Origin of the sequence: Actinomycetospora aurantiaca (assembly GCF_037401875.1) — a bacterium.
GTDB lineage: Bacteria > Actinomycetota > Actinomycetes > Mycobacteriales > Pseudonocardiaceae > Actinomycetospora > Actinomycetospora aurantiaca.
The window spans coordinates 1-112,467 of sequence record NZ_JBBEGN010000008.1 but is presented as its reverse complement, the minus strand read 5'-3'; the positions used below and the strand labels follow the sequence as shown (position 1 = coordinate 112,467).

The window sequence follows — 112,467 nt, the reverse complement described above, 5'->3', positions numbered from 1 at the left end:
AGCACTGCGGCCATGCTGACACTGGACGTCACATTCGTGGGTGGTACGACCCTGGGACGATGGACCCCATGACCGCCTCGACCACCGACCCGCTCGCGCCGCTGCTCGAGCTGCCCGGCGTCGCCGAGGGCGCCGAGTCGATCCGCCGGCACGTCGAGGCCGTCCACGCGCACCGCACCAACCGCCGCGGGTGGCCGACCACGGCCGCCGAGGCGAGCGTCCGCGCCGCCCGTGCCTCGGCCGCCCTCGACGGCGGGTCCGCGGACCTGCCCGAGGACGGCCCCGTCACCGACCCGGTGCTCGCCGGCTCGCTGCGGGTGGCCGAGGCGCTCGGCGGGCTGCTCCCCACGTGGCGTCGCGCGCCGCTGCAGGCCCTCGCCCGGTTGCACGTGCTCGCCGCGACCGACCGTGTCCCGGAGTCCGACCTGGGGCGGCCCCGCCCCGGTGCCTGGGTCTCGGCGCGGCTCGACGCGCTCGCCGGGCTCGTCGTCGGCGGCACCTCCGTGCCGGGCCCGGTGCTCGTCGGCGTCGTGCACGGCGAGATGCTGGCGCTGGCGCCGTTCCTCGTCGCGAACGGCGTCGTGGCGCGCGCCGCGGCGCGGCTCACCGCCATCTCGACGGGGCTCGACCCCAAGGGCCTCGTCATCCCGGAGGTCGGCCACCTGCGGGCGTCGGGCGAGTACTCGGCGGCGGCGCAGGACTTCGCGAGCGGCACCCACGAGGGCCTCGCCCGGTGGTTCGCCCACGGGGTGACCGCCTGGCGCACCGGGGCCAAGGAGGCCACCGGCATCGCCGACGCGGCCGGCTGACGCTCGTCCGTCCGGCGGCACCGCCCGTCCCCACCGGCAGCCCGCGGCGGACCTGTCCCCAGGGGCGGCGCGAGCGCACCCGTCGTCGTCGTGATCACCGCACGCTGCGGGGGTGGACGGACGACGAGTGACGCTGCTGTGCGAGGACGAGGACCTGACCGACGAGGTGGTCCGCCTGGCCGCCGCGGCCGGGTGCGAGCTGGAACGGGTGCCCGACGCGACGGCGCTGCGCCGGCGGTGGCCGGGCGCGCCGATGGTGCTGCTGGACGAACGGGGCGCCGCGGCGGCCGCCGCCGCGGCCGTGCGGCTCGGACGGCGCGACGGCGTCGTGGTGCTGTGCCGGGGTGATCCGCCCGGCAGCGTCTGGGAACCGGCCGTCGCCGTCGGCGCGGAGCACGTGGTCTCGCTCCCCGAGGGGGAGCAGTGGCTGGTCACGGCGCTCTCCGAGATCGAGGGCGAGGTTCCCGACGGCGGGCCGGGTCGCGTGGTGTGCGTGCTCGGTGGCCGCGGCGGGGCGGGTGCGTCCGTGCTGGCGGCCGCGATCGCGGTCCGGGCCCGTGACGAGGGAGACCGGGTGCTGCTGGTCGACTGCGACCCGCTGGGCGGCGGGCTCGACCTCGTCGTGGGTGCGGAGCAGCTCGACGGGCTCCGCTGGCCGGGGCTGGCGCTCGGGGGCGGGCGGGTCGCAGCGGCGTCGCTGCACGACGCGCTGCCGAGCGCGGACGGCCCGCTGACCGTGCTGGCCTGCGACCGCCACGGCCCCGGACCCGCCCCGGAGGCGGCGGTGGCCGTCGTCACGGCGGGGCGTCGGGCCGGGGACACGGTGGTGTGCGACCTGCCCCGGCACCTGACGGAGGCGGCGACCGCGGTGCTGGAGGTGGCCGACCTGACCGTGCTGGTGGTGCCGGCCGAGGTGCGGGCCACCGCGGCCGCGTCGCGGGTCGCGCAGCAGGTCACCGACCTCGGGGTGACGGTGTCCGTGGTGGTCCGGGGTCCCGCGCCGGGCGGCCTGGACGGGACCGACGTCGGGGAGGCGCTGGGCCTGGAGGTGCTCGCGGCGGTGGACGCCGAGCCCGGCCTCGCCGCGGCGATGGACCGCGGCACCGTGCCCGGCGTGCGGCGCGGGCCGCTGGCGGACGCGGCGAGCGCGGTGCTGGACGCCGTGGACGCCGTCACCGGGCGCGCCGGACCCACGGGGCGGTCGGGACGGCCACTGGCGGCGTAGGCGTCCGGACCCCGCGACCCGGCTTCCCCTGGGGGAGCCGGGTCGTCGGCGTGCGCGCCGGCCGTGGCGTCCGGAGCAGCGAGTTGTCCCCAGTGGCAGTGCGGGCCGGGGTTGTCCACAGGTCCGGGTGGCGTGCTGGCCGACCTCGCGGCTGGTCGGGCAGCGTCGATCACGTGGACGGGCGGCGCGGGGAGGTGGGTGGGATGGCGGGTCACGACGGCGGGGTGCCGGACCTGGTGGGACGGGTCCGGGCGCGGATCGCCGCGGCGGGCGGCGAGGCCGGGGTGGGGGAGCTCGCGGCGGCGGTGCGCGCCGAGGCACGCGGGGTGGTGGGCGACGCGGACGTGCTGGCCGCGGTGCGCACGCTGCAGCGGGAGTTCGTGGGCGCGGGGCCGTTGGAGCCGTTGCTGCGCGACCCGGCGACCTCGGACGTGCTCGTGACCGCGCCCGACGCCGTGTGGGTCGACCGTGGGGCGGGGCTCGAGCGGGCGGACGTGGCGTTCGCCGACGAGGACGCCGTGCGGCGGCTGGCGCAGCGGCTGGCCGCCGCGGCCGGGCGGCGGCTGGACGACGCGAGCCCGTACGTCGACGCGCGGCTGCCGGGCAGCGGGGTGCGGCTGCACGCGGTGCTGCCGCCGGTGGCCGCGGACGGCACGTGCGTGTCGCTGCGGGTGCTGCGCCCGGCGAGCCACGACCTCGACGCGCTGCAGGCCGGCGGCACCGTCGACGAGACGGGCCGGGCACTGCTGGAGGCGGTGGTCGAGGCGCGGCTGGCGTTCCTGGTGGTCGGCGGCACCGGGTCGGGGAAGACGACCGTGCTGTCCGCCCTGCTGGCCCGGGTCCCGGCGGCCGAGCGCATCGTCGTGGTGGAGGACGCCGAGGAGCTGCGCCCGGCGCACCCGCACGTGGTGCGGCTCGTGTCCCGTCCGGCCAACGTCGAGGGCGCGGGCACGGTCCTGCTGCGCGACCTGGTGCGGCAGGCACTGCGGATGCGCCCGGACCGCCTGGTGGTGGGCGAGGTCCGGGGCGCCGAGGTCTGCGAGCTGCTGGCCGCCCTGAACACCGGGCACGACGGCGGGGCGGGCACGGTGCACGCGAACTCGCCCCGGGAGGTCCCGGCCCGGCTCGAGGCCCTCGCGGCGCTGGGTGGCATGGCACCTGCGGCGCTGCACAGCCAGACCGCGGCCGCCGTGCAGGTGGTGCTGCACGTGCGTCGGCTGCCCGACGGACGGCGGGTGCTCGAGGCGGTCGGGGTGCTGCGGCGCAGCGGCGCCGAGGTGGTGGTGGTCCCGGCGTGGTCCCGCGAGGAGGGCTGGGCCCCCGGGCGCGCCGACCTCGGCGCGATGCTGGCCGAGCGGGGCGTCGCGGCGCCGTGGCCGGGGACCGGGCGTGCGGTGTCCGCACGGTCCCCGGAGCCGACCGGGACGACGGAGCCCGCGGTGCCGCGCCTGCGTGGCGGCGTCGCCGACCTGCGGGCGGTGCCGGCATGAGTGCCGTGGCGGCCCTCCTGGCGGGCTCGGCGGCACTCGCCCTGTGGCCGGCCGCGCCCGCCCCGGCGCGGGTGCGTGGCCTGGGCGTGGTCGGCGGCCCGGGTGGTCGGGCCGGGCGCCCGTGGCGACGACCACCGGTCGTGCTGGCCGTCGTCGGCGCCCTGGCGGGGGCCGGGCTCGTGGCGGGCCCCGGGGGAGCGGTGGCCGCGGGTGTCGTCGGCGCGGTGCTGCTGCGGGCCCGGCGGGCACGGCGCCGCGACGCCGACCGGAGAGCCGCGGTCGCGGGGCTCGCCGACGGACTCGCCGGGTTCGCCGCCGAGCTGCGCGCCGGGCACCCGCCCGCGTCCGCCGCGGCGGCGGCGTCGCGCGACGCCCACCCGGTCTGCACGCGGGCGCTGACACTCGTGGAGGCGACCGCCCGGCTCGGCGGTGACGTGCCGACGGCGCTGCGCGCCCACGCGGAGGGCGACGCGCTGGCCGGGGGCCACGTCCGGCGGCTCGCGGACGCCTGGTCGCTGGCCGAGCGGCACGGCATCGGCCTCGCGGGGCTGGCGGAGGCCGTGGCGGAGGACCTGCGGGCCCGTGGACGCTTCGACGGCCGGCTGGCGGCCCACCTCGCCGGGCCGCGCACCACCGCGTCGGTGCTGGCGGGGCTCCCGGTCGTCGGGCTGCTCCTCGGTCAGCTCATGGGTGCGCGCCCGTGGGCCGTGCTCACCGGCTCCGGGCTCGGTCAGGGGCTCCTCGTGGCGGGCGCGGTGCTCGTCGCGGCCGGTCTGGAGTGGAGCGCCCACCTCACCGCCCGGGTCGTCCGGTGACCGCGGTGGCGGCGGCGGTCGCGCTCCTGGCCGTGGCCCTGCTGGTCCTGCCGGGTCCGGTCGAGGCCGTGCGGCGCCTCGGGAGACCGGACGCGGCGGCCGCACCGGCCCGTCCGGCCGGTTCCCCGCGGGAGCGGCGGGACCCGTGGCGGGAGGCGGGCGCGTGGGACGAGCTCGCGGCCTGTCTGCGGTCCGGGTTGTCGCTCGACGTCGCGGTCCGGGCCGTCGCCGAGTCGGCCCCGGCGGCCACGGCCCGCGCCCTGGTCCGCGTCGCCGACCTGATCGCGCTCGGCGCCGACCCCGCCGACGCCTGGGCGCCCGCCCTCGACGAGCCCTCGACCGCCCGGCTCGCCCGGGCCGCGCGCCGGTCGGCCCGCAGCGGTGCGGCGGTCGCGGAGGTGGCCGCCACCGTGGCGGCCGACGTGCGGGCCGAGGCCGCCGAGGCGGTCGCCGCCCGGGCCGAGCGGGCGGGCGTACTCGTCGCGGGTCCGCTCGGCCTGTGCTTCCTGCCGGCCTTCCTGGCGCTGGGGATCGCCCCGGTCGTCATCGGGCTGGCGAGCCCGCTCCTGGAGCGGACGTGACCACCGGTGCCCACCCGGGGCCCGGGACGGAAGGAGACCACGATGGAGAACCCGACGACCGCGATCGCCCTGCTGACCGCCCGCCTCACGGCCCTCGCCCGCTCGGACGACGGGATGTCGACGGTCGAGTACGCCGTCGGCCTCGTGGCGGCGGCCGCCTTCGCGGGGCTGCTGATCGTCATCGTCAACGGTCCCGGCGTGCTGGACGCGCTGACCGGCCTGATCGAACGCGCCCTCGCCCCGGCCGGGGGCTGATCGCGGACGACCGGGGGATGGCGACGGTCGAGGCGGCGATCGCGCTCGGGGCGCTCGTGCTGGTGTTCGCCGTCGTCCTCGGCGGGCTCGGAGCGGTGCTGGCCCGGATCCGCTGCGTGGACGCCGCGGGCGAGGCCGCGCGCCGCGCCGCGCGGGACGACCTCGTCGGCGCCCGGGGCCTCGCCGAGGGGCTCCCGGCCGGGACGGACGTGGAGGTGGTCGCGGAGGGCGACCTGGTGCGGGTCCGGGTGCGGGTGCCGCCGCTCGGCGGCGCCCTGCCCGGTTTCCGGGTCTCGGCGGAGGCCGTCGCGGCCCGGGAACCGGCGGTCGCCGGCCCGACCGCCGCTCCGGCCGACGGCGCGCCCGACGAGACGGACGCCGGAGGGGAGCCCGGCCCCGAGGTCCCCGCCGTACCGCGTCCGGCCGGGCCGCCCGAGGAGCTCCCGCCGTGACCGGCCCGCTCGCCGACGACCGGGGCGCCGCGACGGTGGTGGCGGCCGCGGCGATCGGCCTGCTCGCGATGCTGCTGGGGACCCTGCTCGTGCTCGGGTCAGCGGTGGCCGCCCGCCACCGGGCGGCGGTCGCGGCGGACCTGGCCGCCCTCGCCGGAGCGGCGGACGCGGTGCGGGGCCGGGACGTGGGCTGTGCGACCGCGCAGGACCTCGCGGCCCGCAACGGCGGCGAGCTCCGCGACTGCGCCTGGATCGGGTGGGACCTGACGGTCGAGGTGGCCGTGAGCTGCGGATGTCTGCCGGTCGCCGACACGGCCACCGTCCGCGCCCGGGCGGGTCCTGTGGTGAAGGTCATGGGTTGAATCGGCCGAGGCGCGGTCACCGATCGTCACCCGACCGTGTCCTCCCCCGACGAGCGGCTCGGAGCCCCCGCCGAGCGGCGACACGGATGGTGCACCCGGGACGAGTGGTGCGACGACCGCGCGCCGAACGCGCGTTCGCCCGCTCGACGGTGCCGGGGAGGGCGCTCGGCGTTCCACCGCGTCCGATGGGCGACGACGGGTGGAAATCGGGCGGGAACGTGCCGTTACTGGGGGAGGAACACCGCACGGGGTGGACCAGTACCGGGAGGACCCGCATGCAGTGGTGGGACAGCTACCGCGCCGTCTACGGCACCGAGCTCCGCGCCGAGGCGATGGTGCTCGCCGACCACGGCTGGGCGGTGGTCCCGGGCACCTTCCCCCAGGGCGAGGTCTGGACGGGGCGCGCGGACGCCCCGCAGGCGGGTCCCACGCCGGTGCTCGACGACTGGGCGGCGAAGGCGACGACGGACGTCGCGCAGATCGCCGACTGGTGGTCCGGCCTGCCGTACTCGATCCTGCTGCCGACCGGCATCACGTTCGACGTGATCGAGGTGCCGGCCAGCATCGGGCGCCGTGCGGCGGCGGCGCTGCGGGCGGTCGGGGAGCCGGTCGCGATCGCGGCCACGCCGACCGGTGAGTGGCTCTTCCCCGTGCTGCCCGGCGAGCCGCTGCGTCCCGACCTGGCGGGCCGCCCGGGGACGGCGCTCCACGGCCGGGGGTCGTACCTCGCCGCGCCGCCGTCCACGTTCCCGCAGGGCTCCATCCACTGGCGGGTCCGCCCGGCCGCGTGCGGCTGGCGCCTGCCCGACCCCTACAGCGTCCAGGACGCGATGGCCGAGGCCGTTCGCGAGCGCCCGCACCGCGGGCTCGGCGGCAGCTCGACCTACCGCCTGGCATCGGTCGCCACGGGCATCCGCTCGTAGCCACCAGCACCACCGAGCACCACCCAGCACCACCACCACAACTGCAGACTCGGGTCGGCCTGGACCGCCGACGACGTCCCGCGGAGCGCGCTGCCCCGCTGCTGCCCGCGAGGGGACGTCGGAGCGGTCCGGCCCACCCGCGGCGGTGGGCGCCGGTCGGACACGACGCGGCGCCCGCCTCCCGACGACCACGACCCCGGTCGTCAGGAGACCCGGAGCGCGCACCGTGCGCCCACCGCCGCCCGAGGCAGCGCCGCAGGGCGGGTCGAGAGACCCTCCCCGCCCTGCGGCGTGACAGACCTCCCCGCGGGCCGGGAGCCCCGAACCCCGGCCCGCGGTGGACCCCACTCACCCCAGCCGCGCCAGCACTGCCGTCAGGACCGCCACGGCGCCGGCCTTGTCCAGCGGGTCGTTCCCGTTGCCGCACTTGGGCGACTGCACGCAGGACGGGCACCCCGAGGGGCACTCGCAGCCGGCGATCGCGTCGCGGGTCGCGGCCAGCCACACCGACATCACCTCGTGCGCCCGATCGGCGAAGCCGGCGCCGCCAGGGTGCCCGTCGTGGACGAACACCGTGGGGCGCCCGGTGTCCGGGTGCAACGCCGTGGACACGCCGCCGATGTCCCACCGGTCGCACGTCGCGATCAGCGGCAGCAGCCCGATCGCGGCGTGCTCGGCGGCGTGCAGCGAGCCCGGCACGCGGGCGGGCTCGATCCCGATGCCGGCGAGCAGGTTCTCGGAGAGCGTGTACCAGACCGCCCGGGTGGCGAGGCTCCGCTCCGGCAGGTCGAGCGGCACCTGCTCGACGACCTGCCCGGACGGCATCTTCCGCAGGTAGCCGACGACCTGTTCGGTCACCTCGACGCTGCCCAGGCACACCTGCAGCTCCGGGCCGTCGGCGCACGGCGTCCCGTAGGACTCGCACCGCTCGGTCTCCACCACCGCGATGTCGGTGACCGACCGGGCCTGCGTCGTCCACTCCGGCTCCTCCGCGTGGACGTGGGCGACGTTCTCCTCCAGGTCGAGGGAGTCGACGACGTAGCTCACGCCCTGGTGCAGGTGCACCGCGCCCTCGTGCACCGTCGAGTGCGCCGCGCCGGGGTCCACCGTGCCGAGCAGGCGCCCGGTGTCGGCCTCCACGATCACCACCTGCTCGCCGCCCGACCCGCGGATGTCCACCCCGTGGTGCGGGGTCTCGGTGGGCAACGCCCAGAACCAGCCGCCGCGGCGGTGCCGCAGCAGGCCCTCGGCCACCAGGTCGTGCAGCACCGCGTCCGAGCCCGGGAACACCTCCGCCACGTCGGCGGCGGTCAGCGGCATCTCGCTCGCCGCGCACGCGAGGTGCGGGGCCAGCACGTACGGGTTCGTCGGGTCGAGCACGCAGCGCTCCAGCGGGGCGCCCAGCAGGGCGGCGGGGTGGTGCACGAGGAACGTGTCCAGCGGGTCGTCCCGGGCCACCAGCAGCACCAGGGCGTCGTCGCCGGACCGCCCGGCCCGGCCCGCCTGCTGCCAGAACGACGCCCGCGTCCCCGGGAACCCCGCCACCACCACGGCGTCCAGCCCGGCGATGTCGATGCCCAGCTCCAGCGCGTTCGTGGTGGCGACGCCGCGTAGCTCCCCGGTCAGCAGCGACTCCTCCAGCGCCCGGCGCTCCTCGGGCAGGAACCCGGCCCGGTAGGCCGCGACCCGCCGCGCCAGGTCCGGGTCGACCTCCGCGAGCACCCGCCGGGCCCCGAGCGCGGTCAGCTCCGCCCCCCGCCGCGAGCGCACGAACGCCAGCGACCGCGCGCCCTCCACGACGAGGTCCGCCAGGATCCGCGAGGTCTCCGCGCCCGCCGATCGGCGCACCGGGGCGCCGTTCTCCCCGGTGACCTCCTCCAGCAGCGGCGGCTCCCACAATCCGACCGCACGCGCCCCGCGCGGTGAGCAGTCCTCGGTGACCCCGACGACGTCGAGCCCGGTGAGCGCCCCTGCCGACGTGGCCGGGTCCGACATGGTCGCCGAGGCCAGCACGAACACCGGGTGCGCGCCGTACCGCGCGCAGATGCGCCGGAGCCGCCGCAGCAGCAGCGCCACGTGGGACCCGAACACCCCGCGGTAGGCGTGCGCCTCGTCGATCACCACGTACCGCAGCCGGCGCAGGAACGTCGTCCAGCGCCCGTGCCGGGGCAGCACCCCGCGGTGCAGCATGTCCGGGTTGGTGAAGATCCAGCGCGCGGAGCGGCGGATCGCGTCGCGCTCGGCGATCGGGGTGTCGCCGTCGTAGGACGACGCGCGCAGCCCCTCCGCCCCGCCCGGGTCGAGCGACCGGGCGGCGCGCAGCTGGTCCGCGCCGAGGGCCTTCGTCGGGGACAGGTAGAGCGCGGTCGCCCGCGCGTCGGCCGTGAGCGCCGCGACCACCGGGAGCTGGTAGGCCAGCGACTTCCCCGAGGCCGTGCCGGTGGAGACGACCACGTGCCGCCCCGCCCAGGCGTGCTCGGCGGCCTCGGCCTGGTGCCCCCACGGCGACGGGATGCCGCGCGCCACGAGCCGGGCACGGAGCTCGTCGGGGACCCATCCGGGCCACGGCGACCGGCGGCCCTCCCGCGCGGGGACCACCTCGGCGTGGGTCAGCGGGGCCTCGCCCTGCGGGGTCCCGGCGAGGACGCGCCGCAGCAGGGTGGTGCCGCGCCCGTCGTCGTCGGGAATGCCCGACGCCCGCTCGAGCGCCCCCACACCGGTCACGCCACCGAGTGGAGCACACGGGCCCGACAGCCCGTCGTCGGAGGGAAAGAAGTGCACGTCACAGCTTGATCGGGAACCGCGCCGCAGCCTGTGTCGGAGGGCACCCATACACTGCGACCCCTGCCACTTCGTGCGCATCGCGCGAAGGGGCGATCACTGTGCGCCGTGGACGCCGCCAGAAGGCCTCCCGTCGCGGTCGATCCGTTCCAACCGGGAGGCTGGATGCAAGCGTCCGTCCTCGCTCAAGGGGTCGAATTCTCCTCGAGCGAATACGTCGTGGTGAGCGTGGTCGCGGTGATCGCGCTCATCGCCCTCGCCATCGGCGTCGTGCTCCGTCAGCAGGTACTCGCCGCCGACGAGGGCACCCAGAACATGCGCGACATCGGTCGCGCCGTCCAGGAGGGCGCGCAGGCGTTCCTCCAGCGGCAGTTCCGCACGCTGGCGCCGTTCATCGTCATCGTGTTCCTCGTGCTGCTCGCGCTGCCGGCCACCGGCTGGGTCGAGCGGATCGCCCGCTCGGTCGCCTTCGTCGTCGGCGCGCTGTTCTCCATGGCCATCGGTGGCCTGGGCATGAACCTCGCGACGAAGGCCAACATCCGCGTGGCCGCGGCGTCCACCCGCCCCGGCGGCCGGGACGACGGGGCGCGCATCGCGTTCCGCACCGGCGGCGTCGTCGGCATGGCGACCGTGGGCCTCGGGCTGCTCGGCGCGGCGGTCGTCGTGCTGATCTTCGTCGAGGAGGCGCCCCGCATCCTGGAGGGCTTCGGCCTCGGCGCCGCCCTGCTCGCCATGTTCATGCGTGTCGGCGGCGGCATCTTCACCAAGGCCGCGGACGTCGGCGCCGACCTGGTCGGCAAGGTCGAGCAGGGCATCCCGGAGGACGACCCCCGCAACGCCGCGACGATCGCCGACAACGTGGGCGACAACGTCGGGGACTGCGCCGGCATGGCCGCCGACCTGTTCGAGTCCTACGCGGTGACCCTGGTCGCCGCGCTGATCCTCGGCTCGGTCGCGTTCGGCACCCTCGGCCTGACCTACCCGCTGATCGTCCCGGCCATCGGCGTGCTCACCGCGATCGTCGGCGTGTTCATCACGCGCACCCGCGAGGGCGAGAACGCCCTCAAGGCGATCAACCGCAGCTTCTACATCTCCGCGGGGATCTCGCTGGTCCTGACGATCGTCGCGGCGTTCGTCTACCTGCCCACGAGCTTCACCGAGCTGCCCGGCGTCAACGCCGCGTCGGTCGGCGACCTCGCGGGCGCCGGCAACCCGGCGCTCATCGCGGCCATCGCCGTCGCGATCGGCATCGTGCTGGCGATCATCATCCTCGCGCTGACCGGCTACTACACCGGCACCGAGGACGCCCCGGTCAAGGACGTCGGCCGCTCCTCGCTCACCGGCGCGGCGACCGTCATCCTCGCCGGCATCTCGGTCGGCTTCGAGTCGGCGGTCTACACGGCCATCGTCATCGGCGCGGCCGTCTACGGCGCCTTCCTGCTGTCCGGCTCGGTGATCGTGGCGCTGTTCGCGGTCGCGCTCGCCGGCACCGGCCTGCTGACCACGGTCGGCGTCATCGTCGCCATGGACACCTTCGGGCCGGTCTCGGACAACGCCCAGGGCATCGCCGAGATGTCCGGCGACGTCGAGGGCCCCGGCGCCGAGATCCTCACCGAGCTCGACGCGGTGGGGAACACGACCAAGGCCATCACCAAGGGCATCGCGATCGCGACCGCCGTCCTCGCCGCCACGGCGCTGTTCGGCTCGTACAACGACGCGATCCGCCAGGCCTACGAGTCGGTGGGCGAGCAGCTCACCGACCTGTACAACATCACCAACCCGAACCTGCTCGTCGGGGTCATCCTCGGTGCAGCCGTGGTGTTCCTCTTCTCCGGCCTCGCGGTCAACGCGGTGTCCCGCGCCGCGGGCGCCGTCGTGTTCGAGGTGCGCCGCCAGTTCGCCACGATCCCCGGGATCATGGAGGGCACCGGCCGCCCGGAGTACGGGCGCGTGGTCGACCTGTGCACCCGCGACGCGCTGCGCGAGCTCGCGACGCCGGGTCTGCTCGCCATCCTCGCCCCGATCGCCGTCGGCTTCGGCCTCGGCGTCGGCCCGCTCGCCGGCTACCTCGGCGGCGCGATCGCCGCGGGCACGCTCATGGCGGTCTTCCTCGCGAACTCGGGCGGTGCCTGGGACAACGCGAAGAAGCTGGTCGAGGACGGCAACCACGGCGGCAAGGGGTCCGAGGCCCACGAGGCCACGATCATCGGTGACACCGTCGGTGACCCGTTCAAGGACACCGCCGGCCCGTCGATCAACCCGCTGATCAAGGTCATGAACCTGGTGTCGGTGCTGATCGCGCCGGCCGTGGTCACGCTCTCGATCGGCCCGGGTGCCAACCCGACGGTGCGGATCATCATCGCGGTGGTGGCCGTCATCGGCATCGCGGTGGCGATCTACGTCTCGAAGCGCCGCTCGACGGCGATCGCGGACTCCAACACCGACGCGCCGGCTCCGGCCTCGGTGTAGCAGCTCCACCCCGCGAAGGGCGTCGTCCGCTCCGGACGGCGCCCTTCGTGCTGTCCGGAGGTCGCCGCCCCGAGTGCGACACCTGGCAGGTTCCGGGACGACGGAAGCTGCGCCGTGTCGCACTCGGTGCTGCTTCGAACGCATGTTCTAGAGTGCGCGCGCGTGGGGCAGATGTCGTTCTACTCGGCGGACGCCCTGCCGCGCGCGATCACCGACCTCGAGGGCGTGCTCTGCGCCGGCGGGGAGATGTCGCTGTTCGGCCGCGGGACGGCGGCGCGCCTCACCATCGTCCTCGGGGCACCGCCGCCCGAACCCGAGGATCTTCCCGACGACGAGCCGGTGCCGGTCGAGCCGGCACCCTCGGTCCCCGACGAGCCGGTGCCGGTCGAGCCGGCACCCTCGGTCCCCGACGAGCCCCCGCCGCCGCCGACGGTGCTCGTCGATCAGCGCACCTGGGAGGAGGGCGTCGACGAGATCCCCGACGACGACCTCCCCGTCCGCGACGACGGCCCGCCCGCCGACGCGGAGCCCGGGCCGCCGCCCCCGGCGCCGGCACCGGAGCCGCCGTCGGTCACGGACCCGGAGGCCGAGTGGCGCGCGCACGCCCTCTGCTGCGCCTTCCGGGGCCGCGGCGTCCCGGCGGAGGTGGAACGGGCCCCCGACGGCCGTCCGGTCGTCCGCAGCGCCTTCCGGGCCGATCTGCTGCCCCTGGCACAGCAGTGGCACACCGAGGCCAAGCACGCCCCGGACGCCCTCCATCTGGACGGGCCCCGCCTCCGGCTGTGGGTCCTGGCCGCCGGACGGTGGAGCGGCCGTGCCTACACTCTCGGTCTCGACCCGTCCGCCCCGACCACCCACGAGCCCCTGCTCACGGCGTGTCAGCGGGCGGGCCTCGGCGCCACCCTCGCCGAGGACGCCGACGCACCCGTCGTCCGGATCGTGGGGCGGGCGCGGCAGCGTCGGCTCGCCGAGCTGGTCGGGGGCAGGCCACGAGCGCTCCACGACGGGGTGTGGCCGGATCGACTCTCGGGGTCAATGCCGTGACCAGCGGGAATCGGTGGGTGGATCGGGAACGACAGCGATGCGTGTGACGTTCTCGATGGCACGGGAGACGCCGTGAGGCACACTGGCGGCGAGTGACGGGCCCGAGGACGGGACGTCACGACGCGACGAGACGAGGCATGACTGGTGGCAGCGCGAGGGGCAGCGGCTGGTTCGGCGGGCACGAGGTCGACACGGAGCGCGACCGCAACGGCGGACGCGGCGACGGTCGAGGAGGCCACCGCGCCGACCCAGCGCGCCCGGACGTCGAGCACGCGCAAGAGCACGTCCAAGACCACGTCCAAGGGCGGCGGGCGCAAGAACGGCAACGGCACGGCCACGCCGGCCGGTGACGGCAGCCGCCGGCTGGTGATCGTGGAGTCGCCGGCGAAGGCCCGCAAGATCGCCGACTACCTGGGCTCGAGCTACATCGTCGAGTCCAGCCGCGGCCACATCCGCGACCTGCCGCGCGGCGCCGCCGACGTGCCCGCCAAGTACAAGGGCGAGAGCTGGGCCCGGCTCGGGGTCGACGTCGACAACTCCTTCGAGCCGCTCTACGTCGTCACGCCGGACAAGAAGTCCACGGTCACCGAGCTCCGCGACGCCCTCAAGGAGGTCGACGAGCTCTACCTCGCGACGGACGGCGACCGCGAGGGCGAGGCGATCGCCTGGCACCTGCTGGAGACCCTGAAGCCGAAGGTCCCGGTCCGGCGCATGGTGTTCCACGAGATCACCGAGTCGGCCATCCGGGCCGCCGCCGCGAACCCGCGCGAGCTCGACCACGACCTCGTCGACGCGCAGGAGACCCGCCGCATCCTCGACCGTCTCTACGGCTACGAGGTCAGCCCCGTGCTGTGGAAGAAGGTCATGCCGAAGCTCTCGGCGGGCCGCGTGCAGTCGGTGGCGACCCGCGTGATCGTCGAGCGCGAGCGCGAGCGGATGGCGTTCGTGTCCGCCGGCTACTGGGGCATCGACGCGCAGCTCAACACCGGCGCGGGCGACCAGGCCAACCCGCAGACCTTCAAGGCCGGGCTGACGAAGATCGGCGACCAGCGGGTGGCCACGGGCCGCGACTTCGACGCCCGCGGGCAGCTCAAGAACGACGACGTGGTCCGGCTCGACGAGGCGGGGGCGAACCGGCTGGCCGAGGCCCTCGGCTCCAGCGACTACTCGGTCGCCTCGGTCGAGGAGAAGCCCTACACCCGCAAGCCGTACGCGCCGTTCATGACCTCGACCCTCCAGCAGGAGGGCGGCCGCAAGCTGCGCTTCTCGTCCGAGCGGACGATGCGCACCGCCCAGCGGCTGTACGAGAACGGCTACATCACCTACATGCGCACGGACTCCACGACGCTGTCGGAGACCGCGATCAACGCCGCGCGCAGCCAGGCGCGCGACCTGTACGGCGCCGAGAACGTCGCGGAGCAGCCGCGGCAGTACACGCGCAAGGTGAAGAACGCCCAGGAGGCCCACGAGGCCATCCGGCCCGCGGGGGACACCTTCCGGACGCCCGGTCAGGTCGCGGGCGAGCTCGGCGGCGACGAGTTCCGCCTCTACGAGCTGATCTGGCAGCGGACGATCGCGAGCCAGATGCGGGACGCCCGTGGCACGACCATGACCGTGCGCATCGAGGCCACCGCCGCGACCGGCGAGGCCTGCACCTTCACGACGTCGGGTCGGACCATCACCTTCCCCGGCTTCCTGCGGGCCTACGTCGAGACCGTGGACGAGCTCGAGGGCGGCCAGGCCGACGACGCCGAGTCCCGGCTGCCGCGTCTGGAGGAGGGCCAGGGCCTCACGGCCGACGAGCTCGACCCGTCCGGCCACGCGACCAGCCCGCCCGCCCGCTACACCGAGGCGAGCCTGGTCAAGACCCTGGAGGAGCGCGGCATCGGCCGCCCGTCGACGTACGCGTCGATCATCAACACCATCCAGGAGCGCGGCTACGTCTGGAAGAAGGGCAGCGCGCTCGTCCCCAGCTGGATCGCGTTCGCCGTCGTCGGGCTGATGGAGAAGCACTTCGGGCGGCTGGTCGACTACGACTTCACCGCGACCCTCGAGGACGAACTGGACTCCATCGCGGCCGGCAACGCGCAGCGGCAGACGTGGCTCTCGCACTTCTACTTCGGGGGCGAGACCGCGTCCGACGGCGGCGTCGAGGGCGCGATGGCCCGCGACGGCGGCCTGAAGAAGCTCGTCGGCGACAACCTCGAGGGGATCGACGCCCGCGAGATCAACTCGCTGCCGATCGTCACCGACGAGCAGGGGCGCGACATCGTCGTCCGGGTCGGGCGCTACGGGCCCTACCTCGAGCGGACGATCACCGAGGACGGTGAGGAGAAGAACCAGCGGGCGAACCTGCCCGAGGACCTCCCGCCGGACGAGCTCGACCTCGCGCTCGCCGAGCAGCTCTTCGCCACCCCGCAGGAGGGTCGTTCGCTGGGGACGGACCCGGAGACCGGCCACGAGATCCTCGCCAAGGAGGGCCGGTTCGGGCCGTACGTCACCGAGACGCTGCCCGAGGGTGACAAGTCCAAGCCGCGCACCGGCTCGCTGTTCAAGTCGATGACGCTGGCAGAGATCACGCTCGACGACGCGCGGAAGCTCCTGAGCCTCCCGCGCGTCGTCGGGAAGGACCCGGAGACCGGGGTCGAGATCACTGCGCAGAACGGGCGCTACGGGCCGTACATCAAGAAGGACAAGGACTCGCGGTCGCTCGACAGCGAGGACAAGCTCTTCACGGTCACGCTCGAGGAGGCGCAGAAGATCTTCGCGCAGCCGAAGCAGCGGGGTCGGGCCGCAGCGAAGCCGCCGCTCAAGGAGCTGGGCAAGGACCCGGTCTCGGGCGAGCCGATGGTGGTCAAGGACGGCCGCTTCGGCCCGTACGTCACCGACGGCACCGGCTACAACGCCTCGCTGCGCAAGGGCGACTCGGTCGAGACGCTCACCGACGAGCGGGCCGCCGAGCTCCTCGCCGAGAAGCGGGCGAAGGGCCCGGCGCCCAAGAAGTCGACGGCGAAGTCGACGGCCTCCAAGTCGACGGCCTCCAAGTCGACCGCCGCCAAGAAGGCGCCGGCGAAGCGGACGACCACCCGGAAGTCGCCGACGACCTGATCAGCTCACCCCGGCGGGCGTCAGCAACGGCGTCCGCCGGTAGAGCTCCAAGCTCGTGACGGCGAGCCAGGTCCACGCCAGGATCACGGCGACCCAGAAGCCGATCACGACGACGGGTGACGACGAGCCCGTCGTCACGCCCGCGAAGCCGATCAGGAACACGATCCCGGTGACCCGCCCGAACCACGGCCGGGACGTGGGCACGACGAAGCAGGCGACGATCAGGCACAGGAAGCCGAGGCCGGCGAAGGCGATGTGGCCGAGGCCGCCGATCGACGGTACCTCGACACCGCCCTCGGGCGCGCCCGGGGGGAACCCGTTGATCGGGTCGGCGACGAACGCGCCCGCGCCGACCAGCCCGATCCCGTACCCGACGACGAGCCACCCGCTCCAGGCCCGCCGCCCGCCGTCGAGGACCCGCAGCGACCGGTGCATGCCCACCCCGGCGGCGATCGTCATGAGCCCGCACACGACGAACGTCGCGATCTGCACCCAGCCGCCCGGGCCGTTGGCGAGCAGGGAGACGTCGTGGCGGGTGAGGTCGAACCCGTCGCGCACGAGGCCCTGGACCAGGGCGGAGACCACGTAGAGCGGCCCGGCGAGGAGTCCGTAGCCGAGCAGCGACCGGGTGACGGCGGCGTGCATGTCGGCGTCGCCGCGACCCACGAGCGGGCTGCCCGACGGTCCGGTCGGGCGGGTGTCGGCCATCGTGGACCCCTCTGGACTGATCGGTACTCGACTGGACCGGACAGTACTGAGCGCAGTACCGTCCGGTCCAGTGGATGAGCTGATCGTGCGGATCGAGTCGACCGCGGGCGAGGAACGTCGCGCGGAGCCGTCCCGCGTCGCGATCGTCCGGGCGGCCACGGAGCTCTTCCTCGCCCACGGGTTCCAGGCGACGGGCACGGACCGGATCGCCGCCGCGGCCGCCGTCTCGAAGCAGACCGTCTACAACCAGTTCGGCGACAAGCGCCGGCTCTTCGCGGCGGTCGTGCTCGGGGTGACCGCGACCGCGGAGGCGTACGGCGCGGAACTCACGGCCACGCTCGAGGCGGTCGAGCGGCGCGAGGACGTGGGCCCGGCGCTGCGGCTCCTGGCCCACCGGTGGACCGCGGCCGTCCTCGCCCCGGGCGTGCTCGCGGTACGCCGGCTCGTGGTCACGGAGGCGGGGCGGTTCCCCGACCTCGCGGCCGAGTACCACCGGAGGGCCCCCGGGGCGACCCTGCAGACCGTCGCGACGGGTCTCGGACGGTTGGCGCAGCGGGGCCTCGTCGACGTCACCGACCCGGAGCGGACGGCGGCCGACCTCGCGTTCCTGCTCTTCGGGGCGGAGCTCGACCACGCGATGTTCCACCCGGAGGCGCCACCTCCCGACGAGCGGCGGATCGCGGAGCTCGTCGACCACGCGCTGCGGGTCGTCGGGTTGGCGTAACGCCAAGATCCGGGCCGCCGATAGCCCGTTCGTCCGAGACGCGCGGGGCGTACGGACGAGATCGGGGGGAACCGGTGCGCATCGTCGCGCTCGTCGCCGGGGCCGTCACGGCCGTCCTGCTGCTCGCCGGGTGCGACCCGCAGACCGCGGTGCGCCCGTCCGGCTCGTCGGGCTCGTCGGGTTCGGTGCCCACCAGCGAGGCGTCGGCCTCGCCCGTCGCGGACGACGCGACCCCGGGGGCCGGCGCCACGTCGAGCGCCACGGTCACCCGCGTCATCGACGGCGACACCTTCGTCGTCAGCGGTGGCACCGAGGTGCGGGTGCTGGGGATCGACTCCTGCGAGGCCCCCACCGTCGGCGGCCGGAAGGCCACCCGCGCCGCCGAGGACGCGATCCTCGGGCAGACCGTCCGCCTCACCGCCGAGCCCGGCGTGGACCGCGACCGCTACGACCGCCAGCTGCGCTACGTCTCCTACGCGGGCGGCGACCTCGCCGAGACGATGGTCCGCGCCGACCACACCGCGATCTACACCAAGGGCCGCAACGACGCGTCCGCGTCCGTGCAGGCCCGCCTGCGCTCCCTCGACGGCAACGGCCGCACCTGCGGCGGGACGACGACCGCCCCGAACAGCCCGCAGCCCGCACCGGTCGTCGGGAACCCGAAGCCGAAGCCCGCACCGAAGCCGGTCGCCGCGCCGAAGCCTGCCCCCCGGCCGGTGGCGGCCGCGCCGAATCCGGCGGCGGCCTCCTACGCCAACTGCAGCGCGGCGAAGGCCGCGGGCGCGGCCCCGCTGTACCGCGGGCAGGCCGGCTACTCCGCCAAGCTGGACCGCGACGGCGACGGCGTCGCCTGCGAGTGAGTCAGTCCTTGGTGTAGGAGTAGCCGCCCGGCAGGTCGACGGTGCTCTTCTTCGTCCGGCTGTTCCAGGTGAACGGACCGAGCTTGAACGAGTACGACACCGTCTTGCCGGCATCCGAGCGCGAGACGTTGCGCCAGATCGGCAGCGGACCGAGGCGACGCTTCTTGCGGTAGTTCAGTCCCATGTCGGGTTCCTGCCCGTTCCGGGCGGCTCTCACGCGCGCCCGACGAACGCCAGCGCCTCCTCCGCGAGGTCGAGCCATCCCCCGGGTGAGACCTCGGGGACGGCGACCCACTCCCGCATCGGCCGCGGACCGAACGGCCGGCCGGTCCCGGCGTCGATCAGCTCCCGGACCCGCGGCGCCGGCAGCTTCACGACGAGGGCCTCGTCCTGCACCATCGCGAAGATCGAGCCGCGCACGCGCAGGGCGCCGGCGCCGAATCCGCGCCCCGCCGGGTCGGGGGGCTCGACGCCGGGGCGGTCCCGCAGCGTCGTCACGAGGCCGTCGAAGCACTCCCGGGGATCCACGCGGCCCAGCCTCGCGGGCTCGCGCGGTGGCCGAGGACGCCCGTTCGTGTGACAGTCGCTCCATGGACGAGCGGGGGGACGGCGACGCGCTGTCCGGTCCGGACGGCACCGGTCCGGGGCGGCGTGGGGACGACCCGACGGTCGCGCCGGCGGCCGCCTCCGACCTGCGCCTGCCGCCAGGGCCGACCGACCGGGACGGGATCACGCGCTGGATGGACGACGACCGCGAGCGGGCCCTGCGCCCGCTCGGTCGCGAGGTCCCGCCGCCGCGACCGGTCCGGCGGCAGCGGGTGCTGCCGCCGGAGTACACGGACACTTCGGCGCCCGTGCCCGCTCCCCGCGAGGAGTCCGCGTGGCGGCGGGAGCGTCGCGAGGAGGCCGAGTTCCGGGCGCAGTTCGGCGAGTGGCGTCCGGGGGTCCGGCCTCCCGGGCGGCGGTCCGGGGGAGGCGTCCTCGGCGGGGTGCGCCTGGGCGCGCCGCTGATCGTGCTGGTCGCGGTGCTGATCGCGGTGTTCGCGCTGGCCCTGGCCCTCTGAGCGGAGGCTGTCGGGGGTCTCGGGCATCATCGGGTCCGTGAGCGTGTGGTCGCAGGTGGTGGGTCAGCCGGAGGCGGTCGCCGAGCTGCAGGCCGCGGCCGAGCACGCGGCGCACGTCCGCTTCACCACCGACGCTCCCGACGACGAGCCGCGGCGGGCCGGCGGGATGACCCACGCCTGGTTGTTCACCGGGCCGCCCGGATCGGGCCGGTCGGTCGCGGCGCGGGCGTTCGCGGCGGCGCTGCAGTGCCCGCGCGGCGGCTGCGACGCGTGCCAGGTCTGCCGCACGGTGATGGCGGGGACGCACGCCGACGTGCACGAGGTGGCCACCGAGGGGCTCTCGCTCGGCGTCAAGGAGATGCGGGCGGTGATCGAGCGGGCCGCGCGGATGCCCACCACGGCGCGCTGGCAGGTCGTGCTGATCGAGGACGCCGACCGCATGACCGAGCAGGCGTCGAACGCCGTGCTCAAGGCGGTCGAGGAGCCGAACGAACGCACCGTGTTCCTGCTCTGCGCGCCCAGCGAGCACCCCGACGACGTCAGCGTCACGATCCGCTCCCGCTGCCGGCCCCTGCGGCTGCGATCGCCGCAGACCTCGGCGATCGCCGCCGTGCTCCAGGAGCGGGACGGGATCGACGCGCCGACCGCGTCGTGGGCCGCGAGCGTCTGCGGCGGGCACATCGGCCGCGCCCGCCGGCTCGCCCGCGACGAGAACGCCCGGCAACGCCGGGAGGCGGTCCTCGCCGTGCCCCGGTCGCTGCGCAGCGCCGCCGAGGTGTTCGCGGCGGCCGACGACATGATGGCCGCCGCCGAGGCCGAGGTCGTCGCGCTCACCGGCGAGCGCGACGAGGCCGAGCGCGAGGAGCTCGCCGTCTCGATGGGCGCGGGCGGCACCGGCAAGGGCGTCGCCCAGGCCCAGCGGGCGGCCAAGGCGGCGGAGAAGGAACTGGAGAAGCAGCAGAAGCAGCGTCAGACCCGCACGAAGCGCGACTCGCTCGACCGGGCCCTGATCGACCTGGCGGGCTACTACCGCGACGTCCTCGTGCGCGGCTTCGGCGCCGAGGTCACCGCCACCCACCCCGACCGGGCGATCGAGGTGGAGAACGCCGCCCGCGACGGATCCCGCGAGTCGGCGCTGCGCCGCCTGGAGGCCGTGCTCGCCTGCCGGGAGGCGCTGGAGACGAACGTGAAGCCGCAGATCGCGGTCGAGGCGATGGTGACGGCGCTGCGGGCGGGGTAGTCCCTCCTCAGTCCTCGACGAACACCAGGTCGGCGAGCGGCACCGTCAACGACACCCGGTCGCCGTCCTCGGTGAGCAGCTCCGCGAGGTTCGTGCGCTGCCCGGCCACCTCGACGGGGTCGTTGTCGGCGCCCTGGGCCTTCACCCACTCGACGAAGGTGCGCTCGGAGTCGGCACGCAGGTAGTCGGTGGCGCGACGGAACAGCTTCGGGAGGATCAGCTGGCCCTCCGGGCCGATGTCGGCCTGGGTCGCGAGGGTGAAGCCGCCGGACCGGTCGGCGGCCCAGACGCTGCCGGCGCCGGTCGCGGCGGCCGCGAGCTCGAGGAAGCGGGCGCGGACCGGTTCGGGGGTCGAGGTGTACAGGGTCAGGTACGCGCGGCCGTTGCTGGTCTGTACCGCGTTGACCGACGCGTCGACCACCGTGGCCGGGTCGACCTCGTCGCCGTCCGCGTGGCTCGTGACGGCGTCCCCGGTGACGAGCAGCGCGACCGGACGGCCGTTGACCTCGACCAGGGCCGCGCAGATCGCGGCCGGCACCGACTCCGGCGTGGACGAGGTGACCGTCCCGCCGTCGTCGTAGGCCACGTCGGAGAAGCCGACGGCCGCGAGCAGGGTGTCCCGTGCCTCGTCCGCGAGGGGCTGGGCCTCGTCCTGGTAGTGCGTCTCCGGCGAGTCGATGGCGTCGAGGCGGAGCTGGAGGCTGCCGTCACGCTCGCCGGGCTCCACGCGGTCGCCGTTCTCGAGGCCGCGCACCGTCTCGAGGTCGTCGGGCACGAAGCGCACCGAGTCGCCGTCGGGCTGGTAGCCGACCACCACGAGCCGGCCGCGGATCCACGTGAACGCCATGGGGTCCTGCTGCCCGGCGGGCGGACGCTCCACGCCGTCGAGGAGGCGAACAGTGGGCGACGCCTGCTACTTTCTCCGTCATGTCGAGATTCCGGATTCTCGTAATCGCGATGGTCGTGGGTCTGACGCTGCTCGCGTGCGGCGGGCCGGCGGAGGCCCCGCGGGCGCAGGCGCTGCCGCCGAACCCGCCGCGCCCGGCCGGGTGCACCCCGCCGACCTCGACGGACCTGACGAAGCCCGCCGGATGGCTCTCCCGGATCGCGAACCAGCCGGGCACGGTGGGGCTGGTCGTGGACGACGGGCGCGGGCGGGTCGTCTCGCACGAGGCGACGCGGCCCTTCGTGCTGGCGTCCGCGGTGAAGGTGGTGCACCTGACGGCGTACGCGGCAGCGGTGGCCGACGGGCGCATCCGACCCGACGAGCGCGTCAGCCGGGCCGACTGGGAGCGCTGGTACGTGGCCGGGACCGACGGCGGCGTGCACCCGCTGGCGGTGCAGCGGCTCGGGCCCGGGCCCGACTACAGCGTCGACCAGCTGGTGTCGGCGATGATCCAGGACAGCGACAACGCCGCCCCCGACTGGCTGCGGGCGCGGCTCGGCGACGACGCCCTCCGGGCGGCCGCGTCGACGGGCTGGGACGACGTCGACCTGCCGAACTACGCCGGTGCCGCGGCCCGACTCGCGATGCCCTCGCTGGCCCCCGCGGGGGCGACCCGGCTGCAGCTGGCGCAGGTCGACGCCCAGCTCGGACGGCGGGTCGCCGACGACCCGGCGTTCCACGCCGACGTCGAGCAGCGCCTCGCCGCGGCCGCGGCCCAGGACCCGGCCCGTTTCGTCGCGGACGCCCAGGCCTGGTCGGCGACGAACTCGCAGGGCACGGCGGCCCAGCTGCTCGGCGTGCACCGGGCGATCGCGTCCGGCACCGTCCCGGGCGCCGACATCGCGGCCCGGCACCTGACGTGGCAGGGGCCGACGCCGAACGGCACGATCGGGTTCAAGAGCGGGAACTTCGTGAACGTGCTGACCTTCGGCGGCTTCCTGCGTCGCGACGACGGGTCGGTCGGCTACGCGGTGGTCCTGGCCGGCGATCTGCCGCTGACACCTCCGGTGGGCGAGCAGGTCCCGGGTCAGCAGAACCTGGTGCTCGGCGCCCTCACGTCGCCAGAGGTCCTCGACCGGCTGGTGTGCGTCGCGTGAGCGTCGAGGACCGCCTGGCCGACCTCGAGGCCCGGGTCGCCGCGCTGGAATCGGCGCCGGTGGCCGTCGATCCCGTGGACGACTCGGGGTCCGTCGGCTACGAGGGGGCGGTCCGGCTCGACGGGGAGGTGTCGTGGCGGATCGGCTTCTCCCCGGCCGCGGTCCTCGACCTCCCGGCCGTCCCGACGGCGGAGGTGCTGGCCGCCCTCGGCCACACCGTCCGGCTCGCGCTGGTCCGCCGGCTGTTGACGGGCCCGGCCTCGGCGGCGGAACTGCAGGAGGCGGCGGAGCTGTCCTCGACGGGGCAGGTCTACCACCACCTGCGCGCCCTGACCGCCGCCCGCGTCGTCGAGCAGGACGGCCGCACCTTCCGGATCCCCGCGACCGGCGTCGTCCCGGTCCTCACGATGCTGCTCGCCGCCGGCGACGTCGCGGGACTGCTGCGGTGAGTTCTCCCGTTCCGTTCCCGACGGCGGGTTCGCCTGGCTAGCGTGGGCCGGGTGAGCTCGCCCGTCCCGCCCGGCTTGTACTCCGAGCCCCCGCGTGGCGTGTCCGCGATCCCCACACCCGCCCCGCAGGCGTCGGACCCGACGGTCCTCGCGAACGGCCAGGTGATCCCCCGCCAGGCGATGCCGACCGTCGGCGGCGGGGAGTCGTTCTTCGTCGACCTCACTGCGGCGCCCCTGGTGCTTCGGGATCTCGTCGACGCTCGCGAGAAGCTCGAGGAACTTCGGCAGGAAGCCTTCCGACTCGGGCGGGTTGACCCTGGCGTCTCTGACGAGGTCAGCCGGGACGCCGCAAAGGTCCTTGGTCTCGTGGCCGTCGGCGGCTCGGGATCTCTGCTCCACGCGCTCGACGGAGGAGTTCGTCGACTGGACGAGCTGATCGGAGCGCTCCGAGCTGAACTCGTGTCCTACCAGGGCGTGGAAGCGGCGACTCGAGCTGGGATAGATGGCGCTCAGAGGACTTGAGCTCGCCGTCATCGTGCTGATCGGCTTCGCGCTGAGCGGCTGCACTGGTGCATCGGAGCCGAACGCCGTGCCGAGCACGGCATCGACGACCCCTCCCTCACGCTTTGGCGCACCGATAGTGCCGAGTCCTGCCGACGTCTCGGGCTTGGCGACGTCGCCGTGCACCTCGACTTTGAGCGCCTCTGAGCTCCGGTCCATGAACTTCTTGGCGCCCGGCCGCCAACGCTCGAATCTCGGGGCCGTCGCGTGCGCGTGGACGTCGACGACTGACGACCGTCTGACGGTGACCGTCGATATAGGTCGAGACTTGTTGGTGGATTCGTATCGAGCTCGGCCAACGCCGATCTTCGAGTCGGTCGCGGTTGGGAACTTCCCGGCTGTGCGGCAACGGACATCCTTCGACGTCAACACCTGCACCGTCACTGTCGGCGTCAGTGACCGGCAGGCGCTTGAGGTCGACTGGACGGGGCACAAGCCGCCGTCGGCTACCGAGGATCCGTGCGCGAAGGCGGAGGAGGCGATTGCGCTCGTCGTCAGGAAGCTCCCGCCGCAGCGGTGAGTGCTACATGGGTCATGCCGGCAGCACTCCGGAGCTGCCTCGTGTAGCAATCGGCGTGGGGCCGGCGGCCGCTCCCGCAGCGAGAGCTACATGAACCACGCCGATCGGGCTCGAGAGATGCCTGATGTACTCCTGATCTTGGTCAGGGCCATGCCGCCGCGACCACTGCGCGAGAACCGATTCCATCGGAATCGGTTCTCGGGCATGTCCCGCACTCGCGAGTCACGCTCCGTACAACCCAGCGCTCACTCCGCGACGTCCACGACCTCGCCGCCCGTCGCCTCCACGAGTCCGGACGGCAGGGCGTCGAAGACCGTCCGCGGCGAGCCGGCCGCTGCCCAGACGCGGTCCCAGGCGAGGACGCCGCGCTCGATGTAGGTCGTCACCGGCGCGACCAGGCCGACGGGCGCCACGCCCCCGATCGCGAACCCGGTCCGTTCGCGCACGAAGGCGCCCGACGCCTGCTCCACCGGCTCGCCCACGACGGCGGACAGCTTCCCGACGTCGACCCGCGTCGACCCCGAGGCCAGCACCAGTACCGCGGCGTCCGTCGACGGGACCCGGAACACCAGCGACTTGACGATCTGGCCGACCTCGCACCCGAGTGCCGCCCCCGCCTCGGCCGCGGTCCGCGTCGACTCCGGGAGCTCCCGCGACCGACCGCCCATCCCGTGCGCGACCAGCGCCTCGGCCACCCGGTCGACACTGCGCACCTTCGCCATGCCGATCATCGTGGCACGACGGCCGTCACATCCGACGGTTCGCCAGGACCGGCAGCACCTCGCGCGTCCGAGCGACCGACGCGGTGTCCACGTCCACCACGAGCAGCCCCGGGTCGGCCTCCAACGACTCGACCACGACGCCGAACGGCGACGCCAGCAGCGAGTGCCCCACGCCCCGCGGGGCCTTGCCCGGGTCGACGCCGGACGCGAGCGGGTCCGCCTGGTCGCAGGCCGCCACGAACGTCGTCGAGTCGATCGCCCGCGCCCGCACGAGCAGCTCCCACTGCTCGACCTTGCCCGGCCCTGCGCCCCACGACGCCGGCAGCAGCACCGTCGACGCGCCCCGGTCGGCGAGGGCACGGAACAGCTCCGGGAAGCGGATGTCGTAGCAGACCGCCAACCCGATCGTCTCGCCGTCGACCTCCACGACCACGGGCGAGGACCCCGGCGCCACCGTGTCCGACTCGGCGAACCCGAAGGCGTCGTAGAGGTGGATCTTGTCGTAGGAGGTGTCGACCCCACGCCCCGTCGCGAGCAGCGTGTTCGTCACGCGCCCGTCCTCGGTCGGGGTGAACATGCCTGCGACGACGAGCACGCCGTGCTGCTCGGCGATCGCCCGGACCTCGTTTGCCCACGGCCCGTCGAGCGGCTCCGCGACCGGCTTCAGCGAGACCCCGAACCGGCACATGGTCGCCTCGGGGAACACCACGACCGTCGCACCCTGCTGAGCCGCGAGCGCCGTGTGGTCACGGACGATCTCCAGGTTCGCCTTCGGGTCGTCCGTGGCCAGGATCTGGGCGAGAGCGACGCGCATGCGCCCGTGTATACCGGGCGCCATGGATGTCGCCACCTATCTCTCCCGCATCGGTGCGGACGAGAACGACGACGTCGCCACCCTCACCGAGCGGCACTTCCACGCCGTTCCGTTCGAGAACCTGTCGATCCACCTCGGCGAGACGGTCGACACCCGGCCGGAGGCGCTCTACGACAAGATCGTCGTCCGGCGCCGTGGCGGGTTCTGCTACGAACTCAACGGACTGTTCGCCTGGCTGCTCGGCGAGCTCGGCCACGACGTCCGCTTCCTCGGCGGCGTGGTCCATACCCCCGACGGCGACACGGCGCCGCTCGCCCACATGGCGCTGAGCCTTCACGACGGCACGTCGGAGCGGCTCGTGGACGTCGGATTCGGCGGGTTCATGGTGCCGCCCACGGCGCTGGACGCACCATCGACGCAGCTCGAGCCGCAGGCCGACGGCGACGTCGAGGTCCGTAGCCCGGCCGGGAAGACGGGCTACCGGCTCGAACGCCGGGAGCGCTCCCGCGCCGACTTCGCCCCGACCTGCTTCTGGACCGCGACCCACCCCGACTCCGGCTTCACCCACGGGCCGACCTGCACGCTGCCGACCCGTGAGGGCGGCCGGGTCACGCTGGCCGGCGCCCGGCTGATCCGCACCGCGCCGGACGGCACCCGCACCGAGGACGACCTCTCCGACGGCGAGGCGCTCTCGGCCTACCGCGACGTCTTCGGCATCACCCTCGATCGCCTGCCGGTGGCGCTCCACCCGCCGCAGCCGGCGTGAGGGCGCACCGGCTGGTCCTCGTCCTCGCCGCACTCCTGCTCGGCGCGTGCGGAGCCGCTCCACCGGCCCCGGTACCTCGCGCAGGTGGAGCACCAGCTCCGACGACGGCGACGCCGGCGGCCGCCCCCGCCCCGCTACGCATCCTGCTCACGGACGACGACGGGTGGCAGGCGGGCGGCATCACCGCCGTGCGGAAGGTGCTCACGGCTGCCGGATACGACGTCACGCTCGTCGCGCCGGAGAGCAACCGCAGCGGCGTCGGCGCCTCGTCGGACGGCAGGACCGAGCTCCGGGAGAAGGGACCGGACACCTATGCGGTCGACGGCATGCCCGTGGACGCGGTCCGCGCCGGGCTCGAGCTCATGCGCTCCGACCCGCCCGACCTCGTCGTCTCGGGCACCAACCTCGGCCACAACTCGGGCACCGGGATCGTCGAGTCCGGGACCGTCGGCGCCGCCGTCACCGCCGCGACGGCCGGCGTCCCGGCGATCGCGTCGTCCACGCACCGGGCGAGGTCCGAGAGCGACTGCACTGCGACCGCCGCCTACGTCACCCGGCTCGTGCAGACGCTCGGCCCGGAGCTGTTCGCGCCCGGCACCGTCGTGAACGTCAACTATCCGTCGGGGCGGGTCGCGGACGAGGTGCAGGTCCGCGACCCACTCACCGTCGAGCTCGCCGGCGAAGAGATGACGGTGCCGACCGACGGTCCGGCGGACGACGTGGACCTCCTCGACGACGGCGTGGCCACCCTGAACCAGCTGACGGTCGGCGGTGCCCCGTCGGACGCCGTCGTGGACCGGCTCCGCGAGGTGCCGGCCTGACCCCGCTCGTCCGGGGCGGAGCCCAGGTCCCCTACACTCGTCGCTGCTGCCGCCTTAGCTCAGTCGGCCAGAGCAACGCACTCGTAATGCGTAGGTCTCGGGTTCGAATCCCGAAGGCGGCTCCGAAGGTGGAGGCCCTGTCGCACTGCGACAGGGCCTCCTTCCGTCCACCCCGGGCCTTCCCGGTGGACTCCTCCGAGCGGACCGCATCCAACGGCGAGTGGTCGGGAGGGGCGGGCGGCGTCGCCGCGCCGGTGCCTCTCCGTCCCAGATGGTGCGTTCTGCCTCTCCGTGTCCCGAATGTCCCCGCTCGGGCGGATCCGCGGCCGGCTGCCTAAGGTGAGGCTGCCCTGACGAGCACCACGGTCAAGTATTTCCGAGGAGGGAGTTCGGTGGGTCGAGCACGCGTCGTCGCGTCCGAGCTCGCCGTCGGGCATGGCGCTCGCCGCGTCCTCGACGGTCTCGATCTCTGCTTGCGCGGCGGCGCCGTCACGGTGCTGGTCGGACCCAACGGATGCGGCAAGTCGACGCTGCTCCGGACGGTCGCGGGGCTCCAGGAGCCGCACGCCGGGACGGTGAGCATCGACGGCGAGCCGTTGGCCGGGCTGTCGCGCCGGGAGATCGCGCGACGACTCGCCTTCCTGCCGCAGAGTCCGCTGGTGCCGGCCGGAGTGAATGTGCGGGAGCTCGTGCGCCACGGTCGCTACGCCCATCGCGGGGCGTTCGCCCGTCACACGGGCGAGGACCGGGACGCCGTCGGGTGGGCGCTGGAGGTCACCGGCGCCGAGGCGCTGGCCGAGGCCCGACTCGACGAGCTCTCCGGCGGCGAGCGCCAGCGGGCGTGGCTGGCGACGGTGCTCGCCCAGCGTGCCGACATCCTGCTGCTCGACGAGCCCACGACCTACCTCGACCTGCGTCACCAGTTCGAGGTGCTCGACGTCGTGCGCCGCCTCGCCCACGACCACGACATCGCCGTCGGGGTCGTCCTGCACGACCTGATGCAGGCGGCCGCCTACGGCGACGAGGTCGTCGTCGTCGCCGACGGCGGGATCGTCGCGTCCGGCTCGCCCGAGGCGGTCCTCGTCCCCGAGGTCATCGAACGCGCTTTCGGGATCGAGGTCGACGTGGTGCGCGACCGGACCACCGGCCGGCTCGCCTGCTTCCCCCGGCACCGACCTCACGAGAACCCCGAACCGAGGAGCTGACATGACACGACGTCCGGTGCCCGGGCGCCGAGGTGCCGCCTTCGCGCTGCTGCTCTGCAGCGTTCTCCTCGCTGCGTGCGGCGGAACAGTGGGCGACCCGGGGGCCAGCGCCCCACAGGCCCCCGCGGCCATCACCATCGACACGGCCCGCGGCCCGGTCGGGCTGCCCGGGCCGGCCACGCGTGTGGTGTCGCTCGAGTGGGTCCACACCGAGGAGCTGCTCGCGCTCGGTGTCGTCCCCGTCGGGGTCGCCGACATCCGGGGGTACGGCGAGTGGCTGCAGGCCCCCGACGTGGCGATCCCGCCGGGCGTGCGCGACGTGGGCACACGGAACGCCCCCAGCCTCGAGCAGATCACGGCTCTCGACCCCGACCTGATCATCGCCTCCGAGGACCGGGTCGGCGCGGGCTACGAGGCGCTGAGCCGCATCGCGCCGGTGCTGTCGTTCGACTACAAGCGTGAACCCCAGCTCGAGAACCTCGAGCAGCGGTTCCGTGGGGTCGGTACGGCGGTGGGTCGCACCGACCGGGCCGAGGACGTACTCCGTGCGCTGGAGGCCCGCACCGGCGAGCTGCGCTCTCGGCTCGCGGCGGCCGGTCGGGAAGGCGCGGCCTACAGCATGGCGCAGGGCTACACCAGCCAGGGTGCACCCACGATCCGCCTCTTCACCGACCGCTCCGCGGCCGCGCAGGCGCTCAACGCCGCGGGTCTGCGCAACACCTGGACGGGCCAGGCAGATGCCTACGGTCTGACCATCGTCGGCGTCGAGGGACTCACGCGGATCTCCCCGCAGTCGCAGTTCCTCTACGTCGCCAACCCCGCCGACGACCCGTTCACCGGCGCCCTCGCGGCCAATCCGCTCTATCAGGGACTGCCCTTCGTCGCCGAGAACCGCACGACCGGGCTCGACTCCGGCACCTGGCAGTTCGGCGGTCCCTCCTCGATGATGTTCCTGCTCGACCAGGCAGGCCGGGCGTTCGGGGTGTGAGCGCTTCGGCCTCCCCCCGGACGAGGGACGCCGCGCACCCCGACGGTTGTCCACGGGGGCGCGGTCGGGCGCGGACGAGCCTCGCCATCGGTGCCGTCGTCGTCGGTGCGGTCACGGCGCTCGTGGGCGCGATCGTCGCGCACCTCGGCGTCGGCGCGTCCGACGTCGGCCCCACCGCGCTGCTCCGCGTCCTCGACGGCACCGCCGACCCGCGCACGGTCGAGGTCGTCCTCGGCGCCCGGTTGCCCCGCACCCTCACCGGGCTTCTCGTCGGTCTCGCGCTCGGGGTGGCCGGCGCGGTGGTGCAGGGCTCCACCCGCAACCCGCTGGCCGCCCCCGACACCCTCGGCATCAATGCGGGTGCCTACGCCGCCGTCACGCTTGTCGCGGTGTCCGGCGTGCAAATCGGCGTCCTCGGCCAGGGCGGTGCCGCGCTGCTCGGCGCCCTGCTCGCGGCCGCCCTGGTGTACCTGATCACGTCCGGTGGCGTGGCCGCGCCCGGGCGGGTCCTGCTCGCCGGGGCCAGCATCACCCTCGCCGGCACCGCGGTCGCCGAGTTCCTCCAGATCCTCGACGAAGGGGCGACGGGGGGCTTGTTTTTCTGGGGCAACGGCACGCTGCTCGCGGCGAGCCTCGATCGGCCGCTGGTGCTCGGCGCGGTGATCGCCGTGTGCTTCACGGTGGTCCCGCTGCTCGCACGACCGCTCGATCTGCTGGCCCTCGGTGACAGCGCCGCAGCCGCGCTCGGGCTGCGGGTCGACCGGGTCCGGCCGGGGGCCCTGCTGCTGACCGTGGTCCTCGCCGCCACCTGCGTCACGCTCGCGGGGCCGGTCGGCTTCGTGGGGCTGGTCGCGCCGGCCGCGGTTCGAGCGCTCAGCATCCGGCGCCACGCCCTGCTCCTCCCGCTCGCGGGCGCCGCCGGGGCCGTGCTCCTGCTCGGCGCCGACTCCATCGCCCAGATCGTGCTGCCGTCGTCCGCCGGCTACAGCGAGGTCCCCGTGGGCGTGGTCACCGCGCTGGTCGGCGGGCCGGTGTTCGTGCTGCTCGCGCGACGCGTGGTCACCGGTGACGTCGACGGCGGCGCGGCGGTGACCACCGGCCGTGGCCGACGCGACGGCCCGAACCGCGCCTGGATCGCGATGACGACGGCCGCGGTGCTACTGGTCCTCGCCCTGCTGTTCGCGGTACGCACCGGGGACGTCGACATCGGATGGGGGCAGGTCCTCGCGACGCTCGTCGGAGCCGGCGACACCCTCTCGGTCGCCGTGCTCGACCTGCGCCTACCCCGCATCGTCGTGGCCGCCCTCGCGGGCGCATGCCTGGCCGTCGCCGGCGTGGCAGTGCAGTCGGTGGTGCGCAACCCGCTGGCCGAACCGGGCCTGCTCGGCATCAGCTGGGGCGCCGCTGCGCTCGCCGTGGTGGTCATCGGCGTGGTGCCCGGCGCGCCCGCCCTGCTGCTGCCGCTCGCCGCCGGGCTCGGCGGGATCGCCACGGCCGGGCTGGTCATGCTGCTCGCGCGCAGCGGGGGAACCCTCGACCCCACGCGCGTCGTCCTGGTCGGGCTCGGGGTCGCCGCGACGGCTGCCGCCGTGGTCAACATGATCGTGGCGGGGGCGCAGTTCAACGCGGCGGCGGCACTCTCGTGGCTCGCGGGGAGCAGCTACGCCCGGGACTACAACGCCCTGTCCTGGCTCGTCCTACCCGTCCTCGCGGGCGTCGCCGTGGCCCTCGCCCGACGCTCGGTCGATCTGCTGGCCCTCGGCGACGACCTCCCGCGCGCCCTCGGGCTCTCCCTGCGCCGGACCCGCGTCGCCGTACTGCTCGCCGCAGCCGTGCTGGCCGGCGGCGCGGCCTCCGCGATCGGGACGGTGGGCTTCATCGGTCTCGTCGCCCCACACCTCGCCCGTCCGTTGGTGGGCAACGGCACCGGCCGCCTCACCGTCATGTCCGCGCTGCTCGGCTCCCTGCTCGTCGTCGCCGCCGACGGCATCGGCCGGTCCGTGCTCGCGCCGGTGGAGGTACCGCTGGGGGTGGTCACCGCGATCCTCGGCGCGCCCTACCTGGTGTGGCTCCTCCGACGATCGTCCCGCGCGTGACTCGATTGCGGGGCGGACTCCCGGGCGTCCCCGGGAATCCCGAAGGCGGCTCCCGCGATCAGGGGCCTGTTCCGGACTCCGGAGCAGGCCCCTGACGTGTCTTCGCAGCGCTCGTGATCCGCTCCAGGGCGTCCGCGATGACGCGCTGGCCCGCGGCGCCCGCTCGGGTCAGGGCGACGATCCGGCGGACCGGGACCGCCGGACCGTCCAGGCGGAGCCGCACGACCCCGGTGTCGGGATGGACGGCCGCCAGCCGCGGGAGCATGAAGATCCCGAACCCGTGGGCGACCAGCGAGGCGCCCGTGTCCCACTCCTCGGCGTGGTGCGCGACGTGCGGGCGGAACCCGGCGGCCTGGCACGCGGCGAGGGTCAACCGGTGGTAGGCGCTGCCGGGGCGGCACGTGATCCACGATTCGTGCGCGGCGTCCCGCAACGTCACCGAGGACCGGGCGGTGAGGGGATGGCCGATCGGGACGGCGAGGTCGATCGGGTCGTCGAGCACTGCGTGCTGCTCGAACCGCGCGTCGGTCTCGGGTGGGACGCGGTCGTCGACGACGAGGAGCGCGAGGTCGCAGTCACCGGCCAGCACCAGGTCGACGCACCGGGCCGGTTCCGCCTCGACGACCTGGATGACCGTCCCGGGGAACCGGTCGCGCAGCGCGGCGGCCGTGGGCACGAGGAACGCGGTGGCCGCGGTGGAGAACCCGCACAGGCCGATCGACCCGGTCGTGTCCTCCGTGCCCGCCAGCTCGGCACGGGCCGCCTCGGCGTGGGCGTGCAGCGCCTCGGCGTGCCGCAGCAGGGTCCGCCCGGCCGCCGTCGGTTCCATGCGGCGCCCGACCTGGCGCACGAGGGGCACGCCCAGGTCCTCGGCGAGCGCGCGCAGCTGCTGGGACACCGCGGACGAGGTGAAGTGCAGTGCCTCGGCAGCCCTGGTCACCGAGCCGTGATGGGCCACGAGCTGCAACGTCCGCAACCGCGGATCGATCATGAAGCAATGCTACGTGCTGAGTGAAGAAGCGTTCGCTGGTGCTGAACGCCCAGCGTCCGCATCGTGCACGGTGATGACGACGCAGCCGACACGAGCGCGGGCGTGGGCGCTCGCGCTCCTCGCCCTCGGAGCGGCGGGCGCCGGGATCCCGAGCCCGCTCTACCCCGCCTACCAGGCCGACCTCGGCTTCAGCGACCTCACGTTGACGGCCGTCTACGCGGTCTACCCGCTGGTCAGCGTCCCCGCGGTGTTCCTGCTCGGCCCGCTCGGTGACCGCCTGCCTCCGCGACGGGTCCTGCGCGCCGGCGTCGCGATCGCCGCCGCCGGGTCGCTGGTGCTCGCCGTCGCCGGGGGCACCGGCTGGCTGCTCCTCGGCCGCATCGCCTACGGCGTCGCACTCGCCGTCATGACCGGGGCCGGTGTCGCGGTGGCGTCGAGCGGCGCGGACAAGGTGCGCGCCGGCCGGGTCTCGGCCCTGGTGTTCGTGATCGGCACGGGGGCGGGCCCGGTCCTCGGCGGCGCCCTCACGCGCTACGGCCCGACGCCCGGTCTCGTCCCCTTCGCGGTGAACCTGGTCCTGCTCGCCGTCGTGTTCGTCGGGCTCGGCTCGGTGGCCGGGCCCGGGCACACCACGGACAGGACAGTCCGCAGGTCCGGGTTGTCCCCGGCCGCCCGTCGAGCGCTGGTGATCGCCGCCGTGAGCGGCTTCCTCGGGTGGGCGGTGGCCGGCCTCTTCCTCGGGCTGACCGCGTCGCTGGTCGAGCGCGCCCTCGACCTCCGCGACCCGCTCGTGGCCGGGAGCATCACGGCCGCCGTCCTCGTCTGGTCGGCCCTGACCCTGCCCCTCGTCGGGCGCCTCGGTCTCGGGCGATCGCAGCTGGTGGGCCTGATCGCGCTGACGGTTCCCCTCGCGATCCTCGCGATCGGTGTGGACTCCCTGCTCGGCATCGTGGCGGCCGCCGTCGTCGCCGGCCTCGCGAACGGTCTCCTCTACGGAGCCGCCACCACGACGGTGAGCACGGCGGCCCCGGCCGACCGGGCGAGCAGCGTCGCCGCGGCGGTGTACTCGGCCTTCTACCTCGGGGCCGGGCTCCCCGCCCTGCTCGTCGGCCTCCTCACGACGACGCGGCCCCTCGACGTGGCCCTGTCCGACCTCGCGATCGCCGTGCTCCCGCTGACCGCCGTCATCGTCGTCCTCACCGCGTTCGGCGGCGCTCGTGCCCGGCGGCCGAGGGGAGGCCTGGAGGCCGAGTTCCCCGACGGGACCCGCGTCGCGCCGCCCCGGGGCAACTGACCCGGCCGCGCCGGCCGCCGAGCTCCGACGGGCCCTGGACGCCGGTGGCGGCCTCCGGCACGCTCCCCCCATGGCCGAGCGGGACGAGGGCACCCCGGACCCCGGCGTCGCCGCGGCAGGCAGCGCCGGCACGACGCGGAGCGTCGCCACCGTCGGCAGCGTCGACACCACCAGCAGCGTCGCGACGGCCGGCAGCGTCGCGACGAGCACCAGCGTCGGCGTCGTGCGCAGCGTGGCGACGGGCGGGAGCGTGGCCGTCGCGGGCAGCGTCGCGACGGCCGGGAGCGTTGCGGTCGCCGGGAGCGTGGCGACCTCGGGCAGCGTCGCCGTGGCCGGGAGCGTGGCGACGGCCGGCAGCGTCGGGATCGTCGCCAGCGTCCTCACCCTGGTCGGCGTCGGGCTGCGCCGCTGCGTCGCGACGCTGGCCTGCGTCGACTGCTCCCGGTGCGTGGGGTGCATCGCGTGCGTCGACTGCGTGGACTGCGTCGGGTGCATCGGGTGCGTCGGCCTGCGGGGCGCGGTCGGTCAGCGGGGCGTCCGCGCCTGACGGGACGTCGGACCGACGGGCTTCCCGGCCGCGACGGGCGGGAACCTGTCCCCGTGCAGTCGCTGCGGATCGTCCCGGACCTGCGGAGCTCCGTCGTCGAGGAGATGCCCGCGACGCAGGCGCTGCTGTTCACCTCCGCGCGCACGGACGCGGACGCCGAACTCCTCCGGGACCCGCGGGTGCGGCCGTTCACGTGGCGCACCTACCTCCGGCAGCTCCGCGATCCCGATCTCGTCGTGCTCGAGGTCGCCGAGCCCCTGTGGTTCGGGGAGTGGAAGAAGGCACTGCGGTACATCGCGGTGGCCAGGGCCGTGCGGCCGGGCATCCGGGTCGCCACCTACGCGATCGAGAACTTCGACGCGGCCGAGCGCCTCGGATCGCGCACCCGCGCCGTCGGCCTGTCCCTGCGTGGCCTCGACCTCATCGCCTTCGGGACGACGGGAGCGGCCGACAACTACCTCGCCACGTTCGGCCGCTCGCTCGACCGCATCCAGCACGCCGTCCTCCCGCCCCGCATCGACACCTGCACGGTGTGCGGACCCACGCGCGGCACGACCCGGGAACGACGGGTGCTCTTCCTCGGCGCACCCACCGACCGCAAGGGGTTCCCGGTCCTGAGGGAGGCGTGGGAACGCCTCGACCCGGACTGGCAGCTCGTCGTCGCCGACCCGTCGGGCGACGAGCCCCCGCCCCTCCCGCGGAAGGCCGAACTGCGCCCGGACCCGCCCCGGCGAGAGATCCACGAGCTCCTCCGGACGAGCGCGGTCGTCGTCATGCCGTCCGTCCGCCGCCCCGGCTGGCGCGAGCAGATCGGCCTGCCGCTGGTGGAGGGCCTCGCGCACGGCTGCCGCGTGGTCACGACGACCGAGACCGGTCTCGCCGACGACCTCCGCGACCACCCCGACGTCGTCCTCACCGAACCCGGCGATCCCGACGACCTCGCGCGCGGCCTGACGACGGCGATGAGCAGGCTCGCGCAGGCCCCGGACCGTGACGGCCACACCAAGCGCGACGTCGTCGCGTGGTGGCTCGAGGCCGCGAAAACCCGTCGCCGACCAGCAGGAACGGGCTCACGATGAACGCATGTCGACGGCGCAGCGAGAGCAGGCGCGCCGCGATGCGCTCCGCATCGCGGCCGTCCTCCGGACCAACACCCCCGATGACCCGACGATCCGCGCGGCCGCGCAGCTGCTGGAGGACTGGCGCGCCGAGGAGGTGGTGCGCGACGCGCTGCGTCCGGTGTTCGCCGCCGCGGTGCCCGACCAGCGTGCCCTGATCGCGCTCGGCGACATCGACGCGTGGCTGTCCGACGGCCGCGTGGCGCGCGAGCACTGGGAGTCGGCGGCGAGCGGGCCCGATCCGCACCTGGCCGCACTCGCCGCCGACCGCGCGGGCCGGGCCCACCTGCGGGCCGGGCGCCGGGAGGAGGCCGAAACGTTCCTGTGGCAGGCGGCCACCGCCGGCGTCCGCGCGGCGTCGCACGCCCTCGAGGAGATCGCGGCGCAGCGGGTCTCCGAGGCCCGGGAGCGCCGGGAGGAGGACACGCTCCGCCTCGCCGAGCTGTGTCTGGAGGCCGACGACATGGCCGGCCTGGGGAAGCAGCTCCGCGCGCTGGGCCGGCCGGACCGGTTCGGCCTCGAGAGGCGGCGGCAGGGCGTCCTGGGGGAGCTGGCCTTCCGCCGCGGTCACCTGGCCGAGGCGGCGGACTGCTTCACCGAGGCGCTCGGGCCGTACGGGGACGGCCCTCGCCGGCTCCGGCTCCGGCTCGCCCAGATCGCGATCGCCCGGGGTGACGCGGCCGGGGCCCACGAGCACACGCTCGCCCTCGCCGACGACGAGGGCGAGCTCGGTGAAGGGGCACGGCTGCTCGTCCGCCTGCACGTGGATCTGATCGTCGCCGGATGGTCGGTCGACGACGGTCTGTGCGACTGCTGCTGCGACTGCTGCTGCGACTGCGGGGACGACGGGGAATGATGGAAAAGTCGCATCCGACCCGTCGTCGTACGCAGCAGTAGTGCCGTACGGTGCGCTGCCCTGGCAGCGCACCGTGCGGTGCGTCCGTTCGGCCCACCGGGATCGACGGATCTTCCTGTTACCCGGCGTTTCCTACGATTCGCGGTAGCAGGAACAACGAGTTCGGAGAACGCGCTGTCCGCAATACCGCTCATGGCGACGGAACAATCCGGAGAGCATTCTCGGAACCATGAGAGCGGCACAGCGCTACGACGACGTGGTGATCACGGGGCTCGCGCACGTCGACGCGCCGCACGTGGTCACCTCCACCGAGCTCGAGGACCGGCTGGCGGGCACGCTGGGGAAGCTGCGCATCACGCCCGGCCTGCTCGAGAAGCTCTCGGGCATCGCCGAACGGCGGGTGTGGGACGAGGGGACCATGCCCAGCGAGGTGGCCGCCCGCGCCGGCGAGAAGGCCCTCGCCGACAGCGGCGTCGCCCGGGACGACATCGGCATGCTGATCAACACGTCGGTCTCCCGGGACCACCTGGAACCGTCCACCGCGAGCATCGTGCACGGGCGCATGGAATTGTCGCCGGAAGCAGGCAATTTCGACCTGGGCAACGCCTGCCTCGGATTCCTCAACGGCATGAACGTGGTCGCGACGATGATCGAGGCCGGCGAGATCGACCACGGACTCGTCGTCGCGGGCGAGACCAGTCGATTCGCGATGGAATCGACGATCGCCCGTCTCGCGGGCGACGACGCCACGCGGCAAATGTTCCACCAGCAGTTCGCCACCTTGACCGTCGGCTCCGGCGCGGTCGCGATGGTGCTGTCCCGCGGCACGACGGGCCACCGCTTCCTCGGCGGCCTCGGCCGCGCGAGCACGATGGGCAACGCCGAGCTGTGCGTCGGGCAGGCGGACGAGATGCGCACGGACTCGTCGGGACTGCTCTCGGCCGGCATGGAACTCGCCGGGCGCGCCTGGAAGGACGCCGTCTCGGCCTTCGCCTGGGACACCGACAGCTACGACGTCTACTGCCTGCACCAGGTGTCCAAGGTGCACACCCGCGCCGTCGCCGACCAGCTGGGCCTCGACATCGGCCGGTTCCCGTCGCAGTTCCCGCACTTCGGCAACATCGGACCGGCCGGGGTCCCGACGGTCCTGTCGAAGGCCGTCGAGGACGGCACCGTCACCGACGGGTCCCGCGTGATGCTCATGGGCGTCGGGAGCGGGATCAACGCGGCGGCCGCCGAGGTGATCTGGTGACCACGGCCTTCACCCTGGAGCAGCGCTCCGTCGAGATCGGCGGCCACACGATGGCCTACGTCGACGAGGGCTCCGGCACGCCGGTGCTGCACGTGCACGGCAATCCGACGTGGTCGTTCTACTTCCGCTCGCTGCTCTCCACTCTGCCCGACGACGGGTTCCGCGCGATCGCGCCCGATCACATCGGCATGGGCCGCTCGGACAAACCCGGCCGCGATGCCTACCCGCACACTCTCGCCCGCCGGGTCGCCGACCTGACCGCGTTCGTCGAGCTCCTCGACCTCGACGAGCCGCTGCACCTCGTGGTCCACGACTGGGGCGGGCCGATCGGCCTCTCGTGGGCCGTCGAGCACCCGGACCGGGTGGACCGCATCGTCGTCCTGAACAGCGCCGCCTTCCCGCTGCCCGCCGACAAGCGCATCCCGTGGACGCTGCAGGCGGCCCGGCTGCCCGTCGTCGGCGACGTCCTGGTGCGCCGGTTCAACGCGTTCTCCCTGGGTGCGCTCGTCCTCGGCAGCGGGCGGCCGTGGCTCGACGCCGAGGCCCGCCGCGGCCTGCTCGCGCCCTACGACCGCCCGGAGCACCGGGTCGCGGTGCACGCCTTCGTGCAGGACATCCCGACCGGCCCCGGCGACCCCGCGCACCCCGTGCTCGTCCGGCTCGCCGAGCGCCTGCCGGTCCTCGACGCGCACCCGGTCCAGGTGCACTGGGGGATGAAGGACCCGGTCTTCGACGCGACGATCCTCCGGCACCTGGAGGACCACCTGCCGCACGCCGAGGTCCACCGCTACCCCGACGCCGGCCACTACGTCCTCGAGGACGCCGCCGACGCGATCGTGCCGCGGGTCCGTGCCTTCCTGACGGCGGGTCGATGACGGCCACCGTGACCACGCTCGACGGCATGCTCGCCGGGCACGCCGCGTCCCGCCCCGAGGACGTCGCGCTCGACCTGCCGGCCCCGTTCGGACGCAGGCGCACCCTCACCTTCGGCGCCCTCGCCCGCCGCGTGGCCGACGCCGCCGCCGGGCTGCTCGACGTCGGGATCGGCCCGGGGACGCGGACGGCGCTGCTCGTGCCCCCGACGGCCGACTTCTTCGTCCTCGCCTACGCCCTGCTGCGGGTCCGGGCCGTCCCCGTCGTCGTCGACCCCGGCATCGGGCTGGACCGGGTGCGCTCGTGCCTGAACGAGGCCGCGCCCGAGGCCTTCGTCGGGATCGCCCGGGCGCACCTGGCGCGCCGCGCGCTGCGGTGGTGCCCGGACGCGCGCCTCGCCGTGACCGCGGGCCCGCTGCCGGTACCGGGGACGCACTCCCTGCGCCGGCTCGAACGGGACGGTTCCCGACGGCGGGCCCTGCCGCCGCTCCCGCGGCCGGACGGCGCGCCGGCGGCCATCCTGTTCACCAGCGGCAGCACCGGCCCACCGAAGGGCGTCGAGCACCATGAGGAGGGGCTGCTCGCCCAGGCGGGCCTCGTCCGGGACCTCTACGGGCTCGGGCCCGGCGACGTCAGCCTCGCCACCTTCCCGCCGTTCGCGCTGTTCGGACCGGCCCTCGGCATGACCACGGTGGTGCCGCGGATGGACCCGACGAAGCCGGCGGCCGTGGTGCCGTCGCGGCTGGTCGACGCGGCGAACCGCACCGGCGCGACCGTCATGTTCGGCTCGCCGGCCGTGCTCGACCGCCTCGGGCGTGGCGTGCCGGCCGGCACCCGCCTGCCGTCGTTGCGCCAGGTGATCTCGGCGGGCGCGCCCGTGCCGCGCGACGTCCAGCGCCGGGTGCTGGACCTGCTCCCGCCCGGTGCCCGGGTGCACACCCCGTACGGCGCGACCGAGGCCCTGCCGGTCGCTACGATCGGCAGCGACGAGCTCCTCGGGCTCCCCGACGACGGCATCTGCGTCGGACGTCCGGTCCCCGGGGTGGACGTCACGCTGATCCGGCCCGACGCCGGACCGGTCGTCGAGCTGGACCCGTCGATGCTGGTCGGAGCCGGTGAGGTGGGCGAGGTCGTCGTCCGCGGCTCCGTCGTCAGCCCCGCCTACGCCGAGCGCCCGGAGGCCACGGCGGCCGCGAAGCTGTCCTGGGACGGGCGGCTCGCGCACCGGATGGGCGACCTCGCGGCGGCCGACGGCGAGGGCCGGCTGTGGTTCGCCGGTCGCGTCGCGCACGTCGTGCACACCGCCGAGGGGCCGCTCTACAGCGTGCCGTGCGAGGAGGTGCTGAACCACCATCCCGCGGTCCGGCGCACAGCCCTCGTCGGGATCGGCCCGGAGGAGGCGCGCACACCGGTGGCGGTCGTCGAGATGCGGCCCGGCCACCGGCTGACCGACGAGGTGACCCGCGAGCTGCGCGATCTCGCGGCCGCCGACCCGCGGACAAAGCCCATCACGACGCTGCTCGAGCACCCCGGGCTGCCGGTCGACCCGCGGCACAACTCGAAGATCGACCGCGAGGCGCTCGGGCGCTGGGCCGCGGCGGAGCTGACATGAGGGCCCTGGTGACCGGCGGCGGGGGCTTCCTCGGCGGGGCGGTCGTCGACGCCCTGCTCGACCGCGGGGACGACGTCACGAGCATCGCGCGCGGCGACTACCCCGCCCTGCGGGACCGCGGCGTGCGGACGATCCGCGGCGACCTCGCGGACCCGGTCGCGGCCTGCGCGGCCGTGGACGGCGTGGACGTCGTCTTCCACGTCGCCGCCCGCGCCGGCATCTCGGGCAGCCGGGCGGCATTCCGGCGCAGCAACGTCGAGGCCACCCGGACGCTGCTCGGCGCGTGCCGGGCGGCCGGGGTCGGGCGGATGGTCTTCACGAGCACCCCGAGCGTGGTGCACTCCGGCGGCGACATCCGGGGCGGCGACGAGTCCCTGCCCTACGCCACGCACTTCGACTCCGCCTACCCGGAGACGAAGGCCGAGGCCGAGCGCCTGGTGCTGGCCGCGAACGGCCCGGGACTGGCCACGGTCGCCCTGCGCCCGCACCTGGTGTGGGGTCCGGGCGACACCCAGCTCGTCCCGCGCATCCTCGCGCGGGCACGGGCCGGGCGGCTGCGGTTCGTCGGGGACGGGTCGGCCGTCATCGACACCACCTACGTCGACGACGCCGCGCGGGCCCACCTCGACGCGGCGGACAGGCTGGTGCCCGGCGCACCGTGCGCCGGGCGGCCCTACTTCGTCACCTCCGGCGACCCGCGCCCGGTACGGGAACTGGTCAACGGCATCGTCACGGCCGGGGGACTGGAGCCGATCTCGGCGACCGTGCCCTTGCCGGTGGCCGTCGCCGCGGGGGCCGTGGTGGAGACGGTGTGGCGGGGGCTCGAGCGGTTCGTGTCGGTCGGCGACCCGCCGATGACCCGCTTCCTCGCCCGCCAGCTCGCCACCGACCACTGGTTCGACATCGCCGCGGCGAAGCGGGACCTGGGGTACGCCCCGCAGGTCCCGCTCGACGAGGGGTTCACGCGACTGGCGTGTGCGCTCCGCGCAGGTGAGCACTAACTGGGGCTATCGCCCCAGTTGGTGCTCACGAGGCCGAAGGCCATACACATCGCCGCGCTCGCGTCGGGGCCGGCCGGGTCGGTGTACGAGCCGCCGGCCCGCCCGCCGGACCAGGCGTGGCCGGTCCCGTGCACCGTCCAGCTCTCGGCCCGGACCCGGCCGTCGCGGTCGGTCCAGCGTTCGCGCGACCAGTGCCGGGCGGAGCCGCCGCCTCCCCGTTCCTCGGTGCGGGCGCAGCCGGGGGAGTCGCTCAGGGCCGACTCGACGACCCGGCCCGCGTTGGTGGGTGCGACGGTGCCGTCGTCCGTCCCGTGCACCACGACCACCGGGACGCGCAGCGACGCCGGGCGGTAGGCGCCGGTGCGCATCGCGGCGAACGCGGACCCGACGTCCCGCGCCGACCCGGCCGCGAGCCCGGAGTGCACGCCCACGCCCGCGACGAGGTCCGGGTAGGCCGCGCCCATCACGGCGGCCATGGCCGCTCCGGCCGAGAAGCCGGCGACGAACACGCGCTGCGGGTCGGTGCCGTGCTCGTCGGCGACGGTGCGGACGATGCCCGCGATCAACGACGGCTCGCCGTCCCGGCCCTGGTGTCTCGGCTCGAACCAGTTCCAGTAGCCCATGGCGTTCGCCTGCCGGGACTGCTCGGGGTAGACGACGACGAAGCCCTCGCGCTCGGCGAGGTCGTCCATCCCGGTCGCGGCCGCGAAGACGTCCGCGTCCTGGGTGCCGCCGTGCAGCATGACGAGCAGGGCCGGGCGGTCCTGCGGCTGCGAGGGCACGACGACGCGGTAGCTGCGGGTCCCGGCCGGACCGGTGAAGGACCCGCGGGACACGCGTCCCGGAGCGTCGGTCCGTGCCCCGGCCGTCGTCGGGAACGGGCTCGGCATCGTCGGGAACGGGCTCGGCATCGTCGGGAACGAGCTCGGCATCGTCGGGAAGGTTCCGGGCATCGAGCCCGCGCCCTGCAGCGCGGACATCGCCTCGGTGAGGCGGCCCGCGCGCGTGAGGCGGGTGGCCTCCAGGACGGCGGCGGGGGTCGGGCCGGCGCCCGCCGTCATCGGCATGGGCATCCGGCGCACGCGGTCGGCGAGCGCCTCGACGAGTCGGCGGGCTCGGTGTGGTGCGGTCATCGCGTCGTCCCCTCGGGAGCGAGGTGTCGGGCGACGGGTGGTCCCCGACGCCGCCGACGGCTCAGACGATCCGCGAGCCGAGGGCCGCTTTGACGGCCCGGCTCGCGCGGAACGCGCCGAGGACCTCGACCGAGGCGATGGTGGCCACCGCCAGGTCGGGGTCGACGTCCTCGGCGAGGCTCGCCAGCCCCAGCACCCGGATGTGGATCTGCTCGCCGCGCTCGCGCAGGGCCTGCAGGTCGCTCCGGGAGAAGTGCTGGGTGCCGAGCACCAGGGTCCGGCGGGCCACCGTGCGGTCGAGGGCCGGGCCGTTGGCGTTCAGCTGGTTGCGGATCGCGGTGCGGATGAAGTCGGTGCGGGTCGTGTAGAAGCCCTCCTGCACGAGGAGGTCGATGTGCCCGAGGTCGACCAGCCCGAGGTTCACGGTGATCTTCTCGGTCTTGTCGACCTCTCCCACGACCTGCCCCCCACCATCCGAGCGCCATCCCAATGGATGGTGCGCGACGAGGCGGCCGTCCGCAACCCGCGGAACTGACGATGTCGACGTCCTGGTGTCCGGTGCACGCGGTGACGCATCCCCTGCGCGAGGAGCCGGTCAGCGGCCTCCCAGCGCCTTGCCGCCGAACCGGACGAGCGCGGCGGGGTAGAAGCGCGGCACGAGGCGGACGAACAGGTCGACGAGCTTCGCGTCGTTGCCCACGAGCACCCGCGGCTTCCCGGCCTCGACGCCGTCGACGACGATCCGCGCCGCCTGGTCGGCCGGCATCTTCAGCAGCTTCTCGTTGTAGGTCCTGGTCCGGGCCTCGTCGGCGGCCGTCGTCCGGCCGGCGGCGGAACCGCGCTCGAAGGCGGCGGTCGCGATGTTCGTCTTCACCCCGCCGGGGTGCACGACGGTCACGGCGACCGGGCTGCCGGCCGCGAGCATCTCCGCGCGCAGCGTCTCGGTGAAGCCGCGGACGCCGAACTTGGCGGTGCAGTACGCGGACATCCCGGGCTGGGCCATGATTCCGTTCAGCGACGACAGGTTGACCACGTGGCCATCGCCGGATCGGACCACGGCCGGCAGAAACGCCTTGGTGCCGTTGATGACGCCGAAGAGGTTGATGCCGAGCACGTGGTCGTACTCCGACCACTCGCCGTCGAGCACCGTGCCCGACGACGCGACGCCGGCGTTGTTGTAGATCTGGTGCACCACGCCGAAGTGCTCCTCGACCGCATCCGCGTACGCGAGGACGGCCTCCCGGTCGGCGACGTCGAGCCGCGCGGTGTGCACCTCGGCGCCGAGCCCCTTGACGAGGTCCGCGGTCTCGGCGAGGCCGGTCTCGTTGACGTCGGAGATCGCGAGCCGGGCGCCGCGTCGCGCGAGCTCGAGCGCCAGCTGGCGGCCGATTCCCGACCCGGCTCCGGTCACGACGGCGACCTTGCCCTGCACTCTGCTCATGCCCGCTGTCTCCTCGTCCTGGTACGGAGTCGTACCTCGGCGGCGAAGGTACGCGGGCGTACCGCTACGGCGCAAGGAGCGAACGACCCGTTCGTGGCGTCCAGCTGCACGAACGCGTCGTTGGTTCCGCTCGGCGCGGCGGCCCGGCGTGAGGGTCGACGATGCCGGATTTCCTGGCGCTGGGTGGACGCAATGACGTACTGCTGGCATCCGGGATGCTCAGGACGGCGGCGCGGCCCGATCCGGCGCGCCGTCCTCGCCCGTCGACCGCTGCTGCGGCACCCCGGCGTCGAAGCCGACCTCGATGTTCTGGAACGACTTCAGCCGCTCGGCCTCCGCGTAGGCGGTGTACGCGCGTTCGTCGGCCGGGGTGGTCGCGGTGTCGTCGGGCATCGCGGAGAGCAGGCTGCGCGGGTGCAGGCGCAGCGCCCGCACGGTGTTGATCTCGGCGCAGAACAGGGCGACGACGGAGCTGAGGTAGATCCAGGCGAGCAGGCCCAGGACGATCCCGAACACGCCGTAGCTCGCGCTGGTGCCCTGCAGTTGGTACTGCACGAGGTACGCACCCGTGGACTGCAGGAGCTGCCACGCGACCGCCGCGACCACGGCGCCCGGAGCCACCTGGCGGACCGTCAGCGCCCGCGGCGTGAGCAGCCGGAAGGCGATCACCACGAGCGCGGCGTTCACGGCGACCCCGAGGATCGTCAGCACCACCTGCCCGAACCCGGTCAGCGGGGCCGGCAGACCCGGCAGCAGCGCCCCGAGGGCCGTCAGCGCGGTGGCGACCACGACCGCCCCGACCAGCACCCCGACCGCCGCCGCCCCCCGGGCGTACGCGGTGGGCAGCGCCGGCCGCTCGGCCTTCGGCACCGCCCACATCCGCGCGAACGCGTTCTGCAGCGCGACCGTCACCCCGAGCGCGCCGTAGACGCTGACGACGACGGAGACGACGAGCGCGGGCACGCTGCCCTGCAGCGACCCGACGTTGTCGCCGATCTGGTCGCCGATCACCGGGAAGTTGCGCAGCGCGGAGTTGACCAGCGCCTCCTGCAGCGCGGGGTCGCCCTGCAGGACGAACCCGAGCACGGTGACCGCGAGCAGCAGCAGCGGGAACAGCGAGAGGAACCCGTAGTAGGTGATCAGCGCGGCGAGGTAGGTGCCCTCGTCGTCCAGGAACTTCCACAGGACCGCGAGCGGGAGCCCCGCCCAGCGGTGCCGGCGCTGGAACCGGTCGAGACCCCCGACGACCCCCACACCCGCCTCCGACCCGGCTGGTCAGCCCCTCGACCCGAGCAGCTCGTCGCACCGCGCCCGGAACCGCTCGACGTTCCGGAGCTTGACCTCTTCGTACCCGCGGACGTCCTCCGCCAGCCCTGCGATCTCGACGACGAGGTCGACGCCGGTCGCGGGCAGCGCCTCGACCCCCGCCCGCACGGCCTGCTGGTACTCCCCGACGAGCGCGCGTTCCACGGCGCGCACGTGGGCCAGGCCGAAGACGTCGAGCGGGGTGTGGCGCAGCCGGCGCGCCGCCCGCAGCCCGCGGAACGCCAGCTCCGCGACCCGGCCCCGCAGACGGATCTTGCGCTGCATGCCCAGCGCGCGGAGCACCGGCGGGTGGAGCATCACCGACACGTCGGCGTCGGCGCCGTACTCGGCCTCCCGGCGGGCGACCTCGACCGGGTCGAGGTGGAGGCGGGCGACCTCGTACTCGTCCTTGTAGGCCATCAGCCGGTGCAGGCCGCGGGCGTAGGCCGCGCCGATGCGCGACCCGTCGTCGGGACCCGCCGCGTCGGTCGCGAGCGCGGTGACCCGCCGGACCTCCTCGGCGTAGCGGGCGGCGTAGGCGGCGTCCTGGTAGCCGGTGAGGTCGGCGATGCGGGTGGCCAGCACGTCCTCGAGGCCCTCGACGAAGTCCGCGAGGGCGGCCGAGCGCTCGTCCACGGCGACCACCGCGGGGGTCGGCGGGGTCACGGCGGCCAGCACCGCGTCGTGGTCGATCGCCGCTGCGCGCCCCCAGCGGAACGCGGTCAACGTCGTCTCCACCGCGGTGCCGTTGAGCCGGATCGCCTGCTCGAGCGCCTCGGCCGACACCGGCACCACCCCGTGCTGCCACGCGGCGCCGAGCATGAGCACGTTGGTGGGCAGGTGGTCGCCGAAGAGCGCCTCGCTGATCCGCTGCGCGTCCACGTGGTGCACCTCGGCCGCGACCCCGCGGAGCTTCTCCAGGGCGTCGTCCGGGGAACCGGGGAGCACGACGCGGCCGGTGACCATCGCGGCCGTCGGGGTGAGCGAGGTGTTCACGACGGCGACGGTGTGGCCCGGGCGGGCGACGCCGAGCGTGGCCTGGTCGGCCGCCCCGAGCAGGTCGAACCCGACGACGACGTCGGCGCTCGCGCGGGAGGCCCGCAGCGCCCCGTCGATCGGGTGCTTGGCGATCCGGACGTCCGAGACGACCGGCCCGCCCTTCTGCGCCAGGCCGACCTGTTCGAGCCCGGCCGCGAAGGAACCGTCGAGATGGGCGGCCATCTGCAGGATCTGCGAGACGGTGACGACGCCCGTGCCGCCGATCCCGGGCATGCGCAGGAGCGCGGAGTCGAGGAGACGCACCGTCGGCTCGACCAGCTCGACCGGCAGCCCCGGGACGGTCCGCGGCGCGACGGTGCCCGGCTCGACCAGCAGGAACGACGGGCAGTCGCCCTTGAGGCAGCTGTAGTCGGAGTTGCACGACGCCTGGTGGATGCGGGTCTTGCGGCCGAACTCGGTCTCGACGGGGAGCACCGACAGGCAGGTGGAGACGTCGCCGCAGTCGCCGCAGCCCTCGCACACCCGCTCGTTGATCACCACGCGCTCGATCGGGGCCGGCAGCTGGCCGCGCTTGCGCAGGCGGCGCTCCTCGGTGGCGCACCGGTCGTCGTGGACGAGCACCGTGACGCCGTCGACGGCCGCGAGCTCCCGTTCGACCGCGGCGAAGTCGTCGCGGTGGCGGACGCTCGCGATGGGGTCGAGGTCGCCCCTGCCGTACTTCCCGGGTTCGTCGGTGGTGACGACGATCCGGCGGACGCCCTCGATCGCGAGCTCGCGGGTGATCGCGGGGACGTCCAGGCGTCCCTCGGCGCGCTGCCCGCCGGTCATCGCGACGGCGTCGTTGTAGAGCAGCTTGTAGGTCATCGACACCCCGGCCGCGACCGCCGCGCGGATCGCGAGCGAGCCGGAGTGGTGGAACGTGCCGTCGCCGAGGTTCTGCACGAGGTGGCGGTCGTCGGTGAACGGGGCGAGCCCGATCCACTGCGCACCCTCGCCGCCCATCTGGGTCATGCCCACCTGGTGGCCGCGGTGCCCGCCGTCGAGGGCGACCATCGCGTGGCAGCCGATCCCGACGCCCACCAGCGTGTCGTCGTCCGTGCGCGTCGAGGTGTTGTGCGGGCAGCCCGAGCAGAAGTAGGGCGTGCGGGAGGGGACGTCGGCGGTCGTCAGGGGGATGCGCGAGGGACGGGGCGGCCGCAGCGCGTCGAGGTGGGCGACCGCGGCGGCGGGCAGCTCCGCGCCGAGTGCGGTGAGTCGGGCGGCGATCGCGGTCGCGACGTCCTCCGCCGACAACTGGGCCCGCGCCGACAGCAGCGGGCGGTTCCGGTCGTCGCGGCGCCCGACCACGCGGGGCGGCGGCACCGTGCCGTACAGCGCCTGGCGGACGTGGCCCTCCAGGAACGGCACCTTGTCCTCGACGACGAGCACCTCCTCGAGGTCGTGGGTCATCGCCGCGAGCGCCTCGTCGTCCACCGGGAACGGCATCGCCAGGCGCACGAGGCGCACCCCGAGCGCGTCCAGTTCGGACTCGCCGAGCCCGAGGTCGTCCAGGGCGCGCAGGACCGTCGCGTAGCCCGTGCCGGAGGCGACGACGCCCAGCCGCGCGCGGCGGGCGGTGAACGTGACGCGGTTGAGGCCGGCCTCGCGGGCGTAGGCCTTCGCGAGGTCGAGACGGCGGGTGAGCACGTCGTGCTCGGCGTCGAGGGCGGGCGGGCCGACGAGCGGCGGCGACGTCGGGCGGTCGCGTTCCGGCGGGTGCGGCACGCCGAGCAGGTCGGGGGCGAGCGCGCCGAGGTCGACCGTGGCCGAGGCGTCGGCGACGTCGGCGATGATCTTCAGTCCGGTCCACAGTCCGGAGGCCCGGGAGATCGCGACCGCGTGCAGGCCCAGCTCCACCACCTCGGCGACCGACCCCGGCGCGAGCAGCGGCATCGACAGGCTCGCGGCCATCGGCTCGCAGGAGCTCGGCACCGTCGACGACTTGCACGCCGGGTCGTCCCCGATGAGCGCGACCGCCCCGCCCCGGGCCGCCGTCCCGGAGAGCATGCCGTGCCGGATGGCGTCCGCCGCCCGGTCGAGGCCGGGGTTCTTGCCGTACCAGAACCCGACGACGCCGTCGTGCTGGCGCCCTGGCACGGCCCCGAGCAGCTGGGTGCCCGCGACCGCCGTCGCCGCCAGCTCCTCGTTGACCCCGGGCGTGAACACCACGCCCGCCGGGTCCAGGTGCCGCCGGCTGCGCAGGATCTCCGAGTCCAGCCCGCCCAGCGGCGAGCCCTGGTAGCCGGACACGAACACCCGCGTGTCCAGGCCGCGGGCCCCGTCGAGCCGCCGCTGGTCGAGCAGCAGCCGCACGATGGCCTGGATCCCCGTCATCAGCGCGCGGCCGCTCGTGGCGGTGTAGCGGTCGTCGAGGGAGACGGTGGTGTCGTGGCTGGTGCTCATGGCCACTCCTGCGTGGGTCGCCGTGGTGGTGTGCACCCATGCCAGCGGACCGGCCGTCCTGGCACAAGGATCACCGACGAGCCGGCTGCGGCGACGCAAAGATCGTCACCCCCAGGAACCCCGGAGGTCACTTCGTTGCGTCCTCAGCGGCGGCCGCGCGCTCCCTGGGCGGCGTCGTCGAGGGTGACCCCGACGTGCTCGTGGAGCCACTCGCCCAGCGGGTCCATCCGTCGCCAGGTCCGCGCGACCCGGTCCGCGAGTTCCGGGGTGTGCAGCTCGTCCGACGGTTCCCACGACGTGTGCGCGTAGAGCGCGCGATGGCGCAGCAGATCCAGCCGCGGGTGGTCGGGGTCCGTGCCGCGCGGGCGGGTCTTCAGCCGGTCGCCGCCGAGGGTGAATCCGTCGTCGTGCAGGCCGGCGACGATCGACGCGAGCACCGGGCCGTGCCGCTCGTCGTCGACCGCGGCGCGGTACCGCGCGACCTGCCCCGGCACCATCGCGTAGTAGCCGACCGCGACCATGATCCCGTCGGCCGAGATCTGCACATAGTGCCCGCCGGCGGTCGCTCCGCACTGCGTCTTGTACGGGACCTTGTCCTTCGAGAACCGCACGTCCCGGTACGGCCGGAAGATGCGGCCCTCGCCGAACTCCGGCTCGAGCGTCAGCAGCAGGGCCTGCATCGGCGCCCGGACGTGGTCGTCGTACAGGTGCTTGTTGTCCTGCCAGTACGCCTTGGTGTTGTCGGCCTCGAGTCCCTCGTAGAAGTCGACCGCGGCCTCGCCGAACCCGGTGAACACGCTCGACGAGGCTAGTCGGCTCAGCGGGTGCGGCGCCCGCGCGACTCCGACGACGACGAGGAGAACGAGGAGCTCGAGTGCACCGGGGTGGAGCCCGAGCCGCCACGGCCACCGCGGCCGCCGCGGCGACGACCGCCGCCGCCCGCGGGCGCCTGTCCGCCGGTGCTCTGAGCACCCTGCGCCGCCGGCGACCCGCCGCGACGACCGCCGGCTCCGCCGCTGCCGCCGCGACGGCGCCCGCGTCCCGAGCGGGACCCCGAGGACGACCCGGCCGCGGGCTGCTGCTGCGGCGCGACGGGAGCCTCGGGCATCGTCGCGAACGGGGCAGGCTCGCCGACCAGGGCGGTGATCTCGCGGGCGCCGGGGGCGACCTGCGCGGTCCTCGCCTTGATCCCCGCCTGGCGGGTGAGCTTCGCGACCTCACCACGCTGGTCGGGCGAGGCGAGGGTGACGACGTCGCCGGCGGACCCGGCGCGCGCGGTGCGACCGGACCGGTGCAGGTAGGCCTTGTGCTCGGCGGGCGGGTCGACGTGGACGACCAGGGCGACGTCGTCGACGTGGATGCCGCGGGCGGCGATGTCGGTGGCCACGAGCACCCGGACCTCGCCGTCGCGGAACCAGCCGAGGTTCCGGTCGCGGGCGTTCTGGGCGAGGTTGCCGTGCAGCTCGGCGGCCGGGATGCCGGCGGCGGTGAGCTTGCGCGACAGCTTGCGTGCCGCGTGCTTGGTGCGGGTGAACAGCATGGTGCGGCCGAGCCCGCCGGCCAGCTCCTGCACGACGGCGTTGCGGTCGGCGGCGTTCACCGTGAACACGTGGTGGGTCATGTCCGGCACCGGCTCGGCGGCGCGGTCGACGCTGTGCGTCACCGGGGAGCGCAGGAACTCCTTGACGACCTTGTCCACCTCGCCGTCGAGCGTGGCGGAGAAGAGCAGCCGCTGGGAGTCGCCGGGCGTGCGGCGCAGCAGCCGGCGCACGGCGGGGAGGAAGCCGAGGTCCGACATGTGGTCGGCCTCGTCGAGGACGGTGACCTCGATGCGGTCGAGGTCCACCAGGCCCTGGCCGATCAGGTCCTCGAGGCGACCGGGGCAGGCGATGAGCAGGTCGATGCCGCGCTTGAGCGCGTTCTCCTGCGGGCGCTGGCCAACACCGCCGTAGACCACGGTCTGCTCGAGCCCGAGGGCCTCGGAGAGCGGCGCGAGGGCGTCGCGGACCTGGCTCGCGAGCTCGCGCGTCGGCAGCAGGATCAGCGCGCGGGGGCGGTTCGGCCGCGTCGGCGCGTCGCACCGGGCGAGCTTCGCGAGGACCGGGAGCCCGAAGGCGAGCGTCTTGCCGGACCCGGTGCGCCCGCGGCCGAGCACGTCGCGGCCCGCGAGGGCGTCCGGGATCGCGGCGGCCTGGATCGGCGTCGGCTCGGTGATGCCGCGGGGGGCGAGCAGGTCGGCGATCGAGGGCGAGATGCCCAGGCCGGGGAACGTCGTGATGTCAGAGATGGGGAGCACCTAGCGTCGAGGTCGGGGGTTCCGCCCGGGCGTCGGGGAACTCGCGACGGAGCGAGGGCCAGGCGGCGTGCGCGTCACGGCGTGATGTCGGCGCGCTCGGGAACCAGTGTGGCACGGGGTCCGGCGGCACCGACGCCGAACGTGATGATCGCGATGCTCAGCGTCGGACGCTGACGTGGACGTGGTCGAAGTGCCCGCCGGTCGCGTCCGTGGGGTCGTACACCCCGCCGCCGTCGTAGGGCCGGCCCCAGCCGTCCCGGTCACCGCCGCCGCGGGTCCAGATGCGCCCCTGCCAGATGACGTACCGCACGCCGAGCTCGTCCGCGTTGTCCCGCAGGAAGGTCGCCATCGCCCAGCCGGCGCCGAGCTCGTCGCCGACCGGGAAGCGCCCGGAGCGGGTGGGGAACAGGTCGCACGCCCGGCCCGCGGGGTGGTCGCTCGACGGGTTCCACGCGTGCTCCGACCAGCAGGTCAGCGACCGCAGCGGGCCGTCGGGGTCGGGCGCGCCGAAGCGGGCGACCGCCGCGTCGTGGAGCCGCAGCGCCGTCGGCGTCAGGCAGCCCTCCGACGTCGGGTCGGGCTCGCTGCACGGCTCTGGCGGGGGAGGCGCGACGACCTCCCACACGTCTCCGGCCGTGAACCCCCGGCTCTGCGCGAACCAGATCGCGCCGCCCGCGAGCAGCCCGACGACGAGCAGGGCGACGAGGACGCGTGACGTGGTTCGGGTGATGTGCGACAGCGTAGGAAGCCGGCCGGTGGCGTGGCGGTGAGTTCGCGCCCTCGTCGGCCTCGTCGCCGAGTGCTCCGTGAGGCAGGTCGGCGGGCCTGCTGCCCTGCCTGGTGTGGCACTCGAGAGGCTTCCTGACGGCGGGTCGGGCCGCCTAGGCTCGACCCGTGGCGGTCTACGAGTTCCGGTGCCGGGAGTGCGGGTCGACGTTCGAGGTCAACCGGCCGATGCAGCAGGCCGACGACCCCGCGGACTGCCCCGGCGGGCACACCGACACCGTCAAGCTGCTGTCGACGGTGGCGCTCGGCGGCAAGGCCACCACGGCCCAGCCGTCGGCCCGGCCCGCCATGGCGCCGTCCGGTGGCGGGGGCTGCTGCGGCGGCGGGTGCTGCGGCGGCTGATCCCCGGCCGACCGCGCCTAGGCTGACGCGCATGGAGGGCGGTTCCCACTCGACGGCGGTCGACGACTATGTCAAGGCCGTCTACAAGCTCGTCGAGGCCGAGGGCACCGCGACTACCTCACGGCTCGCCCTGCGACTCGGGCTCTCCGCGTCGTCGGTGTCCGGGATGGCCCGCAAGCTCGCCGACCTCGGGCTGGTGGAGCACCGCCCCTACGCCGGGCTGACGCTCACCGAGGCCGGGCGCCGGCACGCCCTCTCGATGCTGCGCCGCCACCGGCTGCTCGAGACCTTCCTCGTGCAGGAACTCGGCTACGGGTGGGACGAGGTGCACGACGAGGCCGAGGTCCTGGAGCACTACGTCTCCGACCGGCTGCTCGCCCGGATCGACGCCCGGCTCGGGCACCCCGAGGTCGATCCCCACGGCGATCCCATCCCCGACGCCGACGGTCGCACCGTCGAGCAGGACGCCCAGGCCCTTTCCACCCTCGAACCGGGCCGGGGTGGGCGGCTCGTCCGCGTCGACGACGACGACCCCGCGGTGCTGCGGCACCTCAAGGAACGTGGCTTCGGCCTCGGCACCGAGGTGCTGATGCGCGGCCGTCACCCCTTCGGCGGCTCGTTCGTTGTCTCGCTCGGCGACGGGGACGACGAGCACCTGCTCGGCCCCGAACTCGCGGCCGCCATGTGGGTCGCGCGAACCGGGTGAGGCCGGTGCCCGACCAAGATCACCACGACGACGAGGATCCGGACGCTGAGCCCTCGGATCCTCGTCGTTCCGGTGATCTTGATCCGGCATCGGCGCCCTCCGGCGCGGTCCTGACCGCCGAGGTCCTCACGCCGCCGCGCGGACGACAGCGAGCTTGGCCTCGTCCAGGCAGGTGACCAGCAGGTCCGGGCCGTGCACCGTCACGCTCGTCGGGGACGAGCACACCGGGACGGTCGCGGTGACGGCGTTCGACCGCGCGTCCACCGTCGTCACCGTCCCGCCGTCGACGTCCGCGGTGTAGAGGTGCTCGCCGTCGGCGGACCACGACACGTGCTGCGGCCCGCGGCCCACCGGCACGGAGGCCTCGACCCGGTCGGTGCCGGTCCCGATGAGGTCGACGGTGTCGCCGTCGTAGTTCGCGACGGCGACCCGCTGCCCGTCGGGGGAGACCGCGAGGGCGTGCGGGCTCCGGCCGACCGGGACCGTCGTCCGCGGGGAGCCGTCCGGGCCGAGGACGGTGACCAGGTTCGACTCGTGGTTGGCGATGTAGGTGCCGGCCGCGCCGAAGGCGACCCAGTGGGGGTTCGGGGCCACCGGCACGCGCCGGACGACCGCGTTCGTGGCGAGGTCGACGACGTCGAGCGAGCCGGTCTCGTGGCTCGGGACCCAGAGCGTCCGCTGGTCCGGTGCGACGGCGAGCGCGTACGGCTCCCGGTCGACGGGGATGGTCGCGAGGATCGCCAGCGTCCGGGTGTCGACGACCTCCACCACGTCGCCGCGCTCGTCGTAGCAGCTCACGTAGGCCCGGGCGCCGTCCCGGCTGAAGGCGACGAACCGCGGCGTGGCGACCGGCATCGGGACGGCGCCCACGATCGCCTGCCGGTCGAGGTCGACCACCGAGACGACACGGGCCTCCCGGTTGGTCACCCAGCCCTGGCGGCCGTCGGGGGAGAGCGCCAGGTAGCCGGGGGTCACGGGGGTGGAGACGGCCCCGACGACCTGCGGCACGGGCAGGCTCTGCAGCCCCGGGGAGGTCGGGGCCGGCACCGCGCCCGGCGGCACCGTCGCCGCGGCGGGGGTGGGTGCCGGGCGGAGGAGCGTCGTCAGTGCGACGACGACGGCCAACGCCGCCACGACCGCCACCGCGACCACCAGGGGCCGCCGACGGATTCGACCGAGGACGGCGAGGCGGGGGACGCGGACCGTCGTTCCATCGCGTCGGTAGCGCACCGGACGCGCACCCGGGCCGGGCGGACGTGCCGGCCCTGGATCGGCCGACGGTGCGGGACCGCGGCGGGGCGTCCCGGCCGGCGGCACCGTGTCCGGCAGGGGAGCCGGGTCATGTCCGGGTGCGGCGACCGCTCCCGCCGCGACGGGCCGGCGCTCGCGGGCGGGCTCGACCGCCCGCCGCGCGGCCTCGGCGAGGGCCCCCGCGCTCGCGTACCGACGGTCGGGGGCCTTGGCCATCCCGACGGCGACGACCTCGTCGAGCGCGGTCGGGACCCACGGGCGGTGCTCGCTCGGGCGCGGGGGCTCGCGGTCGAGGTGGGCGTACATCAGCTCGGGCAGGTCGTCGCCCGCGAACGGCGGCTGCGCGGTGAGGCACTGGTGGAGCAGGCAGGCCAGGGAGTAGACGTCGACGCGGCGGTCGACCGAGCGCGCCGTGAACCGCTCCGGCGCCATGTACTCGAGCGTGCCGACCGTCGACCCGGTGCCGGTCAGCCCGGAGGCGGTGTGCCCGGCGGCGTGGGCGATCCCGAAGTCGACGACGTAGACGAAGTCGCGGGCGGTGACGAGCACGTTCGACGGCTTGACGTCGCGGTGGATCAGGCCGTCGGCGTGCGCGGCGTCCAGGGCGTCGGCGACCTGGCCGATGAGCGCGACCGTGCGCTCGACCGACAGCGGACCGCCGTCGCGCAGCAGGTGGGCGAGCGTCACCCCGTCGTCGACCAGCCGCATGTCGATGTAGAGCCGGCCGTCGATCTCGCCGTAGTCGTGGATCGGGATGATGTGCGGATCCCGCAGCCGCGCCGCCACCCGCGACTCCCGCCGGAAGCGCTCGAGGAACTCGGCGTTGCCGCCGAACAGCTCGGGCAGCAGCTTGAGCGCGACGGCCCGGTCGCGCTCGACGTCCACGGCCTCGTACACGTCGCCCATGCCGCCGGAGCCGATGAGGCGACCGAGGCGGTAGCGGCCGAACTCGCGCCCGTCCATCCACCCCACCCCCCGGATCTCGGTCGACAGCGTCCATCGGGCCGCGGGACCGACGCAAGCGGTCCCCCGTCAGGACGCGACGGAGCCCGCCGGGTTGCATGAGCTGCGAGGTCGGCGGGGAAGACAGGCGGACAGGCCCGTGCACCGCGAGACGAGGAGGACCCGTGGCTCCCCAGCCGCCCGACCCGTACAGCTTCCTGCCCGACGTGGCCACCTTCCAGGTGACCTCCACCGACGTCACCGACGACCAGACGCTCCCGACAGCCCAGGTCAGCGGGATCATGGGCGCGGGCGGCGAGGACGTGTCACCGCAGCTCGAGTGGTCCGGCTTCCCCGAGGGCACGAAGAGCTTTGCCGTCACCTGCTACGACCCGGACGCGCCGACCGCGAGCGGGTTCTGGCACTGGGCGGTCACCGGCATCCCGGTCTCGACGACGTCGCTGGCCGCCGACGCCGGCCACCCGGACAAGGGCCTGCTGCCGCAGGGCGCGGTGACCCTCGCCAACGACGCCGGGGCGCGCCGCTTCATCGGCGCTGCGCCGCCCGGTGGGCACGGGCCGCACCGGTACTACTTCGTGGTGCACGCCGTGGACGTCGAGGACCTCGGCGTGGGCGAGGACGCGACCCCGGCGTTCCTCGGCTTCAACCTGTTCTTCCACTCGATCGGCCGGGCGACGATCGTCCCGACCTACGAGGTGTCCGGCTGAGACGTGGTCCGGGCCCGGTCCCTCCGGGCCCGGACCACCTCAGCGCTCCAACAGCTCGGAGATGAATGTCTCCAGGTCGAGCGGGCGACCGGCGACGTCCTCGAGGCGCGGGGCCGGACGCAGCTCGGCGGTCGCCTCCTCGACGGCCTGGCAGACGAGGGCGAGCTCGTCGGCGCCCAGCACACGGAAGCCGCGGGTGACGCCGTGGTACGGCCGCCGCCACTCCAGAGCGGTCAGCTCCGTCTCCTCGATCTCCCACATCACGACGCGATTGCCCATCCAGGGCACCGAGGTCGTCGGCATCGCCATCACCTACCCGATCGGAGTGCTGGTCCTCGTGTGGCCGCAGCACTGGGGCGACCGCGGAAGGATGACCCGGACGGCGGTGTCGGCACACGAGGAAGTGGGCTCGGTGACAGGCGACGCGGGTCACCCCCGGTCGTGGAGCCTGCGGTGCAGTGCCCGCACCTCCTCGTCCAGGCCGGGAGCGGGACCCTCGACGACGACGCCGGGCGCGACCGCCGACACGGGCAGCGGCGCCACCGGCCCGGGCGCGACGCCGAGCTCGGCGAGCCACGAGCCGAGCTGCGCCGACGAGCTGGCGTAGACGATCCGGCCGAGTCCGACCCACGCGTGCGCGGCGGAGCACATCGCGCAGTGCTCGCCGGAGGTGTAGACGGTCGCGCCCGGCCGGTCCTTCGTGGGCAACGACTCCGCGGCCCATCGCGCGAGGGTGAACTCCGGGTGCAGCGTGGGGTCCGCCCCGGTGTTCACCCGGTTCCGGTCCTCGGCGAGCGCCGTCCCGTCCGCACCGACGAGCACGGAGCCGAACGGCTCGTCGCCGGCCTCCAGCGCCTCGCGGGCGAGTTCGACGCAGCGGCGGAGGTGGACGAGGTCGGTCTCGAGCACGCCGGGACGCTACAGCCGCTCGAGGCGCAGCGGCAGGTGGTCGGCCGGGGTCGGGCCCGTCGTCAGGCCGATCGGCATGACGTAGTCCTCGGGCACGCTCCAGCGGAAACGTCGCAGCATCGCGTGCATGATCGCCTTGACCTCCATGCCGCCGAAGTGCAGGCCGATGCACTTGTGGACCCCGCCGCCGAACGGCATCCACGCGAAGCGGTGCGACTTGTCCTCGGCGCGCTCGGGGGCGAAGCGGTCCGGGTCGAACTCGTCGGGGCGGTCCCACCACGGCTCCATGCGCTGCGAGGCGTGGACGCCCAGCGACAGCAGCGTCCCGGCCGGGACGTGGAAGCCCTGCAGGTCCGCGTCGCGGACGGTGATCCGGGCGAGCTGGCCCACCGGGGCGTACATCCGGAGCGTCTCGCGCATCGCGAGGTCCAGCGAGACCAGCGAGTCGAGATCGGCCATCGAGCCGGTCTCCCCGAGCGCGAACGACTCCTCGCGCAGCTTCTCCTGCCACTGGGGGTTCTTCGCCAGCAGGTAGCTCATCATCGACAGCGTGATCGTCGACGTGTCGTGGGCGGCCATGAGCAGGAAGATCATGTGGTTGACGACGTCGTCGTCGGAGAACGTCTCGCCCTCGTCGCTGCGCGCGTGGCACAGCACGCTGAACATGTCCCGCCCGTCGCCCGCGCGCTTGGCCGCGATCTGCGCGGCGAAGTAGTCCTCGAGGATCCTCCGCCCGTCCAGGCCCCGCTTCCACGAGCCGCCCGGGACCGGCGCGCGCACGACCGCGACCCCCGCGTGCACGGTGTCGACGAAGGCGCGGTTGACCCGGTCGGCGCGCGGCCCGAGCTCGTCGCCGACGAAGACCTCGGTGCCGATGTCCAGGGTCATCTGCTTGATGCGCTCGTAGATGCGGACGCCGTCGCCGGTGGTCCAGTCGTCGAGGCTGCGGGCGATCCGCGGGGTCATCACGTCGAGGTACTCGCCGAGCCGGTCGAGGGTGAACGCCTCCTGCAGGATCCGCCGGTGCGTGCGGTGCTCGTCGAAGTCGAGCAGCATCACCCCGCGGCGGAAGAACGGCCCGATGAAGAAGCCCCAGCCGTCGGCGTTGCCGAAGAACTTGTCCTTGTTGACGAGCACCTGACCGATCGCGTCCGGTCCGAGCACCGCGACCATCCGGCGGCCGAACGCGCCGCTCCACGACACCGGCCCGTACTGCTCGTAGCGCTGCCGGGCGAAGCCGAGCATGTCCGCGGCGAACTCCAGCGACCGTCCGACGACGGGGGCGCCGGGGTCCCCGGGGACCGCCTTCAGGTCGTTCCCGGGGGGCGGAGGCGCGAGCGGCCCGGGGGTCGAGGGCACCCGGCCCAGGACGGAGGCGACCGTCTGTTGGACGCGCAGCGGCAGGGGGGTCGTCATCGTTCCTCCCGGGGACGGGCCGATTCGGTGCGGTGCTGTTCGGTCGCGGCCACCACGAGGCGGGCGCAGCGGGTGAGGAGGGCCTCGACGTCGGCGTCGAGCCGCCCGTCGAGCCAGAACCCGACGGCGTCGATGACGCCGCCGGTGAGCACGGTCGTGGTGAGCTGCAGGTCCTCGGCGCGCAGCTCGGGGTGCGCCTCGGCGATCAACCGCGCGAGCAGGGCGGCGAACGTCGCGATCGTGTCCTGCCGGCGCCCGGCCAGCTCGCGGTGCCCGATCGCCTCGCGGTACAGGCGGGCGACGCGCGCGTCCTCGCCGAGCAGCGTCGTCGTCGCGCCGATCGCGGCGCGCGACCGCGCCTCCAGCTCGCCCGGCGGCACCGCCCCCGCGGCCCGGACGGCGCGGTCCAGTCCGTCGGCCGACACGGCGTCGAAGAGGGCCTCGAGCAGGTCCTCCCGGCGGGCGAACGACTCGTAGAAGTAGCGCTCGGTGAGCCCGGCAGCGCGGCACACGGCGGTCATCGTGAACTCGCCGACCCCACGCTCGCCGACCACGTCGAGGGCGGCCGCGAGCAGCCGCGAGCGCCGGTCGGCGACGCGTTCGGCCGCGCTCGCGCCCTGGAAGGTGCGGGTGGTCACACCGGCATCCTGACAGAGGGCCCCGTCAGGACGGAAGACTCCTGACAGGACCTCCTGTCACCTCACTCCTCGATCGTGTGCATGGCGGCCTCCTCCGCGCTGGCCGCCGCCCCGTCGACGCCGACGTCGTCGGCGTAGCCCTCGTCGCCCTCGTCGCGCAGCACCAGCCGGCCCGACCGGGAGGTGCCCACCTCGTCGTCGTACAGCTCGCCGTCGGTGTCGCTCGCGTCGCCGAGGCCGTCCGCGCGCTCGTCGTCGGGGTCCTCGGGGATCTCGTGGCGCACCCGCTCGGACAGCGGCTCGCCCGTCGCCTCCTCGTCCGGGGTGACGCCCCAGGCGTCGATCCCGCGGGTCGTCTCGTTCGGGACCCAGCCGGCGTCGAGCGGGTCCTCGGGGTCGCGCTCCGCGCCCTCGGCGTCGAGGAGGTCGGCGTCGTCGAGCTGCTCGAAGGTGGTGTCGTCGATCGAGTCCCGGTCGCCCTCGGGCATCTCGTCGGGGCTCTCGGGCAGACCGGTCTCGGTCACGGGCTCTCCCTCGGTGTCGGGGTGCTGGCCCCCGATCCTGCCTTTCGGCGGCGCACCCGCCGTGAACAGGGGCGACGTCAGCCCGGTCCGACCTGCCAGGGTTCGGGACGCAGGACGGCGAGCTGCAGGACCACGACGACCACGAGCAGCAGGGCGGGTGCCGGGACCAGCGCCACCGCGAGCGGCACCCGGTCGACCAGCAGCGCGCCGGCGAGCGCACCGAGGAACATCGTCGCGACGGCGAGCACGCGGCGGGTCACCACGGGGCGGCCCGCACCGCGGACGTCGGCGGCGATCCCGGTGAGGGTCATCGTCAGGACGGTCGTCGTCAGGTCGGGCACCGCGAGCCGCCGCACCACCGCGTTCTGCAGGCCCAGGGCGACGGCGAGCAGCGCGGCGACCACGGAGGCGAGGGCGCTGCCCGACGCGCCGGTGACCCCGACGAGCAGGGCGACGGCGCCGAGCATCAGGACGACCTCGACGAGCGCGGTGTCGCGCAGGAGGTGTCCGCGACGGTGTCCGCGTCGGGCGACGACGGCACCCCCGGCGAGCGCGCCGACGAGGAACCCGCCGAGCGCTGCGAGCGAGGCAGCCAGGGCGAAGCCCGGGGCCCCGGCGACGGCGAACCCGAGGAAGACGACGTTGCCGGTCATGTTCGCGACGAAGACGCGGCCCAGGCCGAGCACGCTGACCGCATCGACGAGCCCGGTCGCGGTCGTCATCACCAGGAGGAGGGCGGGGAGGGGACCGTGCACCGGGCCACGGAGCAGCGCCCCGTCCCAGCGGACCGGCGTCGCCACCGTCAGTGCAGCCGCTGGACCCAGTCGCGCGGCACGCGCGCGGCCGGGCCGGGGACCGTCTGGTCGCCGGGGTGGTGCCGTGGGTCCGCGAGATCCGGTCCTTCCGCGAGCGAGCCGTCGCGGTCGTCGTAGAACCAGAACTCGCCGGGCTCGTAGCTGGTCAGGATCGGGTGCCCGGCGCCGCGCGCGTGGGCTGTCGCGTGCTGCGCGGGCGACGAGTCGCAGCAGCCCACGTGCCCGCAGGCGGCACAGCGCCGCAGGTGGAACCACCACCCGCCGTCGCGCTCGCACTCCACGCAGCCAGGTCCGGACGGGGCCGCCGCCGGGTCGATCTCGTCGGTCTCGGTCACGGCGGTGATCCTGCACCGGGGCGCGGGTCGGCGGGTATCCGTCGGATGACCGATCACCACCTACCCTGACCGACGGCGCGGAAGGGGTGGTGCGGCGGTGGCACCGGCGGGCGACCTCCTCGGGCGTGCCGACGTGCTCGACCGGGTGGAACGCCTCGTGGCCGGCGGCGGCCGCGCCGTGGTGCTCGTCGGCGAACCCGGCATCGGCAAGACGGCGGTGCTGGAGCGGGCGGCCCGTCTCGCGGCGGCCGGCGGACGTCCGGTCCTGCGGGTCACCGGGTCGGAGGCCGAGGCGGCGCTGCCCTACGCCGCGCTGCACCACCTGCTCTCCCCGGTGCTGGACGACGTGGGCGCGCTCCCCGGCCCGCAGCGAGCGGCCCTGCTCGCGGCGCTCGGGATGGCCGGCGAGGTGGCCGGCGACGCCGCCCGGACGGCGTTCCTCGTCTCGGTGGCGTCCCTCGCCCTGCTCGACTCCCCTCGGGCGGGCGCGCCGGTGGTGGTGGTCGACGACGCCCAGTGGCTCGATCCGGACTCCCTCGCGGTGGTGCACTTCCTCGCCCGGCGGGCCCCGGAGTCGGGCTTCGACGTCGTGGCCGCCGTCCGCTCCGACGCGCGTCGCCCGACGTTCGACGACGTCGACGAGCTCGAGCTCGGCGCACTGCCGGACGCGAGCGCGGAGGCCCTCCTCGACCGCCTCCATCCCCGGCTCGACGGCACCCTCCGGGCCCGGGCGCTGGAGCTCGCCGAGGGCAACCCGTTGGCCCTCGTCGAACTCCCGCGCGCACTCGACTCCGGGACCCGGGACGTTCCGGCCGCGCCGGGCCGGGCGGTCATCCCGCTGACGCGCCGCCTCGAGCGGGCGTTCGCCCGGCAGGTCGAGGACCTGCCACCCATCCCGGCGGCGCTCGTGCTCGTGATCGCGGCCAACACCGGTGGGTCGGTGACGGAGGCGCTGCGGGCCGGAGCCGACGTGCTCGGTCGCGACGCCGGGCTCGACGACCTGCACCCGGCGGTCGCCAGCGGCATCGTCGACCTCGACGGCGACCGCGTGCGGTTCCGGCACCCCCTGGTGCGGTCGGCGGTCCTGGCCCAGGCGGGCCCGCCTGCGCACCGGGCGGCGCACACGGCGCTCGCGCAGGTGGTCGCGGACGACCCGGAGCGACGGGCCTGGCACCGGTCGGAGGTCGTGGTCGCCGACGAGCAGGTCGCCGCGGAGCTCGAGGCCGTGGCCGAGGCGGCCGTGGCCCGCGGGGCGCCGCAGGTCGCGCTCGTCCTCCTCGAGCGTGCGGTGGACCGCGGCGAGGACCCGGAGGCGGCGTCGCGCCGCGCCGCCCGGGGCGCGGAGCTCGCGATCGAGGTCGGCGACCGCGCGACGGGGGACCGGCTGCTCGCGCGGGTGTCCACCGGCGACGTCGCCTGGACCGACGCCCTGCATCTGCTCCTGCACCAGGACGACTGGGCCCCCGACTCGTGGAGCGAGTCGCACGTGGCCGCCTTCGTCGCGTCGGTGCGGGACGCGGCGGACCGGGGGAGGGCGGAACTGGCGCTCCGGGTCCTCCACCGGCTGTCCTACTCGTCGTCGCCCCACGTGCGGGGCCCGGTGCTCGAAGCGTCCCGTGCGATCTTCCGCAACCGTCCCGACGAGCCGATGGGGTTGCAGACGTTCGCCCGGGAGCCGGAGCACGCCGGCGTCGTCCGGCAGGAGGTCCTCCGCGCCCTCGCCCGCGACGACCTCGAGCCGGAGAGCCGGCGTGTCCTCGTGACCGCCGCGACCCGCGCCTACGACTTCGCGCTCGGCGCCGCCGAGCTCCCGGCGATCGAGGACGCACTGCTGGCCCGGGGACATCGCGCCGCGGCCGCGCAGGCCGCCGTCTCGCTGGCGTGGAGCCACCTGATGCTGGGGAGGTTCGGCGAGGCGGAGGAGACGGCGGTCCGGGCGGAGGCCCTGTGCCGGGAGACCCACCAGGACTTCTGGACGCTCGGCCCGGTGACGGTCCTCGCGTGGCTCGACGGTCTGCGTCCGGACCCCGGCGACCCGGACCCGCGCGTGCACCGGGCCCTCGCGGAGCTCCCCGCCGGCAGCCTCACCCAGTTCCACCGATCGATGTTCGCCCTGGCGCGCGGTGCCTCCGAGCTCCCGGCGGGCCGCTTCGGTGCGGCCGCCGACATCCTGCGCGAGCTGTTCACGAGCGGCACCCACCTCGCCTGGTGGGGCTTCGCCGACTACGCCGAGGCCTGCCTGCGCAGCGACCGGCTCGGCGAGCTCGCCCCGGTCCTGGCGCAGCTCGACGAGCTGGTCACGACGACCTCGTCCCCCTTCCTCGCCGACCAGCTCGCGTTCGCCCGGGCCCTCCTCGCCGACGGCGCCGAGGCCGACGCCGCGGTCGAGCGCGCGCTGTCCGCCGCGCCGCTCGCGAACCCCTTCCTGCGGGCCCGGCTGGCCCTCGCCCACGGGATCCGGCTGCGGCGCGCGCGACGGGTTCGGGACGCACGCCGCCTGCTCGGACTCGCCCGCGAGCTGTTCACCGCGCTCGGCCCGACCCGCTGGGCCTCGGTGGTCGACCGCGAGCTCGACGCAGCCGGGCGTCCCCGGACGGGTCCGCTCGACGCCCTCACCGCGCAGGAACGCCAGGTGGCGGTCCTCGCCGGGCGGGGACTGTCGAACCGGCAGATCGCCGACCACCTGCTCATCTCGCCGCGGACGGTGAGCACCCACCTGCACCGCGTGTTCCGCAAGCTGGGCGTGTCGCACCGGGGGGAACTCGGGACGGATCAAGCCGGGGCCTGACACCGGTCGACCGACCGATACCGGGCGACGGGAGGGGCACGCACGCTGGCCGGACCACCCCTCCCGCACCCGAGGAGCCCGCCATGCCGACCCCGCCCACCGTCGTCCTCGTCCACGGCGCCTTCGCCGACGCCTCGAGCTTCCGCGCGCTGGTCCCGGAGCTGCTCGACTCCGGCATCCCGGTCGTCGCCCCCGCCGTCCCGAACCGCTCGCTGAACGGCGACGCCGCCTACGTCGCCTCCGTCGTCCGTCAGATCGAGGGGGACGTCGTCCTGGTCGGGCACTCCTACGGCGGTGCCGTGATCACCGTCGCGGGGGTCGAGGACAACGTGCGGGCGCTGGTCTACCTCGCCGGGTACGCCCTCGAGGAGGGCGAGAGCCTCGGCGAGCTGCAGGGCGGATTCCCCGACTCCGCGCTCGCCACGGCCCTCGTCCAGACGAGCTTCCCGCTGCCCGACGGGACCACGGGCGTCGACGTCGCCGTCGACCCGGCCCAGGTGCACGAGGTCTTCGCCGCCGACGTCGACCCGGAGATCACCCGGGTGCTCGCGGTCACCCAGCGCCCGCTCGCGGCCGCGGCGTTCGGCGAGCCCGCCGGAGCCGCGGCGTGGAAGGTCAAGCCCTCCTGGGGGATCGTGTCGACCTCCGACCGGACGATCAACCCCGACGTCGAGCGCTTCGGCTACCGGCGTGCGGGCGCGACCGTGACGGAGATCGACTCGTCCCACCTGGTGATGCTCTCCCACCCGAAGGAGTCGGCCGACGTCATCCGCGAGGCGATCCGCGCCACCGGGGACTGAGCGCGGCCACGACGCACTCCGCCCCGGCACCGCGCGGTGCCGGGGCGGAGACGTTCCGGGGCTACTGCTTGATGAACTCGAGGATGTCCTGGTCCAGCTGGGCCCGGTAGTCGCCGTAGATGCCGTGCGGGGCGCCCGGGTAGACCTTGAGCGTGCCGTCCTGCACCAGCTCGACGGACTTCCTCGCGGCGTCGTCGATCGGCACGATCTGGTCGTCGTCCCCGTGGGCGATCATGATCGGTACGCGCAGCGACCGGAGGTCCTCGGTGAAGTCGGTCTCCGAGAACGCCTTGATGCAGTCGTAGGCGGCCGCGAGGTTGACGAGCTGTCCCTGTCGCCAGAAGTCCCACTTGGCGCCCTCGGACACCGCGCTGCCCTCCCGGTTCGCGCCGAAGAACGACTCCGCGAGGTCGAGCCAGAACTGCGACGCGTCGGCGAGCACGCCCTCGCGGATGCCGTCGAAGACCTCCAGGGGCAGGCCGTCGGGGTTCGCGTCCGAACGCACCATGACCGGCGGGACGGCGCCGGCGGTGATCACCTTGGAGACCCGGTCGACGCCGTGCCGGGCGGCGTAGCGCACGACCTCGCCGCCTCCGGTGGAGTGCCCGATGACCACGAGGTCGCGCAGGTCGAGCGACTCGACGAGTTCGGCGACGTCGCGGGCGTAGGTGTCCATGTCGTTGCCGGTGTAGGTCTTCGAGGACCGACCGTGGCCCCGACGGTCGTGCGCGACGGCGCGGTAGCCGCGGTCGGCGAGCAGCTTGACCTCGACCTGCCACGCGTCCGAGGACAGCGGCCAGCCGTGGCTCAGCAGCACGGGTCGGCCCGTGCCCTGGTCGGTGTAGTAGATCTCGGTTCCGTCCGAGGTGGTCAGGTAGGGCATCGTCGTCTCTCTTCTCCCGGGGGCGACGACGACCCTGCCGACGGGCGCTCGGTGTCCGCATCGGTCTGTTGACGCAAGTACGTCAGGCGGTCCGGAGTGCGTCCGCGAGGAAGTCGACGCCCTGGCGCAGGGCGAGCCGCGTGGCCGGCACGTCGCGCAACGGGCGCAGGGTCACGAAGTCGTGCACGACGCCGCGGTGGCGCACGCACGTGACGCTCACCCCCGCGTCCTGCATCCGTCGGGCGTGGAGCTCGGCCTCGTCGCGGACCACGTCCGCCTCGGCGGTGACGACCAGCGCGGGCGGGAGCCCGACGAGGTCGTCGGCGCTCGCGCGCGCCGGCGCGTACGCCGGGTCGTCCCCGTCGCCCGCCGCGTCCTGGTACTGGCGCCAGTACCAGCGTGCGGCCGCGGTGGAGAGCACCGGGACGTCGGCGAACTCGCGGTGGGATCCGGAGTCGCAGCGCGGGTCCGTCCACGGGTAGTACAGCAGTTGCGCGGCCAGGCGCGGCCCTCCGCGCCGCCCGGCGAGCATCGCGAGCACCGTCGCCGTCGTCGCCCCCGTGCAGTCCCCCGACACCGCGACCCGGTCCGCGTCGAGCGCGAGGTCGTGCGCGTGCTCGACGACCCACACGAGCGTCGCGTACGCCTCCTCGACGGCGATCGGGAAGCGCGCCTCGGGCACGCGGGTGTACTCCGGGACGACGACCGCGGCGCGCACCCCCGTCGCCAGCGCGCGGATCAGGCTCCCGTGGGTGTCGGCGTCACCGGTCACCCAGCGCCCGCCGTGGAGGTGGAGGACGACGGGCAGCATCCCCTCGGCGGCGAGGGGACGCACGACGCGGAAGCCGACCAGACCACCCGGGCCCACCGGTGCCGTGTGGAAGTCGACCTCGACGTCCGCGCCCTCGAGCCGGTCGTCCTGCAGCTCGCGCAGCGCCTCGCGGCCGTCGTGGGGCCCCAGCCGGTGGAGCTGCGGCGGGCCGTCGAGGGCCCGCACGAGCCGCGCGCACGCCGGGTCGAGGACCACACCGTGGTCGCCCGCTCCCGTCATGACCCGCTCCTCCCGATCTTCGCCCGCTCGAGCACGGTAGCTCCCGGCCAGCCACGCAACCATCGGCGCCGGGCGGAAGCGGTCGGTCGACCGATGCGCCCCGCCGCCCCCGGGTCCGCGGACTCGTGTCCGCCGTGACGTACGCGGGGGCGGGTGAGCTGCGCGCGACGACGGATGGCGGGGGTGGCCGGGCTGCCTAGGATCGTCGGCATGACCGGCCGCTCCAGCGCCACCTCGCTCCGGTGACGGCGCTCGTCGGGCGCGAGGCCGAGCAGCGGGTCCTCGCCGCGCTGGTCGACGGCGTCCGCGCGAGCGGCCTGCGGACCGGCTCCGAGCGTCCGGCGGTGGTGCTGGTCGGGGAGGCCGGGACGGGCAAGACCGCCCTGCTCGGCGTCCTGGAGGGGTACGCCGCCGCGGTCGGGGTGCGGACCCTGGGCGCCGACGGCTGCCGGGCGGAGTCCGAGGTCCCGTTCGCCGCCCTCTCCCAGCTCCTGCTCCCGGCGGCGGACCTGATCGACGAGCTCCCGGCCCACCCGCGCGCCGCCGTCACGGACGCCGTGCTCGGCGGCGAGGAGGCCGTGGCCCCTGGGGCGCTCCACCTCGGCGTCCTGCAGCTCCTGCGCCGGGCCGCACGGCGCGACCCCGTCGTGCTGGTGGTGGACGACGCCGACCGGCTCGACCGGGAGTCGCTGCGGGCGCTCGTGTTCGTGTCGCGCCGGCTGGGGCCCGCGGACCGGATCGGGATGGTCCTCGCCGGCCGCGGGGACGGCCGCGTGCTCCCGGGCGACGCCTCCCTGCCGACGGTCGAGCTCGGGCCGCTCGACGACGCGTCCGCCGCGCTCCTCCTCGACCGACGCCCGGCCGCCCCGACCGGCGCGGCGCGGCGGGACGTGCTCCGGGCGGCGGCCGGGAACCCCCTCGCGATCGAGGTCCTCGCCGATGCCGGGTCGCCGCTGCCCGTGGAGCTCCCTCGCCGCGCCGAGGCCCTGTTCGACGCGGCCGTCCGGGACCTCCCCGATCCCGTGTCCCGGCTGCTGGTGGTCGCGGTCGCCGGCGGGGGAGAACCGGTCGCGACGATCCAGGCCGCGGCGGGTGTCCCCGCCACCGCCCTGGGGTGCTGGGGGCCGGCCGAGCGGGAGGGCCTGGTGGTGGTCGAGGGGGCGACCGTCACGTTCCGGCACCCCCTCGTGCGCAGCACCGTCTGGGGGCTCGCGTCCGCCGAGGAGCGCCGACGGGCGCACCTCGCGCTCGCCGCGGCCGGCGACGACCCGGAGCTGGTGGCCCTGCACCGGGCCGAGGCGTGTCTGACCCGCGACGAGGACGTGGCCGCGGAGCTGGCCGGCGTGGCCCACGACGCGGCGGAACGGGGTGACCACCGCGCGGCCGCGGGGGTCTGGCGGCGGGCGGCGGAGTGCTCCCCGCACCCCGCGGCGCGCCTGGAGCGGCTCCGGCAGGCCCTCGGGGCGTCCTACGCAGCCGGGGACGCCGACGGGGTGGCCGAGCAGCACGAGGCGATCCGCGCCGAGACCGACGACCCGACGGTGCTGGTGTTCACCACGCTGCTCGCCGCGGCGGCACTCATGCTCCACGGCCGCCAGCGCGAGGCGGTCCGGCGCCTGCAGGAGGTCGTCCCGCTGATCGGGGCGACCACGGCCGCCGGGGCCTCCCTGCTCGCCTCGTTCCTCTGCCTCGCCGCCGACTCCTCCGGCGTGCCCGAGCAGCGCTCCGCGGCCGACGCGGTGATGGCGCTCCCCGCCGTGCGGGAGGCGGTCCGCCGGGTCCTGGCCGACGCCGACGCACCCGCCGACCTCATGTGGGCGCGTGCCACGGTCTACGACCGCGGCGAGGCCGCGGACCTGCTCGACCGCATGCTCGTCGCCGGCCGGGCCGGTCCCGACGCGACCGCGAACGACCTGCAGAACCTCGGGTTCGTGGCGGACCGCGCCGACGACGTGCGTCGGGCGGTGGAGCTGTTCGCGCGCGCCCACGACCGGATGCACCACGAGGGGCCGGCAGCCTTCGGGGTGCCGATCCTCGCGGCGCTGCTGGTCGAGCACGGCCGGTGGAGCGCGGCCGACCAGGTGATCGCGCGCTGGACGGAGCTGGCCCACACGCGGGGCATGCACCGGGTCGCGGCCGAGCTGGCCGCTCCCCGGGCGACGCTCGCGGCGCTCCGCGGCGCCCCGGACCGGGCCCACGACCTCGTCGCGGAGGCACGCCGACGCATCGACCTCGCCGACAACCGGCTCGTCGACCTCCGACTGCGGTCGGCCGCGGCCCTCGCCGCGATGGTCGACGGCGACCGGGCCCAGGCCTACCGGCAGCTGCGGGCCGCGTTCACCGCGGCGGGCGAGCCGCTGCATCCCGGCGTGTCGCCGCGCCTGGTCGCGGCCCTCGCGGCCGCCGCGAGCGGGCCGGGCGAACGTCGGGACGCGGCGATGGTGGCGGACCGGGTCCGCACCGCGCTCGGGACGAGGACCTCACCCCGCCTGCGCCTCCTGCTCCACCACGCGGACGCGCTGGTCGGCGAGGAGCAGCAGGCGGAGCACCACTTCCGTCTCGCGCTCGCCGACCCCACGGGACAGGACTGGCCGGTGGAACGGGCGACCGTGCGACTGCACTACGGCGAGTGGCTGCGCCGCCGCCGGCGCCCCCTCGAGGCCCGGGAGATGCTGACCGCGGCCCTGGAGGCGTTCGACGAGCTCGGCGCGGTCGCACTCGCCGAGCGCGTGCGCGCGGAGCTGCGGGCCGCGGGCTCGGCAGGACCGAAGGAGACCGAGCGGGAGGCCGACCCGCTGGCCGACCTCACCCCGCAGCAGCGGGAGATCGTCCGGCTCGCCGCGGCGGGCCTGCGCAACCGGGAGATCGCCGACCGGCTGTTCCTCTCCCCGCGCACCGTCGGGTCCCACCTGCACCACGCCTACCCCAAGCTCGGGATCAGCGGCCGGCACCAGCTCGCCGCGGTGCTGCGCGCGCCGTCGTCGGGATGATCCCCGCCGTCTGCGTCGTTCGACCGAGGCGTCCGGAGCCCGACCCTCCCTAGGCTGTGGCCCGCACGCCGAGAGGAGCCGGGACATGGCGATCACGCGAGGGTTCACGGGACGACGACGCCAGGCGGAGCGCGATCCGCGGCTGCCCCCGGGGCAGTACGACGTCGGGTCGTCCTGGCCGGTGCTGACGGCCGAGCCGACCGCCCGCATCGACGCCGAGCGCTGGACGCTCACCATCGACGGCCTCGTCGCGTCCCCGACGACGTGGACGCTGAAGGACCTCAAGGCGCTCGGGACGGACGTCTACCGGGGCGACATCCACTGCGTGACGACGTGGTCCAAGCTCGACACGTCGTTCACCGGGATCAGCCTCGACACCCTGCTCGACGTCGCGCAGCCGCTGCCGGAGGCGCGGTTCGTCGTCGAGGAGTCGACCACCCGCTACCGCACCAACCTCCCGCTCGACGACGTGACCGGCGGGAAGGCGTGGATCGTCTGGGAGCACGAGGGGAAGCCGCTGAGCCGGGAGCACGGCGGCCCGGTGCGGATGATCGTGCCGCACCTGTACTTCTGGAAGTCCGCGAAGTGGATCTCCAAGGTCACGTTGCTCGACCACGACGAGCCGGGGTTCTGGGAGCTCAACGGCTACCACCACCGCGGCGACCCCTGGACCGAGCAGCGCTTCGATGGCGACTGACGCCCAGCGCGCCGCGATCTGGCGTGACGCGCGGGTGGTGGACGTGCGCCACCACGGCGACATCGCGGTGATCCTGCGCCTCGAGGTCCCCGACCGCGTCGTCCACCGGCCCGGTCAGCACTACGTGCTGCGGCTGCGCGCCGAGGACGGCTACACCGCGAGCCGCTCCTACTCGACGGTGTCCGCCCCGTCGGACGACCTCGTCGAGCTGTACGTGGAGAAGGTCCCCGACGGCGAGGTGTCCGGCTTCCTCTCCGAGGTGGTCGAGCCGGGCGACCAGCTCGAGTGCCGCGGCCCGATCGGGCGCTGGTTCGCCTGGGACGGCCGGACGCCGGCCCTGGGCATCGGCGGCGGGAGCGGCGTCGCGCCCCTCGTGTCGATGCTGCGGCATGCCCGGGAGGTCGGGCGGCCCGAGCTGCTCTCGCTCGCGGTGTCCGCGTGGACCGACGAGCACCTCCCCTACCGCGAGGAGCTCGAGGCCGCCGGTGCGCTGATCGCGCGGTCGCGGCAGAAGGGCGGATCCCGCCTCGACGCCGCGGTGATCGGGGCGATCGCCGACCCGGGGGCGACCGCGTTCGTGTGCGGCTCGGCACGATTCACCCTGGCGATGGAGTCGTACCTGCAGGCGGCCGGGCAGCCCGACGCCAGCATCCGGGTCGAACGGTTCGGCCCGACGGGAGGGACTGAGGACGATGGCTGATCTCGACGTGGACCTCGTGGTGATCGGGGCCGGGCCGGTCGGGGAGAACGCCGCGGACCGGGCGCACCAGCAGGGGCTCTCCGCGGCGATCGTCGAGGCCGGCCTCGTCGGCGGCGAGTGCTCCTACTACGCGTGCATCCCGTCGAAGGCGCTGCTGCGCCCGGTCGACCTGCGGGCCGCCGTGGAGCGCATGCCGGGGGTGGAGACCGGCCCGATCGACGTCGCGAAGGTGCTCGAGCGCCGCGACCAGTTCGCCGCCGAGGACGACTCCTCGCAGGCCGACTGGCTCTCCGGCGCCGGCATCACGCTGCTGCGCGGGCGCGGCCGGCTGACCGGCGAGCGGGCCGTGGAGGTCACCCACGACGACGGGACGACCACCTCGGTGTCGGCGCGCGCGGTCGTCGTCGCGACCGGCTCGGTCCCGACCTACCCGCCGGTCGACGGCATCGCCGACGTCGGTGCCTGGACGAACCGCGACGCGACGCAGGTCAAGTACGTTCCGGCGTCGTTGCTGATCCTCGGCGGCGGTGTCGTCGGCGTGGAGATGGCGACCGCCTACCAGCGCCTCGGCGCGCAGGTCACCCTCGTCCAGCACGGGGACCGCCTGGTGCCGGGCGTCGAGCCCGAGGCCGCGCGCCGGCTGCAGGCCTCGCTGGAGGCCGACGGGGTCGACGTGCGGCTCGGGACGTCGATGACGGCGGTCCGCCGCGAGGGCGGCCGGGTCACCGCAACCCTGGACGACGGCTCCGAGGTGACCGGCGACGAGCTGCTCGTCGCCGCCGGCCGGAAGCCGGCGACGTCCGACATCGGCCTGGAGACGGTCGGTCTGGAGCCGGGGAAGCCGCTGCCCGCGGACGACTCGACCACGGTGATCGCCGACTGGCTCTACGCCGTGGGCGACGCCTCGACCGGCGCGAAGCTGACGCACATGGGCAAGTACCAGGCCCGGATCTGCGGCGATGTGATCGTGGCGCGCTCGCAGGGACAGCAGCTCGGCGGGCGGTACTCGCACCACGCGACCACCGCCGAGCACACCGCCGTGCCGCAGGTGATCTTCACCGACCCGCAGATCGCGGCGGTCGGCCACACCGAGGACACGGCCCGCGCCGAGGGACTCCCGGTGCGCGCGGTCTCGTACGAGATCGGCAGCGTCGCGGGCGGCTCGCTGCAGGCCGACGGCTACGACGGGTTCGCGACGATCGTCGTCGACACCGAGCGCGAGGTGATCGTGGGCGCGACGTTCGTCGGGCAGGACGTCGCCGACATGGTGCACGCGGCGACGATCGCGGTCGTCGGGGAGGTGCCCCTGTCCCGCCTGTGGCACGCGGTCCCGTCGTTCCCGACGATGTCGGAGGTGTGGCTGCGGCTGCTGGAGACCTACGGGCTCTGAGGATCAGTTGCTGATCGCCGGGGCCGCGCCGACGTACTCGGTGCTCGTCAGCTGGTCGACGAGGAACCGGGCCACGTCGGCGCGGGTCATCTCCACGCCGATGGGGTCGACGCCGAGGTAGCCGGCGCGGACCGTGCCGTTCTCCGGGGTGTCGATCGGGGCGAACATCCGCGCGACCGTCCAGTCGAGCTCGGACGTCGACACCACCTCGTGGATGCCCTGGACCTCGGCGAGCGCACCCGGGATCAGCAGCCCGATCCCGATCGGCACGAGGCGGTCGAACAGCCGCGGCCGGTCGCGGGGGTCGGGGACGCTGACCGTCGCGAGCGACACCAGTCGGCGCACCCCGGCGGCGTGCATCGCCTTGACGATCGTCCGGGTGCCCTCGGTGAGCGGGCCGCTCGCGACGAACGGGTCGATCGGCGGGCCGTAGGCCGTGATCACCGCGTCCGCGTCCTCGATCGCGCGTGCCACCGCGTCCGCATCCGAGAGCTCCGCGGAGACCACGTCGACGGCGTACGCGAGGTCCCCGAGCTTCTCCGGGGAGCGCACGAAGGCGGTCACCTCGTGCCCGGCCGCGAGCAGGTGGTGCAGGACGAAGCGACCGACCCCGCCGGTCGCGCCGAACACGGTGACCTTCATGACGACGGGATGGCTCCCCCGGCGCCGTCCCAATCGTCCCGTGTCAGGCAGCACACCCGAGGTAGAGGTGGTTGAGCACGGACGGGCCGGGCATCGCGGCGTGCTCCAGCGACTCGATGACGAACCCGGCCGCCGCCACCCGCCGGTCGATCGCGCGCTCGAGATGGCACCCCGCGAACACGCGCTGCTGCACACCGGTGAGGCGGTGCTGCCACCGCTGCACGCGCTCGTCCGGGGCGAGGCCGTGGTCGAGGAACAGGAACTCCCCGCCCGGCCGCAGGACCCGCCGGGCCTCCTGCAGCGCGGCGTCGAGGTCCGGGATCGTGCAGAGGGTGAAGGTGCTGACGACGGTGTCGACGGCGTCGTCGGGCAGTTCCAGCGACGCCCCGTCCAGGCCCACCCACTCCAGCGGCGGCCCCGACCGCCGTCGGGCCAGCCGCCGTGCCGTCGTCGACGGCTCCACCCCCAGGACCTTCCCGACAGGATTCAAGCAGCACGCCGATAGGGGGCGGCATGAGCGGGAGGTTCGGGGCGGACCCGGCGCCGAGGTCCAGCACGACGCCGCGCGCCGGCGCGAGCGCCCGCCGCCGCAGCCGCGTCACCGGCTCCCGGCCCAGCGCCAGGTCGGTGACCCGGGGGACGACCTGCTCCGACCACACGCCCACCACCCGGACCCTAGCCACGCAGCGCCGGGAGCACCTCCTTCTCGTAGGCCGCGAAGAAGCCGTCCTTGTCGGGCCCGATCTGCTGGACGTAGACCTCGTCGTAGCCGGCGTCGGCGTAGGAGCGCAGCTGGGACACGTGCTCGTCGACGTCCGACCCGCACGCGAACAGACCGGGCACCTCGTCGCGCGAGAGCAGCCGCGCGGTGTCCTCGAAGTCCGACGGACGCGGGAGGGTCTGGGCGAGCTGGCCCGGGAAGGCGTCGTTCGGCCACATCCGGTGGGCGTGGTCGATCATCGCCTCGCGGTCGTCGCCCCAGCAGACCTTGGTGCCGCCCTGGGTCGGGCCCGCGCCGCCGGCGTCGCGGTAGGTCCGCAGCAGCGACGCGTCCGGGGCGACGCCGCAGTACCCGTCGCCGATGCGCGCCGCCAGCTGCGTGGCCTGCTCGCCGAACCCGGAGACGTAGATCGGGACCGGGTTCTCGGGCAGCGTGTAGATGCGCGCGTCGGTGACCCGGTAGTGCTTCCCGCGGTGGTTCACCACGCCGCCCTCGTGCATCCGCCGGATCAGCCCGATCGCCTCCTCGAGCATCTCCAGCCGCTCGCCGATCGGCGGCCACGGGTCCCCCAGGACGTGCTCGTTGAGCGCCTCGCCGGACCCGACGCCGAAGACGAACCGGCCCTCGAGCTGCACGGCCGCCGTGGCGGTGGCCTGGGCGAGGATCGCCGGGTGGATGCGCATGATCGGCGCGGTGACCGCGGTCGTCACCGGCAACGACGTCACCTGCGACAGCGCGCCGAGGACGCCCCACACGAAGGGACTCTGGCCCTGGGCGTCGTTCCACGGGTGGAAGTGGTCGGAGATCCACAGGCGCTCGAAGCCGGCCGCCTCGGCCCGCCGGGCCTGGTCGATCAGCTCGTGCGGCCCGTACTGCTCGCAGGACAGGAAGTAGCCGTAGGAGGTCATGGGCCGAGCTACCCGCCAGGACGACGTGTGCACGCACCGCACGCCGGGCACCTGCGCCCATGGCTGCCTCCACCACCCGTTCCCGCCTCGACGCCGTGCTGAACGGACAGTCGTTCCCGGCCGACCGCGACACGCTCGTGGCCGCCGCCGAGCAGGCCGGCGACGAGCAGACGGTCCGCGCGATCCGCGCGATCCCGCCGGTCGAGTACGGCAGCGCGTCCGAGGTCGTCGCCTCCGTGTCGCTCACCGAGAACGACCACCCCGCCGAGCGCGGCGACACCGACGACGGCACGGGTCGTCCCGCGAACTGACCGGCAGACTGGCGCGGTGCTGCTCGACTCCACCGCGTACGCCCTGACCCACCGCATCGCCGTCGAGCAGTCCCGGGGACGGGCGCCCTCGATGGCGGGCGCGGTGCTCCGCGGTCGCGAGGTCGTGTGGAGCGGCGCGCGCGGCGAGGTCGACGGCGCCCCGCCCACCGATGACACGCAGTACCGCATCGGCTCGATCACCAAGACCGTCGTCGCCGTGCTGGTCCTGCGGCTGCGCGACGAGGGCCGGCTCGATCTGGACGACCGGCTCGGTGACCACCTCGCCGACACCCCGGTGCCGGACGCGACGATCGCGCAGTTGCTCGCGCACTCCTCCGGGCTGCCGGCCGAGACGGCCCCGCCGTGGTGGGAGCGTTCCGACGGCGCCGTGCGGCCCGACCTGGCGAGCCTGGTCGCGGAGCCCCCGCTCCGGGCTCCGGGGCGTCGGCACCACTACTCCAACGTCGGGTTCGCGCTGCTCGGCGCCCTCGTCGGGCAGCTGCGCGGCCACGACTGGTTCACCGCCGCGAGCAGCGAGGTCTTCACGCCGCTCGGGATGACCCGCACGACCTACGCGCCGACCGCTCCGCACGCGCACGGCTGGGCCGTGCACCCGTGGGCCGACCTCCTGCACCCCGAGCCCGCGCACGACGCCGGACTCATGGCGCCCGCGGGCCAGCTGTGGTCGACGACGACCGACCTCGCCCGCTTCGGCGACCTCCTGCTCCACGGCGACGACCGCGTCCTCCCCGCGGCCACCGTCGAGGAGATGCGCCGCCCGTCCGCTCCGTCGGAGGCCGGGGACCCCGACCACGCGCAGGGGCTGGGTGTGCAGCTGCTGCGCCACGGCGGCCGCGCCCTGGCCGGCCACACCGGGTCCATGCCGGGCTTCGTCGCGACGCTGTGGGTCGACCCCGCCGAGGACCTCGCGGCCGTCGCCGTCGCCAACGCCACCTCCGGGCCGGCGATCGGCACCTGCGTGGCCGAGCTGCTCGGCCTCGTCGCCGAGCGCGAGCCGCGGTTGCCCGAGCCGTGGCGACCCGCCGTCGTGAACGAGCAGGTCAGGGCACTGCTGGGGCCCTGGTACTGGGGCGCCGCCCCGATCGCGGTGCGTCTGGAGGGCAGCGACCGGCTCACCGTCGGCGGGCTCGGCGGCCGGGCTCGCGCCTCCCGGTTCCGGCCCGGGCCGGACGGCACCTGGGTCGGCCTCGACGGCTACTACGCGGGGGAGACGCTGAGGGCGGTCCGGGGAGCGGACGGATCGCTGAGCCACCTCGACCTCGGCAGCTTCGTGTTCACCCGCGAGCCCTACGCGCCGGGCGAGGTGATCCCCGGCGGCGTTCCCGACGACGGGTGGCGCTGACCCCAGCCGGGCGACGCGATGCGTGAGCGGCGTGTCGCGCGGGAACGCCACCCGTGACCCAGTCGTGATCGGGGGGACACCATGGGTGCTCGACATCGCCGTGCGCGGAGCTCGGCCGGCCTGCGCTCGACCGCCGCGCTGGCCGCCGCCGTCGCCGTCCCGGCCGTGGTGGCGCAGCCCGCCGTCGCCGCGCCGGACACCGCACCGCAGCGCTCGACGCCGTGCGCGCCCACGGCCGACGTCTGCGTCGACCTGACGCGACACCGGGCGTGGCTGCTCGAGGACGGTCGCGTCGTCGAGGGCCCGGTCCCGATCACCAGCGGGTCCCGCCGCTCGCCGACACCGACGGGCACGTTCGCCGTCCAGCGCAAGGAACGCCACCACGTCAGCAAGGAGATCGACGACGCGCCGATGCCGTACTCGGTGTTCTTCGACGACGAGGGGCGCGCGCTGCACGGCGGCAGCCTGAGCCGGGCGTCCGCGGGCTGCGTGCACCTCGACGACGAGGACGCGCGGACGTTCTTCCGCGCCCTCGAGCCGGGTGACGAGGTGCAGATCGTCGGCCGGGGGCGATGAGTCCCGGTCCGCCCGGCGGTCCTACCACCATGAACCCGACGCCCGACCTGACGCCTGCCTGCCGCACGACCGGCGCCCTGATCGCCGCCCTCGACGACGCCGAGCTGGGCCTGCCGACCCCGTGCGACGAGTACGACGTCGCCGGCCTCCTCGCGCACCTCGACCTCGTCGCGGGGGGTGGGGCCGGGAACGAGGACCAGCGGGCCGAGCTGCCGGCCGCGCTGGAACGCCTGGCGGTCGCCTGGGGCGATCCCGCCGCGTGGGAGGGGTCGACGACCGCGGGCGTGGAGCTGCCGAACGCCACGTGGGGCCGGATCGCGCTGACCGAGGTGGTCGTGCACGGATGGGACCTCGCCCGGGCCACCGGGCGGACCATCGCGTTCGACGACCGGACGCTGCGCGTGACCCTCGAGCACGTCCTCGACTTCGTCCCGCGTGCACCGCTCCCGCAGCTCTGGGGCACCCCGATGGTCCTGCCCGACGGGGCGCCCCTGCTCGACCGCATCGCCGCGGCGACCGGCCGGCGGGTCGAGGTGGTCGACCCCGCGCGCTAGCGTCACGGGCGTGGCGGAGCTGCTGATCGCCCGGAACCCGGACCCGGACTCGACGCTCCCGTTCCTGCTCCGGGTCCCGACGGCGGGTGGGCTCGTCTTCCGCACGTCCGGCACGTGGCCGCGGACGAAGGCGCTCTTCTGCTACCCGGTGGGCGGCGAGGAGTGGCCGACGGAGCCGGACATCGTGGAGCGGGTGCCGCTGGTGTCGTGCAGCCGGAACGGGGCCGCGATCGACGTCATCGCCGACCGGCGGACCGAGCGGCGGTCCCAGATCGTGCACACCCGGGCCCGTGGCCGGGAGATGGTGTTCTGGCAGTCGCCGAACACCCGCAAGCAGGCCCGCCCGCAGGTCCGGACCCCCACCGCCCGGGCGGCGGGGACCGACGGCGAGCTGGAGATCGTGGTCGACTCCCACGAGCGGTACGCCTACCGGTTCGCCACGCAGCAGGTGCGGCTCACGAAGCAGGCCCTGAGCTGCGGGGACTACGGGGTCGTCCTGGGCGGCCGCCTCGTCGCCGCCGTCGAGCGCAAGAGCCTCTCCGACCTCGTCACGAGCCTGACGAACTCCACGCTCCGCCATGCCGTGGCCGAGCTCGCCACCCTGCCCCGGGCCGCCGTCGTCGTGGAGGAGCGCTACTCGCAGGTCTTCGCGTCGACCTACGTGCGACCCGCGATCGTCGCGGACCAGATCGCCGAGCTGGCCGTCCGGTACCCGAGCGTGCCGATCGTCTTCACCGAGACCCGCGGGCTGGCCGAGGAGTGGACCTACCGGTTCCTCGCCGCCGCCTCGTCGTGGGCGCGGGACGAGGCGGTGATCGGTGCACGAATTCCGGGCGCGGAGTCGGTGCTGGACGGCGCCGGTCCGGCCCCGGAGCCGACGACCGCGCAGGTCCGGGCGTGGGCGCGCGGCGCGGGCCTGGAGGTGCCGGACCGCGGGCGGCTCCGGCCCGGGGTCTGGGAGGCCTACCGCGCCGCCCACTAGGGTCCGCGCCCATGCCGGTGCGCCGCATGGACCACGTCACGATCGTCGCCGCCGACCTCGACGCGATGGTCGCCTTCTTCGTCGACCTCGGGCTCGAGGTGGTGCAGGAGAGGACCGCGATCGACGACGAGTGGGCGGCCCGCGTCGTCGGGGTCGAGGGGGCACGCTCGGAGATCGTCATGGTGCAGACCCCGGACGGCCACAGCCGCCTCGAGCTGCAGCACTACGTCGACCCGCCGGCCACGGGCGGCATCGGGCACGCGCCGTCGAACACGCTCGGCATCACCAACGTCGCGTTCGAGGTCGACGACGTCCGCGGCATGGTGGACCGGCTGGCCGCGCAGGGCTTCGGGCTCGTCGGGCACCTGGAGAACTACGCCGACGTGTACCTGCTCTGCTACGTCCGCGGCCCCGAGGGGATCATCGTGATGCTGGCGGAGCGGATCGGCTAGCAGCGGGCCGTGGATGCGCGCGCCCCGCTCCGCCACACCGAGGCGCGCCGACACGATCGAGCGAATGCGCTAACACTGAGCCCTTTCGGCCTATTGACACGACAGCACGGCGCGGTGGGTCCCGGGACCGCACGGCCGAGCCCGTCGTCCCTCCCGCCCGAAAGGTCTCCCGCCGTGGCCCAGCACCCTCCACCGCCTCGCGAGGGCAGCGCCGCTTCGTCGCGCTCATCGTCGCCGCCGGTCTCGTCGGCGCCGTCTTCATGTCCCTCGCGATGACGAACACGCTCTCCGCGTTCGTCGCCTCGATCACCAACAGCAACGACACCGCCGCGACCGGCTCGCTGGTGCTGCAGGAGACCGGCGCCACGGGCACCGCGGCCTGCAACTCGACCGACGGCCCCGGCGGCATCAGCGACAACGCCTACGCGACCTGCACGACGTTCAACAAGTACGGCGGCAGCACGACGATGATCCCGTCGAACGCGACCGGCACCACGAACAACGTCACCACCACCGTCAACTTCAAGAACACGGGCACGGTGGCGGCGAACGCCTTCACGATGGCCTTCGGCGCCTGCACCCAGTCGAACAACGGCGCCGCGAACGGCTCCGCGACGGACTTCTGCTCCAAGCTGCACGTGAAGGTCACCAGCGGTGCCACCGTGGTGCAGGCCGACACCACCGCCGCCGCGCTCGCGAACACCACGGTCACCCTGCCGGCGTCGCTGGTCCCGGCGGCGAACTCCGGGTCCACCGTGCCGTTCACCTTCACGACCTACATCGACAGCTCCGCCGGCAACACCTACCAGGGTCTGCAGGCCTCGCAGCCGATCACCTGGACGCTGTCCTCCTGATCCCGCCCCACCCCGACGACGAGCTCGGAGAGGAGTTCCTGCCATGCGCCTCGGGGGGCGTGCGGTCGCGGTGCTCGCGGCCCTCGTGGTGCTCGCCGGCCTCGTCGGCGTGGGTTCCTGGTACGCGACCGGTGGCCGGTGGCAGGTCGTCGCGACCCCGTCCATGGGCACGGCCGCGCCGGTGGGCACGCTCGTGCTCACCCGGCCGGCCCGGTCGGTCGAGGTCGGCGACGTCGTCACCTACCGGCCGCCGGTGGCGAACCACCCGCTGACGGTGACCCACCGGGTCGTGTCGCTCGCTCCCGACGGCTCGTTCCGCACCCGCGGCGACATCAACGGCGCCGAGGACCCGTGGACGGTGGGCCCGGCGGACCTGGTGGGCGAGGCGGCCGTCGTCGCGCCGGGCCTCGGGTGGCTGCTGAAGGCGCTGCCGCTGCTGGCCAGCGGGTCGCTCCTCCTGTGGTGGGTGACCGGCTGTGGGTGCCCCGGCTCTGGGGGGTGCCGCTGCGGGTGCTCGGGTTCTCCGGGCTGATCGCGGCGGCGACGACGATCCTGAGGCCCTTCGTCGGCGTCGTCACCCTCGCGACCGTCACCGACGCCGCCGGCGCCCACATCACCCTCGTCTCCACCGGCCTGCTCCCGATCCGCGTCAGGGCGGCGACCGGGGGAGAGCTCGACCTCGTCGACGGCCAGGTCGGGGTGCTGACCACGCAGGTGCCGCAGGGGGAGAAGGGCACCGTGATCACCAGCGGGGTCCACATGCCGGTGTGGCTGTGGGTCGTGATGGTGGCGTTCTGGCTGACGCCGATGCTGTACGGCCTGGTGGCCGCCTGGCGCCACCCCCTCGTGGAGGACGACGAGCCCGACCCCGACCCCCCGACGGTGCCGCTGTCCCTGCCCGCACCCCCCGTCGCCCGGTACCGCACCCCGCTGGTCGGGACGTCGGTCGTCGCCCTCCTCGTCGTCGCCCTGACCCTGGTGACGGCCTCGACCACCGCGAGCTTCACGGCCCGCGTGGTCAACTCCGCCAACAGCGCGGCGTCGGCGCCGTACTTCACCTGCGCCTCCGCGTTCACCGACGGCTCCGCGGACTTCCAGGTCTGGCCCCTCGACGACGCGACGGTGACGACCGGCTCCACCGCTCGCGACCTCTCCGGCACCAACCGCGTCGGCACCTACACCGGCGGCTTCGCCACGACCACGAACAGGCCCTGCCCCCGCGACACCCGGCCCGCGCGGTGACCCTCGCCCCGACCGCGACGGTCCCGTCGTACGTGACCCCGAGCGCGACCCTCGCGACGGCGGCCCGCAACACGTTCTCGATCGCGGTCTGGTTCCGCACGACGACGACCACCGGCGGCCGGCTCCTGGGCTTCAGCCCGGCCCGCACCGGTGCCTCCCTGGGCACCGACCGACACCTCTACATGACCGACGCCGGCCGCGTCGTCTTCGGCGTCCAGCCGGTGCTCAACACGATGATGACCGTGACGAGCACGAGGTCCTACAACGACGGGGCCTGGCACCTCGCGGTCGCCACGCTCTCGTCGGCCGGGATGACGCTCTCGCTCGACGGGGCCCAGGTCGTGGCGAACCCGGGCGCGACCTCCGGCTCCCTGCAGCTCGGCGGCTACTGGCGGGCCGGGTGGGACACGCTCGCGGGCTGGCCGTCGCGGCCCACCACCGACTTCTGGACCGGGACCCTGTACGACGCCGCCGTCTACACCGAGGCGCTGCCCGCGACCCGGATCGCGGCCATGTACGCGGCCGGCACCTGATCGGCCGTCATCCCCGCCCGAGGTAGGGCATCGTCGTCGCCATCACGGTGAGGAAGGGGACGTTCGCGTCCAGCGGCAGCCCGACCATGTAGCGCACCGCGTCCGCGACGTGCTCGGCGTCGAAGGTCGGCTCCACCATCCGCTCGCCGTGCGGCTGCACGATCCCCTCGCGCATCCGGGCGGTCATGTCGGTCGCGGCGTTCCCGACGTCGAACTGCCCGCAGGCGATGCCGAACGGACGGCCGTCGAGGGCGATCGAGCGGGTGATCCCGGTGATCGCGTGCTTCGTCGCGGTGTAGGCGATCCCGCCCGGGCGCCCCACGTGCGCGGCGATCGACCCGTTGTTGACGATGCGACCGCCCTGCGGGTCCTGGGCGCGCATGATCCCGAACGCCTCGCGGGCGCAGAGGAAGGAGCCGGTGAGGTTGACCCCGACGGTCGCGTCCCACCCCGCCACGTCGACCTCGTCCGGCGTGCCGACCGGGCCCGTCATGCCGGCGTTGTTGACGAGCAGGTCGAGCCGGCCCCACCGGTCGAGCACCGCGCGGAACAGCGCGGAGACCGCCAGGGCGTCGGCGACGTCGGTGGGGACGACGAGCGCCTGCTCGCGTCCGGCGACGGTCTCGACCAGCGTCTCCTCCCGGCGCCCGGCCAGGGCCACCCGCCACCCGTCGTCGAGCAGCGCCCGGGTGATGACGCGCCCCAGCCCGGAGCCCGCCCCGGTGACGACGGCGATCCCGGGCTCGGTGTGGCTGACCATGGCGCCACCCTGGCACGCGGTCGCGAATCTTCAATCCCGGCGACGCCTGGCGGGCCTAGCGTGCGTGCTCATGCAGACCAGCGGCACGTTCGAGGTGAAGGCCTTCACCCCCACCGACGTCACGCCCGAGCCCGCCGTCGCGACCGCCCTGCCGATCGGGCTCGTCCACATGGAGAAGACCTACGCCGGCGGCGTCACCGGCCGGTCGGCGACGCTGTTCACGGCGGCGTTCGACCAGGTGACCGGCGTCGGCTCGTACCTGGCGATGGAGGCGTTCGAGGGGACTCTCGACGGCCGGGAGGGGACCTTCGCGTACATGCACTCCGCGACGACCTCGGGCGAGGACCGCCGGCACGAGTTCTTCCGCATCGTCGAGGGCAGCGGGACCGGCGCCCTCGCCGGCATCCGGGGCACCGGGTGGATGCGCGTCGACGCGGACGGCACCCACCGCGTGGGGTTCGACTACGACGTCGACTGACCCTGTCACCCGTTCGAGTGGCGCCCGTAACGAGCGGGCTGCGGTACCGATCCAGACGGTGAGCGGCCGGGAGGTGCCCGGCCCGGTCGTCGGGGGATGATCGTGATGCAGCGCTGCCGCTGTGGAGCCTCGCTGGTTCCGGACCTGCACTTCTGCGTGAGCTGCGGCGCCCGCCGGCAGCTCGCGCCGCGCGTGCCGGCGATGGCCGGCGCGGGCGCAGGGCCGGTCGGCTACCCGGCGCCCACGGCGTACCCCGCCCACCCCGCGCCCCGCCCGGTGCTCGCGATGCCGCCCCGCCCGGCTCCGATGCCCGTACCGGTCGTCCCGCGGCAGGCCGAGGCGCGTCGGTCGATCGCGCCGTGGGTCGTCGCGAGCGTCGCGATCCTCGCCGCGGTCGTCCTGGTCGGGGTCGCCGCGATCTCCCTGGCCCTGCGGCCGACGACGGTCACGGCCGCGCCGGCACCGGTGGTCGCGCCGACCGTGACGGTCGGTGTGCCCGTCCCGGCCAACGCCTCCGGGACCGGCTCGGAGTCCGGGACCTCCGCCGGTTCCTCCTCGACGTCCGGCGCGGCCTCCACCCTGCAGAGCCAGGTGGAGGCCGACCGCGCCCGGGTCGCCGCGCTCGCCGGGCAGTGGGTGCCGCAGCTCTCGGCGAAGCACGACGGGACCGTCGCCGACGGCATCACCTACGACGACGCCGCGATCTGGTCGCACTACACCTCGCTGACCGCACGCTTCCCGTCGGCGGCGTTGCTGTACTCCGGCGACTGGCCGGTCTTCAAGGGCACGGACTACTGGGTGGTCGTCTACCCGCAGTCCTTCCCGACGGCGGACGCCGCCAACGCCTGGTGCGACGCGCAGGGCTTCGCCGCCGACGACTGCCTCGCCAAGCGGCTCTCGTACACCGGGGGCCCCGAAGGCTCCACGAAGGCCCGGTCCTGACACCGCCGCTCGTCCTCCCCGACCCGCCCGACCCGCCCGGGAGCACCCTCGTGACCACCCTCGCCCACGACGACGCGATCACCACCCGCATCCCCGCCCAGCGCCCTGTCGCCGGGGGCCGCCACGCCCGACCCGAACCGCTGTCGGCCGCGCCCACCCCTGGTCCGACGCGATGGTCCTCCCACCTGCACCCGGCCGAGGCCCCCGCCGGGCTCGGCGCGGCATGGGCCTCCGGCGGCGTCCCCGTCCCGACGGCGCAGAGCGCACTCGGGCAGCGCCTCGCGGACGCCTTCGGGCCGAGCGGCCTCCACGAACTGCCCCCGCCGATCCGGCGTCACCCGCGGATCGCGCTCGCCGTGCTGGGCGGGTTCCTGCTCACCGCGCTCGTCCTGATCGTCTCGCTCGCGGTGCCCGGGTCGATGACCGTGCACGGGACCTTCACCGCGCACGGCAGCTACCCGCTGACCCGCGGTGCCTCCTGCTGGAACTCGTCCTACTCGGCGGGCACGCCCGTGACGGTCGTCGACGGCTCCGGGGCGATGGTCGCCCTGGGTGCCCTCGGTGAGGGACAGGCCACGACGGACTCGTCCACCGCGATGGGCCGCTACGGCTACGCGACCGACTGCACGTTCTCCTTCACCGTCACCGACGTCCCGGAGGGCGAGCAGGTCTACGGCGTCCGGATCGGCGCGATGCGCAACGTCGTCGTCTTCACCGCGGACGAGATGGCCGACGGTCCCGCGGTCGAGAACGTCCGCTGACGCCACGACGGCCCTCCCCGGAGCGGGGAGGGGCCGTCGTCGTGCGGCTGGGCGACTCAGATGCTGAGCCCGGACAGCATGGCCCGGTTGTGGAGGGTCTCGTTGCCGTCCGACTTCTCGGCGTCCTCCTTCTTCGCGTCGGACTTCTTGCCGTCCGACTTCTTCGTGTCGGCCTTCTTCGCCTGCGCCTTCTCCTGTTTCGCCGCGGTCGGCTGGGAGGAGGGCGCCGACGAGGTGCCCATCAGGTTGTTGACCAGGCCGGGCTGCTGCGCCGGCTGGGCGGCAGCGGGCTGCGCGGCGGCCGGCTGGGCGGCAGCGGGCTGAGCAGCGGCCGGCTGGGCGGTCGTGCCGGCAGCGGGCTGCGCGGCGGCGGGCTGGGCCGTGGTGCCGGGGGCGGGCTGCGCGGCGGCGGGCTGGGCGGCGGGCTCGGCCGCCGGGGCGGCCGGCGCCGGTGCGGCGAAGGCGGTGGCCGGCGACGCCACGGCGGCCATCAGCACGCCGATCGAGAGCGCACGCGCGCGGGGGGAGAGGGACACGGTCGACCTCCTGGTCGAGACTGCAGGGAGCGGACGGCGCGTGCGGAGGTCACGCCGTCGGGATGCGCAGACTCAACGAGCGGACGGGCCCGGGGTTCGCCCCGGGCCGTGACCGGTTCGTGATCTCCTCCCGGCGGGGGAACGAAACGGGGCGCAATCCGACACCCGGAACCGACGACCGGGCCGTTCATCTCCGAAGACCGTGATGAACGGCCCGTTCGTACGATTCGGGCGCCGGCGACCGTCAGCCCGCCCGGTGCGTCGCCCGGTCGGCGTCCCGCGCGGCGACGTCGGCCGCGGAGCAGAAGCCCCGGCCGTGCCGCTTGAGGCACAGCAGACCGAGCAGCACCCCGTCGGAGTCGACGACGGCGAGCCTCCGCTGCCCCCGCGCCGCCATCGCCCGCCGGGTGTCCTCCAGGTCGTCCCCGGGGGCGGCCACCCGACCGCCGAGCCGGCCCACCGACCCGGCGCGGGCCCCGTCGGGGAGCCCGGCCAGGTCGTCGCGCTCCACGACCGCGACGAGCACGCCCGCGGCCGAGACCAGCAGCAGGGCGTGCACGTGGCCGTCGAGGAAGAACAGCCGCGCCGCACCCACGGACACGTCGGGTCCGTGGACCTTCGGGGTCCGCAGGTGGGCGTCGCCGACGGTGCTCATGACTAGACCGGGGTGACCTCGACGCGGGTGTCCGAGAAGGTCGGCGCGTTGCCGAGGTCGGCGAAGACGAACGGGTTGACCGCAGCCACGGTGGTGCCCTCCTTCGCGTTCTTCGCCCACGATCCCATGGGACAGACCACGACGCCCGGTGCGACGTCGGTCGAGAGGTGGGCCAGTGCCACGAACCGGCCGCGGTCGTTGGTCACCGCCACGTAGTTGCCCTCGTCGATGCCGCGCGCGGCCGCGTCGTCGGGGTGGATGGTGACGGTCTGCTCGCCCTGGACCCGCTTCTGCATCGCCTGGTCGCCGGCGCTGGAGTTGATGTACGCGTGCGACTTGGGCGAGAGCAGGTTGAGCGGGTGGACCTCGCTGCGCTCGCGCGGCGCGATGTAGTGCGGCAGCGGGTCGACCGGGGTGCCGGGCTGGAACTCGTCGCAGAGCTGGCGGAACAGCGGCACGACGAAGTTGCCGGCCGCCTCCAGCGCGGCGCTGCGGAACTCGGTCTTGCCCGACGGCGTCGGGAACCCGCCCTCGACGTGCGGGGCGTACTCGTCGGGACCCGGCAGGTTCAGCCGCGCCCAGCCGGTCTCGCGCAGCGACGCCAGCGTGATGCCCTCCATGGCGGGCGCCGACCAGTCGTAGGCCTGCTCGAGCAGCTGCTCGTCGGTCAGCGAGAAGTACTCGTCGTCGAAGCCCATCGCGGCGGCGAGCCGCCGGAACAGCTCGGTGTTGGACACCGCCTCGCCCTCCGGCGGGACCGCCGGGTTGTTCAGCGTGACGTAGAAGTGGCCCCAGCTGAACATGATGTCGTGCTGCTCGAGCGCGGTCGTCGCGGGCAGCACGATGTCGGCGTAGCGGGCCGTGTCGGTGAGGAAGTGGTCGCTGACCACGGTGAACAGGTCCTCGCGGGCCAGGCCGGCGGCGATCTTCTCCTGTTCCGGCGCGACCACCATCGGGTTCGAGTTGTAGACCATCAGCGCCGAGATCGGCGGATCCAGTGCCAGCTCGCCGGTGAGGGCCTGACCGAGCAGGAACTGGTTCACCACCCGCGTGCCCGGGGTCGCCATCTCGGGGTGGATGAACGCCGGCCAGTTGACCGGGTGCGCCCAGAGCGGGAGCTGCAGCAGCCCGCCGCCGACGTGGCGCCACGCCCCGACGAGCGCCGGGAGGCAGGCGATCGAGCGCACCGTCTGGCCGCCACCGGCGTGCCGCTCGATCGCGACCCCGATCCGGATGAGCGACGGGTCCGTCGTCGCGTACTCGCGGGCGAGGGTACGGATGTCCTCGACCGGGATGCCGGTCTCCTCCGAGGCCCACTCCGGGGTGTACTGCGCCACGCGCTCGACGAGCTCGTCGAAGCCGACGGTGTGGTCGCGGACGTAGGCCTCGTCGTGCAGGCCCTCCGAGATGATCACGTGCATCATCGCGAGGGCCAGCGCGTTGTCGGTGCCGGGCCGGATCGGGATGTACCAGTCCGCACGCCGGGCGGTCTTGTGCTTGACCGGGTCGATGCAGACGACCTTGGCGCCCCGCTTCTGCGCCTCGGCGATGATCGGCCAGAGGTGCAGGTTCGTCGAGATGGTGTTCGACGCCCAGATGATGATGTAGCGCGAGTGCACCAGGCTCTCCGGGTCCACGCCCGCCGTCGCGCCGATGGTGGCGGCGTACGCGGTGCAGGCCCCGGAGTCGCAGTAGGTGCGCTCGGTGATCGTCGCGCCGAGACGGTGGAAGAACGCGTCGCCCACCGACAGGCCGTTGAGGATGCCCTGGTTGCCGAGGTAGCTGACCGGCATCACGGTCTCCGGGCCGTGCTCGGCGATCTTCTCCCGGAACCGCGACGCGATCGTCTGCAGCGCCTCGTCCCAGGTGATCTCCTCGAACCGCCCGGTGCCCTTCGGGCCCGTGCGGCGCAAGGGGTGCAGCACCCGGTCCGGGCTGTAGGTCTTGTCCGGGTAGTTGTTGACCTTGACGCAGAGCCCGCCGCGGGTGATCGGGTGGTCGGGGTCGCCGGTCACGTTCGTGGCGCGGCCGTCCTCGACCGTCACGAGCATCGCGCAGGTGTCCGGGCAGTCGTGCGGGCAGGCGGCGCGGACCGTGGTGGTGGTCGGCGTCAGGGGCAGGTCGTCCAGAGCGGTCACGGTGCACTCCTCGTGGTGGTCCGGAGGCCGGGGTCGTGCCAGCGATGCTCGCGCTCACCGACGGCGACGGGCTTGTCGCTGCGTGCCAGACCCGCCCGAGCCTTGCCAGGTGGTGACTGCGGTCATAGCGTCGGACGACCACCACCGGAAGCACCGCCCATGACTCGAGCCATGCACCCCGTCGGGCCGTTCGTCGAGCCCGGGCACGACACTGCCGTCGAGACCGCGGACGGGCTGGGCCGCTGGAACGACCTGCTCCGCGAACACTTCGTCTCGCTCGACGTCTCCGACGCCGACGACGGGCTGCGCAGCTCGGTCCGCAGCACGCTCGTCGGCCACCTGTCGGCCGCCGTGGTGAGCTCGGCGCCGCAGAGCGCCCGCCGCACCGAGCGGCTGGTGCGCAGCGACCCCCGGACGTACCTGCAGGTCGGGATGATCACCCGGGGGCGCGCGGTCCTCGAGCAGGACGGGCGCGAGGCGGTCCTGACGCCGGGTCGCTACGCGGTGTACGAGACCGACCGGCCCTTCGTCTGGCACTTCGACGGCCCGTGGACGCTGAACGTGCTGACCTGGCCGCGGGAGCTCGTCGCGCTCGGCGCCGACGTCACCCGCGCCGCCACCGCGCGGGCCCTCGGCGACGACCGGCTCGGCGTGATCGTCGGGCACGCCCTCGCCGAGACCGCGACCTCACCCCCCGAGCTGGGCGACGCCGCCGCCGGCCGTCTCGCGGGGCAGCTCGCGGCCCTGCTCGGCACGGCCGTGGGGGAGTCACTGCGCCGCGACGAGGTCCTGTCCCCGGGGAGCGCGGCCGACCTCCGTCGACGCGTCGACGACTACGTCACCGAGCACCTCGCCGACCCCGACCTCGGGCCGGAGTCCGTCGCGCGGGCGCACTTCATCTCCGTCCGCGCCCTGCACCGGGTGTTCGCCGACGAGGACCTGTCCGTCGGCGCGCTCATCCGGCGCCGCCGGCTCCAGCTCGCCCGCCGCCGACTGCTCGACCCCCGCGAGGCCGGCACGAGCCTCACCGAGATCGCCCACGGGTGCGGCTTCGCCGACCTCGCGTCGCTCAGCCGCCGGTTCAAGCAGGAGTTCCACGAGTCGCCCGGTGCCTACCGCCGCCGCGGCGGGTTCATGACAGGGGACTGACGCCCCGGGGAGTCAGGCCGGGCGCAGCGACAGCAGGCGACCGATCAGCGTCGACGGGCGCCGGTCCGTCGTCGCCGTGTCGGTCGCGTCGGCGCAGTCCGGGCAGCGCGAGGCCGGGGGGCTGGCCAGCGACGACGCCCAGACCGTCCGGGCGCAGGCCGCGAGGTGGGCGCCGGACTGCGGGTCGTGGTCGACCACCGCGTGGTCGCGCCCGTCGAGGGCGCAGGTCAGCCAGTGCGCGCGCTCCGGGGCTCCCATCACGCGCCCTCGAGCAGGTCGTCGAACCGTCCCGCCTTGACCTCGGACAGGAACGCCGCGAGGTCGGACCGGGTCAGCAGCAGCGCCGGCTCGTCGGGGAACCGGGAGTTGCGGACGGCCACGTGGTCGGCCGCCGCACCGTCGGCCGGGGCCAGCTCGACGCAGTTGCCCTGCTTGCCGCTGTACCGGCTGCGCCGCCAGGCGGCACCGGCGAGGCGCGAGGCCGTGGTGTGCATCGTGGAATCCCGTCCGCAGGAGATCCGTGAGGTGCGGACGACGGTAACACCGGCGAGTGCCATCTGCATGTGCAGTGGCTCTCGGATCCCGATCAGTCGAGGCCGCTGCTGAGCTTCGCGAGCAGGCTGCGGGTCTCGTCGGGGCTGAGCGCGTCGATGGTGAGCTGGTCCATCGAGCGGGAGTACTCCTCGACCTCCGCCCGGCGGTCCAGGTACAGCGCCCCCGTAAGGCCCTCGATGTAGGTGATGTCGGGGACGTCGGCGGCGGCGAAGCGCAGCATCGTGAAGGCCGCCTCGCTGCCGTAGCCGGACAGCTCCGAGGGCAGCACCTGCAGGGTGATGTTCGGGCGCCGCGACCGCTCCGCGAGGTGCTCGAGCTGGGCGGCCAGGACCTGGTGGCCGCCGATCGGCCGGTGCAGCACCGACTCCTCGATCACCGCCCACAGCCGCGGGGCGTCCGGGCGGTCGAGGATCCGCTGGCGCTTCATGCGCACGTCGACGCGCTCGTTCTCGGTCGGCGTCGCCTCGTCCGGGCGGCCGCGGGTGACGATGGCCCGCGCGTAGTCCTCGGTCTGGAGCAGCCCGGGGACGAACAGCAGCTCGTAGGCCTGGATGCGGACCGCCGCGGCCTCGAGCCCGACGTACTCGGAGAACCAGTCCGGCACGGCCTCCCCGGGGCGCTGCCACCACCCGGCCTCGTTGGCCTGCGTCGCGAGCTCGAGCAGGCGGGCGCGGCGCTCGGTCTCGCCCTCGCCGTAGAGGGTGAGCAGGTCGTCGACGTCGCGGTGCTTGAAGCCGACCTTGCCCGACTCCATCCGGCTGATCTTCGACTCGCTCCCGCGGATGTGGTAGCCCGCGGCCGCCCGGGTCACCGACGCCTGCTCGCGCAACCGCTTGAGCTGGGCGCCGACGATGATGCGCCGGGCCGTCGGTCCGGGGTCGTCCGGCCCGCCGAAGCCGTCGGGCTCCTCGAGCGCGTTCTCGGCCACGCCGGTGTCCTCCGGGGTCGGTGACTCCTCCGAACGCAGGAGACTACAGGTCGCGAGGGGATTTCCGAACGTGTCGCGGTCGACGCGCCCGGGCGAGCAACAGCGCGCGCTCGGCGGGGTTGTCGGTCCGGTCCAGCGCCGCGGTCCGGGCGGCGTCGGCCTCGTCGGGACGCCCCAGCCGGTCGAGCAGATCCGCCCGCACGGCGTCGAGCAGGTGGTATCGGGGCGCGTCCAGGGTCTCGACGACGGCGAGCGCGGCGGCCGGGCCGTCCACCTCGGCCAGCGCGACCGCACGGTTGAGCGCCACGACCGGTCCCGGGTCGAGCACGGCGAGCTGGTCGTAGAGGGCCAGGATCTGGCGCCAGTCGGTGTCCGCGGCCGTCGCGGCGTCGGTGTGCACGGCGTTGATCGCGGCCTGCAGCTGGTACCGACCCGGCGCCCCGCGGCGCAGGCAGCGCCGCACCAGCTCGTGGCCCTCGGCGATCATGCCGGCGTCCCAGGCCGAGCGGTCCTGGTCGGCCAGGCCCACCAACGACCCGTCGCCGGCCACCCGCGCCGGACGGCGTGCCTCGGTGAGCAGCAGCAGCGCGAGCAGCCCGAGCGCCTCGGGCTCGTCGGGCATCAGCTCGACGACGAGGCGGGCCAGGCGGACCGCCTCGGCCGCCAGGTCGGGCCGCGTCGCGTCGACGGTCCCGGTGTGGCCCTCGGTCCCGATCAGGTAGACGACGGCGAGCACCGAGTCGAGGCGGTCGGGCAGGTCGGCGTCCCGGGGGACCCGGTAGGGGATGTGCGCGTCCCTAATCTTCGCCTTGGCGCGCACGATCCGCTGCTGGATCGTCGGCGTGCCCACGAGGAACGCGCGGGCGATCGCGGGGGCCTCGAGGCCGCCGAGCAGGCGCAGCGTCAGCGCGACGCGGGCGGGAGCCGCCAGCGCGGGGTGGCAACAGGTGAACAGCATCCGCAGGCGGTCGTCGTCGACCGGACCGGAGTCGGCGTCGTCGTCGGGACCGAGATCGTCGAGCAGTCGCACCGCTTCGCCCTCCTTCGGCTCTCGGGCCTTCTCCCGCCGCAGCCGGTCGATCGCCCGCCGGCGGGCCGTGGTCACGATCCAGCCGCCCGGGTTCGGCGGGACGCCCCCGGCCCAGTGCTCGACGGCCACCGCGAAGGCGTCCGCGACCGCCTCCTCGGCCAGGTCGATGTCGCCGAGCACCCGCGTGAGCGTCGCGACGCAGCGCCCGTACTCGGCGGCGAAGACCTCCGCGGTCCGCCCGGCGCTCACTGGAAGGGCCGCACCTCGACCGGCAGCGACCGCAGGGCGCGCGCGAGCCGTCCGGCCCAGTGCAGGGCGTCGTCGAGGTCGGCGCAGTCGAGGATCGTCAGGCCCCCGATGTGCTCCTTGCCCTCGGCGTAGGGCCCGTCGGTCAGCAGGACCTCGTCGCCGCGGGTACGCACGACCGTCGCGCTCGCCGCCGCCGCGAGCCCGCCGGAGAAGACCCACACCCCCGCTTCGGCCATGTCACTGCGCACCCGGTCCACGTCGCGCATGATCGCGGCGAGCGTCTCGTCGTCGGGACGCTGCGGCTCGGGGTCGGTCGGGTCGTCCGGCTGCTGGATGGCGAGCAGGTACTGCGTCACGGTGTGCCTCCCGGGGGTCGGTGGTCATCCTCTCCACGGACGGGGCCGCGCCGGATCGACGGCGACCAGTGTGACGTGGAGCACTTCATGACGACGGGTTGGGCAGGGCTGGCGGCCCCGGGGCGCCGCGGCGCGGTCGGGGTGCTGTGCGGCGGGGTGCTGCTGTTCGCCACGGACACCTACGTGACCGCGAGCCTGCTGCCGTCCGCGATCGCCGAGATCGGTGGAGAGCGCTTCTACTCCTGGGTGGTCACCGTCTACCTGCTCCCGGCGGTGGTGACCTCCGCGCTCACCGGACGGGCCCTCGCGACCTGGTCCGCCCACCGGGCCTACCTGCTCGCCCTGCTCGCCTTCGGCGTCGGCAGCGCGATCGACGCGGTGGCCCCGTCGATGGCCGTCCTGCTCGTGGGCCGCGCGGTGCAGGGCACCGGCGGCGGGCTGCTGGCCGGGCTGGCCTACGCGCTCCTGCGCACCGCGCTGCCGCGCCAGCTGTGGACCCGCGGCAGTGCGGCGATCTCGGCGATGTGGGGCGTCGGCCTGCTCGTCGGGCCGGTCCTCGGGGGCGCCTTCGCCGAGGCCGGGCTCTGGCGGGGTGCCTTCGTGACGATGGTGGTGGTCACCGGGGTGATCGCGCTCGCGGTGCCCGCCGGGCTGCGCCGCGCGGCGGCGCGCCCACCGGTGGCCCGGACGGCGTTCCCGGTGCTCTCGGTGCTGCTCGTCGGGGCGGCGACCGCCGTGCTGTCCGTCTCCGGCCTCGCGGTGTCCGGGTCGGCGGTCGGCGCCCGCGGCATCGTGGTGGCCGCGGGCGGCCTGGTCGTCGCGCTGGCCCTGCTCGTCGGGCTGGTCGTCCACGAACGCCGGCCCGGCGCGGCGCGCGTGCTGCCCCTCGCCACGTTCACCCGCGGCGGGGCCCTCGGTGCGGTCTACGTGACCGCGGCCGTGCTGATCGCGGTGTCCGCCGTCGAGACCTTCGTCCCGCTGTTCGGCCAGCGGCTCGGCGGGCTCACCCCGCTCGTCGCGGGCTTCCTCGGGGTCGCCCTCGCGGCCGGGTGGGTCGTGGGGGAGATGACCAGCGCGTCGTTCACCCGCGGACGGCTGCTGATCGGCGCCGGGCCGCTGCTCACCGTCCTCGGCTTCGTGCTGCTGACCCTCAGCCAGACCCCGGGCGGCGTGGTGTGGTGGGCGGTCGGGCTCGTCCTGGCCGGCGTCGGCGTGGGCGTCGCCTGGCCGCACCTCACGGCCGGGGCCATGGCGACGGGCTCGTCCGACGACGGGCGGGAGGACTCCGACGACGCCGAGGGTGACCGCGCCTCGGCCGCGATCACGATGGTGCAGATGCTCGCGGTCGCGCTCGGCGCCGCGTTCGCGGGCGTGGCGGTCGCTCTCGGTGGCGGGGACACGGCGACGTCGGCGACCTACCTCTACGGCGGCATGGGCGTCGTGGCCGTGCTCGGGGCGCTGACCGCGGTGCGGGCGCGCAACGCCGCCGTCTAGAACCCGCCGTCTAGAACCTGCCGTCGGCCACCTGCAGGACGGTGAGCCCGAGCGCCCGCCACATCCCGACCACCCGGTCCCGGTCGTCGAGGACCAGCCGCACCACGTAACGGTCGGCCACGTGCCGCTCGTAGAGCTCGCGCTTGACGACGTCGTCGGCCCGCGTGTCGCCGACGGCCCGCAGGTGGAGCTCGGGCCACTCCCGCCCGCCGAGGGCGTGCGCGTGCAACCACCACTCCGTGGGCACCCGGGCCGCCTCGGTCCGCCCGGAGAGGAAGACGACGTGCGGGGTGGAGCGGCGCAGGTCGTCCAGCACCCGGACGACGGGGACGTTCGGGACGTCCTCCCCGGCGCGCAGCTCCCCGTGCGGCCCGGGGAAGGGCGAGCGGTCCGCACGCAGGGCGAGCGTGCCGTCGACGTCGCAGAGCAGCACCTCCTCCCTGTCATCCACGGGGTGGATTCTGCGCGCCGCGCTCCCCGGTCCGCGGCCGGTGGTGGGGCACCATCGGGGGTCGTGTCCCGCGCCGCGCTCGTCGCCGTCCTGGTCGTCGCGCTCGCCGCCTGCGCCGGGCCGGGCAGCGCCCCGGCCGCGCCCGCCGCCCCGGCCCCGGCTCCGGCACCGGCGCCTCGCCCGGGCACGTTCGCGGTGCCACCCGGGGCGACGATCGTGAGCGACCCCGGCCACAACGGCGGCAACGCGCGGGCGGCGACGGCGATCGGTCGGCCGGTCCCCGACGGTCGCGGCAGTACCAAGCCCTGCAACACCACCGGGACGTCCACCGCCGACGGCTACCCCGAGCACGCCTTCACCTGGGCCGTCTCGCTACGCCTCGCCGACCTGCTCCGGGCCCGTGGCCTGCGCGTGGTGCTCACCCGCGACGACGACGCCGGCGTCGGTCCCTGCGTTGACGACCGCGGGGCGGCGGGAGCGCGGGCCGGTGCGGCGGCGGTGATCTCGGTGCACGCCGACGGGGCCGCGGCGCGCGGGCACGGGTTCCACGTCCTGACGTCGTCCCCGCCGCTGAACGACGCCCAGCGCGGTCCGTCCCGGGCGCTCGCCGACGCCGCCGTCGCCGCGATGCGCGGGGCCGGCTTCACCCCCGCCACCTACATCGGCCGCGACGGGCTCGACCCGCGCGACGACATCGCCGGGCTCAACCTCGCCACGGTCCCGACGGTGCTCGTCGAGTGCGCCAACCTCCGTCACCCCGACGACGCCGCCGTCGCACGGTCCCCCGAGGGACAGCAGCGCTACGCCGCCGCCCTGGCGTCCATGATCAGCTGAGCAGGGACGTCACCGCGCCGAGCCCGCGCTCGCCGAGCCGGAACTCGCTGGGCAGCAGGAACGCCCGGCACCCCACCGCCACCGCCCCGCCGTCGCGACCGGGGTTGTCCCCGACCATGAGCGTCGCCCGCGGGTCGACGTCGAGGGCGGCGCACGCGGTGGTGAACATCGCGGGGTCCGGCTTCTCGACGCCGAGCTCGCACGAGAGCACCCAGGTCCCGACGAGGTGCTCGACGCCGGCCGCGCGGGCGTGCACCCGGATGTCCCAGCCGATGTCGGACACGACGCCGACCCGCACGCCGCGGGCCGACAGGTCGTCCAGGACCCCCGCCGTGTCCGGGTAGGGCACCCACGTCCCCGGGGCGCGCAGCACGTCCACCGCGACGTCCTCGGCCCCGGCCAGCGCCGGCACGTGCGCGAACCACGCCCGCATCGCCTCGCGGTGCGCGGTGTCGGAGAGGTCGCGGCCGTGCTGGGCCGCCACCACGTCGGGACGGGCCGCGGCGTCGGCCAGGGCCTCCAGCGTGGCGGCGGACGGGATCTCCCGGCCGGTCGCGTCGCCCACGGCGAGGAGCCAGGACGGCGTGTCGATCATGTGGAAGAGCGTGTTGGAGAAGTCGAACAGCACCGCCTCGACGGGGGGCACCGGGTCGCGGCGCTGGGCGTCGGTCGGCTCGTAGGCCGCGGTCAGGTCGAACAGGGCGCGCACGGCGCGATCATCCCCGAGTCCCTCCGCCGCGGCGGCGGGGACTCAGCCGCCGAGGCTGCGGCGGATCTCCTCGAGCTTCGCCCGCGCGGCAGCCTCGCGGTCGGCCTCCTGCTGCGCGAGGTCGTGCGCCTCGGGGGTGGCGGCGTCGAGCTCCTCCGCGCCGTCCGCGGTGGCCGCCCGCCGCTCGATGCGGTCGCGCACGAAGTCGAACGTGGGGACGCCGTCGGCGGTGTAGTCCGGGCCGGGCTCGCTCATGGCGCCAGCGTCCCAGAATCTCGGCGGAGCGGGAATTGAGTCGCCTCGACTCAGGTTGCAGGAGTCAGTAGCCCGCAAGGTCGGGCTCCCTTCGCAGTCCGAGGAGGACCACCATGAGTTCCCTGACCTTCTGGGGCCCGCGCTTCGCCGGCCCCTTCGCCCCGTTCCGCGTGGCCGACGCGCTCGCCCGCGGGTCGTTCGGCACGCCGCGCCAGTCCGAGTCGGCCTCGTACGTGCCGGCCGCCGACGTGGTCCGCGACGGCGACGACGCCGTCGTCCGGGTCGAGCTCCCCGGGGTGGACGTCGCCTCCGACGTCACCGTCGAGGTCGTCGAGCACCGCCTCGTCGTCGCCGGCGAGCGCCGCGAGGACCGCGCGGGCGACGGCTTCCGGGAGTCCCGCCGCGGCTCCTTCCGCCGCAGCTTCTCCCTCCCGCGCCACGTCGAGGCCGACGCGGTGAGCGCGTCGTACGACGCCGGGGTCCTGACGGTCCGGGTCGCGGGTGCGCACGTCGCCCCGCAGCCGGTCTCGCCGCAGGCCCGCCGCATCGAGATCGCCGGAGTCACCCCGGCGGACTCCCCGACGCCCGCCGAGGAGACGCCGGACGAGGGCGCGCCGCAGGCCTGATCCGGCCCGCCCTCTCGCCCGGAACGAACGACCCGTTCGTGGCTTCCTGATGCACGAACGGGTCGTTCGTTCCGTTCCGGGCGGCCCGCGCCACCCGGTGCCGCCCCGCTCCGGTGACCACCGGGCCCGCGCTCGCTACCATCCGCAGCACCGGCCCCGAGGAGCTCCGGAGGAGCGATGCCACCGCAGGTCCCGCCGTCCGGCCCTCCCGGCCCGTCGCGCGGGCCCTACCCCGGCCCGCCGCCCCAGGGGCCCGGGCCGCGGCCGGGACCGCCGCCCCGCCCGCCGACGGGGCCCTTCCCCGCGACCGGGCCCGGGTCGGGCGCCTTCGCCGCGCCGCCACCCCGCCCTCCGGTGCAGTCGATCTACGGGCCGGGCGGGCCGACCAGGAAGTCCGCGCCGACCCCGGCCCGCCGGTCGCGGATGGCCGTGGCCGCCCTCGTGCTGGCGGTGCTCGTCGCACCGGTCGGGTTCGTGCTCGGGATCGTGGCGCGGCGCCGCATCACCGCGTCCGCGGCGCCGGTGTTCGACCAGGATCCGTGGGGCGGGTCCGACCGCGAGCGCCTCACCGGCCGTCCGCTCGCGACGGCCGCTGTCGTCGTCGGGCTCCTGCTCACGCTCCTCGAGATCGCCCTGGTCGTCGCGCTGACCGTCGGCATCCCCACGAGCTGGCTGCCGACGAACGACCTGTCGGCCGACCGCGTGCAGACCACCATCGGGCAGACGCTCCCGCAGGTCGCGGGCACCGTCCGCTGCCCCGGACCGCTCCCCGCGACCGTGGGCGCCACGATCACCTGCACGGCGACCGAGAACGGCCGTCCCATCAACCTCCGGGCCACCGTCAGCAGCGTGGACGGCCGCGACGTCAAGTTCGACGTGGCGCGCGCCTGAGCGTCACCACCGCCAGACGCGCTCCTCGCCGGCGCCCTGCCGGACGATCTCGGGCTCCGGGCCGGACAGGTCGACCACCGTGGTCGGCTCCTTGCCCTGGTCCCCGGAGTCGAGGACGGCGTCGACCTGGTGCTCCAGGCGCTCCGCGACCTCCCAGCCCTCGGTCGGGGGTTCGCTCTCGCCCGGGAACAGCAGAGTGCTCGACAGCAGCGGCTCGCCCAGCTCGTCGAGCAGGTCCCGGGTGACCGTGTTGTCCGGGATGCGCACCCCGACCGTCCGCTTCTTCGGGTGCGCGAGCCGGCGGGGGACCTCCCGGGACGCGGGGAGGATGAACGTGAACGGACCGGGCGTCGCCGCCTTGACGGCGCGGAACACCGGGTTGGACACCTCGACGAACTGCCCGAGCTGGGCGAAGTCGCGGCAGACCAGCGTGAAGTGGTGCCGGTCGTCCAGCGCGCGGATGCTGCGGATCCGGTCGACCGCCTCCCGGGCGTCGATGCGGCAGCCCAGGGCGAACCCCGAGTCGGTCGGGTAGACGATCAGGCCGCCGTCGCGCAGGAGCGCCACGACCTGCGTGATCGTCCGCCGCTGCGGGTTGCGCGGGTGCACGTCGTAGAACCTGGCCACCTCCGGCAGCGTAGGCGCCCGGCCCGCGCGATCCACGCCACCCGCGCTCCGACGTGTGCGACCGCCGTGCCCGGGTACCTCCGTGATGCAACCGAGACCCGGGTGCTCCGGGAGCAGGAGGCACAGACATGGCAGCGCACGCGGCACCCGGCGGGACCCGCTCCGCGGTCCGGCTCGCGACCACCGGCCTCGCGGTGGCCGTCACCGGGCTCCTGGGCGGCGGGACGGCCCTCGCCCACGACGGCGGGTGGGACCACCACGGCCACTCGGGCCACTCGGGGTCGTCGGGCCACTCCGGCCATGACGACTCGTCGTCGTCCATGGCCGACTCGATCCGCGCCGAGGCGCAGGAGGCCGGCGACGACGCCCGGTCCGACGCGCGCGAGCGGGTCGCGGACGTCCTGGCCGACCTCGGGCTCCCGGCGTCGGACAGCGGAACCGGCGGGTCGGACGAGTACGCCGACGTCGACGCCGAGCAGGCCGGGCCCGCGGTGCAGCCCGCCGCGTCGGAGCGCCCGGCCACCAGCACGCAGCCGATCGCCGCGGGCAGCGGGGTCGACGCCACGGAGGTCCCGCCGGCCGGGGAGACCCAGGTCATCCCCATCCGGTGACGGCCGGACGTGCGGTGCCCCGCATCGGGGTACCTGGCCCGACATGAGCGTCGTCGACAACGCCGTCTACCGGGCCGGACGCCGCGAGTCCGAGCCGGACAGCCTGGACGGGACGCTCGGCGTCCTGCGCGACGAGGAGTCCGCGGACGGCCGCGGTCCGGCCGACTTCGCGTGGATCGGCCTGCTGCGTCCCGACGACGACGAGATGATGCGCGTCGCGCGCGACTTCGGGCTGCCCGAGCTCGCCGTCGAGGACGCGGTGCACGCCCACCAGCGACCGAAGATCGAGCGCTACGACGACATCGAGTTCGTCGTGCTCCGGCCCGCCTGGTACGTCGACGAGGACGAGGACGTCCAGGTCGGGGAGATCCACCTGTTCCTCGGCTCGGATTTCGTGGTCGCGGTGCGGCACGCCGAGGTGCCCGACCTCGCCGACGTCCGCCGCCGTCTCGAGGACGACCCCGACCTCCTGCAGCTCGGTCCGCGCGCCGTGCTCTACGGCATCCTCGACCGCATCGTCGACGACTACGCGCCCGTGGTCTCCGAGCTCCGCCGCGACATCGACCAGATCGAGACCGAGGTGTTCGGCGGCGACCCCGACGTCTCGCGGCGCATCTACCGGCTCTCCCGTGAGGTCATCGAGTTCCAGCGCGCCACCGACCCGTTGCGCGGGATGATGCGCACCCTGCTGGCCGAGACCGGCGACGACGCCGACGCGGTCCAGCTGCACCGCGGCCTGCGGGACGTGGCCGACCACGTCGAGCAGGCCGTCGAGGCCGCGGACGGGTTCCGCCAGCTCCTCGAGCGCCTGCTCAGCGTGAACGCCTCGCTGGTCGGCCAGCGGCAGAACGACGAGATGCAGCGGCTCTCCGAGACCAGCCTCGCCCAGGGCGAGGAGGTCAAGAAGATCTCCAGCTGGGCCGCGATCATCTTCGCGCCGTCGATGATCGGCGGCATCTACGGCATGAACTTCGAGCACATGCCCGAGCTCTCCTGGACCTACGGCTACCCCTTCGCGCTGGGCCTGATGGTGGCGGCCGCCGTCGTGCTCTACGCGGTGTTCAAGAGCCGCGGCTGGCTCTAGGCACCGGGTGCGCTCGGCACCGGCGATTCGAGCGGCAGGGCGTCCAGACCGGCCCGGATGCCCTCGCCGAGCAGTCGGATCTCCTCGTCGGTGACGGTCAGCGGCGGCGAGACCGCGACCCCCTTGCCGAGTCCGCGGACCAGCAGGCCGGCCGCGCGGGCGCCAGCCAGGACCTTGTTCGGGGCGTCCGGCACGGACGAGAGCACCTCGGCGGTGAGTTCCACCGCGCCGAGCAGACCGAAGCCGGACCGGACCTCGGCGACGTACGGGTGGTCGCGCAGCGGCGCGAGGGACGCCTCGAGGGCCGTCTCGAGCTCCTGCCCCTTCGGGATCAGGTTCTCCCGCTCGTAGACGTCGAGGGTGGCCAGGCCCGCGGCGCAGCAGGTCGGGTGGCCGGAGTACGTGGGGCCGTGCCGGAAGGTGCGCTCGCCGGGGGTCGTCCACCAGGGCTCGGCCACCGCGGCGGACACCAGCACCCCGCCGAGCGGCAGGTAGCCCGCGGTGACGCCCTTCGCGAACGTCACCAGATCGGGCTGCACGCCGAAGCGCTCGATCCCGAACCACGTCCCGAGGCGGCCGAACCCGCAGATCACGGCGTCGATGACCAGCAGGACGCCGTGGCGGCGGCACAGCTCCGCCACGCCCTCGACGTAGCCGGGCGGCGGGATGTGCACGCCGCCGGCGCCGGTCACCGGCTCCATCACGAACGCGGCGATGCGTTCCGGGCCGACGTCGGCGAAGACCTTCTCCACGCCGTCGAGGTCCTGCGGGGCGACGGTGTTCTCCCCGGCGAGGACGCCCCAGCCCTCACGGTTGGCGGGGATGCCGACGATGGACGTCCCGTAGCCGTGCGTGCCGTGGTAGCCGGTCTCGCGGGACACGACGTGCACCCGCTGGTGCTCGCCGCGGGCCTGCCAGTAGGCCCGGGAGATCTTCACGGCGGTGTCGATGGCGTCCGCCCCGCCGGAGCCGAGGAAGATTTTCGAGTCCGCGCCGGTGGGGGCCAGGGCCGCGAGCCGGTCCGCGAGCTCGAGCGCGGGGCGGTTCGCGATGTCCGCGAAGCAGGAGTAGGCCTCCAGCTTCGCCATCTGCGCCATCGCCGCCTCGACGATCTCGGTGCGGCCGTGGCCGACGTTGGCGTACCAGAGGCTCGCGCACCCGTCGAGGTAGCCGCGGCCGGCCTCGTCGTACACCCAGGCGCCCTCGGCGCGGTCGACGACGAACTCGTGCTCGCGGACGGCGGCCATGTCGGAGAACGGGTGCCAGAGGGATGCCATGGCCCCGATGGTGGTCCCCGCCACGCCGCGTGCCAACCCCGCGCCCGGGCCTACGGTCTCCTGTCGTGGACGTCCGGCCGATGACCGTCGAGGAGGCGGTGACCCTCGCCTTCGAGCCGGAGGCGTACGGCGAGCGCTTCGGGCTCGCCCTCGTCGACGGCTGGGACGAGCCCGGCACGCTGGAGCCGACGGTCGTGGCGCTCGAGGGCGGGGTGGACCCGCGCTGGCTGACCCACCTCATCGTGTGCGACGGCGAGGTCGTCGGGATGGGTGGTTTCACCGCGCCGCCGCAGGACGGCGAGGTCGAGGTCGGGTACCACGTCGCCCCTGCCCGTCGGGGGTGCGGCATCGCGACGGCGGCCGTGGCGGGCTGGGTCGCCCGGGCTCGCTCGGCAGGTCTGGTCCGGGTGCTGGCCCGCACCGCACCGGGGCCCAACGCCTCCACCACGGTGCTCTCGAGGTGCGGTTTCGTCCGTGACCCGGCCCGGGAGGACCGGGCCGCGACCTGGTGGTGGGTGCACGCGCTGCGGTGAGATCGAGGTCGCTCCGGGCACGGTCGATCACGGGTGTGGACCTTGCTCCGATCGGCTATTCACAGCCGCGATGCTCGACACCCCGCGTACACCTGGCGGGGCCGATGGAGGACAGTGGAGGACGTGACGGTGACGACGGGCGAGGTGATCGGCCGGGTCCGGCGCGTCGCGTCACGGCCGGCCGCCCGGGTCGCCCTCGGGGTCGTCGTCGTCGCCGCGCTCGCCGTCGGGGGCTATCTCGTCCTCCCGACGATCGAGGCCGCCGGCGCGGCCCTCGTCGACGCCGACGCGCTGTGGGTCACCGTCGCGGTCGCCTGCGAGGCCGGGTCGATCCTGGCCTTCTCGTTGCTGCACCACCGGCTGCTGCGCGCCGCCGCGGTGCGGGTCCGGTTCCGCGCGGTCGTCATGGTGACGCTCGCGGCGAACGCGCTGCACCTCACCGTCCCCGGCGGTGCGGCCCTCTCGACCGCCTACACCTTCCGCAAGCGCCGCGCGTGGGGTGCCTCCGGCCCGGTCACCACGTGGACGATGGTGGCCGGCGGGGTGGCGGCGAGCCTCGCGCTCGCCGGGATCGCGGTCGGATCCGCCCTCGTCGTCAACGGCCGTGCGACCACCCTCGGACCGCAGCTGCTCCAGCTCGCCGGGATCGTCGCCCTGGGCGCGCTCATCGTCGTCGTCAGCCGCCGCCCCGGGCTCATCACCGCCGCCGGTGCGGCCGGGCTGCGCCTGGTGAACCGCCTCCGCCGCCGTCCGCGCGAGACCGGTGTCCCCGAGCTCGTCGCCCAGATCGAGGGTCTCGCCCTCATCGAGCTGCGCGGGCGCGGACGCCTGGTGGTCGGCTCGTCGGCCCTGGCGAACTGGCTGCTCGACATCTCCTGCCTGGCCGCCTGCTGTGTGGCGGTCGGGGCGAACGGGATGACGCTGTCGCTGGTCCTCGTGGCCTACGCCGCCGCCACCGCCGCCTCGAGCGTCGCGTTCCTGCCCGGCGGGCTCGGCCTCGTCGACGGTGCGCTGCTCGCGGCCCTCGTCGCCGGCGGTGTCCCCCCGCACCCCGCCCTCGCCGCGGTCCTGCTCTACCGGCTGGTGAGCTTCATCGGCGTCGCGGCCGCGGGCTGGCTCGCGTGGCTCTGGGTGCACACCCGCGGCGGGGTCGACGAACGACCCCTCGCCGACCGTGACCACGAGGCGCTGCCCGGCCCCGAGGTGCAGACCCTGCCGTTCCCGTCGGTGCGGGGCCGGGCCCCGGCCGCCCCGCCGTCGTCACGACCCCTCTGACCCCGGCTCCGGCGTCGGCTCCGTGGTCGGCCACGGTTCCTCGGTCGGCTTCGGGTCGGTGGTCGTCCCCGACCCGTGGTGCCCGCCGCCCCCCGACCCGCCGTTCGACGAGCCCCCCGACGAGGAGCCGCCCCGCGAGCCGCCGGAGGCGGAGCCTCCGCCCCCGCTGCGGGAGCCCGAGCCCGTGCCCGACGCCGGGTCGCCCGCGACGGCCGCGTCCGTCGGCTCGACCGGGGCCGGGACGACCTGGCTCGACGTCGGAGCCTCGGGCGGCGGCGTGACCGTCGCCGACACCGAGGCGTTGCGCGCGTAGACGACCCCGCCGGTGGTCAGCGCGGCGACCAGGGCCACCGCCGCGGCGACCGTGATCACCAGGCGGGTCCGCGACCGCGGCGCCTCCGCCGGGGCGGGGGCCTCCTGCCACGGGGCCGGGGGCGTCGTCGGGGGCCGCGGCGGGGTCCGCCCGCCGGGCGTGAGGGAGGTGACGGCCTCCCCCGCGGCGGTGTGCGGCCCGGTGTGACGGGCCGGGCGGCCGGGGGCCGGGAAGTACCCGGAGCCCTCGTCACGGCGGACGTTCGGTGCCGCCGGGAGGCGCCCGGAGGTCGACGGCGACGGGAACCGCGCCGACCCGGGACCGGTCACCGGCAGGCGTCCCGACGGCGGGCCGGTGCGGGTCGGCCGCGAGGGCGTCGGGGTGTGGGCCGGGGTGTTCGCCGGAGCGGCCGACGCCGCGGCCCGCAGGTCCAACAGGCCCGAGGACGGGCTCGACGACGAACGGGGGGCGGCGACGCCCGCGGCGCCCGCCAGGGTCGAGGTCACGGCGGCCGCGGTGGCCGCGTTCGCGGCGCCGGCACCGACCGCGGCCGCGGCGGCGGACCGTCCCGACGGCGCCGACCGGGACGGCTGCGACGCCACCGGACGCGGGGCGATCGTGAGGACGGCGCCGACGGCGATCGAGGTCTTCGGGTCGGCGTCGACCGCCACCGGACGGTCGAGCTCCTCGGAGACCATCTGCGCGACGAGCGGGATGCGGGAGGACCCGCCGACGAGCAGGACGGCCTGCAGGTCGGCGGCGGCCAGTCCGGCGGACTCCACGGTCCGGCCGAGGGCGCTCACGGTGTGGTCGAGCGACGAGCGGATCATCGACTCGAACTCGTGCCGCGTCAGGCGCACGTTCGTGCGCACGGTCGGCAGCAGGACCGGGATCGTCACCTCGGTGTCGAAGGAGAGCGCCTCCTTGGCCTCCACGCATTCGTGGCGCAGCCGGGAGATCGCGGACTCCACCTCGGGGTCCTCCGGGTCGAGCTCGTCGAAGGCGGCGCCGACCCCCGCGCGGACGTGGTCGAAGACGCGGTCGTCGAAGTCCACGCCGCCGAGCTGCTCGATGCCCTCCGGGTTGCCGGGCAGCTCGAAGCCCGAGCCCGCCCGCCGCACGACCGCCGCGTCGAAGGTGCCGCCGCCGAGGTCGTAGACCGCGACCGCGCCGCCCGCGTCCACCCGCTCCTTCGCCGCGTAGGCGACGGCCGCGGCCTGGGGCTCCGGGAGGAACGTCGTCGCGGTCAGGCCGACGTCGCGCAGCGCGGCCGCCAGCAGCTCGCGCCGGTGCTCGCCCCAGCTCGCGGGGTGGGTGACCGCGATCGTCTCGGCCGGCCCGCCCTCGCGTTCGGCGACCTTGTCGGTGACCCACCGGGCGAGCCGGGCGGCGAGCTCCTGTGCGGTGTGCACCGAGTCGCCGACCACCAAGGGGACGTCGTCACCGATGCGGCGCTTGAACTGGCGCACGACGCGCTCGGGCTCGGTGCGCGCGCGCCGCTCGGCCGCCTCGCCCACCAGCACGGTGCCGTCGGCCCCGAGGTGCAGCACCGAGGAGATCGACGCCGCCCGGTTCCCGAGCGCGACGATCTCCGGTTCGCCCCAGGTTGCCGCCGCCCCGGAGCCGCCGGTCGGCCGCGAGACGGCGGCCGCGGTGTAGGTCGTGCCCAGGTCGATGCCGAGCCGGTAGCGCGGGCTGCTCATGACCGCCGTCCTCTCTCGCGTGGGTCCACGGGTGACGGCCCGAGTATCCCGGCCCCCGGGTGGACGCAGAGCGATCGGTCGGGGGTCTAGGGAGAATCCCCGCATCCGAACGGGTGACGACCCCCCTGTCACCTATCACGATGGGTCAGCACACTCCGGGGTCGGTCCCGAGCGGCCGTCGGCTTCGCCCCGATGGCCCGGGGGCCGCGGATTCCTAGCGTCATCGCCATCGCAGCCACCGGCAGCCCGCCGGCCTCACACCCAGGAGACCCCGATGACCCAGCCGACCACGACCACCACCGGCAACGAGGACTTCGCCGCCGCGTGGGACCGTCTCATCCAGTGGCTCAACGGCCTCTCGCCCGAGGCCCGCGCCGAAGCCCTGCAGAACCCCGGCGACACCCTCGACGCCGTCGGTCTCGGCGAGGTCGACGCGCCGTCCCTCCAGCAGGCGATCGTCAACTCCGGCAGCTTCAACCGCGAGTACAACATCGGGAACTCCGGTGGCGGCGGCGGCGGTGGTGGCGCCGGCGGTGGCGGTGGCGCCGGGCACGTCACGCCGCCCCCGCCGCCGAACTGCGAGCCGCTTCCGGGCGAGACCGCGCACGAGGCCACCGAGCGCGTCATGAACTACTACATCAACAACACCTACACCTCGATCGTGGACCAGTCGACGAACATCGGCGGCAGCGTCTTCGGCGACGTCAACAACCGCCAGGTGAACGGCGACAACAACCAGGTCGGCGACGGCAGCACCTTCGGCGACAACCTCGACATCGACGGTGACGGCGCCGTGGTGACCACCGGCGACAACAACCAGGTCACCCCCGGCGACGGCAACGTCGTGATCGGCGACAACAACACGCTCGACGACATCGTCACCGGCGACCACAACGCGACCGGCGACGGCGCGGTGGCGCTCGGCGGCGGCTCGGTGGGCGGCAACCTGAACACCGGCGACAACGCGCAGACCGGCGACGGCTCGGCGTTCGGTCAGGGCAGCGCCGTCGGCGAGGGCAACATCGTCGGCAACTCGGGCGTCATCGGCAACGGCAACACGGCCGCCACGGGGGGCAGCACGGCCGGCTTCGGCGACGGCAACGTCAACAGCGGCGGCATCAACGCCTCGCACGGCGGCGCGGTCGGCATGGGCGACGGCCCCGTGACCTCGAACAACTCCGAGGACAACGACGGCGTCGACAACGACAACTCGAACAACCAGGACAACGACGTCGTCAACTCGAACAACCAGGACAACGACCAGGACAACGACGTCGTCAACTCCAACAACCAGGACAACGACCAGGAGACCAACAACAACGACGTCGACACCGACGCCGGCTTCCTCAACCTCTGACGAGGCGGTCCGGTCCGACCCGCCGCGTGCCGGCGGGTCGGACCGGCTCCCCATCCGATGACGACGAGGAGGTGAGTACGCGTGACGGACACGGCGCCGGGGCCGGAGAGCCTGGTCGACTGGATGACCGGCCTGGTGTCGGACCCCGTCGCGCGGGCGCGCTTCACCGCCGATCCGCGGCACGAGCTCGGGGCGCAGGGCCTCGCGGACCTCGACCCCGCCGACGTCGCCCACGCGATGCCCCTGGTGACCGACGTGGTCGCCGCCCGGTTCGACGCCGTCGTCGAGCCCGCCGCCGCGCCGGCCCAACTCGCCGGGGAGAGCGCGGTCGACGCCCTGACACGACACTTCTCCGCGGTCCCCACGGCCGTGGCCCCGGCCGCCGACACCGAGGGCGACGACTGGACGGAGAGCCTCGCCGACGACCTCGCCGGAGCCCCCGACGGGTTGGAGGGCGTCGTGTCCGCCGGCCCCGGGGTGGACCTGGACCTGGACGGCACCGGCGACCTCGACGGCGTCCACCACGACCACGACCTCGACGTGATGACCCGTCTCGACGACGACCACACGCTCGACGGCGACGCGCCCGACGCGAGCGCCGCCGCTCCCACCCTCGGCTTCGGTGCACCACCGGCTCCGGACGTCCCGCGTGACGCGGTCGACGCGGTCGACCCGGTCGTGGTCGACGACCCGCCCGAGGAGCACGACCTGGACGACCACCGGCCGGGCGCGCTCGAGGCCGATCCCCTCGACGCGGGCGGAATCGACCTCGACGACCACCACGCGGGCGTCGACCACCTGCCCGACGACCCCGTGCACGACCTCGACCCGACGCCCTGAGCGACGGCCACCTTCACCGAGGAGACGATCGCCATGACCCGCCCGCAGGTGTACGACCCGCTCGGCCTCGAGGGCGACGCCCTGCCCGCCCCGGGCACCGACGAGGGCTGGGCCGCGCTCGCGGCCGAGGCGGCCCGCAACGGCTACCCCGACCCGCAGTCCTACGTCGCCGCCTACCAGGCCGGCGAGGTCAACGTCGGCTTCGCCGGGTACCAGCCCGGCAACCCGCACACCGGGTTCGGGCAGCTCCAGGCCTACGACCACGCCGCGGGCGAGGCGGGCATCCCGATCGGTGAGTACGCCTCCCTGCACACGCCCGAGGCCCTCGCCGCAGCCCGCGGCGAGGACGGCGGCGAGGACGTGCCCGCAGAGCCGGCTCCCGCCGGGCCGAGCCCGTTCACCCCGCCCGCGAACTTCACCGCCGACGGCAGGCCGATCGAGTACGACGCGTCCGGGCAGCCGATCGTGTTCCGCGACGACATCGTCTACTTCAGGGCCCCGAGCCTGCCCGAGGGCGTCGACCACTACGACCGCTACACCGGCGAGCCGCTCGACGCCCAGGGGCACGTCGTCCCCGGCGTGCCCAATGCCGGCGAGGGCTACGAGTTCACCTCCGCGCTCGACCAGCGCGTCGCCCTCGACGAGCACGGGCGGATCGACCCCGACGAGGTCGAGCGGCTCGAGGCCGAGGCCCGCGAGCACGGGCGGGACACGGTCGCCGACGACGTCGCGGGGACCACCCGCCCCTTCCCCGGCCACCCGCTCTCGGACACCGGGGAGTTCGCGCGGCCGGTCCCGGCGCCCGGGCAGCCGCCGCTGGTGTACTCCGGGCCGGACGGCAGCTACGTGATCACCTCGGCCGGCACGGTCCTCACGGCCGGCCCGGGTGCGGACCTGAGCTACGAGGGCGAGGACGGTTCGGTCGTGATCGACGGCTCCGGCCGGGTGACCGCGGTCGACGGGGACGGGAACCCGATCGACGTCCTCCGCGGCGAGCCCGAGTTCGGGGACCGGGTCTACGACGCGCCCGGCCCCGTCCCGGAGCCGCGCGAGCCCGGGGACCTCGACCTCGACGGCATCTCGCTGCGGCCCGAGTACGACGACTTCCCCGACCTCGTCGACACCGACGGCGACGGCATCGTCGACTCCGTCGCGCCGAAGACGGGCGACGACGGCTTCGTCACGAACGAGTACCGCCACCCGCCGGGCGAGGGCCCCGACCTCGGGGCGGACACCGACGTCGACGCGTGGGAGCCGGACCCCGACCCGGGGCAGGTCGCGCCGGAGGGTTCGTTCGGCACCGGGCACGAGCCGGGCACCACGACAGTCGGCGGCGGCTTCGCGCAGGGCGCCGACGACGACGCCGCTCGCCTGCAGGAGGCGTACGAGGACCGGTCCGGCAACGTCCTGGCCGACAGCGACGACAGCGACCGGGACGACGACACGGGCGCCTTCGACGACGACCTGTCGGACCACTCGTCCGACCACGGCTCCGCGGAGCAGGATGACCCGGGGTCGGAGAACTCCGCGTCGTCCGACTCCGGGTCCGACGACTCCGGGTCCGACGAGCCGGCGGGCCTCGGGCACGCCGGCTGAGGACCCGTCGTCGGGAACGATCCGAAGGGACCCACACGTGGCCGACACGAGCAAGGCGCTCGCGCTGATCGACCTCGCGCTGCAGGCGACCGAGGCCTACGGGCGGCCGGACCTGTCCGGGCGGCTGCGGGCCACCCGGGCGCGCATCGCGGACCCGGACGTGCGCGTGCTCGTCGTGGGCGAGTTCAAGCAGGGCAAGAGCGCCCTGGTGAACGCGCTCGTGAACGCGGACGTCTGCCCGGTCGACGACGACATCTCGACGGCCGTGACGACGGTCGTGAAGTACACGAGCGGGCAGCCCGCGGTGACCGTGGTGCGCGAGACCGCGGCCGCGGGCGACGGCGAGTCGCGCGAGGAGCGCACCGACGTACCGCTGGAGGACGTCCAGCGGTACGTCTCCGAGGCCGGCAACCCCGGCAACCGCGAGAACGTCAGCTACGTCGAGGTGCGGCTGCCGCGGCGCGTCCTGTCGACGGGGCTCGTCGTCGTCGACACCCCCGGGGTCGGCGGCCTCGGGTCGGCCCACGGACAGATGACCATGGGGGCGCTCCCGACGGCGGACGCGGTCCTGCTGGTCTCCGACGCCGCGCAGGAGTACACCGCGCCCGAGCTGCGGTTCCTCACCCAGGCGATGTCGCTGTGCCCGAACGTCGCGTGCGTGCTGACCAAGACCGACCTGTACCCGGAGTGGCGCCGGATCGCCGAGCTCGACCGCGGCCACCTGACGAAGGCCGGCGTCGCCGCGGAGCTGCTGCCGACGTCGTCGGTGCTGCGGCAGGTCGCGGCGCGGACCAACGACGCGGCGCTGAACGAGGAGGCCGGGTTCAAGGCCCTCGTCGGGTACCTGCGCGACCGGGTCAGCCGGCAGGCCGAGGTGCTCGACCGGCGGTCGGCCTCGCAGGACGTGCTCTCCGTCGTCGAGCAGATGGCCCAGAAGATGCGGACCGAGCTGGAGGCCCAGCAGGACCCGGGGCAGGCGGAGGCGCTCATCGCGCGCCTCAAGGACGCCCAGGAGCGCGCGGAGAGCCTCAAGAAGCGCTCCGCGCGGTGGCAGCTGACGCTCAACGACGGCTTCGGTGACCTGCAGTCCGACATCGAGTACGACCTCCGCGACCGGATGCGGTCCATCCAGAAGGAGGCCGAGGAACGCGTCGACGAGGTCGACCCGCTCGACGTCTGGGACCAGTTCGCCGACTGGGTGCACTCCGCCGTCGCCGGGGCGGCGTCGACGAACTTCGTGTGGGCCTCGCAGCGCGCCCGCCACCTGGCCGGCCAGGTCGCGGACCACTTCGTCGCGGGAGGCCAGCAGGCCCTGCCGGCGATCGAGCGCCTGGGCCCGCGCGGACTGGGCGGCCAGGTCAACCCGATGATCCGTCCGGACATGGAGCGCTACCGCCTCGGGCAGAAGCTGTTCACCGGCATCCGCGGCGGCTACGGCGGCATGCTGATGGCCGGGATGGCGACGTCGCTCGCGGGTCTCGCGATGATCAACCCGATCTCGGGCGGCGTGGCGCTCCTGCTCGGGGCCAAGGGCGTCAAGGAGGAGAAGACCCGGCTGCTCGCGAAGCGGCGGGCCGACGCGAAGAGCTCCGTCCGCAAGCACATCGACGACGTGTCGTTCCAGGTCGGGAAGGACTCCCGGGACATGCTGCGGATGGTCCAGCGCACCCTGCGCGACCACTTCCAGGACCTCGCCCAGGAGCTGACGACCTCGATGTCGGAGTCGGTGAAGTCCGCGCAGGAGGCGGTGCGGACCGTCACGACCGACCGGGAGAAGCGGGTGAAGGACCTGCAGGCCGAGCTCGAGCGACTGGCCGCGGTCGAGAAGCAGGCGCACGACCTCGTCGCCGCGGACCCGAAGCGATGACGAGCGCGCCGCCCCGGCAGAACCTGGGCTCCCGGGCGCGGTCGCTGCTGCGGTCGGCGCTCGACGAGTACGCCGACAGCCCGCAGGCGGCGGGCTGGCTGCGCCACCACCTCGACCGGTTCGACGAGCCGCTACGGCTGGCCATCGCGGGCAAGGTCAAGGCCGGGAAGTCGACGCTGCTCAACGCCCTGGTCGGGGAGGAGATCGCGGCGACGGACGCGGGCGAGTGCACCCGGGTGGTGACCTGGTACTCCGACGGCCCGAGCCCCCGGATCGTCCTGCACCCGCGGGAGGGCGAGCCGCGCCAGCTGCGGACCCGGCGCGGCGAGCACGGTGGGCTGGTCGTGGACCTCGACGGCACCCCGCCGGAGACCGTCGACCGCCTGACCGTCGACTGGCCGTCGTCCGGCCTGCGCACGACCGCGCTGATCGACACCCCGGGGATCGCCTCGCTGACCGCCGACGCGGCCGGACGCGCGGGGGAGTTCCTGACGCCGGACGAGGCCCCGGGCCAGGCGGACGCGGTGCTCTACCTGATGCGCCACCTGCACGCCGCCGACGCCCGGTTCCTCGAGTCCTTCCACGACCGGCACGTCGCCCGGGCGACCCCGGTGAACACCGTGGCGGTGCTCTCGCGCGCCGACGAGATCGGGGTGGGGCGGCTCGATGCGCTGCTGTCCGCGCGCCGGATCGCGGAGCGGTACCGGACCGACGAGAAGCTCTCCACGCTGTGCCAGACGGTGGTGGCCGTCGCCGGGCTGCTGGCCCTGACCGGCCGCACGCTGCGGCAGGACGAGTACCTGGCCCTGCGCGGCCTCGCCGCCGTCGACCGGTCGGTGACCGAGGGGCTGCTGCTCTCGGCGGACCGGTTCGTGACGCCGCCGCCGTCGTTGTCGGCAGCGTTGCCGGACTCGGTCGGGGCCGAGGTCCGGGCGGCGCTGCTCGCGCGGCTCGGGGTGTTCGGTGTGCGGACGTCGCTGTCGCTGCTGCGCCAGGACCCGTCGACGGACGCGGCGGCCCTCGCCGCGGCGCTCGTCGCGCGGAGCGGCCTGGACGAGCTGCGCACCGTGCTCGACACGCAGTTCACCGAACGTCGCGACCTGCTCAAGGCGCGGTCGGCGCTGCTCGCGGTCGAGTTGGTGGTCCGGCGCGAGCCGCGGGCGGGGTCGCGGGCCCTCGCCGGCGAGATCGAGAAGGTGTTCGCGGGCGCCCACGAGTTCGCGGAGTTGCGGCTGCTCTCGGCGCTGCGGTCCCGGACGGTCACGCTCTCCCCCGAGGCCCGGGAGGAGGCCGAGCGTCTGGTCGGCGGGGCGGGGTCACGGACGGCGGTGCGCCTCGGACTCGATCCCGAGGCGGACGCCGGCGCGTGCCGGGTCGCGGCCGTCGAGGCGTTGGGGCGGTGGCGCAAGCGGGCCTCGTCGCCCCTGTCCGATCGCGCCACGGCCGACGCGTGCGGCGTCGTCGTCCGGAGTTGCGAGGGCATGCTCGTGTCGCTCACATCGCCCTGACACTCGAACGGGTGGTACGTGCGGACGTAGCTCCTGGGGACCGAATGGAGTATCAGGAGGTCCATACGGACGTGCCGTTGTCGGTGGTGGACAGCGCCCGACCGGACCGTCTCCCGGCCGGGCGACCCCCCGGACGACGGAGGCGTGTGTGGGTAGCGGGCTGGCGGAATCGGACTTCGTGCGCCTCGGCGACGCGTTGCAGCAGCGCCACCGGGTGCAGGGCCGCGTCCGGCGGACGGCCGTGACGGTCGCGTGCGCCGTCCCGGCGGTGCGCGAGCGCGTCCCCGCCCTGGCCGGGCTGCCGCAGCTGACGGTGGTCTGCTCGTCCTCGGCCGTCGGGGACCGGATGGCGGCCAAGTACGACGGGGCCCGGCACGGCGTCCCCCGGCGGCTCGCGGTCTCCGTGCTGGCCCTGCCGGAGTCGTCGGAGGACTACCTGCGGGGGCGGTCGAAGCAGGCGCTCCGCACCAACAGCCGCCGCGCGCGCGAGGCGGGTGTGAGCTGCCGCCGCATGGGTCGCGTCGAGGCCGAGGTCCGGCTCACGGCGCTGCTGCGGGCCCGCGGGGAGGAGGAGCTGCTCCCCGGGGTGCGCGCCGACCTCGTCGCCGGTGTCGTCCAGGCCTGGCTGGCCCGGGACGCCGACGACCACACCGAGGTGATCGCCCTGACCTCCGTCGACGGCGCCTTCGCCCGCCTGGACCTCATGCTCTCCGCGCCCGACGGCGACACCGGTCCCGCCCGCTACCTGCTCTCCGCCCACCTGGTCGGCGAGCTGATCGACCGCGGTGTCCGGCACCTCGCCGTCGACACCGCCCTCTGGCTCGACGCCGGGCTCCGCCACTTCCAGCGCCTGCTCGGGTTCGAGCCGACGACGCTGGAGTTCCGGCGGGGTCCCGCGACGGACGAACCGGACGACGGCGTGTTCCCGGCGCCCCGCGTCTCGTCGGCGCCGGTCCCGGTGCCGGCCGCCGTGGGTTCCTCCTGATCCTCGCGTCCCGGGGTCGACGGGGGTCGGCTCCGGGACGCGTCCCCCTCCGGTCAGAAGGGCGGCTCGTCGTCGTGGGGGTCGGGTGGCGGGTGGTGGCGGTGTCGGAGGTCGTGCCAGGTGGCCTGTGCGGCGTCGGTGATGCGGCCGTGCTTGTTCGGGCGGGGTCGCCAGGCCGTGGTGGGTTTCGGGATGTGCCAGGCGTCGGTG

General features: G+C 74.8%; 114 protein-coding genes and 1 tRNA gene. 71 read left to right on the top strand and 44 right to left on the bottom strand.

Going from position 1 to position 112,467, the window contains the following annotated elements; translation table 11 throughout:
* Window positions 1-68 precede the first annotated feature (68 nt).
* The 9 genes from WCD74_RS17375 (at window position 69) to WCD74_RS17335 (ending at window position 6,912) form a co-directional block, all read left to right on the top strand.
* Entirely contained in the window at window positions 69-809 is a 741-nt protein-coding gene (locus WCD74_RS17375; protein ID WP_337696129.1) for an oxidoreductase, read from the top strand.
* A 112-nt stretch (window positions 810-921) separates the two neighbouring features.
* Window positions 922-2,034 (top strand): septum site-determining protein Ssd, encoded by a 1,113-nt coding sequence (ssd, locus tag WCD74_RS17370; protein ID WP_337696128.1) that lies wholly within the window; start codon window positions 922-924, stop codon window positions 2,032-2,034.
* 203 nt (window positions 2,035-2,237) lie between these two features.
* Window positions 2,238-3,524, top strand: coding sequence for a TadA family conjugal transfer-associated ATPase (locus WCD74_RS17365; protein WP_337696127.1), 1,287 nt, complete (start codon window positions 2,238-2,240; stop codon window positions 3,522-3,524).
* On the top strand, window positions 3,521-4,339 hold the full coding sequence (locus tag WCD74_RS17360) for a type II secretion system F family protein (RefSeq protein WP_337696126.1): 819 nt from the start codon (window positions 3,521-3,523) through the stop codon (window positions 4,337-4,339). Before WCD74_RS17365 ends, WCD74_RS17360 begins: the two co-directional genes overlap by 4 nt.
* On the top strand, window positions 4,336-4,920 hold the full coding sequence (locus WCD74_RS17355; RefSeq protein WP_337696125.1) for a type II secretion system F family protein: 585 nt from the start codon (window positions 4,336-4,338) through the stop codon (window positions 4,918-4,920). Before WCD74_RS17360 ends, WCD74_RS17355 begins: the two co-directional genes overlap by 4 nt.
* A gap of 42 nt (window positions 4,921-4,962) precedes the next feature.
* The gene (locus tag WCD74_RS17350) at window positions 4,963-5,175 is read left to right on the top strand and encodes a DUF4244 domain-containing protein (RefSeq protein WP_337696124.1); all 213 of its coding nucleotides are present in this window, start codon (window positions 4,963-4,965) and stop codon (window positions 5,173-5,175) included.
* Between the two features lie 17 nt (window positions 5,176-5,192).
* Window positions 5,193-5,627 (top strand): TadE family type IV pilus minor pilin, encoded by a 435-nt coding sequence (locus WCD74_RS17345; protein ID WP_337696123.1) that lies wholly within the window; start codon window positions 5,193-5,195, stop codon window positions 5,625-5,627.
* Complete coding sequence (locus WCD74_RS17340; RefSeq protein WP_337696122.1) at window positions 5,624-5,989, top strand: Rv3654c family TadE-like protein; 366 nt, start codon at window positions 5,624-5,626, stop codon at window positions 5,987-5,989. The genes WCD74_RS17345 and WCD74_RS17340 overlap by 4 nt, the downstream gene beginning before the upstream one ends.
* A 275-nt stretch (window positions 5,990-6,264) precedes the next feature.
* A complete protein-coding gene (locus WCD74_RS17335; RefSeq protein WP_337696121.1) occupies window positions 6,265-6,912 on the top strand; it encodes a bifunctional DNA primase/polymerase in 648 nt (215 codons plus the stop codon).
* A 348-nt stretch (window positions 6,913-7,260) separates the two neighbouring features.
* On the opposite strand, the gene sftH is transcribed toward WCD74_RS17335, so the two are convergent.
* Window positions 7,261-9,636, bottom strand: coding sequence for a DEAD/DEAH box helicase (gene sftH / locus WCD74_RS17330; protein WP_373696094.1), 2,376 nt, complete (start codon window positions 9,634-9,636; stop codon window positions 7,261-7,263).
* A 222-nt stretch (window positions 9,637-9,858) separates the two neighbouring features.
* Here sftH and WCD74_RS17325 point away from each other — a divergent pair, with 222 nt between their 5' ends.
* From WCD74_RS17325 to topA, 3 genes are all read left to right on the top strand, one after another.
* Window positions 9,859-12,162, top strand: coding sequence for a sodium-translocating pyrophosphatase (locus WCD74_RS17325; protein ID WP_337696120.1), 2,304 nt, complete (start codon window positions 9,859-9,861; stop codon window positions 12,160-12,162).
* 162 nt (window positions 12,163-12,324) lie between these two features.
* A complete protein-coding gene (locus WCD74_RS17320; protein ID WP_337696119.1) occupies window positions 12,325-13,206 on the top strand; it encodes a hypothetical protein in 882 nt (293 codons plus the stop codon).
* A 363-nt stretch (window positions 13,207-13,569) separates the two neighbouring features.
* Entirely contained in the window at window positions 13,570-16,314 is a 2,745-nt protein-coding gene (gene topA / locus WCD74_RS17315) for a type I DNA topoisomerase (RefSeq protein ID WP_337696259.1), read from the top strand.
* On the opposite strand, the gene WCD74_RS17310 is transcribed toward topA, so the two are convergent.
* On the bottom strand, window positions 16,315-17,022 hold the full coding sequence (locus WCD74_RS17310; RefSeq protein WP_337696118.1) for a DUF998 domain-containing protein: 708 nt from the start codon (window positions 17,020-17,022) through the stop codon (window positions 16,315-16,317).
* Window positions 17,023-17,092: 70 nt separating this feature from the next.
* On the opposite strand from WCD74_RS17310, the gene WCD74_RS17305 reads away from it, so the two are divergent.
* Window positions 17,093-17,746: a TetR/AcrR family transcriptional regulator gene (locus tag WCD74_RS17305; protein WP_337696117.1), complete on the top strand. Its 654-nt coding sequence runs from the start codon at window positions 17,093-17,095 to the stop codon at window positions 17,744-17,746.
* Window positions 17,747-17,820: 74 nt separating this feature from the next.
* Window positions 17,821-18,606 carry an excalibur calcium-binding domain-containing protein gene (locus tag WCD74_RS17300; RefSeq protein WP_337696116.1) on the top strand — a complete coding sequence of 262 codons (786 nt, stop codon included), beginning with the start codon at window positions 17,821-17,823 and terminating at the stop codon, window positions 18,604-18,606.
* Between the two features lies 1 nt (window position 18,607).
* Here the strand turns inward: WCD74_RS17300 and WCD74_RS17295 are convergent, their stop codons facing one another.
* On the bottom strand, window positions 18,608-18,790 hold the full coding sequence (locus WCD74_RS17295) for a hypothetical protein (protein WP_286050519.1): 183 nt from the start codon (window positions 18,788-18,790) through the stop codon (window positions 18,608-18,610).
* Between the two features lie 29 nt (window positions 18,791-18,819).
* Window positions 18,820-19,134 carry a hypothetical protein gene (locus WCD74_RS17290; protein ID WP_337696115.1) on the bottom strand — a complete coding sequence of 105 codons (315 nt, stop codon included), beginning with the start codon at window positions 19,132-19,134 and terminating at the stop codon, window positions 18,820-18,822.
* Between the two features lie 62 nt (window positions 19,135-19,196).
* Between WCD74_RS17290 and WCD74_RS17285 the strand changes: the two genes are divergently transcribed.
* Window positions 19,197-19,670, top strand: a complete 474-nt coding sequence (locus WCD74_RS17285) for a hypothetical protein (RefSeq protein ID WP_337696114.1) — start codon at window positions 19,197-19,199, stop codon at window positions 19,668-19,670.
* A gap of 37 nt (window positions 19,671-19,707) precedes the next feature.
* Window positions 19,708-20,910 carry a DNA polymerase III subunit delta' gene (locus tag WCD74_RS17280; RefSeq protein WP_337696113.1) on the top strand — a complete coding sequence of 401 codons (1,203 nt, stop codon included), beginning with the start codon at window positions 19,708-19,710 and terminating at the stop codon, window positions 20,908-20,910.
* A gap of 7 nt (window positions 20,911-20,917) precedes the next feature.
* Here WCD74_RS17280 and WCD74_RS17275 read toward each other — a convergent pair whose 3' ends face one another.
* Window positions 20,918-21,790, bottom strand: coding sequence for a hypothetical protein (locus tag WCD74_RS17275; protein WP_337696112.1), 873 nt, complete (start codon window positions 21,788-21,790; stop codon window positions 20,918-20,920).
* A 77-nt stretch (window positions 21,791-21,867) separates the two neighbouring features.
* Between WCD74_RS17275 and WCD74_RS17270 the strand changes: the two genes are divergently transcribed.
* The 4 genes from WCD74_RS17270 to WCD74_RS17255 are packed head-to-tail and all read left to right on the top strand — an operon-like array spanning window position 21,868 to window position 24,483.
* Window positions 21,868-22,953, top strand: coding sequence for a serine hydrolase (locus tag WCD74_RS17270; RefSeq protein ID WP_337696111.1), 1,086 nt, complete (start codon window positions 21,868-21,870; stop codon window positions 22,951-22,953).
* A complete protein-coding gene (locus tag WCD74_RS17265) occupies window positions 22,950-23,402 on the top strand; it encodes an ArsR/SmtB family transcription factor (RefSeq protein WP_337696110.1) in 453 nt (150 codons plus the stop codon). Before WCD74_RS17270 ends, WCD74_RS17265 begins: the two co-directional genes overlap by 4 nt.
* 51 nt (window positions 23,403-23,453) lie before the next feature.
* A complete protein-coding gene (locus WCD74_RS17260; RefSeq protein WP_337696109.1) occupies window positions 23,454-23,924 on the top strand; it encodes a hypothetical protein in 471 nt (156 codons plus the stop codon).
* Window positions 23,905-24,483: a DUF3558 domain-containing protein gene (locus tag WCD74_RS17255; RefSeq protein WP_337696108.1), complete on the top strand. Its 579-nt coding sequence runs from the start codon at window positions 23,905-23,907 to the stop codon at window positions 24,481-24,483. The genes WCD74_RS17260 and WCD74_RS17255 overlap by 20 nt, the downstream gene beginning before the upstream one ends.
* A 245-nt stretch (window positions 24,484-24,728) precedes the next feature.
* Here WCD74_RS17255 and WCD74_RS17250 read toward each other — a convergent pair whose 3' ends face one another.
* Window positions 24,729-25,205, bottom strand: coding sequence for a YbaK/EbsC family protein (locus WCD74_RS17250; RefSeq protein WP_337696107.1), 477 nt, complete (start codon window positions 25,203-25,205; stop codon window positions 24,729-24,731).
* 25 nt (window positions 25,206-25,230) lie between these two features.
* The gene (locus WCD74_RS17245) at window positions 25,231-26,019 is read right to left on the bottom strand and encodes a carbon-nitrogen hydrolase family protein (protein ID WP_337696106.1); all 789 of its coding nucleotides are present in this window, start codon (window positions 26,017-26,019) and stop codon (window positions 25,231-25,233) included.
* A gap of 22 nt (window positions 26,020-26,041) precedes the next feature.
* Here WCD74_RS17245 and WCD74_RS17240 point away from each other — a divergent pair, with 22 nt between their 5' ends.
* The 6 genes from WCD74_RS17240 to WCD74_RS17215 all read left to right on the top strand — a co-directional run bounded on the left by WCD74_RS17240 (window position 26,042) and on the right by WCD74_RS17215 (window position 31,895).
* Window positions 26,042-26,785, top strand: a complete 744-nt coding sequence (locus WCD74_RS17240; RefSeq protein WP_337696105.1) for an arylamine N-acetyltransferase family protein — start codon at window positions 26,042-26,044, stop codon at window positions 26,783-26,785.
* Window positions 26,782-27,606: a 5'/3'-nucleotidase SurE gene (locus tag WCD74_RS17235; protein WP_337696104.1), complete on the top strand. Its 825-nt coding sequence runs from the start codon at window positions 26,782-26,784 to the stop codon at window positions 27,604-27,606. The genes WCD74_RS17240 and WCD74_RS17235 overlap by 4 nt, the downstream gene beginning before the upstream one ends.
* Window positions 27,607-27,654: 48 nt before the next feature.
* Window positions 27,655-27,728 (top strand) — tRNA-Thr (locus WCD74_RS17230).
* A 270-nt stretch (window positions 27,729-27,998) separates the two neighbouring features.
* Window positions 27,999-28,811: an ABC transporter ATP-binding protein gene (locus WCD74_RS17225; protein WP_337696103.1), complete on the top strand. Its 813-nt coding sequence runs from the start codon at window positions 27,999-28,001 to the stop codon at window positions 28,809-28,811.
* Between the two features lies 1 nt (window position 28,812).
* Window positions 28,813-29,799 carry an ABC transporter substrate-binding protein gene (locus tag WCD74_RS17220; protein ID WP_337696102.1) on the top strand — a complete coding sequence of 329 codons (987 nt, stop codon included), beginning with the start codon at window positions 28,813-28,815 and terminating at the stop codon, window positions 29,797-29,799.
* A gap of 122 nt (window positions 29,800-29,921) precedes the next feature.
* The gene (locus tag WCD74_RS17215) at window positions 29,922-31,895 is read left to right on the top strand and encodes an iron ABC transporter permease (RefSeq protein ID WP_337696101.1); all 1,974 of its coding nucleotides are present in this window, start codon (window positions 29,922-29,924) and stop codon (window positions 31,893-31,895) included.
* A 58-nt stretch (window positions 31,896-31,953) separates the two neighbouring features.
* Here WCD74_RS17215 and WCD74_RS17210 read toward each other — a convergent pair whose 3' ends face one another.
* Window positions 31,954-32,886, bottom strand: coding sequence for a LysR family transcriptional regulator (locus WCD74_RS17210; protein WP_337696100.1), 933 nt, complete (start codon window positions 32,884-32,886; stop codon window positions 31,954-31,956).
* 73 nt (window positions 32,887-32,959) lie between these two features.
* Here WCD74_RS17210 and WCD74_RS17205 point away from each other — a divergent pair, with 73 nt between their 5' ends.
* The 8 genes from WCD74_RS17205 (at window position 32,960) to WCD74_RS17170 (ending at window position 41,439) form a co-directional block, all read left to right on the top strand.
* Entirely contained in the window at window positions 32,960-34,180 is a 1,221-nt protein-coding gene (locus tag WCD74_RS17205; RefSeq protein ID WP_337696098.1) for an MFS transporter, read from the top strand.
* A gap of 70 nt (window positions 34,181-34,250) precedes the next feature.
* Entirely contained in the window at window positions 34,251-34,727 is a 477-nt protein-coding gene (locus tag WCD74_RS17200) for a hypothetical protein (protein WP_337696097.1), read from the top strand.
* A 53-nt stretch (window positions 34,728-34,780) separates the two neighbouring features.
* Window positions 34,781-35,806 carry a glycosyltransferase family 4 protein gene (locus WCD74_RS17195; RefSeq protein ID WP_337696096.1) on the top strand — a complete coding sequence of 342 codons (1,026 nt, stop codon included), beginning with the start codon at window positions 34,781-34,783 and terminating at the stop codon, window positions 35,804-35,806.
* 4 nt (window positions 35,807-35,810) lie between these two features.
* Complete coding sequence (locus WCD74_RS17190; RefSeq protein ID WP_337696095.1) at window positions 35,811-36,701, top strand: hypothetical protein; 891 nt, start codon at window positions 35,811-35,813, stop codon at window positions 36,699-36,701.
* A 229-nt stretch (window positions 36,702-36,930) separates the two neighbouring features.
* Entirely contained in the window at window positions 36,931-37,953 is a 1,023-nt protein-coding gene (locus WCD74_RS17185) for a 3-oxoacyl-ACP synthase III (protein ID WP_337696094.1), read from the top strand.
* Window positions 37,950-38,828, top strand: coding sequence for an alpha/beta fold hydrolase (locus WCD74_RS17180; protein WP_337696093.1), 879 nt, complete (start codon window positions 37,950-37,952; stop codon window positions 38,826-38,828). Before WCD74_RS17185 ends, WCD74_RS17180 begins: the two co-directional genes overlap by 4 nt.
* The gene (locus WCD74_RS17175; protein WP_337696092.1) at window positions 38,825-40,438 is read left to right on the top strand and encodes a fatty acid CoA ligase family protein; all 1,614 of its coding nucleotides are present in this window, start codon (window positions 38,825-38,827) and stop codon (window positions 40,436-40,438) included. The genes WCD74_RS17180 and WCD74_RS17175 overlap by 4 nt, the downstream gene beginning before the upstream one ends.
* A complete protein-coding gene (locus WCD74_RS17170) occupies window positions 40,435-41,439 on the top strand; it encodes an NAD-dependent epimerase/dehydratase family protein (RefSeq protein WP_337696091.1) in 1,005 nt (334 codons plus the stop codon). The genes WCD74_RS17175 and WCD74_RS17170 overlap by 4 nt, the downstream gene beginning before the upstream one ends.
* Here the strand turns inward: WCD74_RS17170 and WCD74_RS17165 are convergent.
* The 8 genes from WCD74_RS17165 to WCD74_RS17130 form a co-directional block, all read right to left on the bottom strand.
* Window positions 41,436-42,572: an extracellular catalytic domain type 1 short-chain-length polyhydroxyalkanoate depolymerase gene (locus tag WCD74_RS17165; RefSeq protein WP_337696090.1), complete on the bottom strand. Its 1,137-nt coding sequence runs from the start codon at window positions 42,570-42,572 to the stop codon at window positions 41,436-41,438. The genes WCD74_RS17170 and WCD74_RS17165 overlap by 4 nt on opposite strands.
* 61 nt (window positions 42,573-42,633) lie before the next feature.
* Complete coding sequence (locus WCD74_RS17160; protein ID WP_337696089.1) at window positions 42,634-43,029, bottom strand: ribbon-helix-helix domain-containing protein; 396 nt, start codon at window positions 43,027-43,029, stop codon at window positions 42,634-42,636.
* Window positions 43,030-43,167: 138 nt separating this feature from the next.
* On the bottom strand, window positions 43,168-44,013 hold the full coding sequence (locus WCD74_RS17155; RefSeq protein WP_337696088.1) for an SDR family NAD(P)-dependent oxidoreductase: 846 nt from the start codon (window positions 44,011-44,013) through the stop codon (window positions 43,168-43,170).
* A 219-nt stretch (window positions 44,014-44,232) separates the two neighbouring features.
* Complete coding sequence (locus tag WCD74_RS17150) at window positions 44,233-45,267, bottom strand: YihY/virulence factor BrkB family protein (protein ID WP_337696087.1); 1,035 nt, start codon at window positions 45,265-45,267, stop codon at window positions 44,233-44,235.
* 21 nt (window positions 45,268-45,288) lie between these two features.
* Window positions 45,289-48,759 carry an indolepyruvate ferredoxin oxidoreductase family protein gene (locus tag WCD74_RS17145; protein WP_337696086.1) on the bottom strand — a complete coding sequence of 1,157 codons (3,471 nt, stop codon included), beginning with the start codon at window positions 48,757-48,759 and terminating at the stop codon, window positions 45,289-45,291.
* Between the two features lie 143 nt (window positions 48,760-48,902).
* Window positions 48,903-49,556, bottom strand: a complete 654-nt coding sequence (locus tag WCD74_RS17140; protein ID WP_337696085.1) for a DUF2461 domain-containing protein — start codon at window positions 49,554-49,556, stop codon at window positions 48,903-48,905.
* 20 nt (window positions 49,557-49,576) lie between these two features.
* Window positions 49,577-51,055, bottom strand: coding sequence for a DEAD/DEAH box helicase (locus WCD74_RS17135; protein ID WP_337696084.1), 1,479 nt, complete (start codon window positions 51,053-51,055; stop codon window positions 49,577-49,579).
* A gap of 157 nt (window positions 51,056-51,212) precedes the next feature.
* Entirely contained in the window at window positions 51,213-51,680 is a 468-nt protein-coding gene (locus WCD74_RS17130; protein WP_337696083.1) for a VldE C-terminal domain-containing protein, read from the bottom strand.
* Between the two features lie 269 nt (window positions 51,681-51,949).
* On the opposite strand from WCD74_RS17130, the gene WCD74_RS17125 reads away from it, so the two are divergent.
* Both WCD74_RS17125 and WCD74_RS17120 read left to right on the top strand, forming a co-directional pair.
* The gene (locus WCD74_RS17125) at window positions 51,950-52,183 is read left to right on the top strand and encodes an FmdB family zinc ribbon protein (protein WP_337696082.1); all 234 of its coding nucleotides are present in this window, start codon (window positions 51,950-51,952) and stop codon (window positions 52,181-52,183) included.
* A 31-nt stretch (window positions 52,184-52,214) separates the two neighbouring features.
* Complete coding sequence (locus tag WCD74_RS17120; RefSeq protein ID WP_337696081.1) at window positions 52,215-52,889, top strand: metal-dependent transcriptional regulator; 675 nt, start codon at window positions 52,215-52,217, stop codon at window positions 52,887-52,889.
* A gap of 126 nt (window positions 52,890-53,015) precedes the next feature.
* Here the strand turns inward: WCD74_RS17120 and WCD74_RS17115 are convergent, their stop codons facing one another.
* On the bottom strand, window positions 53,016-55,103 hold the full coding sequence (locus WCD74_RS17115; protein ID WP_337696080.1) for a protein kinase domain-containing protein: 2,088 nt from the start codon (window positions 55,101-55,103) through the stop codon (window positions 53,016-53,018).
* 164 nt (window positions 55,104-55,267) lie between these two features.
* Between WCD74_RS17115 and WCD74_RS17110 the strand changes: the two genes are divergently transcribed.
* A complete protein-coding gene (locus WCD74_RS17110; protein WP_337696079.1) occupies window positions 55,268-55,810 on the top strand; it encodes a YbhB/YbcL family Raf kinase inhibitor-like protein in 543 nt (180 codons plus the stop codon).
* Between the two features lie 39 nt (window positions 55,811-55,849).
* Here WCD74_RS17110 and WCD74_RS17105 read toward each other — a convergent pair whose 3' ends face one another.
* The 7 genes from WCD74_RS17105 to WCD74_RS17075 all read right to left on the bottom strand — a co-directional run bounded on the left by WCD74_RS17105 (window position 55,850) and on the right by WCD74_RS17075 (window position 60,447).
* The gene (locus WCD74_RS17105) at window positions 55,850-56,113 is read right to left on the bottom strand and encodes a hypothetical protein (RefSeq protein WP_337696077.1); all 264 of its coding nucleotides are present in this window, start codon (window positions 56,111-56,113) and stop codon (window positions 55,850-55,852) included.
* 126 nt (window positions 56,114-56,239) lie between these two features.
* Window positions 56,240-56,719 (bottom strand): nucleoside deaminase, encoded by a 480-nt coding sequence (locus tag WCD74_RS17100; protein ID WP_337696076.1) that lies wholly within the window; start codon window positions 56,717-56,719, stop codon window positions 56,240-56,242.
* Between the two features lie 9 nt (window positions 56,720-56,728).
* Window positions 56,729-58,135, bottom strand: coding sequence for a cytochrome P450 (locus WCD74_RS17095; protein WP_337696075.1), 1,407 nt, complete (start codon window positions 58,133-58,135; stop codon window positions 56,729-56,731).
* Entirely contained in the window at window positions 58,132-58,773 is a 642-nt protein-coding gene (locus WCD74_RS17090) for a TetR/AcrR family transcriptional regulator (protein ID WP_337696074.1), read from the bottom strand. The genes WCD74_RS17095 and WCD74_RS17090 overlap by 4 nt, the downstream gene beginning before the upstream one ends.
* Window positions 58,774-58,835: 62 nt before the next feature.
* Window positions 58,836-59,297 (bottom strand): DUF5709 domain-containing protein, encoded by a 462-nt coding sequence (locus WCD74_RS17085; RefSeq protein ID WP_337696073.1) that lies wholly within the window; start codon window positions 59,295-59,297, stop codon window positions 58,836-58,838.
* Between the two features lie 77 nt (window positions 59,298-59,374).
* Entirely contained in the window at window positions 59,375-60,097 is a 723-nt protein-coding gene (locus WCD74_RS17080) for a YoaK family protein (protein WP_337696072.1), read from the bottom strand.
* Between the two features lie 2 nt (window positions 60,098-60,099).
* Window positions 60,100-60,447 carry a UBP-type zinc finger domain-containing protein gene (locus WCD74_RS17075; protein ID WP_337696071.1) on the bottom strand — a complete coding sequence of 116 codons (348 nt, stop codon included), beginning with the start codon at window positions 60,445-60,447 and terminating at the stop codon, window positions 60,100-60,102.
* Between the two features lie 97 nt (window positions 60,448-60,544).
* On the opposite strand from WCD74_RS17075, the gene WCD74_RS17070 reads away from it, so the two are divergent.
* Window positions 60,545-63,235, top strand: a complete 2,691-nt coding sequence (locus WCD74_RS17070; RefSeq protein ID WP_337696070.1) for an AAA family ATPase — start codon at window positions 60,545-60,547, stop codon at window positions 63,233-63,235.
* 83 nt (window positions 63,236-63,318) lie between these two features.
* Window positions 63,319-64,035 carry an alpha/beta fold hydrolase gene (locus tag WCD74_RS17065; RefSeq protein ID WP_337696069.1) on the top strand — a complete coding sequence of 239 codons (717 nt, stop codon included), beginning with the start codon at window positions 63,319-63,321 and terminating at the stop codon, window positions 64,033-64,035.
* A gap of 61 nt (window positions 64,036-64,096) precedes the next feature.
* Here WCD74_RS17065 and WCD74_RS17060 read toward each other — a convergent pair whose 3' ends face one another.
* Together WCD74_RS17060 and WCD74_RS17055 are read right to left on the bottom strand one after the other, a co-directional pair.
* Entirely contained in the window at window positions 64,097-64,918 is an 822-nt protein-coding gene (locus WCD74_RS17060; protein WP_337696068.1) for an alpha/beta fold hydrolase, read from the bottom strand.
* A gap of 82 nt (window positions 64,919-65,000) precedes the next feature.
* Window positions 65,001-65,969, bottom strand: coding sequence for an alpha/beta hydrolase (locus WCD74_RS17055; protein ID WP_337696067.1), 969 nt, complete (start codon window positions 65,967-65,969; stop codon window positions 65,001-65,003).
* A 242-nt stretch (window positions 65,970-66,211) separates the two neighbouring features.
* On the opposite strand from WCD74_RS17055, the gene WCD74_RS17050 reads away from it, so the two are divergent.
* From WCD74_RS17050 to WCD74_RS17035, 4 genes are all read left to right on the top strand, one after another.
* Window positions 66,212-68,959, top strand: coding sequence for a helix-turn-helix transcriptional regulator (locus WCD74_RS17050; RefSeq protein WP_337696066.1), 2,748 nt, complete (start codon window positions 66,212-66,214; stop codon window positions 68,957-68,959).
* Window positions 68,960-69,044: 85 nt separating this feature from the next.
* Window positions 69,045-69,656 (top strand): sulfite oxidase-like oxidoreductase, encoded by a 612-nt coding sequence (locus WCD74_RS17045; RefSeq protein ID WP_337696065.1) that lies wholly within the window; start codon window positions 69,045-69,047, stop codon window positions 69,654-69,656.
* Window positions 69,646-70,356, top strand: coding sequence for an FAD-binding oxidoreductase (locus tag WCD74_RS17040; RefSeq protein ID WP_337696064.1), 711 nt, complete (start codon window positions 69,646-69,648; stop codon window positions 70,354-70,356). The genes WCD74_RS17045 and WCD74_RS17040 overlap by 11 nt, the downstream gene beginning before the upstream one ends.
* Window positions 70,349-71,746, top strand: coding sequence for a dihydrolipoyl dehydrogenase family protein (locus WCD74_RS17035; protein WP_337696063.1), 1,398 nt, complete (start codon window positions 70,349-70,351; stop codon window positions 71,744-71,746). The genes WCD74_RS17040 and WCD74_RS17035 overlap by 8 nt, the downstream gene beginning before the upstream one ends.
* A 3-nt stretch (window positions 71,747-71,749) precedes the next feature.
* On the opposite strand, the gene WCD74_RS17030 is transcribed toward WCD74_RS17035, so the two are convergent.
* The 3 genes from WCD74_RS17030 to WCD74_RS17020 form a co-directional block, all read right to left on the bottom strand.
* Window positions 71,750-72,388 carry an NAD(P)-dependent oxidoreductase gene (locus tag WCD74_RS17030; RefSeq protein WP_337696062.1) on the bottom strand — a complete coding sequence of 213 codons (639 nt, stop codon included), beginning with the start codon at window positions 72,386-72,388 and terminating at the stop codon, window positions 71,750-71,752.
* Window positions 72,389-72,431: 43 nt separating this feature from the next.
* A complete protein-coding gene (locus WCD74_RS17025; protein ID WP_373696093.1) occupies window positions 72,432-72,851 on the bottom strand; it encodes a class I SAM-dependent methyltransferase in 420 nt (139 codons plus the stop codon).
* A gap of 212 nt (window positions 72,852-73,063) precedes the next feature.
* Window positions 73,064-74,017 carry a TIGR03557 family F420-dependent LLM class oxidoreductase gene (locus WCD74_RS17020; RefSeq protein WP_337696061.1) on the bottom strand — a complete coding sequence of 318 codons (954 nt, stop codon included), beginning with the start codon at window positions 74,015-74,017 and terminating at the stop codon, window positions 73,064-73,066.
* A 59-nt stretch (window positions 74,018-74,076) separates the two neighbouring features.
* Between WCD74_RS17020 and WCD74_RS17015 the strand changes: the two genes are divergently transcribed.
* From WCD74_RS17015 to WCD74_RS16970, 10 genes are all read left to right on the top strand, one after another.
* Window positions 74,077-74,328, top strand: coding sequence for a DUF2795 domain-containing protein (locus tag WCD74_RS17015; RefSeq protein WP_337696060.1), 252 nt, complete (start codon window positions 74,077-74,079; stop codon window positions 74,326-74,328).
* Window positions 74,329-74,344: 16 nt separating this feature from the next.
* Window positions 74,345-75,691, top strand: a complete 1,347-nt coding sequence (locus WCD74_RS17010) for a serine hydrolase domain-containing protein (protein WP_337696059.1) — start codon at window positions 74,345-74,347, stop codon at window positions 75,689-75,691.
* Between the two features lie 81 nt (window positions 75,692-75,772).
* On the top strand, window positions 75,773-76,267 hold the full coding sequence (locus WCD74_RS17005) for a L,D-transpeptidase (RefSeq protein ID WP_337696058.1): 495 nt from the start codon (window positions 75,773-75,775) through the stop codon (window positions 76,265-76,267).
* Between the two features lie 29 nt (window positions 76,268-76,296).
* Window positions 76,297-76,821, top strand: coding sequence for a maleylpyruvate isomerase N-terminal domain-containing protein (locus tag WCD74_RS17000; RefSeq protein WP_337696057.1), 525 nt, complete (start codon window positions 76,297-76,299; stop codon window positions 76,819-76,821).
* A 10-nt stretch (window positions 76,822-76,831) separates the two neighbouring features.
* Window positions 76,832-77,803, top strand: a complete 972-nt coding sequence (locus WCD74_RS16995; RefSeq protein WP_337696056.1) for an ERCC4 domain-containing protein — start codon at window positions 76,832-76,834, stop codon at window positions 77,801-77,803.
* 11 nt (window positions 77,804-77,814) lie between these two features.
* Complete coding sequence (locus WCD74_RS16990; RefSeq protein ID WP_337696055.1) at window positions 77,815-78,255, top strand: VOC family protein; 441 nt, start codon at window positions 77,815-77,817, stop codon at window positions 78,253-78,255.
* Between the two features lie 272 nt (window positions 78,256-78,527).
* Window positions 78,528-79,109 (top strand): hypothetical protein, encoded by a 582-nt coding sequence (locus WCD74_RS16985; RefSeq protein WP_337696054.1) that lies wholly within the window; start codon window positions 78,528-78,530, stop codon window positions 79,107-79,109.
* A gap of 43 nt (window positions 79,110-79,152) precedes the next feature.
* Window positions 79,153-79,641, top strand: coding sequence for a S24/S26 family peptidase (locus WCD74_RS16980; protein ID WP_337696053.1), 489 nt, complete (start codon window positions 79,153-79,155; stop codon window positions 79,639-79,641).
* The gene (locus WCD74_RS16975; protein WP_337696052.1) at window positions 79,590-80,351 is read left to right on the top strand and encodes a hypothetical protein; all 762 of its coding nucleotides are present in this window, start codon (window positions 79,590-79,592) and stop codon (window positions 80,349-80,351) included. The genes WCD74_RS16980 and WCD74_RS16975 overlap by 52 nt, the downstream gene beginning before the upstream one ends.
* A complete protein-coding gene (locus WCD74_RS16970; protein WP_337696051.1) occupies window positions 80,348-80,884 on the top strand; it encodes a LamG-like jellyroll fold domain-containing protein in 537 nt (178 codons plus the stop codon). The genes WCD74_RS16975 and WCD74_RS16970 overlap by 4 nt, the downstream gene beginning before the upstream one ends.
* 7 nt (window positions 80,885-80,891) lie before the next feature.
* Here WCD74_RS16970 and WCD74_RS16965 read toward each other — a convergent pair whose 3' ends face one another.
* Entirely contained in the window at window positions 80,892-81,644 is a 753-nt protein-coding gene (locus WCD74_RS16965; RefSeq protein WP_337696050.1) for an SDR family oxidoreductase, read from the bottom strand.
* 70 nt (window positions 81,645-81,714) lie between these two features.
* Between WCD74_RS16965 and WCD74_RS16960 the strand changes: the two genes are divergently transcribed.
* The 3 genes from WCD74_RS16960 (at window position 81,715) to WCD74_RS16950 (ending at window position 83,825) form a co-directional block, all read left to right on the top strand.
* Complete coding sequence (locus tag WCD74_RS16960) at window positions 81,715-82,122, top strand: DUF3224 domain-containing protein (RefSeq protein WP_337696049.1); 408 nt, start codon at window positions 81,715-81,717, stop codon at window positions 82,120-82,122.
* Between the two features lie 96 nt (window positions 82,123-82,218).
* Window positions 82,219-83,064 carry a hypothetical protein gene (locus WCD74_RS16955; protein WP_337696048.1) on the top strand — a complete coding sequence of 282 codons (846 nt, stop codon included), beginning with the start codon at window positions 82,219-82,221 and terminating at the stop codon, window positions 83,062-83,064.
* Window positions 83,065-83,114: 50 nt separating this feature from the next.
* Window positions 83,115-83,825, top strand: coding sequence for a hypothetical protein (locus WCD74_RS16950; RefSeq protein ID WP_337696047.1), 711 nt, complete (start codon window positions 83,115-83,117; stop codon window positions 83,823-83,825).
* 56 nt (window positions 83,826-83,881) lie between these two features.
* On the opposite strand, the gene WCD74_RS16945 is transcribed toward WCD74_RS16950, so the two are convergent.
* The 3 genes from WCD74_RS16945 to WCD74_RS16935 all read right to left on the bottom strand — a co-directional run bounded on the left by WCD74_RS16945 (window position 83,882) and on the right by WCD74_RS16935 (window position 87,154).
* Entirely contained in the window at window positions 83,882-84,361 is a 480-nt protein-coding gene (locus WCD74_RS16945) for a hypothetical protein (RefSeq protein WP_337696046.1), read from the bottom strand.
* A gap of 244 nt (window positions 84,362-84,605) precedes the next feature.
* Entirely contained in the window at window positions 84,606-85,016 is a 411-nt protein-coding gene (locus WCD74_RS16940; protein WP_337696045.1) for a CBS domain-containing protein, read from the bottom strand.
* A gap of 2 nt (window positions 85,017-85,018) precedes the next feature.
* Window positions 85,019-87,154, bottom strand: coding sequence for a molybdopterin-containing oxidoreductase family protein (locus WCD74_RS16935; protein ID WP_337696044.1), 2,136 nt, complete (start codon window positions 87,152-87,154; stop codon window positions 85,019-85,021).
* Window positions 87,155-87,313: 159 nt separating this feature from the next.
* Between WCD74_RS16935 and WCD74_RS16930 the strand changes: the two genes are divergently transcribed.
* The gene (locus tag WCD74_RS16930) at window positions 87,314-88,303 is read left to right on the top strand and encodes a helix-turn-helix domain-containing protein (RefSeq protein WP_337696043.1); all 990 of its coding nucleotides are present in this window, start codon (window positions 87,314-87,316) and stop codon (window positions 88,301-88,303) included.
* Between the two features lie 12 nt (window positions 88,304-88,315).
* Here WCD74_RS16930 and WCD74_RS16925 read toward each other — a convergent pair whose 3' ends face one another.
* The 5 genes from WCD74_RS16925 to WCD74_RS16905 form a co-directional block, all read right to left on the bottom strand.
* On the bottom strand, window positions 88,316-88,561 hold the full coding sequence (locus WCD74_RS16925) for a hypothetical protein (protein WP_337696042.1): 246 nt from the start codon (window positions 88,559-88,561) through the stop codon (window positions 88,316-88,318).
* Window positions 88,561-88,797, bottom strand: coding sequence for a DUF397 domain-containing protein (locus tag WCD74_RS16920; RefSeq protein ID WP_337696041.1), 237 nt, complete (start codon window positions 88,795-88,797; stop codon window positions 88,561-88,563). Before WCD74_RS16920 ends, WCD74_RS16925 begins: the two co-directional genes overlap by 1 nt.
* Before the next feature lie 92 nt (window positions 88,798-88,889).
* On the bottom strand, window positions 88,890-89,786 hold the full coding sequence (locus WCD74_RS16915) for a helix-turn-helix domain-containing protein (RefSeq protein WP_337696040.1): 897 nt from the start codon (window positions 89,784-89,786) through the stop codon (window positions 88,890-88,892).
* 43 nt (window positions 89,787-89,829) lie between these two features.
* Entirely contained in the window at window positions 89,830-91,065 is a 1,236-nt protein-coding gene (locus tag WCD74_RS16910; protein ID WP_337696039.1) for an RNA polymerase sigma factor, read from the bottom strand.
* A complete protein-coding gene (locus WCD74_RS16905; protein WP_337696038.1) occupies window positions 91,062-91,421 on the bottom strand; it encodes a YciI family protein in 360 nt (119 codons plus the stop codon). Before WCD74_RS16905 ends, WCD74_RS16910 begins: the two co-directional genes overlap by 4 nt.
* A gap of 87 nt (window positions 91,422-91,508) precedes the next feature.
* On the opposite strand from WCD74_RS16905, the gene WCD74_RS16900 reads away from it, so the two are divergent.
* The gene (locus tag WCD74_RS16900; protein WP_337696037.1) at window positions 91,509-92,915 is read left to right on the top strand and encodes an MFS transporter; all 1,407 of its coding nucleotides are present in this window, start codon (window positions 91,509-91,511) and stop codon (window positions 92,913-92,915) included.
* 10 nt (window positions 92,916-92,925) lie between these two features.
* Here the strand turns inward: WCD74_RS16900 and WCD74_RS16895 are convergent, their stop codons facing one another.
* Window positions 92,926-93,366, bottom strand: coding sequence for a phosphatase domain-containing protein (locus WCD74_RS16895; RefSeq protein ID WP_337696036.1), 441 nt, complete (start codon window positions 93,364-93,366; stop codon window positions 92,926-92,928).
* A gap of 63 nt (window positions 93,367-93,429) precedes the next feature.
* On the opposite strand from WCD74_RS16895, the gene WCD74_RS16890 reads away from it, so the two are divergent.
* A complete protein-coding gene (locus tag WCD74_RS16890) occupies window positions 93,430-94,200 on the top strand; it encodes an N-acetylmuramoyl-L-alanine amidase (RefSeq protein WP_337696035.1) in 771 nt (256 codons plus the stop codon).
* Here WCD74_RS16890 and WCD74_RS16885 read toward each other — a convergent pair.
* The gene (locus WCD74_RS16885) at window positions 94,193-94,909 is read right to left on the bottom strand and encodes an HAD family hydrolase (RefSeq protein WP_337696034.1); all 717 of its coding nucleotides are present in this window, start codon (window positions 94,907-94,909) and stop codon (window positions 94,193-94,195) included. The two genes, WCD74_RS16890 and WCD74_RS16885, sit on opposite strands and share 8 nt — an antisense overlap.
* A gap of 42 nt (window positions 94,910-94,951) precedes the next feature.
* Window positions 94,952-95,164: a hypothetical protein gene (locus WCD74_RS16880; RefSeq protein WP_337696033.1), complete on the bottom strand. Its 213-nt coding sequence runs from the start codon at window positions 95,162-95,164 to the stop codon at window positions 94,952-94,954.
* Between the two features lie 113 nt (window positions 95,165-95,277).
* Between WCD74_RS16880 and WCD74_RS16875 the strand changes: the two genes are divergently transcribed.
* Both WCD74_RS16875 and WCD74_RS16870 read left to right on the top strand, forming a co-directional pair.
* Window positions 95,278-95,790 (top strand): Hsp20/alpha crystallin family protein, encoded by a 513-nt coding sequence (locus tag WCD74_RS16875; protein WP_337696032.1) that lies wholly within the window; start codon window positions 95,278-95,280, stop codon window positions 95,788-95,790.
* Window positions 95,791-96,144: 354 nt separating this feature from the next.
* Window positions 96,145-96,681, top strand: a complete 537-nt coding sequence (locus WCD74_RS16870) for a DUF4333 domain-containing protein (RefSeq protein ID WP_337696031.1) — start codon at window positions 96,145-96,147, stop codon at window positions 96,679-96,681.
* A 3-nt stretch (window positions 96,682-96,684) separates the two neighbouring features.
* Here the strand turns inward: WCD74_RS16870 and WCD74_RS16865 are convergent, their stop codons facing one another.
* Window positions 96,685-97,308 (bottom strand): L-threonylcarbamoyladenylate synthase, encoded by a 624-nt coding sequence (locus WCD74_RS16865; protein ID WP_337696030.1) that lies wholly within the window; start codon window positions 97,306-97,308, stop codon window positions 96,685-96,687.
* A gap of 128 nt (window positions 97,309-97,436) precedes the next feature.
* On the opposite strand from WCD74_RS16865, the gene WCD74_RS16860 reads away from it, so the two are divergent.
* Entirely contained in the window at window positions 97,437-97,919 is a 483-nt protein-coding gene (locus WCD74_RS16860) for a hypothetical protein (RefSeq protein WP_337696029.1), read from the top strand.
* 43 nt (window positions 97,920-97,962) lie between these two features.
* The gene (locus tag WCD74_RS16855; RefSeq protein ID WP_337696028.1) at window positions 97,963-99,003 is read left to right on the top strand and encodes a magnesium and cobalt transport protein CorA; all 1,041 of its coding nucleotides are present in this window, start codon (window positions 97,963-97,965) and stop codon (window positions 99,001-99,003) included.
* Here WCD74_RS16855 and WCD74_RS16850 read toward each other — a convergent pair.
* Window positions 99,000-100,280, bottom strand: a complete 1,281-nt coding sequence (locus WCD74_RS16850; protein ID WP_337696027.1) for an aminotransferase family protein — start codon at window positions 100,278-100,280, stop codon at window positions 99,000-99,002. The genes WCD74_RS16855 and WCD74_RS16850 overlap by 4 nt on opposite strands.
* Before the next feature lie 65 nt (window positions 100,281-100,345).
* Here WCD74_RS16850 and WCD74_RS16845 point away from each other — a divergent pair, with 65 nt between their 5' ends.
* Together WCD74_RS16845 and WCD74_RS16840 are read left to right on the top strand one after the other, a co-directional pair.
* Window positions 100,346-100,813 carry a GNAT family N-acetyltransferase gene (locus WCD74_RS16845; protein WP_337696026.1) on the top strand — a complete coding sequence of 156 codons (468 nt, stop codon included), beginning with the start codon at window positions 100,346-100,348 and terminating at the stop codon, window positions 100,811-100,813.
* 123 nt (window positions 100,814-100,936) lie between these two features.
* On the top strand, window positions 100,937-102,088 hold the full coding sequence (locus WCD74_RS16840) for a lysylphosphatidylglycerol synthase transmembrane domain-containing protein (RefSeq protein ID WP_337696025.1): 1,152 nt from the start codon (window positions 100,937-100,939) through the stop codon (window positions 102,086-102,088).
* Here WCD74_RS16840 and WCD74_RS16835 read toward each other — a convergent pair.
* Window positions 102,074-104,104, bottom strand: a complete 2,031-nt coding sequence (locus WCD74_RS16835) for an Hsp70 family protein (RefSeq protein WP_337696024.1) — start codon at window positions 104,102-104,104, stop codon at window positions 102,074-102,076. The genes WCD74_RS16840 and WCD74_RS16835 overlap by 15 nt on opposite strands.
* Before the next feature lie 274 nt (window positions 104,105-104,378).
* Here WCD74_RS16835 and WCD74_RS16830 point away from each other — a divergent pair, with 274 nt between their 5' ends.
* From WCD74_RS16830 to WCD74_RS16805, 6 genes are all read left to right on the top strand, one after another.
* Window positions 104,379-105,461 (top strand): hypothetical protein, encoded by a 1,083-nt coding sequence (locus WCD74_RS16830; protein ID WP_337696023.1) that lies wholly within the window; start codon window positions 104,379-104,381, stop codon window positions 105,459-105,461.
* 81 nt (window positions 105,462-105,542) lie between these two features.
* A complete protein-coding gene (locus WCD74_RS16825) occupies window positions 105,543-106,301 on the top strand; it encodes an IniB N-terminal domain-containing protein (protein ID WP_337696022.1) in 759 nt (252 codons plus the stop codon).
* A gap of 33 nt (window positions 106,302-106,334) precedes the next feature.
* Complete coding sequence (locus WCD74_RS16820) at window positions 106,335-107,897, top strand: hypothetical protein (protein WP_337696021.1); 1,563 nt, start codon at window positions 106,335-106,337, stop codon at window positions 107,895-107,897.
* Window positions 107,898-107,934: 37 nt separating this feature from the next.
* A complete protein-coding gene (locus WCD74_RS16815; protein WP_337696020.1) occupies window positions 107,935-109,764 on the top strand; it encodes a dynamin family protein in 1,830 nt (609 codons plus the stop codon).
* Complete coding sequence (locus WCD74_RS16810; protein ID WP_337696019.1) at window positions 109,761-111,272, top strand: dynamin family protein; 1,512 nt, start codon at window positions 109,761-109,763, stop codon at window positions 111,270-111,272. Before WCD74_RS16815 ends, WCD74_RS16810 begins: the two co-directional genes overlap by 4 nt.
* A 148-nt stretch (window positions 111,273-111,420) precedes the next feature.
* Entirely contained in the window at window positions 111,421-112,257 is an 837-nt protein-coding gene (locus tag WCD74_RS16805) for a hypothetical protein (RefSeq protein WP_337696018.1), read from the top strand.
* The last annotated feature ends 210 nt before the right edge of the window (window positions 112,258-112,467 follow it).

Coding starts and splice junctions, on each gene's coding strand:
- WCD74_RS17375 (WP_337696129.1), top strand. CDS start 69: ATGACCGCCTCGACCACCGACCCGCTCGCGCCGCTGCTCGAGCTGCCC.
- WCD74_RS17365 (WP_337696127.1), top strand. CDS start 2,238: ATGGCGGGTCACGACGGCGGGGTGCCGGACCTGGTGGGACGGGTCCGG.
- WCD74_RS17360 (WP_337696126.1), top strand. CDS start 3,521: ATGAGTGCCGTGGCGGCCCTCCTGGCGGGCTCGGCGGCACTCGCCCTG.
- WCD74_RS17350 (WP_337696124.1), top strand. CDS start 4,963: ATGGAGAACCCGACGACCGCGATCGCCCTGCTGACCGCCCGCCTCACG.
- WCD74_RS17345 (WP_337696123.1), top strand. CDS start 5,193: ATGGCGACGGTCGAGGCGGCGATCGCGCTCGGGGCGCTCGTGCTGGTG.
- WCD74_RS17335 (WP_337696121.1), top strand. CDS start 6,265: ATGCAGTGGTGGGACAGCTACCGCGCCGTCTACGGCACCGAGCTCCGC.
- WCD74_RS17325 (WP_337696120.1), top strand. CDS start 9,859: ATGCAAGCGTCCGTCCTCGCTCAAGGGGTCGAATTCTCCTCGAGCGAA.
- WCD74_RS17310 (WP_337696118.1), bottom strand. CDS start 17,022: ATGGCCGACACCCGCCCGACCGGACCGTCGGGCAGCCCGCTCGTGGGT.
- WCD74_RS17295 (WP_286050519.1), bottom strand. CDS start 18,790: ATGGGACTGAACTACCGCAAGAAGCGTCGCCTCGGTCCGCTGCCGATC.
- WCD74_RS17285 (WP_337696114.1), top strand. CDS start 19,197: ATGGACGAGCGGGGGGACGGCGACGCGCTGTCCGGTCCGGACGGCACC.
- WCD74_RS17270 (WP_337696111.1), top strand. CDS start 21,868: ATGGTCGTGGGTCTGACGCTGCTCGCGTGCGGCGGGCCGGCGGAGGCC.
- WCD74_RS17255 (WP_337696108.1), top strand. CDS start 23,905: ATGGCGCTCAGAGGACTTGAGCTCGCCGTCATCGTGCTGATCGGCTTC.
- WCD74_RS17250 (WP_337696107.1), bottom strand. CDS start 25,205: ATGGCGAAGGTGCGCAGTGTCGACCGGGTGGCCGAGGCGCTGGTCGCG.
- WCD74_RS17245 (WP_337696106.1), bottom strand. CDS start 26,019: ATGCGCGTCGCTCTCGCCCAGATCCTGGCCACGGACGACCCGAAGGCG.
- WCD74_RS17240 (WP_337696105.1), top strand. CDS start 26,042: ATGGATGTCGCCACCTATCTCTCCCGCATCGGTGCGGACGAGAACGAC.
- WCD74_RS17220 (WP_337696102.1), top strand. CDS start 28,813: ATGACACGACGTCCGGTGCCCGGGCGCCGAGGTGCCGCCTTCGCGCTG.
- WCD74_RS17210 (WP_337696100.1), bottom strand. CDS start 32,886: ATGATCGATCCGCGGTTGCGGACGTTGCAGCTCGTGGCCCATCACGGC.
- WCD74_RS17205 (WP_337696098.1), top strand. CDS start 32,960: ATGACGACGCAGCCGACACGAGCGCGGGCGTGGGCGCTCGCGCTCCTC.
- WCD74_RS17200 (WP_337696097.1), top strand. CDS start 34,251: ATGGCCGAGCGGGACGAGGGCACCCCGGACCCCGGCGTCGCCGCGGCA.
- WCD74_RS17190 (WP_337696095.1), top strand. CDS start 35,811: ATGTCGACGGCGCAGCGAGAGCAGGCGCGCCGCGATGCGCTCCGCATC.
- WCD74_RS17185 (WP_337696094.1), top strand. CDS start 36,931: ATGAGAGCGGCACAGCGCTACGACGACGTGGTGATCACGGGGCTCGCG.
- WCD74_RS17175 (WP_337696092.1), top strand. CDS start 38,825: ATGACGGCCACCGTGACCACGCTCGACGGCATGCTCGCCGGGCACGCC.
- WCD74_RS17170 (WP_337696091.1), top strand. CDS start 40,435: ATGAGGGCCCTGGTGACCGGCGGCGGGGGCTTCCTCGGCGGGGCGGTC.
- WCD74_RS17165 (WP_337696090.1), bottom strand. CDS start 42,572: ATGACCGCACCACACCGAGCCCGCCGACTCGTCGAGGCGCTCGCCGAC.
- WCD74_RS17155 (WP_337696088.1), bottom strand. CDS start 44,013: ATGAGCAGAGTGCAGGGCAAGGTCGCCGTCGTGACCGGAGCCGGGTCG.
- WCD74_RS17145 (WP_337696086.1), bottom strand. CDS start 48,759: ATGAGCACCAGCCACGACACCACCGTCTCCCTCGACGACCGCTACACC.
- WCD74_RS17120 (WP_337696081.1), top strand. CDS start 52,215: ATGGAGGGCGGTTCCCACTCGACGGCGGTCGACGACTATGTCAAGGCC.
- WCD74_RS17115 (WP_337696080.1), bottom strand. CDS start 55,103: ATGGACGGGCGCGAGTTCGGCCGCTACCGCCTCGGTCGCCTCATCGGC.
- WCD74_RS17105 (WP_337696077.1), bottom strand. CDS start 56,113: ATGCCGACGACCTCGGTGCCCTGGATGGGCAATCGCGTCGTGATGTGG.
- WCD74_RS17095 (WP_337696075.1), bottom strand. CDS start 58,135: ATGACGACCCCCCTGCCGCTGCGCGTCCAACAGACGGTCGCCTCCGTC.
- WCD74_RS17065 (WP_337696069.1), top strand. CDS start 63,319: ATGCCGACCCCGCCCACCGTCGTCCTCGTCCACGGCGCCTTCGCCGAC.
- WCD74_RS17060 (WP_337696068.1), bottom strand. CDS start 64,918: ATGCCCTACCTGACCACCTCGGACGGAACCGAGATCTACTACACCGAC.
- WCD74_RS17055 (WP_337696067.1), bottom strand. CDS start 65,969: ATGACGGGAGCGGGCGACCACGGTGTGGTCCTCGACCCGGCGTGCGCG.
- WCD74_RS17045 (WP_337696065.1), top strand. CDS start 69,045: ATGGCGATCACGCGAGGGTTCACGGGACGACGACGCCAGGCGGAGCGC.
- WCD74_RS17040 (WP_337696064.1), top strand. CDS start 69,646: ATGGCGACTGACGCCCAGCGCGCCGCGATCTGGCGTGACGCGCGGGTG.
- WCD74_RS17035 (WP_337696063.1), top strand. CDS start 70,349: ATGGCTGATCTCGACGTGGACCTCGTGGTGATCGGGGCCGGGCCGGTC.
- WCD74_RS17030 (WP_337696062.1), bottom strand. CDS start 72,388: ATGAAGGTCACCGTGTTCGGCGCGACCGGCGGGGTCGGTCGCTTCGTC.
- WCD74_RS17020 (WP_337696061.1), bottom strand. CDS start 74,017: ATGACCTCCTACGGCTACTTCCTGTCCTGCGAGCAGTACGGGCCGCAC.
- WCD74_RS17015 (WP_337696060.1), top strand. CDS start 74,077: ATGGCTGCCTCCACCACCCGTTCCCGCCTCGACGCCGTGCTGAACGGA.
- WCD74_RS17005 (WP_337696058.1), top strand. CDS start 75,773: ATGGGTGCTCGACATCGCCGTGCGCGGAGCTCGGCCGGCCTGCGCTCG.
- WCD74_RS17000 (WP_337696057.1), top strand. CDS start 76,297: ATGAACCCGACGCCCGACCTGACGCCTGCCTGCCGCACGACCGGCGCC.
- WCD74_RS16990 (WP_337696055.1), top strand. CDS start 77,815: ATGCCGGTGCGCCGCATGGACCACGTCACGATCGTCGCCGCCGACCTC.
- WCD74_RS16985 (WP_337696054.1), top strand. CDS start 78,528: ATGACGAACACGCTCTCCGCGTTCGTCGCCTCGATCACCAACAGCAAC.
- WCD74_RS16980 (WP_337696053.1), top strand. CDS start 79,153: ATGCGCCTCGGGGGGCGTGCGGTCGCGGTGCTCGCGGCCCTCGTGGTG.
- WCD74_RS16965 (WP_337696050.1), bottom strand. CDS start 81,644: ATGGTCAGCCACACCGAGCCCGGGATCGCCGTCGTCACCGGGGCGGGC.
- WCD74_RS16960 (WP_337696049.1), top strand. CDS start 81,715: ATGCAGACCAGCGGCACGTTCGAGGTGAAGGCCTTCACCCCCACCGAC.
- WCD74_RS16955 (WP_337696048.1), top strand. CDS start 82,219: ATGATCGTGATGCAGCGCTGCCGCTGTGGAGCCTCGCTGGTTCCGGAC.
- WCD74_RS16940 (WP_337696045.1), bottom strand. CDS start 85,016: ATGAGCACCGTCGGCGACGCCCACCTGCGGACCCCGAAGGTCCACGGA.
- WCD74_RS16930 (WP_337696043.1), top strand. CDS start 87,314: ATGACTCGAGCCATGCACCCCGTCGGGCCGTTCGTCGAGCCCGGGCAC.
- WCD74_RS16925 (WP_337696042.1), bottom strand. CDS start 88,561: ATGGGAGCCCCGGAGCGCGCGCACTGGCTGACCTGCGCCCTCGACGGG.
- WCD74_RS16920 (WP_337696041.1), bottom strand. CDS start 88,797: ATGCACACCACGGCCTCGCGCCTCGCCGGTGCCGCCTGGCGGCGCAGC.
- WCD74_RS16900 (WP_337696037.1), top strand. CDS start 91,509: ATGACGACGGGTTGGGCAGGGCTGGCGGCCCCGGGGCGCCGCGGCGCG.
- WCD74_RS16880 (WP_337696033.1), bottom strand. CDS start 95,164: ATGAGCGAGCCCGGCCCGGACTACACCGCCGACGGCGTCCCCACGTTC.
- WCD74_RS16875 (WP_337696032.1), top strand. CDS start 95,278: ATGAGTTCCCTGACCTTCTGGGGCCCGCGCTTCGCCGGCCCCTTCGCC.
- WCD74_RS16860 (WP_337696029.1), top strand. CDS start 97,437: ATGGCAGCGCACGCGGCACCCGGCGGGACCCGCTCCGCGGTCCGGCTC.
- WCD74_RS16855 (WP_337696028.1), top strand. CDS start 97,963: ATGAGCGTCGTCGACAACGCCGTCTACCGGGCCGGACGCCGCGAGTCC.
- WCD74_RS16850 (WP_337696027.1), bottom strand. CDS start 100,280: ATGGCATCCCTCTGGCACCCGTTCTCCGACATGGCCGCCGTCCGCGAG.
- WCD74_RS16835 (WP_337696024.1), bottom strand. CDS start 104,104: ATGAGCAGCCCGCGCTACCGGCTCGGCATCGACCTGGGCACGACCTAC.
- WCD74_RS16830 (WP_337696023.1), top strand. CDS start 104,379: ATGACCCAGCCGACCACGACCACCACCGGCAACGAGGACTTCGCCGCC.
- WCD74_RS16820 (WP_337696021.1), top strand. CDS start 106,335: ATGACCCGCCCGCAGGTGTACGACCCGCTCGGCCTCGAGGGCGACGCC.
- WCD74_RS16810 (WP_337696019.1), top strand. CDS start 109,761: ATGACGAGCGCGCCGCCCCGGCAGAACCTGGGCTCCCGGGCGCGGTCG.